At 61.8% G+C, this 114828-nt stretch carries 95 protein-coding genes and 7 pseudogenes (2 of these 102 cut by a window edge); 54 read left to right on the top strand and 48 right to left on the bottom strand.

The features are described 5' to 3' along the window. The 3 genes in view from PKO50_RS08890 to PKO50_RS08900 are tightly spaced (at most 55 nt apart) and all read right to left on the bottom strand, a layout consistent with a single transcriptional unit that may run on beyond the window. Positions 1-458 carry the 5' portion of a 5'/3'-nucleotidase SurE gene (locus PKO50_RS08890; protein WP_275629391.1) on the bottom strand. 484 nt of this gene lie to the left of the window's left edge, so the window shows 458 of its 942 coding nt (coding positions 1-458); its start codon is at positions 456-458; the stop codon falls past the left edge of the window. After that, a complete protein-coding gene (locus PKO50_RS08895; RefSeq protein WP_275629392.1) occupies positions 455-1789 on the bottom strand; it encodes an LLM class flavin-dependent oxidoreductase in 1335 nt (444 codons plus the stop codon). The genes PKO50_RS08890 and PKO50_RS08895 overlap by 4 nt, the downstream gene beginning before the upstream one ends. 55 nt (positions 1790-1844) lie before the next feature. Then, complete coding sequence (locus tag PKO50_RS08900; protein ID WP_275629393.1) at positions 1845-4283, bottom strand: TonB-dependent receptor; 2439 nt, start codon at positions 4281-4283, stop codon at positions 1845-1847. 414 nt (positions 4284-4697) lie between these two features. On the opposite strand from PKO50_RS08900, the gene PKO50_RS08905 reads away from it, so the two are divergent. Then, a complete protein-coding gene (locus PKO50_RS08905; protein WP_275629394.1) occupies positions 4698-5699 on the top strand; it encodes a P1 family peptidase in 1002 nt (333 codons plus the stop codon). A gap of 3 nt (positions 5700-5702) precedes the next feature. Here PKO50_RS08905 and PKO50_RS08910 read toward each other — a convergent pair whose 3' ends face one another. Beyond that, complete coding sequence (locus PKO50_RS08910) at positions 5703-7070, bottom strand: tetratricopeptide repeat protein (protein ID WP_275629395.1); 1368 nt, start codon at positions 7068-7070, stop codon at positions 5703-5705. Between the two features lie 249 nt (positions 7071-7319). Here PKO50_RS08910 and PKO50_RS08915 point away from each other — a divergent pair, with 249 nt between their 5' ends. Genes PKO50_RS08915 through PKO50_RS08940 form a run of 6 tightly spaced genes read left to right on the top strand, consistent with a single transcriptional unit; the run spans position 7320 to position 14432 of the window. After that, positions 7320-8915: an ABC transporter substrate-binding protein gene (locus tag PKO50_RS08915; RefSeq protein WP_275629396.1), complete on the top strand. Its 1596-nt coding sequence runs from the start codon at positions 7320-7322 to the stop codon at positions 8913-8915. Continuing rightward, on the top strand, positions 8912-9904 hold the full coding sequence (locus PKO50_RS08920; RefSeq protein ID WP_275629397.1) for an ABC transporter permease: 993 nt from the start codon (positions 8912-8914) through the stop codon (positions 9902-9904). The genes PKO50_RS08915 and PKO50_RS08920 overlap by 4 nt, the downstream gene beginning before the upstream one ends. After that, positions 9901-10728 carry an ABC transporter permease gene (locus PKO50_RS08925; protein WP_064583448.1) on the top strand — a complete coding sequence of 276 codons (828 nt, stop codon included), beginning with the start codon at positions 9901-9903 and terminating at the stop codon, positions 10726-10728. The genes PKO50_RS08920 and PKO50_RS08925 overlap by 4 nt, the downstream gene beginning before the upstream one ends. Continuing rightward, positions 10725-12338, top strand: coding sequence for an ABC transporter ATP-binding protein (locus PKO50_RS08930; protein WP_275629398.1), 1614 nt, complete (start codon positions 10725-10727; stop codon positions 12336-12338). The genes PKO50_RS08925 and PKO50_RS08930 overlap by 4 nt, the downstream gene beginning before the upstream one ends. Continuing rightward, entirely contained in the window at positions 12335-13552 is a 1218-nt protein-coding gene (locus PKO50_RS08935) for an LLM class flavin-dependent oxidoreductase (protein WP_275629399.1), read from the top strand. The genes PKO50_RS08930 and PKO50_RS08935 overlap by 4 nt, the downstream gene beginning before the upstream one ends. Continuing rightward, positions 13545-14432, top strand: a complete 888-nt coding sequence (locus PKO50_RS08940; RefSeq protein ID WP_275629400.1) for an alpha/beta hydrolase — start codon at positions 13545-13547, stop codon at positions 14430-14432. The genes PKO50_RS08935 and PKO50_RS08940 overlap by 8 nt, the downstream gene beginning before the upstream one ends. Before the next feature lie 3 nt (positions 14433-14435). Here PKO50_RS08940 and PKO50_RS08945 read toward each other — a convergent pair whose 3' ends face one another. The 4 genes from PKO50_RS08945 to PKO50_RS08960 form a co-directional block, all read right to left on the bottom strand. Next, positions 14436-15170, bottom strand: coding sequence for an amino acid ABC transporter ATP-binding protein (locus tag PKO50_RS08945; RefSeq protein ID WP_275629401.1), 735 nt, complete (start codon positions 15168-15170; stop codon positions 14436-14438). Further along, entirely contained in the window at positions 15167-15859 is a 693-nt protein-coding gene (locus tag PKO50_RS08950; RefSeq protein ID WP_064583443.1) for an amino acid ABC transporter permease, read from the bottom strand. The genes PKO50_RS08945 and PKO50_RS08950 overlap by 4 nt, the downstream gene beginning before the upstream one ends. A gap of 3 nt (positions 15860-15862) precedes the next feature. Then, positions 15863-16579: an amino acid ABC transporter permease gene (locus tag PKO50_RS08955; RefSeq protein WP_275629402.1), complete on the bottom strand. Its 717-nt coding sequence runs from the start codon at positions 16577-16579 to the stop codon at positions 15863-15865. Positions 16580-16654: 75 nt separating this feature from the next. After that, positions 16655-17461, bottom strand: a complete 807-nt coding sequence (locus tag PKO50_RS08960; RefSeq protein WP_275629403.1) for an ABC transporter substrate-binding protein — start codon at positions 17459-17461, stop codon at positions 16655-16657. A gap of 338 nt (positions 17462-17799) precedes the next feature. On the opposite strand from PKO50_RS08960, the gene PKO50_RS08965 reads away from it, so the two are divergent. From PKO50_RS08965 to PKO50_RS09005, 9 genes are all read left to right on the top strand, one after another. After that, positions 17800-19134 carry an LLM class flavin-dependent oxidoreductase gene (locus tag PKO50_RS08965; protein ID WP_275629404.1) on the top strand — a complete coding sequence of 445 codons (1335 nt, stop codon included), beginning with the start codon at positions 17800-17802 and terminating at the stop codon, positions 19132-19134. Between the two features lie 379 nt (positions 19135-19513). Further along, positions 19514-20440 (top strand): fatty acid desaturase, encoded by a 927-nt coding sequence (locus PKO50_RS08970; protein WP_275630445.1) that lies wholly within the window; start codon positions 19514-19516, stop codon positions 20438-20440. Then, positions 20437-21231, top strand: coding sequence for a PhnD/SsuA/transferrin family substrate-binding protein (locus tag PKO50_RS08975; protein ID WP_275629405.1), 795 nt, complete (start codon positions 20437-20439; stop codon positions 21229-21231). Before PKO50_RS08970 ends, PKO50_RS08975 begins: the two co-directional genes overlap by 4 nt. A 145-nt stretch (positions 21232-21376) precedes the next feature. After that, the gene (locus tag PKO50_RS08980) at positions 21377-21883 is read left to right on the top strand and encodes a sigma-70 family RNA polymerase sigma factor (protein ID WP_275629406.1); all 507 of its coding nucleotides are present in this window, start codon (positions 21377-21379) and stop codon (positions 21881-21883) included. Continuing rightward, positions 21880-22836 carry a FecR domain-containing protein gene (locus PKO50_RS08985; protein ID WP_275629407.1) on the top strand — a complete coding sequence of 319 codons (957 nt, stop codon included), beginning with the start codon at positions 21880-21882 and terminating at the stop codon, positions 22834-22836. Before PKO50_RS08980 ends, PKO50_RS08985 begins: the two co-directional genes overlap by 4 nt. 121 nt (positions 22837-22957) lie before the next feature. After that, positions 22958-25591 carry a TonB-dependent receptor gene (locus tag PKO50_RS08990; protein WP_275629408.1) on the top strand — a complete coding sequence of 878 codons (2634 nt, stop codon included), beginning with the start codon at positions 22958-22960 and terminating at the stop codon, positions 25589-25591. Between the two features lie 57 nt (positions 25592-25648). Further along, a complete protein-coding gene (locus PKO50_RS08995; protein WP_275629409.1) occupies positions 25649-26662 on the top strand; it encodes an ABC transporter substrate-binding protein in 1014 nt (337 codons plus the stop codon). Continuing rightward, complete coding sequence (locus PKO50_RS09000) at positions 26659-27507, top strand: ABC transporter permease subunit (protein ID WP_275629410.1); 849 nt, start codon at positions 26659-26661, stop codon at positions 27505-27507. Before PKO50_RS08995 ends, PKO50_RS09000 begins: the two co-directional genes overlap by 4 nt. A gap of 347 nt (positions 27508-27854) precedes the next feature. Continuing rightward, positions 27855-29027: an MFS transporter gene (locus PKO50_RS09005; RefSeq protein WP_275629411.1), complete on the top strand. Its 1173-nt coding sequence runs from the start codon at positions 27855-27857 to the stop codon at positions 29025-29027. Positions 29028-29034: 7 nt separating this feature from the next. Here PKO50_RS09005 and PKO50_RS09010 read toward each other — a convergent pair whose 3' ends face one another. From PKO50_RS09010 to PKO50_RS09025, 4 genes are read right to left on the bottom strand one after another with little or no spacing between them, the layout of a single operon-like run. Then, positions 29035-31404 (bottom strand): hypothetical protein, encoded by a 2370-nt coding sequence (locus PKO50_RS09010; protein ID WP_275629412.1) that lies wholly within the window; start codon positions 31402-31404, stop codon positions 29035-29037. Positions 31405-31446: 42 nt separating this feature from the next. Continuing rightward, a complete protein-coding gene (locus PKO50_RS09015; RefSeq protein WP_275629413.1) occupies positions 31447-32196 on the bottom strand; it encodes an ABC transporter permease in 750 nt (249 codons plus the stop codon). Positions 32197-32203: 7 nt separating this feature from the next. After that, on the bottom strand, positions 32204-33193 hold the full coding sequence (locus PKO50_RS09020) for an ABC transporter substrate-binding protein (RefSeq protein WP_275629414.1): 990 nt from the start codon (positions 33191-33193) through the stop codon (positions 32204-32206). A gap of 13 nt (positions 33194-33206) precedes the next feature. Then, positions 33207-34022, bottom strand: a complete 816-nt coding sequence (locus tag PKO50_RS09025) for an ABC transporter ATP-binding protein (RefSeq protein WP_275629415.1) — start codon at positions 34020-34022, stop codon at positions 33207-33209. A gap of 139 nt (positions 34023-34161) precedes the next feature. Between PKO50_RS09025 and PKO50_RS09030 the strand changes: the two genes are divergently transcribed. Next, a complete protein-coding gene (locus tag PKO50_RS09030) occupies positions 34162-34884 on the top strand; it encodes a GntR family transcriptional regulator (protein ID WP_275630446.1) in 723 nt (240 codons plus the stop codon). Positions 34885-35233: 349 nt separating this feature from the next. Here the strand turns inward: PKO50_RS09030 and PKO50_RS09035 are convergent, their stop codons facing one another. The 3 genes from PKO50_RS09035 to PKO50_RS34080 all read right to left on the bottom strand — a co-directional run bounded on the left by PKO50_RS09035 (position 35234) and on the right by PKO50_RS34080 (position 38003). Continuing rightward, positions 35234-36502 carry an outer membrane protein transport protein gene (locus PKO50_RS09035; protein ID WP_275629416.1) on the bottom strand — a complete coding sequence of 423 codons (1269 nt, stop codon included), beginning with the start codon at positions 36500-36502 and terminating at the stop codon, positions 35234-35236. A gap of 140 nt (positions 36503-36642) precedes the next feature. Next, positions 36643-36942: a metalloregulator ArsR/SmtB family transcription factor gene (locus tag PKO50_RS09040; RefSeq protein WP_275629417.1), complete on the bottom strand. Its 300-nt coding sequence runs from the start codon at positions 36940-36942 to the stop codon at positions 36643-36645. Between the two features lie 155 nt (positions 36943-37097). After that, entirely contained in the window at positions 37098-38003 is a 906-nt protein-coding gene (locus PKO50_RS34080; RefSeq protein ID WP_346770498.1) for an AAA family ATPase, read from the bottom strand. 34 nt (positions 38004-38037) lie between these two features. On the opposite strand from PKO50_RS34080, the pseudogene PKO50_RS09050 reads away from it, so the two are divergent. Then, a pseudogene (locus PKO50_RS09050) lies at positions 38038-38990 on the top strand (integrase arm-type DNA-binding domain-containing protein); the annotation flags it as partial. A gap of 397 nt (positions 38991-39387) precedes the next feature. On the opposite strand, the gene PKO50_RS09055 reads toward PKO50_RS09050, so the two are convergent. Both PKO50_RS09055 and PKO50_RS09060 read right to left on the bottom strand, forming a co-directional pair. Beyond that, positions 39388-40308 carry a hypothetical protein gene (locus PKO50_RS09055; RefSeq protein ID WP_275629418.1) on the bottom strand — a complete coding sequence of 307 codons (921 nt, stop codon included), beginning with the start codon at positions 40306-40308 and terminating at the stop codon, positions 39388-39390. 55 nt (positions 40309-40363) lie between these two features. Then, positions 40364-40888 (bottom strand): hypothetical protein, encoded by a 525-nt coding sequence (locus PKO50_RS09060; protein WP_275629419.1) that lies wholly within the window; start codon positions 40886-40888, stop codon positions 40364-40366. On the opposite strand from PKO50_RS09060, the gene PKO50_RS09065 reads away from it, so the two are divergent. Next, the gene (locus tag PKO50_RS09065; protein WP_275629420.1) at positions 40880-41179 is read left to right on the top strand and encodes a hypothetical protein; all 300 of its coding nucleotides are present in this window, start codon (positions 40880-40882) and stop codon (positions 41177-41179) included. The genes PKO50_RS09060 and PKO50_RS09065 overlap by 9 nt on opposite strands. A 698-nt stretch (positions 41180-41877) precedes the next feature. Here PKO50_RS09065 and PKO50_RS09070 read toward each other — a convergent pair. The 17 genes from PKO50_RS09070 to PKO50_RS09150 all read right to left on the bottom strand — a co-directional run bounded on the left by PKO50_RS09070 (position 41878) and on the right by PKO50_RS09150 (position 56580). After that, complete coding sequence (locus PKO50_RS09070) at positions 41878-42666, bottom strand: IclR family transcriptional regulator (protein ID WP_275629421.1); 789 nt, start codon at positions 42664-42666, stop codon at positions 41878-41880. A 289-nt stretch (positions 42667-42955) separates the two neighbouring features. Further along, a complete protein-coding gene (locus PKO50_RS09075; protein WP_275629422.1) occupies positions 42956-43741 on the bottom strand; it encodes a tyrosine-protein phosphatase in 786 nt (261 codons plus the stop codon). A gap of 4 nt (positions 43742-43745) precedes the next feature. Beyond that, on the bottom strand, positions 43746-44231 hold the full coding sequence (locus tag PKO50_RS09080; RefSeq protein WP_275629423.1) for a MaoC family dehydratase: 486 nt from the start codon (positions 44229-44231) through the stop codon (positions 43746-43748). A gap of 146 nt (positions 44232-44377) precedes the next feature. Beyond that, entirely contained in the window at positions 44378-45139 is a 762-nt protein-coding gene (locus PKO50_RS09085) for an SDR family oxidoreductase (RefSeq protein WP_275629424.1), read from the bottom strand. Between the two features lie 114 nt (positions 45140-45253). Further along, positions 45254-46027 carry a hypothetical protein gene (locus PKO50_RS09090; protein WP_275629425.1) on the bottom strand — a complete coding sequence of 258 codons (774 nt, stop codon included), beginning with the start codon at positions 46025-46027 and terminating at the stop codon, positions 45254-45256. 31 nt (positions 46028-46058) lie between these two features. Then, the gene (locus PKO50_RS09095) at positions 46059-46667 is read right to left on the bottom strand and encodes a TetR/AcrR family transcriptional regulator (RefSeq protein WP_275629426.1); all 609 of its coding nucleotides are present in this window, start codon (positions 46665-46667) and stop codon (positions 46059-46061) included. A 105-nt stretch (positions 46668-46772) separates the two neighbouring features. Continuing rightward, positions 46773-47750, bottom strand: coding sequence for a hypothetical protein (locus tag PKO50_RS09100; RefSeq protein ID WP_275629427.1), 978 nt, complete (start codon positions 47748-47750; stop codon positions 46773-46775). Between the two features lie 28 nt (positions 47751-47778). Continuing rightward, a complete protein-coding gene (locus tag PKO50_RS09105; protein WP_275629428.1) occupies positions 47779-47967 on the bottom strand; it encodes a hypothetical protein in 189 nt (62 codons plus the stop codon). Continuing rightward, complete coding sequence (locus PKO50_RS09110) at positions 47964-49280, bottom strand: phosphotransferase family protein (protein ID WP_275629429.1); 1317 nt, start codon at positions 49278-49280, stop codon at positions 47964-47966. Before PKO50_RS09110 ends, PKO50_RS09105 begins: the two co-directional genes overlap by 4 nt. 32 nt (positions 49281-49312) lie before the next feature. After that, complete coding sequence (locus PKO50_RS09115) at positions 49313-49597, bottom strand: cytochrome C oxidase subunit IV family protein (protein WP_275629430.1); 285 nt, start codon at positions 49595-49597, stop codon at positions 49313-49315. Positions 49598-49601: 4 nt separating this feature from the next. After that, entirely contained in the window at positions 49602-50201 is a 600-nt protein-coding gene (locus tag PKO50_RS09120) for a cytochrome c oxidase subunit 3 (protein ID WP_275629431.1), read from the bottom strand. Positions 50202-50328: 127 nt separating this feature from the next. Then, entirely contained in the window at positions 50329-51093 is a 765-nt protein-coding gene (locus tag PKO50_RS09125; protein ID WP_275629432.1) for a hypothetical protein, read from the bottom strand. 111 nt (positions 51094-51204) lie between these two features. Continuing rightward, the gene (locus tag PKO50_RS09130; RefSeq protein ID WP_275629433.1) at positions 51205-52788 is read right to left on the bottom strand and encodes an NAD(P)/FAD-dependent oxidoreductase; all 1584 of its coding nucleotides are present in this window, start codon (positions 52786-52788) and stop codon (positions 51205-51207) included. 207 nt (positions 52789-52995) lie between these two features. Beyond that, positions 52996-54693 (bottom strand): methyl-accepting chemotaxis protein, encoded by a 1698-nt coding sequence (locus PKO50_RS09135; protein ID WP_275629434.1) that lies wholly within the window; start codon positions 54691-54693, stop codon positions 52996-52998. A 150-nt stretch (positions 54694-54843) separates the two neighbouring features. Further along, positions 54844-55005, bottom strand: coding sequence for a rubredoxin (locus tag PKO50_RS09140; RefSeq protein WP_275629435.1), 162 nt, complete (start codon positions 55003-55005; stop codon positions 54844-54846). Positions 55006-55009: 4 nt separating this feature from the next. After that, positions 55010-55906: a fatty acid desaturase gene (locus tag PKO50_RS09145; protein ID WP_275629436.1), complete on the bottom strand. Its 897-nt coding sequence runs from the start codon at positions 55904-55906 to the stop codon at positions 55010-55012. A 41-nt stretch (positions 55907-55947) separates the two neighbouring features. Next, complete coding sequence (locus tag PKO50_RS09150) at positions 55948-56580, bottom strand: TetR/AcrR family transcriptional regulator (protein WP_275629437.1); 633 nt, start codon at positions 56578-56580, stop codon at positions 55948-55950. Between the two features lie 104 nt (positions 56581-56684). Here PKO50_RS09150 and PKO50_RS09155 point away from each other — a divergent pair, with 104 nt between their 5' ends. The 20 genes from PKO50_RS09155 to PKO50_RS09250 all read left to right on the top strand — a co-directional run bounded on the left by PKO50_RS09155 (position 56685) and on the right by PKO50_RS09250 (position 78803). After that, a complete protein-coding gene (locus PKO50_RS09155) occupies positions 56685-57386 on the top strand; it encodes a TetR/AcrR family transcriptional regulator (RefSeq protein WP_275629438.1) in 702 nt (233 codons plus the stop codon). A 117-nt stretch (positions 57387-57503) separates the two neighbouring features. Next, positions 57504-58763: an aromatic ring-hydroxylating dioxygenase subunit alpha gene (locus PKO50_RS09160; RefSeq protein ID WP_275629439.1), complete on the top strand. Its 1260-nt coding sequence runs from the start codon at positions 57504-57506 to the stop codon at positions 58761-58763. Then, on the top strand, positions 58760-59248 hold the full coding sequence (locus PKO50_RS09165; protein ID WP_275629440.1) for an aromatic-ring-hydroxylating dioxygenase subunit beta: 489 nt from the start codon (positions 58760-58762) through the stop codon (positions 59246-59248). Before PKO50_RS09160 ends, PKO50_RS09165 begins: the two co-directional genes overlap by 4 nt. A 10-nt stretch (positions 59249-59258) precedes the next feature. After that, positions 59259-60071 (top strand): enoyl-CoA hydratase-related protein, encoded by an 813-nt coding sequence (locus PKO50_RS09170; protein ID WP_275629441.1) that lies wholly within the window; start codon positions 59259-59261, stop codon positions 60069-60071. A 1-nt stretch (position 60072) separates the two neighbouring features. After that, positions 60073-60801, top strand: a complete 729-nt coding sequence (locus tag PKO50_RS09175) for an SDR family NAD(P)-dependent oxidoreductase (protein WP_275629442.1) — start codon at positions 60073-60075, stop codon at positions 60799-60801. Continuing rightward, positions 60801-61703, top strand: coding sequence for an alpha/beta hydrolase (locus PKO50_RS09180; RefSeq protein WP_275629443.1), 903 nt, complete (start codon positions 60801-60803; stop codon positions 61701-61703). Before PKO50_RS09175 ends, PKO50_RS09180 begins: the two co-directional genes overlap by 1 nt. Positions 61704-61718: 15 nt before the next feature. Continuing rightward, complete coding sequence (locus PKO50_RS09185) at positions 61719-63194, top strand: OB-fold domain-containing protein (RefSeq protein ID WP_275629444.1); 1476 nt, start codon at positions 61719-61721, stop codon at positions 63192-63194. 3 nt (positions 63195-63197) lie between these two features. Next, entirely contained in the window at positions 63198-64400 is a 1203-nt protein-coding gene (locus PKO50_RS09190) for an acetyl-CoA acetyltransferase (RefSeq protein ID WP_275629445.1), read from the top strand. After that, positions 64400-65185, top strand: a complete 786-nt coding sequence (locus tag PKO50_RS09195) for an enoyl-CoA hydratase/isomerase family protein (RefSeq protein WP_275629446.1) — start codon at positions 64400-64402, stop codon at positions 65183-65185. The genes PKO50_RS09190 and PKO50_RS09195 overlap by 1 nt, the downstream gene beginning before the upstream one ends. Continuing rightward, complete coding sequence (locus PKO50_RS09200) at positions 65178-65948, top strand: enoyl-CoA hydratase-related protein (protein ID WP_275629447.1); 771 nt, start codon at positions 65178-65180, stop codon at positions 65946-65948. The genes PKO50_RS09195 and PKO50_RS09200 overlap by 8 nt, the downstream gene beginning before the upstream one ends. Before the next feature lie 2 nt (positions 65949-65950). Further along, positions 65951-67465, top strand: a complete 1515-nt coding sequence (locus PKO50_RS09205) for a 3-hydroxyacyl-CoA dehydrogenase (protein ID WP_275629448.1) — start codon at positions 65951-65953, stop codon at positions 67463-67465. Beyond that, positions 67462-68313 carry a hypothetical protein gene (locus tag PKO50_RS09210; RefSeq protein ID WP_275629449.1) on the top strand — a complete coding sequence of 284 codons (852 nt, stop codon included), beginning with the start codon at positions 67462-67464 and terminating at the stop codon, positions 68311-68313. The genes PKO50_RS09205 and PKO50_RS09210 overlap by 4 nt, the downstream gene beginning before the upstream one ends. Continuing rightward, positions 68310-69212 carry a CoA ester lyase gene (locus PKO50_RS09215; RefSeq protein WP_275629450.1) on the top strand — a complete coding sequence of 301 codons (903 nt, stop codon included), beginning with the start codon at positions 68310-68312 and terminating at the stop codon, positions 69210-69212. Before PKO50_RS09210 ends, PKO50_RS09215 begins: the two co-directional genes overlap by 4 nt. A gap of 17 nt (positions 69213-69229) precedes the next feature. Further along, complete coding sequence (locus PKO50_RS09220) at positions 69230-70900, top strand: acyl-CoA dehydrogenase family protein (protein ID WP_275629451.1); 1671 nt, start codon at positions 69230-69232, stop codon at positions 70898-70900. Further along, positions 70900-72111, top strand: coding sequence for a CoA transferase (locus tag PKO50_RS09225; protein WP_275629452.1), 1212 nt, complete (start codon positions 70900-70902; stop codon positions 72109-72111). Before PKO50_RS09220 ends, PKO50_RS09225 begins: the two co-directional genes overlap by 1 nt. Before the next feature lie 97 nt (positions 72112-72208). Next, entirely contained in the window at positions 72209-73441 is a 1233-nt protein-coding gene (locus PKO50_RS09230) for an FAD-dependent oxidoreductase (RefSeq protein WP_275629453.1), read from the top strand. A 17-nt stretch (positions 73442-73458) separates the two neighbouring features. Then, positions 73459-73779 carry a 2Fe-2S iron-sulfur cluster-binding protein gene (locus PKO50_RS09235; protein WP_275629454.1) on the top strand — a complete coding sequence of 107 codons (321 nt, stop codon included), beginning with the start codon at positions 73459-73461 and terminating at the stop codon, positions 73777-73779. Between the two features lie 47 nt (positions 73780-73826). Next, positions 73827-74597 carry a hypothetical protein gene (locus tag PKO50_RS09240; protein WP_275629455.1) on the top strand — a complete coding sequence of 257 codons (771 nt, stop codon included), beginning with the start codon at positions 73827-73829 and terminating at the stop codon, positions 74595-74597. A gap of 109 nt (positions 74598-74706) precedes the next feature. Next, positions 74707-75753 carry an efflux RND transporter periplasmic adaptor subunit gene (locus PKO50_RS09245; protein WP_275629456.1) on the top strand — a complete coding sequence of 349 codons (1047 nt, stop codon included), beginning with the start codon at positions 74707-74709 and terminating at the stop codon, positions 75751-75753. Then, positions 75750-78803 carry an efflux RND transporter permease subunit gene (locus PKO50_RS09250; RefSeq protein WP_275629457.1) on the top strand — a complete coding sequence of 1018 codons (3054 nt, stop codon included), beginning with the start codon at positions 75750-75752 and terminating at the stop codon, positions 78801-78803. Before PKO50_RS09245 ends, PKO50_RS09250 begins: the two co-directional genes overlap by 4 nt. Before the next feature lie 33 nt (positions 78804-78836). Here the strand turns inward: PKO50_RS09250 and PKO50_RS09255 are convergent, their stop codons facing one another. Together PKO50_RS09255 and PKO50_RS09260 are read right to left on the bottom strand one after the other, a co-directional pair. Further along, positions 78837-79328 (bottom strand): aromatic-ring-hydroxylating dioxygenase subunit beta, encoded by a 492-nt coding sequence (locus PKO50_RS09255; RefSeq protein ID WP_275629458.1) that lies wholly within the window; start codon positions 79326-79328, stop codon positions 78837-78839. Then, the gene (locus PKO50_RS09260; RefSeq protein WP_275629459.1) at positions 79328-80602 is read right to left on the bottom strand and encodes an aromatic ring-hydroxylating dioxygenase subunit alpha; all 1275 of its coding nucleotides are present in this window, start codon (positions 80600-80602) and stop codon (positions 79328-79330) included. The genes PKO50_RS09255 and PKO50_RS09260 overlap by 1 nt, the downstream gene beginning before the upstream one ends. Positions 80603-80881: 279 nt before the next feature. Between PKO50_RS09260 and PKO50_RS09265 the strand changes: the two genes are divergently transcribed. Beyond that, on the top strand, positions 80882-81484 hold the full coding sequence (locus tag PKO50_RS09265; RefSeq protein ID WP_275629460.1) for a TetR/AcrR family transcriptional regulator: 603 nt from the start codon (positions 80882-80884) through the stop codon (positions 81482-81484). 50 nt (positions 81485-81534) lie between these two features. Here PKO50_RS09265 and PKO50_RS09270 read toward each other — a convergent pair whose 3' ends face one another. Continuing rightward, on the bottom strand, positions 81535-82686 hold the full coding sequence (locus PKO50_RS09270; protein WP_275629461.1) for an acyl-CoA dehydrogenase family protein: 1152 nt from the start codon (positions 82684-82686) through the stop codon (positions 81535-81537). 138 nt (positions 82687-82824) lie between these two features. Here PKO50_RS09270 and PKO50_RS09275 point away from each other — a divergent pair. Both PKO50_RS09275 and PKO50_RS09280 read left to right on the top strand, forming a co-directional pair. Beyond that, positions 82825-84272, top strand: a pseudogene (locus PKO50_RS09275) (aldehyde dehydrogenase family protein). A gap of 71 nt (positions 84273-84343) precedes the next feature. Beyond that, on the top strand, positions 84344-85888 hold the full coding sequence (locus PKO50_RS09280) for an acyl-CoA synthetase (protein ID WP_275629462.1): 1545 nt from the start codon (positions 84344-84346) through the stop codon (positions 85886-85888). Positions 85889-85947: 59 nt separating this feature from the next. Here the strand turns inward: PKO50_RS09280 and PKO50_RS09285 are convergent, their stop codons facing one another. Beyond that, entirely contained in the window at positions 85948-88611 is a 2664-nt protein-coding gene (locus PKO50_RS09285; RefSeq protein ID WP_275629463.1) for a LuxR C-terminal-related transcriptional regulator, read from the bottom strand. A 293-nt stretch (positions 88612-88904) separates the two neighbouring features. Here PKO50_RS09285 and PKO50_RS09290 point away from each other — a divergent pair, with 293 nt between their 5' ends. The 9 genes from PKO50_RS09290 to PKO50_RS09330 all read left to right on the top strand — a co-directional run bounded on the left by PKO50_RS09290 (position 88905) and on the right by PKO50_RS09330 (position 102465). Beyond that, positions 88905-90113, top strand: coding sequence for an acetyl-CoA C-acetyltransferase (locus PKO50_RS09290; protein WP_275629464.1), 1209 nt, complete (start codon positions 88905-88907; stop codon positions 90111-90113). A 31-nt stretch (positions 90114-90144) separates the two neighbouring features. Beyond that, positions 90145-92295 carry a 3-hydroxyacyl-CoA dehydrogenase NAD-binding domain-containing protein gene (locus tag PKO50_RS09295; protein ID WP_275630448.1) on the top strand — a complete coding sequence of 717 codons (2151 nt, stop codon included), beginning with the start codon at positions 90145-90147 and terminating at the stop codon, positions 92293-92295. Positions 92296-92521: 226 nt separating this feature from the next. After that, complete coding sequence (locus PKO50_RS09300) at positions 92522-93817, top strand: DUF1329 domain-containing protein (protein WP_275629465.1); 1296 nt, start codon at positions 92522-92524, stop codon at positions 93815-93817. Positions 93818-94071: 254 nt separating this feature from the next. Then, entirely contained in the window at positions 94072-95058 is a 987-nt protein-coding gene (locus PKO50_RS09305; RefSeq protein ID WP_275629466.1) for a hypothetical protein, read from the top strand. Positions 95059-95074: 16 nt separating this feature from the next. Further along, positions 95075-96556, top strand: a complete 1482-nt coding sequence (locus PKO50_RS09310; protein WP_275629467.1) for a phosphotransferase family protein — start codon at positions 95075-95077, stop codon at positions 96554-96556. A 525-nt stretch (positions 96557-97081) separates the two neighbouring features. Further along, positions 97082-98794 (top strand): DUF1302 family protein, encoded by a 1713-nt coding sequence (locus PKO50_RS09315; protein WP_275629468.1) that lies wholly within the window; start codon positions 97082-97084, stop codon positions 98792-98794. Positions 98795-99010: 216 nt separating this feature from the next. Next, positions 99011-99769, top strand: coding sequence for a YCF48-related protein (locus PKO50_RS09320; protein WP_275629469.1), 759 nt, complete (start codon positions 99011-99013; stop codon positions 99767-99769). Then, complete coding sequence (locus PKO50_RS09325; protein WP_275629470.1) at positions 99769-99966, top strand: hypothetical protein; 198 nt, start codon at positions 99769-99771, stop codon at positions 99964-99966. Before PKO50_RS09320 ends, PKO50_RS09325 begins: the two co-directional genes overlap by 1 nt. A 39-nt stretch (positions 99967-100005) precedes the next feature. After that, positions 100006-102465 carry an MMPL family transporter gene (locus PKO50_RS09330; protein WP_275629471.1) on the top strand — a complete coding sequence of 820 codons (2460 nt, stop codon included), beginning with the start codon at positions 100006-100008 and terminating at the stop codon, positions 102463-102465. Positions 102466-103245: 780 nt separating this feature from the next. On the opposite strand, the gene PKO50_RS09335 is transcribed toward PKO50_RS09330, so the two are convergent. Further along, positions 103246-103527 carry a LysR substrate-binding domain-containing protein gene (locus tag PKO50_RS09335; protein ID WP_275629472.1) on the bottom strand — a complete coding sequence of 94 codons (282 nt, stop codon included), beginning with the start codon at positions 103525-103527 and terminating at the stop codon, positions 103246-103248. Positions 103528-103636: 109 nt separating this feature from the next. On the opposite strand from PKO50_RS09335, the gene PKO50_RS09340 reads away from it, so the two are divergent. Beyond that, entirely contained in the window at positions 103637-103945 is a 309-nt protein-coding gene (locus PKO50_RS09340; protein ID WP_275630449.1) for a helix-turn-helix transcriptional regulator, read from the top strand. Positions 103946-104650: 705 nt separating this feature from the next. Here the strand turns inward: PKO50_RS09340 and mobH are convergent. Then, positions 104651-106463, bottom strand: a pseudogene (gene mobH, locus PKO50_RS09345) (MobH family relaxase). Positions 106464-106783: 320 nt separating this feature from the next. Beyond that, positions 106784-107251 carry a hypothetical protein gene (locus tag PKO50_RS09350; protein WP_275629473.1) on the bottom strand — a complete coding sequence of 156 codons (468 nt, stop codon included), beginning with the start codon at positions 107249-107251 and terminating at the stop codon, positions 106784-106786. Between the two features lie 512 nt (positions 107252-107763). On the opposite strand from PKO50_RS09350, the gene PKO50_RS09355 reads away from it, so the two are divergent. Next, positions 107764-108123, top strand: coding sequence for a DUF3742 family protein (locus PKO50_RS09355; protein WP_275629474.1), 360 nt, complete (start codon positions 107764-107766; stop codon positions 108121-108123). A 7-nt stretch (positions 108124-108130) separates the two neighbouring features. On the opposite strand, the pseudogene PKO50_RS09360 reads toward PKO50_RS09355, so the two are convergent. From PKO50_RS09360 to PKO50_RS09390, 7 genes and pseudogenes are all read right to left on the bottom strand, one after another. Next, positions 108131-109644 (bottom strand): annotated as a pseudogene (locus PKO50_RS09360) (conjugal transfer protein TraG N-terminal domain-containing protein). 13 nt (positions 109645-109657) lie between these two features. Beyond that, complete coding sequence (locus tag PKO50_RS09365) at positions 109658-110002, bottom strand: hypothetical protein (RefSeq protein WP_275629475.1); 345 nt, start codon at positions 110000-110002, stop codon at positions 109658-109660. After that, complete coding sequence (locus tag PKO50_RS09370) at positions 109999-111327, bottom strand: integrating conjugative element protein (protein WP_275630450.1); 1329 nt, start codon at positions 111325-111327, stop codon at positions 109999-110001. Before PKO50_RS09370 ends, PKO50_RS09365 begins: the two co-directional genes overlap by 4 nt. Positions 111328-111404: 77 nt before the next feature. Next, a pseudogene (locus PKO50_RS09375) lies at positions 111405-112342 on the bottom strand (TIGR03756 family integrating conjugative element protein). Further along, positions 112339-112776: a TIGR03757 family integrating conjugative element protein gene (locus PKO50_RS09380; protein WP_275629476.1), complete on the bottom strand. Its 438-nt coding sequence runs from the start codon at positions 112774-112776 to the stop codon at positions 112339-112341. The pseudogene PKO50_RS09375 and the gene PKO50_RS09380 overlap by 4 nt, the downstream one beginning before the upstream one ends. A 124-nt stretch (positions 112777-112900) precedes the next feature. Next, positions 112901-113602 (bottom strand): annotated as a pseudogene (locus PKO50_RS09385) (TrbI/VirB10 family protein); the annotation flags it as partial. Beyond that, a pseudogene (locus PKO50_RS09390) lies at positions 113603-114405 on the bottom strand (type IV secretory system conjugative DNA transfer family protein); the annotation flags it as partial. It lies immediately after the preceding pseudogene. A 209-nt stretch (positions 114406-114614) separates the two neighbouring features. Between PKO50_RS09390 and PKO50_RS09395 the strand changes: the two are divergent. Further along, positions 114615-114828: the 5' portion of a TetR-like C-terminal domain-containing protein gene (locus tag PKO50_RS09395; protein WP_275629477.1), read on the top strand. It continues 110 nt past the right edge of the window; only the first 214 of its 324 coding nucleotides appear in the window; its start codon is at positions 114615-114617; the stop codon falls past the right edge of the window.

Genomic DNA, 114828 nt, shown 5'->3' on the forward strand with positions numbered 1-114828 from the left:
TTGAAGGTGCCCGAGGCGCTGTTGATGGCGCCCAGGTTGTTGCCGGGGTTGGGCCCGACTATCACCAGGTCCGGGTGCGGCAGGACCTTCTCCAGGCCCAGCAGCACGGCCATCACCGGGGTGCCGCTGATGCGGATGTCCACCTTCTGCCCGGCGCAGGCCGGGCTCTCGCAGCTGCCGCTTTCGGTGGTGGTGAGGTAGTAGCTGTCCGGGTAGGCGGGGTCGTCGTCATGGCCAACGCGGGTCTCACGGCCGAAGAAGAAGGCGCCGCCGCGGGCGCTCTGGTCGCTGTAGGGGGCGGCGATGCGCACGTTGTGGCCGGCAGCCTTCAGCGCCGTGTACAGCGCGCGGATGTTCGGATGGCGATAGCCGTCGTCGTTGCTCAGCAGGATGTTCAGGGCGAAGGCGGGTTGCGCCAGGGCACAGCTGACGGCCAGCAGCAAGGGCGCGAGTTTCATGCTGCACTCCCGGCGAAGCGGTTGGCCGGACGGGACAGGCCAAGGTTCTCGCGCAGGGTCGCGCCCTCGTATTCGCGGCGCAGCAGGCCGCGCTCCTGCAGCAGCGGCACCACCTGTTCGACGAATACCTCGATGCCGCCGGGCAGGTAGGGGAAGAACACGTTGAAGCCGTCGCAGGCACGGGCCTGGAACCAGGCGTCGAAGGTGTCGGCGATGTCCTCGGGCGTTCCTATCACCGGGTTGCCGCCCGCCAGGCGCAGGTAGAGCTGGCGGATGCTCAGGCCTTCCCTGCGGGCCAGTTCCAGTACCTTGTCGCGACGGCTGCCACGTTGGCCCTCCGGCGTGTCGGGCAACGGGCCGTCGAGGTCGTGGGCGGAGAGATCGATATCCTCGCCCAGGGTGTCGGCCAGCAGGCGCAGGCCCAGCACCGGATCGACCAGGCTCTGGAACTCGTCGAACAGCGCCTGGGCTTCCTCGCGGGTGCGACCGATGAAGGGCGTGATGCCCGGCAGGATCTTGATGCCGTCGGGATCCCGCCCCAGCGCAGTGGCGCGTTGCTTGACGTCGCTGTAGAAGGCCTGGGCAGCGGGAATGGTTTCGGCCATGGCGAAGATCACCTCGGCCACCCGCGCCGCCAGGGCCTTGCCGGCCTCCGAGGCGCCGGCCTGGACCAGCACCGGATGGCCCTGCAGTGGACGCGCCACATTGAGGGGACCACGCACCGAAAAATACTCGCCCTTGTGATCGAGTACATGCAGCTTGGCCGGGTCGAAGTACTGGCCGCTGGCTTTGTCGCGAATGAAGGCATCGTCCTCCCAGCTGTCCCACAGACCTTTCACCACGTCGTGGAATTCCTCGGCGCGGCGATAGCGCTCGGCGTGGTCGATGTGGGCCTCCCGGCCGAAGTTCCAGGCTTCGTCGGAGACCACCGACGTCACCAGGTTCCAGGCGGCGCGCCCCTTGGACAGGTAGTCCAGCGAGGCGAACTTGCGGGCGATGTGGTAGGGCTCGTTGTAGCTGGTGGTGGCGGTGGCTATCAGCCCGATGCGGCTGGTCACCGCGGCCAGAGCGGACATCAGCGTCAGGGGCTCGAAGTGCTCGCCGCGGGCCGTGCGGCTGAGGGCGTCCAGGTGGTGGCCCCAGAGGGCGACCACGTCGGCCACGAAGAGCGCGTCGAAGCGTCCGCGCTCGGCGGTCTGGGCAACGTGCTTGAAGTGTTCGAAGTCCAGGCTGGCGTCGGCCTGGGCCTGGGGGTGACGCCAGGCGGCGACGTGGTGGCCGCTGTTGGCGAGGAAGGCGCCCAGCTTGAGCTGGTCGGTGCGGCGGGTCATGGCGGTTCTCCCGTTGCGGGCCGCCGCGCCCCTGTGGCCAGGGGCGCGGGGCGGGTCAGAAGTCGTAGGTCAGGCCGGTGTACCAGTAGCCCCCGGTGCTGCCGTAGGGCGAGAACAGGCCATAGGGGAAGGCCCCGGAGCTGCTCGGCAGGTGGGTACGCTCGGGGTAGACGTTGAACAGGTTGTTGGCACCTGCCGTGAGCTTGAGGTTGCGGGTGAGGTGGTAGTCGACGTTGAGGTCGGTGATCCATTTGGGATCGAAGGTGCGGTCGAATTCCTCGGCGGTGCCGTACTCGGTGTATTCGCCGTAGCGTGTCAGCGCCAGGTTCACGTCGAAGTCGCCGATGTTCCAGTCGGCGCCCAGCACCAGCTTGGATTCGGGCGTGCCGTGCTTGAGGTTGCCCTGGCGCTGGCGGTCATAACCGCCATCCGGACCCAGGGTGGACCTGGCCAGGGCAGAGGCGTGGATCTTGTCGATTTCGGTCTGGTTCCAGTTGAAGCCGAGGCTGTAGCGGACGCGGCCGAAATTGCCGTAGTCCTGGCGGAAATCGCCGACCACATCGATGCCGTGGGTGGTGGTATCCAGGGCGTTGGTGAAGTAGGTGACGAACTGGTTGGGATTGAGACCGGCGCCACTGAGGATCGCGCGGATCTGGTCGGTGCCGCCCAGGTAGCCGGTCTGGGCGATGCGATCGCGGATCTTGATCTGGTAAGCGTCGAGGGTGACGCTGCTGGCCTCGGTTGGCTGCAGGGTCAGGCCGAGGCTGTAGTTGGTGGACTTCTCCGGCTTCAGGTTGGAGGCGCCCAGGGCCTTGGCCACCGCGGAGTCCACGGCGACGTTGCGGTAGTCGATCAGGTTGCCGTTGACGCTGCTCTGCGAGGTGGAACTGTAGATCTGCTGGGCCAGCGAGGGCGCGCGGAAGCCGGTGCTGATGGTGCCGCGCAGGGCCAGGATGGGCGTCAGCTGGTAGCGCGTGGAGAACTTGCCATTGGTGGTCACGCCGGAGCCGTCGTTGAAGTGCTCGTAGCGGCCGGCCAGGTCCACATGCCATTGGTCGCTGAGGTCCTGGCCGATCTCGCCATAGCCGGCATAGCTGGTGCGCCCCTTTCTGTCGGCGTCCTCGGGCCGGGTGCCGGCGCCGGAGATGGTACCCGGCGGAATGGGCGCGCCGTTGGCGCCGAGCGGAAAATCGCCGGTGCCGTAGGAGGCCAGTTCGCCCTTGCCGATCTTGTAGTTCTCATACCGCTGCTCAAGGCCCCAGGATATCTGCGTGGGCTTGGCCAGGCCGAGGTCGAAGGAGCGGCTCAGGTCGAGGTTGTTGGTCCATTGGCTGAAGGTCTTGACCCCGGTATCCACCGAGGTCGGCGAGTCCGGCCCGTAGCTGAGGTTGTAGGTGTGCCGCAGGGTCGCTTCGGCGTGGTCCTGGCCATAGGTGGTGGACAGGTCGTAGTCCCAGCCGCCGACCTCGCCCTTGCCGCCGAAAGCGAACTGGAAGTCTTCCTCGACGAACCTCAGGGTGTCCTCGACGCCTTCGGGGAAGGGCGTCTGGATGCCGTTGAAGCTGGCCGGCTGATGGAATGCCAGGGGCTTTTCGGAGTTGCGCCGGGTGAGGGTGGAGAACGAGTACAGGGTCAGGGCGTCGTTGACCGGCAGCTCGCCGTTGTAGCCCAGGCTGAAGTTGCGCGCCTTGGGCAGGCCGGTGCCGTAATACAGGTGCTGCAGGCTGCTGTCGCCGGCCGAGTCGGTGTACAGGGCGTTGTCCGAGCGGTCGGAGATGCGCTGTTTCTTGGCGTCCAGGGCGAAGTTGAGGAAACCCTGATTGGGTAGTTCGATGCCGAAGTCGCCGGTCTGGCGCACGGTTTCGCCGTCGCCGTTCTCGTAGTTCTGCCCATAGGTGGTGGACAGGCTGCCACCGTGGTCGGTCTGCTTGAGGACGATGTTGATCACCCCGCCGATGGCATCGGAGCCGTACTGCGCGGAGGCCCCGTCGCGGAGGATCTCGACATGGTCCACCAGGGCGATGGGGATCATGTCCAGGTCCACCGGTTGCGAACCGGAGTTGAGGTAGGTGCCGTTGTTCAGCAGCGCGCTGTTGTGCCGGCGCTTGCCGTTGACCAGCACCAGGATCTGGTCGCCATTGAGGCCGCGCAGGCTGATCGGACGTACCACCGAGGTGGAGCCGAAGCCAGACGAGGCGGGCAGGTTCAGCGACGGCAGGACGTGGCTCAGGGCGCGGGTCAGGTCGCCCTGGCCGGTGGCCTGTAACTGGCTGCCGGCGATCACGTCGACCGGCGCCGGGCTTTCCGCCAGGGTGCGCGCCTGGCCGCGGTTGCCGACCACCACGACGGTGTTCAGGCGGTTGTCGCTGCTGGCGCCGCTGTCCGCCTCGGCGCCCAGGGCCGGCAGGGCCTGGGCGATGGCGAGGAACAACAGGCTGTGGGTGAACAGCTTGCGGGTGGGCAAGGCGCGGTGGGCGCGGATTGCGTGGTTCATGGGTACGCTCCAATGGTGGCTCCCGGCGGCGCCCGTCTGGGTGGCCGTTGCGGGTTATCGTGTCGACGGCGTCGAGGCCGTGTTGGCGAACGGCTTGTTGCTGGGAGGGACTGGTCGCGTTCAGTCGGAAGGCAGGCTCAAGCTCATGGCGGCTGCCCAGGCAAGCGCTGTGCCAGAAGAAAAATCCCTTGTATTTCAGCGGGTTGTGATTTTCCGTCGGCGCATCCTGCTGGCTTTGCAGCAGTGCCGTTCCAGGCTGCTGGATTCCCCGCAGCGGATGCCGCCGCAGCGCTACGCAGGAGGGCGTTGCTGGATTTGCAACAGGCCCGGCCGCCCGTATACCGGGACCTGCTGGCATGAGCCTTGCTCCAATGCGACCTGCTTCGAATTCCTTTTCCCTGCCTGGAGTGACGCATGCCCAGACCCGGCCCGCGCAACCTGATTACCGATATCCCCGGCCTGCTGGTCGGCCATGCCACCGATGAACAGGCGCACAGCGGTGTCACTGTGCTGCGCCCGGACGGATTCTGGAGCGCCAGTGTCGATATCCGCGGCGGTGGCCCCGGCGGCCGTGAGTCCGCCGCGCTGGAGCCGGAGAACATGGTCGGCCAGTTGCACGCCCTGGTCTTCTCCGGTGGCTCCGTATTCGGCCTGGGAGCCGCCGACGGTGTCAGCGCGCAGCTTTCGGCGCAGGACGTGGGCCTGCACCTGAAGCCTGGCGCGCCGGCCATCCCCATAGTGCCGGCTGCGGTGCTGCACGACCTGGCCAACGGCGGCGACAAGGCCTGGGGCCTGGAGCCGCCCTATCGGCAACTGGGCATGCGGGCCTTGGCGGCGGCGGGAGCGGATTTCGAGTTGGGTGCGGTGGGTGCCGGCCGTGGCGCCATGGCCGGGGTGCTCACCGGCGGCCTCGGTTCGGCCTCGCTGGACCTGGGCGACGGCCTGCTGGTGGGCGCGCTGGTGGTGGCCAACCCCATCGGTTCGGTGTACATGCCCGACGGCGAGACCTTCTGGGCATGGCCCTGGGAGCAGGGCACCGAGTTCGGCGGGCACCGCCCGGCGGGGAAGATGGATTGCAGCGAGCCGATGCCCGAGTTGTCGCGGCTGGACTCCATGGGTCGCCTGCAGGCCGGCGCCAACACCACCCTGGCGGTGGTGGCCTGCAACGCCCGGCTGAGCACGGCTGAGTGCAAGCGCCTGGCGATCATGGCCCAGGATGGCATCGCCCGCGCGGTGCGTCCGGCACACCTGCCGTTCGATGGCGACAGCCTGTTCGCCCTGGCCTCCGGCGAACGCGAACTGGTGGATGGGCAACGCCGCCAGGTGGAGCTGTCGCGCATCGGCTCGGCGGCCGCCGATTGTGTGGCGCGGGCCATCGCCCGCGGCGTGTACCTGGCCCGCATGCAGCGGGGGTGAGGCTCAACTCCCGGTCAGGGCCTTCTCCGGCCGCCGCCCTGCGCGTGCGGCTTCCCGGGGCAGGCCCAGGGCCCGGTAGACACGCTGTAGATGGCAGTTGGTGGGGACGTCCTGCGGGTCGTAGCGGCGGCGCAGCTCCAGGGCCTGCTGCGCGGCCACCCAGTCACCGGCCTTGAGCTGGGCGTCCAGCTCGATGAGGGCGAAGAGATCGCGCTGGGCGTGGCTGCCGCCGATTTCGGTGAGACGGGGCAGGGCCTGGCCCAGGCGCTTCACAGCCTGCGCGTGATCGCCGCGGGCATGGGCCAGCAGGCCTTCTGCTGCAGGCAGGGTGACTTCGGCCCACACTGCGCGGCTGAACGCCGGCGCACGTTCGGCTTGCTCGCGCAGGGCGCCCAGCAATTCTTCGGCCTCGGCCTGCCCGGCGCGTGCCAGGCCGTAGAGATACTGCAGGCTGAGGAAGGGCTGCACCGCGTCGCTGCGGCGTTCGCGCAAGTAAGGCAGCAGCGCCTGCCAGCGCTCACCGACGTCGATGCCGGCGAACTCCAGGCGCGCCAGCAACGATACCGCGCCGATCTGGTCCTGGGAGTATTCGGGAAAGATGCCCCACACATGCTGGTCGTAGATCTCCAGCACCCGCTGATCTCGGCCGCGCGCGAGGTGGAACAGCGCGAGATGCCACCAGTTGTGGGTGTACATGAAGGAATTCAGGCCCTGCCAGCCGGCGCTGGCCGCCTCCAGGAAATGCGTGCCTTCCTCGATGCGTCCCCGGGTCAGCAGCACGTGGGCCAGGGCGTGTTGCGCCCAGGGTTCTTCCGGTAGCAGCTGCAGGGCGTAGCGTGCCGAGGCCTCGGCCTCGTCCAGCAGGTGGCACTGCTCGTAGGCGAAGGCCAGCATGCCGTAGGCCTGGGGCACTTCCTCGGTGCCTGCCACCGCCTTGAGGGCGATGCGCAGCATGGCTGGGGCGTTGCCGCGGTTGAACTCGAAATACTGGTTGAGCTTGGCCGCCAGCAGGTCCCTGGGGTTCTCGTCGAGCAACCGCTCGCTCAGGCGCAGCGCGGCCTGCAGGTCGTCATCGCTCCAGGCGCGCAGTAGGCTGGTGTACAGCCGCGCACGGGGCGTACCGGGGCCGGCTTCTTCTGCTCGTCGCAGGTAGCGCGCCGCCAGTCGGGGGGCTTGCGGCGACTCGGCAAACATCATCAGGAGCCCGGCGAAGGCATTGGCCAGCACCGAGCCGGGGTCGGATTCGGCGCCGGCGAGGATGTTTTCCGCACGCACCTGGTAGGCGAGCACGCCGCCGACGAAGTCGTCGATGGCCTGCACGGTCGCCGGAATCTGGCTGTCGATGGGATTGCCGAGATAGTCCTGTGTCATTGCCCTGGGGCTCCACTGTGAAAGTTCGCCGGAGATTCGCAATCCTTGTGCCAGGCTTCCAGGCGCGTGATTGGCGGCCCCTGCCAGCCGGCGTTGCTGCTTTTCCCGCAGGACTGTGCCGCGACTGTCGGATTTGCACCAGCGGCCAGGCCAGCAGCCCCCAGGGAAGCCACGCCGGCTGGGGTGCAGTGGGATGGCACAGGGCTTGCTCCGGCCCTGGCGAAGACTTGTCGATCCATAGGAGCCTGCATGCCGACCCCCAATTTACCCGCCGCGCCCCGGCGCGCCCGCCTGATTGCCGGGCTGTTGGCCCTGGGCCTGGCCTTCGCCGGCAGTGTGCACGCGGAGCCGACGCGCGGCGGCATTCTCGACCTGGTGGCCCAGCCGGAGCCACCGTCGCTGTCCCATGCAGTAGTCAGCCACGTTGCCACCCAGTACGTCGGCGGCAAGATCCTCGAAGGCCTGCTGACCTTCGACACCGACTTGAAGCCGCAGCCGGTGCTGGCTCGCAGCTGGGCGATAGCGCCCGATGGCCTGACCTATACCTTCGACCTGCAGCCGAACGTGAAATGGCACGACGGCCAGCCGTTCGGCTCGGCCGACGTGCTGTTCAGCTTCCGCGACTTCTACCCGCAGGTGGACAAGCGCATGGCGAGCATTTTCGGCGAGTACGTCGACAGCATCGAGGCCAGGGGCGAGCAGCAGGTGGTATTCCACCTGAAGAAACCCTTTTCGCCCTTGCTCTCCGCGCTGGGCAGCGGGCTGCGGCCAATCGTCCCCAAACATCTGTATGCAGGCACCGACTACCGTGCCAACCCGTACAACAACAAGCCCGTGGGCACGGGGCCCTTCGTCTTCCAGGAATGGAAACGCGGCGCCTACATCCGCCTGGCGCGCAACCCCGATTACTGGCGCCAGGGGCTGCCGTACCTGGATGGCATCGTCTACCACGTGATTCCCGACGCCGCCTCCCGCGCCGCCGCGTTCGAACGTGGCGAAGTGCAGGTCTTGCGCAGCGGCGACGCCGACTACGCGGATCTCAAGCGCCTCTCCCAACTGCCAGGCGTGGCTGCCTCGGAGAAGGGCTACGAGCTGTACCCGGGCCTGGCCTTCCTGCAGATAAACACGCGCAAGCCCGGCCTGGACAACCCCAAGGTGCGCCAGGCGATCCTCTATGCGCTGAACCGCCAGTTCATCGTCGACAACATCTTCTTCGGTACCGGCAAGGTCGCCAGCGGCCCGTTCCTCGGCGCCTTCCACGATCCCGCATTGCCGCAGTACGGCTATGACCCGGCCAAGGCCAAGGCGCTGATCGCCGAGTCCGGTGTGGACGCGAGCAAGCTGCGCGTGCGTTTGCTCAACGGTGAGAAGGGCGGCGCCTGGGAGCGCCTGGCCGAATACACCAAGCAGGCCCTGCTGCCGTTGGGCATCAAGGTGCAGGTGGCCACCTCCGATGCGGCCACCTGGTACCAGCGCGCAAGCGACTGGGATTTCGACCTGACCTACAACTTCATCTTCCAGATCGGCGACCCCTATCTGACCAGCGCCTACCTGTACCGCTCCGACTACATCCTCAAGACCTCGCCCTTCGCCAATATCGTCGGCTACCGCAGCGCCGAGGCCGACGCGCTCTGGCAGAAGATCGCCGATACAGCCGAAGGCCCGCAGCGCCAGGCGCTCTATGGCCAGTTGGAGCGCAAGCTCAACGACGACCTGCCGATCGCGCCCATCTTCGAGATGCGCTTCCCCACGCTTTACCACCAGAACGTGCACAACCTGCTGCGCAGCGCCACCAGCCTCAATGACAGCTACGCCGAGGTCTACCTGGAGCCGGCCAAGCCATGAGTGTCCTGCTGTATGCCTGCAGCCGCCTGGGTCGTGCGCTGGCATTGATTCTCGCGGTACTGGTGGGGGCCTTCCTGCTACTGCGCCTGGCCCCTGGGGACCCGGCGCTGCTGATGGCCGGCGAGGCCGGTAGCGACGATGCCGACTATATCGCCAGGCTGCGTGGCGAGATGGGCCTGGACCTGTCGCTGCCAGTGCAGTTGTGGCGCTACCTGGTGCAGATAGCCCACCTCGACCTGGGGTATTCCTATCGCAACCAGGAGGGTGTCTGGTCACTGATCGCCGAACGCCTGCCGGCGACCCTGCTGCTGATGGGCTCGGCCTTCGTCGTTTCATTGTCGCTGGGCGTGCTGCTCGGCGTACTGGCGGCGCGCAGTCAGCAGCGCGGTGGGTCTCTGGACCGGTTGATCGGCCGCCTGGTGTGGGTGCTGTTCGCTACGCCACCGTTCTGGCTGGCATTGCTGTTGGTACTGCTGTTCTCGGTGCGGCTTGGCTGGCTGCCGGCCTTCGGTATGCAGAGCGTGGGCACCGGGCTGCAGGGCTGGACGTGGCTGGGCGACCGTCTTGGCCACCTGCTGCTGCCATGCCTGTCGCTGAGTTTCCTGTCGCTGGCGATGTACGTGCACCTCACGCGCAACGCCATGCTCGACATCCTGCCCCTGGAGCATGTGCGCCTGGCTCGGGCCAAGGGCTTGGGCGAGGGGCGCATCTTCTTCGCCCACGTGCTGCGCAACGCGCTGATTCCGGTGGTGACCTTCGCCGGCCTGCAACTGGGTCAACTGGCCAGCGGCGCATTGCTGATCGAGGTGGTCTACGCCTGGCCAGGCATCGGCCGGCTGCTCTACGACGCCTTGAGCCAGCGTGACTATGCGCTATTGCTGGGGATATTCCTGGTGATCTCTTGCCTGGTGGTGTCGTTCAACTTCCTCGCCGACCTGGCCTGCCGCCTGCTGGATCCGCGCATAGGTGCGGCGGGGGAAAGCCGATGAGCCTGCTGCGAGCCTATTTCTCCCGCCCCGGCGCGGCCCTGGCGGCGCTCTTCCTGTTCGCCCTGGGCCTGGCCGCCGTGCTGGCGCCCTGGCTGTGCGCCGACGGCCCCTGGGACATGCTGGCCAAGCCGCTGATACCGCCACTGGGCGACCCGGCCCACTGGCTGGGCACCGACATGCTCGGCCGGGACATCGCCGCCGGGCTGCTCTACGGAGCGCGGACCTCACTCGGCGTGGGCCTGCTGGCGACCCTGGCGACATTGCTGCCGGCACTGCTGGTAGGCGCCGTGGCCGGCTACTTCGGCGGCTGGGTCGACGAGCTGCTGATGCGCATCGCCGAATGCTTCCAGATCATCCCGCAACTGGTCCTGGCCGTGGTGCTGGTGGCACTGATGGAGCCCTCGCTGGGCTCGGTGGTCCTGGCCTTGGCACTGGTGGCCTGGCCGCCCGTGGCGCGCCTGGTGCGCGGCGAGTTCCTCAGCCTGCGTCAGCGCGAGTTCGTCCAGGCCGCGGTGGTACTGGGCCAGGGGCCGGCACGCATCGCCTTCACGCAGATACTGCCCAATGCGCTGTCCCCGCTGCTGGTAAGCCTGACCTTCATTCTCGCCGCGGCCATTCTCACCGAAGCGGCATTGGCCTTCCTCGGGCTCGGCGACCCCGAGGCGATGAGCTGGGGCTACATGATCAATGCCTCGCGCAACCTGTTGCGCGAGGCCCCATGGATGAGTGTCCTGCCGGGCATCGCCATCCTGCTGACGGTACTGGCCGTGCAACAGGTCGGGGAAGGCCTGCGCGAGGCCATGCAGCAAGGAGGCCGTCGATGAGTGGAAAACTGCTGGAAGTGCGTGACTTGCGCATCGACCTGCCGGCTGGCGGCGACCGCGCCCACGCCGTGCAGGACCTTTCCATGGCGCTGGACGCCGGCGAGGTGCTCTGTGTGGTCGGCGAGTCCGGCTCGGGCAAGTCGATGCTGGCCAATGCCATCCTGCGGCTGTTGCCGACGCACCTGCAGCCTGTGGCCGGGAGCATCCGCTGGCACGGCGAAGACCTGGCCGGGCGCAGCGAGGAGGGCATGCGCCAACTGCGCGGCAAGGACATCGCCATGGTCTTCCAGGAGCCGATGAGTGCGCTCAACCCGCTGCTGAGCATCGGCCGCCAGCTCGACGAGACGTTGCGCGCCCACGGCGTGGCCTCCCGCTCGCAAAGGCGTGCGCGGATTCTCGAACTGCTCGGTTACGTCGGCCTGCCGGACCCGCCCACGCTTTACCACGCCTATCCCTTCCAGCTTTCCGGCGGCCAGCGCCAGCGCGTGGTGATCGCCATCGCCCTGGCCCTGGAACCGGCGCTGCTGATCGCCGACGAGCCGACCTCGGCGCTGGACGTCAGCAGCCAGGCCCGAATCCTGGAACTGCTGCGGCGCATCCAGCGAGAGAAGGGCATGGCGGTGCTGCTGATTACCCATGACTTCGCCGTGGTCGAAGCTATCGCCGACCGAGTGCTGGTGATGGAAAAGGGCCAGGCGGTGGAGCAGGGCCCCCTGCGCCGGGTGCTCGACGCGCCGGCCCATCCCTACACCCGGCGCCTGCTAGCCGCGTTGCACATGCCAGCGCGCGTAGCCCGGCGCGTCGATGGCGAAGCCTTGCCGCAACTGGAGGCCCGTGGCTTGTACAAGACCTACGCCAGCCGCCAGGGGCTTTGGCGTCGCCGGCAGGTGGCGGCGCTGGAGGATGCCAGCTTCGCCCTGCGTCCCGGCGAGAGCCTGGGCATCGTAGGCGAGTCCGGCTCCGGCAAGACCACCCTGGGGCGCGCCCTGGTGCGCCTGTTGCGCCCGGACGCCGGCGAGCTGCTGCTGCGCGGCGAGGATCTGGCGCAGCTGTCGCAGCGCCGCCTGCGGCCACTGCGCAAACACATCCAGATGGTCTTCCAGGACCCCTACGCTTCGCTCAATCCACGCCAATGCATAGGCGCCCAGGTGATGGCCGGAGCCCTGGCCCAGGGCGTGCCGGCGACTGAAGCCGAACGCCGCGCGCGTGGCCTGCTCCAGCAGGTGGGCCTGCCCGAGAGCGCCTTCGAGCGCTATCCGAAGGACTTCTCCGGCGGCCAGCGCCAGCGCATCGGCATCGCTCGTGCCCTGGCGGTGCAGCCGCAGATACTGGTAGCCGACGAGTGCGTGTCGGCGCTGGATGCCCTGGTTCAGCAACAGGTACTGGAACTGCTGGAACAGTTGCAGCGCGAGCTGGGCTTGACACTGGTGTTCATTACCCATGACCTGCGGGTGGCGGCGCGCCTGTGCGACCGTATTGCGGTCATGCAGGGCGGGCGCATCGTCGAACTGGGCGAGACCGGCCAGGTGCTGCGCGTGCCCAGCCACCCCTATACGCGCAGCCTGCTGGCGGCCCAGCCAGGCGAGGCGCTGGCGGGGGCGATGGCATGAGCGCGGTGAAACAGATGGCCCTGGGGGCCTTTCTCATGGCCACCGGGCACCACTTGGCCGGCTGGCGCCACCCGCGGGCTCTGGCGGAGGGCGGCTTGGACGCCGGGCACTACCGCGCGCTGGCTCGCACCGCGGAGCGTGGCTGCTTCGATGCCATTTTCCTCTCCGATACCCTGGCCATGTTGCCGGGCCGCCTCGACGCCCTGAGCCGGATGGCTCGCACGGAGCACTTCGAACCGCTGACGCTGCTCGCGCACCTGGCGGTGGAAACCCGGCACATCGGCCTGGTGGCCACCGTGACCTCGTCCTATAACGACGCGGGCACGGTCGCGGACGCCTTCGCCACACTGGAGGCCCTGAGCGGTGGACGCAGCGGCTGGAACCTGGTGACCTCGAGCAATGCCGAGGAGGCCGGTAACTTCGGTCGCGCCAGCCACTACGAACACGCCTGCCGCTACCGCATGGCCGAGGATTTCCTGGGGCGTGTGCGCTTGCGCTGGCGACACCGGGGCGTGGCGCCGGTACAGGTGCTGGCCGGTGCTTCCGAGGCCGGCCGCAACCTCGCCGCGCGCCATGCCGAAGTACTGTTCACCGCACAGCCGGAGCTGGCCAGTGCCCAGGCCTTCTATGCCGACATCAAGGCCCGCGCCGTCCGCCACGGCCGCGACCCGGACGGCATCAAGGTATTGCCGGGGGTATTGCCGATCCTCGGCGCCAGCCGCACCGAAGCGCATGAACGCCACGCCGAACTGCAGGCGCTGGTGCAGCCCGTGGTCGGGCTGTCGCTGCTGGGGGACGTCGCGGGTGGCTTCGACCTTTCCAGCCTGCCGCTGGACGGGCCGCTGCCGGAACTGCCGCCAACCGAGTCCGGCGTCAGCCGCCAGCACCTGCTGCTGGACCTGGCCCGGCGCGAGGGCCTGAGCATCCGCCAGCTCTACCAGCGCATCGCCGACGCCCGCGGCCACCGCGTGCTGGTGGGTACCGCCGAGGATGTCGCGGACCAATTGCAGCACTGGTTCGAGGCCGGTGCCGCCGACGGCTTCAACATCATGCCACCGTACCTGCCCGGCGGCCTCGACGACTTCGTCGACCAAGTGGTGCCGCTGCTGCAACGGCGCGGCCTGTTCCGCCGTCGCTACCAGGGCCGCACATTGCGCGAGCACCTGGGCCTGATCCGTAATTCCCTTGTCGAGGAGAGCCTCACCGATGCCTGAACACGGACTGCCGCGAGTACGCGGCGAAAGCGTGGAGATCCGCCCCGGCCGGCGCATCAGCCTGGCCCATCACCGGGGACACGAGTACCCGGATACCGTGGTGTTCTTCGCCCACGGCGGTGGCGGCAACAAGGACCAATGGCGCGAACAGTGGGTGGCACTGAAGGATGCCGGCTACAGCCTGGTGGCCTGGGACCTGCTCGGCCATGGCGCCAGCGACAAGCCGCGTCGCGCCGAAGCCTACGCCTGGGACGAACTGGTAGCCGACCAGCTCGCGGTGCTGCATCGCTACGCCGGCGTGCGCAATCTGCTGGCCGCGCATTCCTTCGGCACCGGGTTGAGCCTGAGCAGCCTGCTGGCCCTGCAGGCGCAAGGGCAGGGTGAGCTGATCGACGCAGCGCTGCTGTTGGGCACCCAACTGGAGCGGCCGCAGGCCACCGGCGGCCTGTTGTCGCTGCCGGCGTGGCTGCTGGAGTGGTTCCGCCCGGTCCTGGCGAAAGGGTTCCGCGAGCGCGCCTGGCATCCGGACGCCGATCCGGCGCTGGTGGACTACGAGGAGCGGCTCACTGAGAACAACCGCCTCCATGTGTTCAAGGCCCTGGTGGGCCAGGCCGCCTGGCCGGCAGTCGAGGACCTGCGGACGCTGCGTCTTCCCTTGCGCATCCTTGCCGGTGACAGCGACGGTCTGACGCCCGCCGAACGCGCCCGGCCCCTGCACGAATTGCTGCCCGGCTCGCTGTTCGAAGTGCTGGCCGGCTGCGGCCATCAACTGATGCTGGAAAAGCCGTGGATCGTCACCCGCCACCTGCGCGAACTGCTCGCCACCCCCTCTGCCACCGGTGCAACCCCACCCCCGGACGGCGACTACGCCCTGCGCTGAGATTCAGTGCGGCAGGATCTTCGCCAGGAAGGCCCGCGAACGCTCGTGGCGGCCGTGCGGGTCACCGAAGAAGGCTTCGGTGGGCACGTCCTCGAGAATCCTTCCCTGGTCCATGAACAGCACGCGGTCGGCGACCTTGCGGGCGAAGCCCATCTCGTGGGTGACGCAGAGCATGGTCATGCCGCCGCGGGCCAGTTCGACCATGACGTCGAGCACTTCGTTGACCATCTCCGGGTCCAGCGCCGAGGTGGGTTCGTCGAACAGCATGCACAGTGGGTCGAGGGTCAGCGCGCGGGCGATGGCCACGCGCTGCTGCTGACCGCCGGAGAGCTGCGTCGGGTACTTGTCGACCTGTTCGCGCAGGCCCACGCGCTCCAGCAGCTCCAGGGCGCGCGCATTGGCCTCGTCCTCGGAGCGGCGCAGCACGTGGCGCTGGGCCAGCAGCAGGTTGCCGCGCACCGACAGGTGTGGGAACAGCTCGAAGTGCTGGAACAGCATGCCCACCCGCGCACGCAGCGCCGGCAGGTCGGTGCCGGGGGCGCCGACCTCGACGCCGTCGACTCGCACGCTGCCGCTATCGAAGGGTTCCAGGCCGTTGACCAGCTTGATCAGCGTCGACTTGCCCGAGCCCGAGGGGCCGCAGACCACCACCACCTCGCCCTTGGCAACGCGGGTGCTGCAGTTGCGCAGCACGGGGAAGTCGCCGTAGTGCTTGCTGACATTGTCGAATTCGATCATGACGGGGTCCGCTGGTTGGGGGCGTGGCGCGCGAACAGCGCGGCGAGCAGGTCGAGGGTGGAGCAGAGCAGGAAGTAGAGCAGGGCGACGAACAGGAAGATCTCCGTGGGATGGACCATCACCCGGTTGCTCACCTGGGTGGCCACGAAGGACAGCTCGCCCACGCCGATGACGTAGGCCAGGGAGGTGTCCTTGATCAGCGACACCCACTGGTTGAGGAAGGACGGCAGCATGATCGGCAGGGCCTGCGGCAGTATCACCAGGCGCAGCACCTGCCAGGGCCGCAGGCCGAGTGCGCGGGCGGCCGCCCACTGGCCGGCGGGCAGGCTGCCGATGCCGGCATGGACCGAGTGCGCAAGGTAGGCGCCGCCGATCAGCGAGAGGGCGCAGACCACCGTGGCCAGCGCCGGTACGTCGAGGTGGAAGACGATGGGCAGCAGGAAGTAGGCCCAGAAGATTAGCATCAGCACCGGGATGGCGCGGAAGAAGCCGAGCACCGTCACCAGTAGCATCTTCGGCCAGCCGCGCAGCACCGCCAGGGCGATGCCCAGGGCCAGGCCGAGCACCGCCGAGGCCAGGCCTGAGAGCAGCGCCAGCAGCAGCGTCAGCGCGGCGCCGCCGAGTGGGCCATCGGGCCAGGCGCCGAGCAGCAGATAGGGCAGGTTGTCGAGGATCACCGAGAAGTCCATGGCTCAGGCTGCCCCCCGGCGGTAGCGGCGGCTGTGCTGGATGGCCTCGATCAGGGCAATGGCGCCGATATAGAGCAGGGTGGCGATGCCGAAGGCCTGGAAGGTCTTGAAGGTCTCGGTTTCCACCTGGCGCGAGGCGTAGGACAGCTCGGCCAGGCCGATGGCCATGGCCAGCGAGGAGTTTTTCAGCGCGTTCATGTACTGCCCCAGCAGCGGCGGCAGGGCAGTGCGCAGGGCCTGGGGCAGTACCACCAGGCGCCACACCTGCATCGGCCGCAGGCCCAGGGCCAGGCCGGCGGCGTGCTGCTGGGGGCGTACCGAGGCGATGCCGGCGCGCAGTTCCTCGGCGACGAAGGCGGTGGTGTAGAGCGTCAGCCCCCAGGCGGCGGCGAGGAACTCGAAGGAGGGCCAGGCCAGAGGGAAGCCGCCCGGCGTCAGCTCATGGGGCGTGTTGAGCCAGGCCACCAGGTCCTCCGGCAGCAGCGCCGGCACGCCGAAGTACCAGAAGAACAGCTGCACCAGCAGCGGGGTGTTGCGAAACAGCGCCAGGTAGGCCCGCGCCGGCCAGGACCAGTAGCGGCTGCGCGCCAGACGGGCGATGGCCAGGGGCGCGCCGAGCGCGGTGGCGAGCAGGCAGGCGAGGGCGGACAGACCCAGGCTCATGAGGAAGCCGTCGAGCAGCCAGCGCAGGTAATGCGGGGCGAGGAGTTCGCCGAACATGTGCGGGTTTCCATCGGGAAGAACGAAAAGCGCGCCTCACTGCCGTGGGCGCGCGGGTGTTGCGGGTAGCGGGGCTCAGCTCTTGTCGCCGATCTTGTACAGGCGCGCCAGCGGGGTCTTGGTGTCGGGACCGAACCAGGTGTCGTAGATCTTCTGCGCCTGGCCGTCGGCCTCCAGTTCGTGCAGGCTCTGGTTGACGAATTCGACCAGGGCGGTCTCGCCCTTGGGAATGCCGACGCCGATCAGGTCGTTGGAAATGGTGAAGGGCGGCACTTCGTACTTGTCCTTGTCCGGCACGTTGGCCAGCAGGCCGATCAGCTTGGGACCGTCCTGGGTGATGGCCTGCACCTGGCCGTTGCGCAGGGCGGTGAAGGCGAAGGGGGTGTCGTCGTAGGCGATGACCTTGGCGCCGGGGAACTTCTCGCGCAGCACACCTTCGTTGACCGTGCCCTTGTCCACGCCGACGCGCCACTTGTTCAGCTCGTCCGGGCTCTTCAGCGTGCCTTTCTTGACGATGAACTGCTGCCCCGAGGAGAAGTAGGGAATGCTGAAATCCACCTGCTGGGCGCGTTCCGGGGTGATGGTGAAGTTGGCCAGGACCAGGTCGACCTTGTGGGCGGTGAGCAGCGGGATGCGGTTGGCGGGGTTGGTCGGCAGCACCTGCAGCTTCACCCCGAGCTTGTCGGCCAGGGCCTTGGCGTAGTCGACGTCGAGGCCTTCGATCTGCTTGCTCCTGGCGTCGACGAAGCCGAATGGCGGGTTGCTGTCGAAGGCGGCGACGCGCAGCACGCCGGCCTGCTTGATGTCCGCCAGACGATCGGCATGGGCCAGGCCGGAAAGCACGGCCAGGGCGAGGGCGGTAACGGCAGTGAGTTTCTTCATGAACATCCAGCTCCTTGGCGGTCCCTGCCTGTCCGGCAGGGTACCTTGTATTGTCGAGGACGGGCGTTTCCGGATGGGAAAGGCCCGCCGTAGAGCCGCGGGGGTAGACCGCTGGCGAGGCGGATTCTGGCAGGGGCGAGGTGCGGGACGAAAAGAATGATTCGATCTACCTGATAACCAGAAGGAATTAGAAATTGTCCATGCTTTTAATGAAGGAATAAGTCGATGCGCGCCGCGCTTATGTCTTCCGGTGCTGTTTCGATAATTTTTAATTGCTTTGCATAGCCTGTCTGGGTTGCAAGACTGGCCGGCATCCTTCGCCTGCCAGGAGTTCCGCCATGGCCGCTCAGCGCCAGCTCAAGCTCGGGGCCTTCATGCGTCCGGTCAGCATCCACACCGGCGCCTGGCGCTACCCGGGCGCCTACCGCGACGCCAACTTCAACTTCGAACACCTCAAGCGCTTCGCCCAGACGCTGGAGCGTGGTCGCTTCGACGCCTTCTTCATGGCCGACCACCTGGCCCTGCTGAACATGCCGCTGGAAGCGCTCAAGCGCAGCCATACCGCCACCTCCTTCGAACCCTTCACGCTGCTTTCGGCGCTGAGCCAGGTCACCGAGCGCATTGGCCTGGTGGCCACCGCCTCGACCAGTTTCGAGGAGCCGTTCCACGTGGCCCGGCGCTTCGCCTCCCTCGACCACCTGAGCGGCGGTCGTGCCGGCTGGAACATCGTCACCACGTCCAATCCGGACGCCGCGCTGAACTTCGGCCTCGATGAACACCTGGAGCATGATCGCCGCTACCAGCGCGCACGGGAGTTCTACGACGTGGTCACCGGACTCTGGGACAGCTGGGCCGACGACGCTTTCGTCCGCGACGCGCAGAGCGGGGAATACTTCGACCCGCAACGCCTGCGCCGCCTCGATCACCAGGGTGAATTCTTCAGGGTGCGTGGGCCGCTGCACATCGCCCGCCCGCCACAGGGTTGGCCGGTGATCGTCCAGGCCGGCGCCTCGGAGGCGGGGCGCCAGTTGGCCGCGGAAACCGCCGAAGTGATCTTCGCCGCCCACGGCAGCCTGGCCGACGGCCAGGCATTCTACGCCGACGTGAAGCAGCGCATGGACCGCCTCGGCCGCCCGCGCGAACACCTGAATATCCTGCCCGGCGTGCTGGTGGTGGTCGGCGATACCCTGGAGGAGGCCCGTGCCATACGCGCGAAGCTGGACAGCCTGGTGCACTACGAGAGCGCCATCGCCTCGCTGTCCATCGCCCTGGGCCATGACGTATCGGGCCTCGATCCGGAACGCCCACTTCCGCCCATCCCGCAGACCAACGCCAGCCATACCAGCCGCGAGCGCGTGCTCCAGTTGGCCGAGCGAGAGGGCTTGAACGTACGCCAGCTGGCCCAGCGGGTGGGTGGCTATGCCGGGCTGGCTTTCGTCGGCACGGCGCAGTCGATCGCCGACGAGATGCAGGAGTGGCTGGAAAGCCAGGGCTCGGACGGCTTCAACGTGATGTTCCCCTGGCTGCCGGGCGGCCTGGATGCCTTTGTCGAGAAGGTCGTGCCGGAATTGCAGCGGCGCGGCATCTTCCGACACGAATACGAAGGCACCACGCTTCGCGAGCACCTGGGGCTGCCGCGACCGGAGAACCGGTTCTTTCGAGGGCGTGCGTGATGAGCCTGACCAGACACCAAGAGCGCGGATGCCTTTGGCAACAGTCAGTGAGCTCGCGCGATAGGAGCCTTGTTGGGGGGCTGATCAGCTAGCTTCGGGTGGAGCCATGCGAGGTGCTCCTGGGATCGCGCCGTCATCTTCCGGTGCCGTCGACGGCGGTCTCAGCCTTGCCGCGTGCGGCTCTGGCATCGCGTCGGTCATAAGCTTATTGCAGAACGTTCTGCAAGATTTCCATGCCTCGCTCCACAGGTTTCTCAGCAGGTCCTCTATGTAATCTGGCTGGAGCCCAACCGATGATCGACCGACCTATTGCTTTGCCGATTGTGGACTTCCATGGGGACCGGCCATGACCGGCCACATCGAGAGTTCCTTGAACGAGATGCGCCTGAGGCTGGAGCAGGACCGCTTCGGCCTTTCGGAGTGGCCCACCTGGACATTGCTGATCGGTGTACAGGTCGCATGGTTCGTCGTGCTGTGGGCCAGCCAATGGCTGGGGCAGTGGACGAGCACGGTGCTGTTGGTGCCGCTGGTGACGTTGTGGATGTCGGTGCAACACGAGCTGCTGCACGGCCATCCGACCCGCCTGGTATGGCTGAACAAGCTGCTGGGTTACGCGCCTTACGCGCTCTGGTATCCTTACACCCTGTACCGCGATAGCCATCTGGCCCACCATAACGACGAAGCGCTGACTTTGCCTGGAGTCGATCCGGAAAGCCGATACGTCAGCACATCGGGTTGGGCACGCTTGCCGACCCTGTCGCGATTTTTGCGCTGGGTCGACAAGACGGTACCTGGCCGCCTTCTGATCGGTGCGCCTCTGGCGCTATTAGGGCTGGCAAAGGAGGAGGGTAGCCGTCTATTGCGTGGCGAGCGGCAGGCCTGGCTGATGTGGGGTACCCATGGATTGCTGTGCGTCATCCTACTGATGCTGGTCCAGCGATTCAGTGCTTTATCGGCTGCTCACTATGTGGTTTGGGTCAGCGTTCCAGCGTTGGCGCTGGCGATGCTGCGCTCGTTCTACGAACACCGCCCGTCCCTGTCTCCTGAACAGCGAAGCGTGATCAACGAGGCGGGCTGGCCGTGGCGCTGGCTGTTCCTCAATCTCAACCTGCACCTGGTTCACCATGATCTACCCTGGCTGCCCTGGTACCGCATGCCGGCCGAGTACCGCGCACATCGCGACTTCTGGCTGGAGCGCAGCGGGGGCTTTCTCGTGCGCGGCTACGGTGAGCTGGTCCGTCGCCACTTCCTGCGCCCGATAGACTGCCCTCGGCATCCCTTCGCCGGGAGGGAGCCCTCGCCATGATTGCGGGTTTTGCCGAGTTGCCGATGTACCCCGCGCCGGAACCGATTCACACCGCCGCAGAAGCCTGGATCGCACATACGCTGCAATTGCTCGGAGCACAGCGGCGACCTTGGCGGGGGGAGAACCTCCACCGGCTGTTCCGGGAGCCTGACCTGCTCTTCGCCCAGACCTGCGGCTATCCCTTGATGACCGGCTTGCAGGACCGGGTTCGGTTGGTTGGCCGGCCGGATTTCGATCTTCCCTATTGCGCTGGCGGTGAGCATCACAGCCTTCTGCTGGTGCGTGAGCGTGAATCGCGCTGTGATCTGGCGGCCCTGCGCGGTTGCCGGGGAGCTGCCAACAGTGCGGACTCGAACACCGGGATGAACCTGTTGCGTCACGCCTTGGCGCCTTGGCATCGCGACGGTCGTTTTTTCACTGACTTCGCCTGGAGCGGTAGTCATCGCCAGAGCCTGCGCTGGTTGCGCGAGGGGCGCGCAGACCTGATCGCCGTGGACAGCGTGACCTTCGCCTATCTGCAGTTCCATGCCGCAGAGGAAACCCAGGGAGTGCGGGTGCTGCAACTGAGCGCGCCCAGTCCTACGCTGCCCTACATCACGACAGGTGATGAGAGTCAGGCAAGGCAAATCCGCGAAGCGCTGAACAGGGCGCTGGAGGAGTTGCCGCAGGTTGCCGGGATCCTGCACATCCGTCAGGTGCTCCCTGCAAGCCCGGCTGACTACGAGATGCTACTGCGTTACGAGAAGGCCGCTGTCGAAAGGGGCTTGGCGACCCTGCATCCAGGAGCCTGATGGGTATCGCACCTTTCTTGTCGCGGCTGATTTATTGGATATAAGAAGCTGATACAAAGCTATTTTTAAAGAATAAGCCAACTTGCTAGGATGCCTCCACCGGATGACCGGACTCCCTTGCAGCATTCCCGTTTATGGAGCCGTCATGCCCGGTGCCGACAATTCCCATGGCCAAGTGGTAGGCCTGCTATTTCGCGACCACTACGACTGGCTGCAAGGCCGCTTGCGGCGCCACCTGGAGTCCGGCGCCAGCGCCGAGGACCTTGCCGCCGAAACCTTCGTCCAGCTCCTGGCCAGCCCTGTGCTGGCGCCGATCCGCGAGCCACGCGCCCTGCTCACCACCATTGCTCGCCGCCTGCTGTTCCAGTTGTGGCGCCGCCGCGACCTGGAGCGCGCCTACTTGCAGAACCTCGACCCCGAGGCCGCCGACGAGCGCTCGCCCGAGCAGATCGCCGAACTGCTGGAGGCACTTCAACGCATCGACCAGTTGCTCGATGGACTGCCGGCGAAGGTCAAGGCGACCTTCCTGCTGTCGCAGATCGACGGCCTGACCTACCCGGAAATTGCCCGCACTCTGGGTATTTCCCAGCGCTCGGTGAGCGACTACATGGCCAGGGCCCTGCAGCGCTGCCTCAAGGCAAGCTTGTCATGACTCGCGAACAGGAACAGACCCTGCTGATCGAGCAGGCCACCCGTTGGCTGGTCCTGCTGCGTTCCGGTCAGGCCAGTCGCGAGGATTGGCAGGCCTTCGTGGCCTGGCGCGAACGCGACCAACGCCACCAGCAACTCTGCGATCAGTTGGAGCAAACGCTCGGTGCATTCCGCGTGGCCAAGGCCCAGGGGGTGCGCGGCGAGCAGTTGCAGCGCACCCTGAGCGCCGCCGGAGCAAGCCGCCGACGCCTGCTGCACGGGGCGTTGGTGGGCGCGGGAGTGATGCTCTGTGCCGGGCTCCTAGCGGATCGGCAGGTGCCGCTGGAGGAACTGGGCGCGGACCTGCACACCGCCACTGGCAGGCGCCAGCGCGTCACCCTCGACGACGGCAGCGAACTGGTGCTCAACGCCCGCAGTGCAGTGGACGTCGACTTCACCCCGCAACGTCGCCTGGTACGCCTGCGCCGCGGGGAAATCCAGTTGCACGTTGCCGGTGACACACGTCCGATGCTGATCGCCAGCCCTTTCGGCCAGGTGTTCAGCCGGGGTGGCCGCCTGCAATTGCGTCAGGGCGAGGAACGATGCACGGCCTCTGCGCTGGAGGGAGCGCTGGAGCTAGCCACGCTGGCCGGCGAACGCCTGCAGCTGCCACGCCGCCAGCAGGTGAGTTTCGACCGCTATGCCTTCGCCTTGCCAGCGCCCCTGCTGGGGGGCGAGGGTGCCTGGGTGGACGGCTTGCTGGAAGTGCGCAACCAGTGTCTGGCGGACGTACTCGACGCCCTGCGGCCGTATCGCAGTGGCGTGCTGCGGGTCGATCCGGCGGTAGCCGGGCTGCGGGTCAGCGGGCTGTTCCGCCTAGACGACAGCGACCAGGCCCTGGACGTCCTTGCCCGTACCCTGCCGATCCGCGTCGCACGCCGCACGGACCTCTGGGTCAGCGTTGGGCCTGCCTGAGACCGCGACGCCTTGCACGACGGTTCTAAGGTCATAACCAATCGATCTGCAAGGTTCCCGGGCACCATTGCACAGAGATGACGTAAGCGCCGTCCTTTGCGGCGCATCTTCTGGGGGAGTCATGTCGCGTCATTTCGTTTTCACCCGCAAGGCCGGGGCGTTCGCCCTGGGATCGCTCGCTGCCTTGTTCCTCGGTTCGGCGCTGGCTGCCGGGCCGTCGCAGGCTTACCACATCGCATCGGGGCCGCTGGACGAGGTGCTGCTGTCGATCAGCCGGCAGAGCGGCCAGGTGATTTCCTTCACTCCGGAAGTGGGCCGCTACTCGTCGTCGGCGGTCGACGGCACCTACTCCGCACAACAAGCGGTGGATGCCGCGCTGCGCGGCACCGGCCTGCAACTGCAGGTCAGCGAGGACTGCGCCTTCGTCGTCCGCAAGGCCGGCAACGGCGGCCAGGGGGCCACCGGAGCGGCGGCGGATTCGAGCATCCCGGCCTTGGACCGCGTGGTCGCCATCGGCACCCGCCGCCAGGACGCCACTGCGCTGACCAGCAGTGCGCCGGTAGACGTGATCGACGCCAAGGAGCTGGTGCAGACCGGCGCCACCAGCCTGAACCAGGCGCTGTTCCAGTTGCTGCCTTCGTTCAACTTCCCGCAGAACCAGAGCGCCACCCGCGGGCAGGACCCGAAAGGCGCTTCGCTGCGCGGGCTGTCGCCGGACCAGACCCTGGTGCTGGTCAACGGCAAGCGACGGCACGCTTCGGCGGTGGTGAACATCTCCGGGGGCGTGCCCTTCATCGGCGCGCAATCGGTGGACCTGGACATGATCCCGATCAGCGCCATCGACCACGTCGAAGTACTACGGGACGGCGCCTCGGCGCAGTACGGCTCCGATGCCATCGCCGGGGTCATCAATATCGTTCTCAAGGAGCGAGACAGCGGCGGCCAGGCCAATGCGCAGCTGGGCAAGTACAGCCAGGGCGACGGCTTCAGCAAGTCCACCGATGGTTGGTACGGCCTGGCGCTGCCGGGGGACGGCTTCCTCACCCTGAGCTTCAATGGGCTGAACAACAAACCCGACGACATCGGCGAGAAATACTATGCCGACGGCGAGCTGCAGGATCCGCGCTGGGGCGGCGCGAGCCGGGAGAAATTCAACCTGGCGGCCAACGGCGAGATCGGCCTGAGCGACGCCTGGCGCCTATACAGCTTCGGCACTTTCGGCCGAGACACCTCGTACAACAACACCCCGCCGCTACTCGCTAGCAACCCGAACAACGTGCCGGAAATCTACCCCAACGGCACCATCCCGCAATACCGCTACCACTACGAGGACGCGTCTCTGACACTGGGCTCGCGCTATGAGGACGAATCCCTCGGGCGCTTCGACCTGTCCGCCACCTATGGCCGCGACAAGCACACCGAGCGTGCCTCGGACACCGTCAACCCGAGCTACGGAGTAGCCAGCCCGACCAGCTTCGATGTCGCCACGCTGATCAACGAGCAGACCAACCTCAACCTCGATTACAGTCGCGACGTGGCGGTGGACTGGGCCTTCAAGCCGGTGACGCTGTCCGCTGGCCTTGCCTGGCGCGATGAGCGCTACCGCCTGGAGGAGGGCGACTTTGCCTCCTATTCCTATGGCGGCATCGATGGCGTGCAGGTGGGCGCAGTGCAGGCCTCGGGCCTTATGCCCGATGACGCCGATACCTACACCCGCCAGGTGAGCGGCCTCTACCTGGGCCTGGAGAACCAACTGACCGAGCGCTTCCAGTTCGGCCTTGCCGCGCGCACCGAGCATTACTCGGACTTTGGCGACACTACCACCGGCAAGCTCTCCGCACGCTACGAGCTGACGCCGCAACTGGGCTTGCGCGCAACCATCAACAATGCCTATCGCGCGCCCACCCTCGGGCAGATCGGCACATCCTGGACCACCACCACCAACGTCGGTGCCGATGGCAACCCGGTGCTGACCCGCATGCTGCCGGTGGACAATCCGGCGGCGCGGGCCCTGGGGGCGCAGAAGCTGAAACCGGAGAAGTCCGACAACTACTCCCTTGGTCTGGTCTGGCGCCCCAGCGAGCAAGCCTCGCTGACCATCGACGCCTACCAGATCGACATCCGCGACCGAATCCTCTACAGCGGCGGCATCTTCGGCCCGGAGGCCGAGCGCATCCTCACCGAGGCGGGTTACGGCCAGTACAGCTGGGCGCAGTTCATGACCAACGCCGCCGATACTCGAACCCGGGGCGTGGACGTGGTGGGCAAGTACAACCTGGAGTTGGGCGCCTACGGCAACCTGGCTCTGTCCGCCGGCTACACCAAGACCCGCACACGGGTGCAGCAGATCCACGGGAACCCCAACGGCTTTGCCACTGTGACCCGCGAGTCCGAGGGCTATCTGGAGCACGGCTACCCGCAAGACAAGCTGGTGTTCGGCGCGGTGCACAGCTTCGGCCCCTGGACCATCAGCCTCTACGAGACGCGCTTCGGCCGCTACCGCAAGTACGCCGCCGACGAGAGCGCCGCGCAGTATGACCAGACCTTCTCCGCGCAATGGATCACCGATCTCGACCTGAACTACGCGTTCAATCGCAGCCTCAAGGTCTCGGTAGGCGCCAACAACCTCTTCGACAGTCACCCGGACAAGTACAACGACCAGCTGCGCCAGACCTCGGCCCAGCAGTACAGCTACCTGTCTCCGGCTGCACCGGAGGGCGCCTTCTACTACACCAAGCTCACCTATGACTTCTGACCGGAACGGGAGCGCCTTGGCGCGCCCATGACCTCACCTTCCACGAGGAAACCTTGCATGCAATCGTTCAAACGCTGGTTCGGCGGTGCCGCGCTTATCCTCGGTCTGCTGGCCTCCGGGGCGCAGGCCGCCGACGAGAAGACGCCAATTCATTTCGGCGAGCTCACCTGGGAGAGCGGCAGCCTGATCACCGAGGTGCTGCGCCTGCTGGTGGAGCAGGGCTACGGCTACCCCACCGACACGCTGCCCGGCAGCACCGTCAGCCTCGAAGCGGCGCTGGCGCGCAACGACGTCCAGGTCATCGGCGAAGAATGGGCCGGGCGCAGTCCCGCCTGGGTCAAGGCGCAGGCCGAGGGCAAAGTGTTCGGCCTGGGCGACACGGTTAAGAACGCGGACGAAGGCTGGTGGGTACCCGAGTACGTCATCAAGGGCGACCCGGCGCGCGGCATCACCCCCCTGGCGCCCGATCTGCACTCGGTGACCGACCTGCCGCGCTACCGCGAAGTGTTCCGTGACCCGGAATCGCCGGACAAGGGACGCTTCCTCAACAGCCCCACCGGCTGGACCTCGGAAATCGTCAACTCGCAGAAGCTCAAGGCCTACGGGCTGACCGACAGCTTCACCAATTTCCGCACCGGATCCGGCGCGGCACTGGATGCCGAGATTGCCTCGTCGATCCGTCGCGGCAAGCCGGTGCTGTTCTACTACTGGTCGCCCACCCCGCTGATGGGCCGCTACAAGCTGATACGCCTGGAAGAGCCGCCGTTCGATGCCGAGGCCTGGAAAACGCTGAGCGACGCGAAGAACCCCAACCCACGCGGCACTCGCTCGATGCCGGCGCGGCTGTCGGTGGGCGTCTCCGCGGCCTTCCACCGGGACTACCCGGAACTGGTCGAAGTCTTCGAGAAGGTCGACTTCCCCATCGGCCTGCTCAACGCCTCCCTGGCGAAGATGAGCGAGACACGCCAGGCTCCGCGCGAAGCCGCCCGTGACTTCCTCAGGGCCAACCCGCAGGTCTGGCACCCGTGGGTCAGCGAACCGGTCCGCGCCAAAGTCGAGGCGGCGCTGTGAGTTCGAGCTTTCCGCAAGGCCTGCATCACTCCATCGCCGAGCCGGTGAACCAGTTGGTGGACAGCCTGGTGTTGAACTACGGCGACCAACTGCGGCAGCTGTCCGAAAGCCTACTGCAACTGGTGACCCTGCTGGAAAACCTCCTGCGCCTGCCGCCCTGGTGGCTACTCCTGACACTGCTGGGCCTGCTCGCCTGGCACGCCGGGCGCAGCTGGAAGCGCGCGCTGGTGCTGGTGGCGCTGCTGTTCCTGATCGGCGTTGTCGGGCTCTGGGATAAACTGCTGCAGACCTGCGCGCTGGTGTTGGTCGCCACCGGGCTCTGCGTGCTCATCGGTGTTCCGCTGGGCGTGCTGCTGGCTTACCGTCCCCTGGCCCGCCGCGTGCTGATGCCGCTGATGGACGTCATGCAGACACTACCCAGCTTCGTCTACCTGATTCCGGTGCTGATGCTCTTCGGCTTGGGCAAAGTACCGGCGATCTTTGCCACGCTGATCTACGCGCTGCCGCCGCTGGTGCGGCTCACTGAACTGGGCCTGCGCCAGGTAGACCCTTCGGTTCTCGAAGCCGCACGCTGCCTGGGCGCCAATCGCTGGCAACGCCTGCGCCACGTCGAATTGCCGCAGGCTCTGCCGAGCCTGATGACCGGGCTCAACCAGACGGTGATGATGGCGTTGTCCATGGTGGTTGTCGCCTCGATGATCGGGGCTCGCGGCCTCGGCGAAGATGTGCTGGTGGGCATCCAAACCCTCGACGTCGGCCGTGGCGTCGAGGCAGGGCTGGCAATCGTCGCACTTGCGGTGGTGATCGATCGCGTCACCCAGGGGTATGGGCGGCGAGCTCGCTGAAAGGGCCCATGCACGCTATCTCGAGTCCCCCGGGGGACCGCTCGCGGATATGGACGCTGCAGTTGGAAGGGCAGGCACCGATGCAGGGGCAGACGGGCTTTCGGTACGACGAAGCGGTACTGATTGGATTGTCGCGCATCGCAACCTGATGCCTTCCTCGCGATCCGGTGCTGTTCTGTCGTGTATCGCCGGGGGATTCATATCGATATGAAGAAACGGCCTTTTACCTCGGCTTATGGATTCTGCATTAGTGCGCTAACACCGCCGTGAGTGCAGGCATCCGACGCCGTACCACGGTACTGACGCCCAATTCGCGGTATCGAGTCCAATCCCCTAGAGGAGGACCCGTGGAGAGTCCGGGCATCGAACTCACCGATCGGCAGCGCTGGAGTGTGCTGGCGAGGATTAACGCCTCCTCGGTGCTTTCCCAGATTGTGCAGATAGGCACCATCACGCCACTGCTGTCTTTGTCTATGGAGCGGCAGGGAGCCGAGCCAGCACGGATCGGGTTGGTGGTCAGCGCCTCATGGCTCGCCATCCTGCTCCTCTACCGAGTGGTTCCGCGTCTGCTAGTGTTGCTCGGACTGACCAGGGCCGTGATGATCAGCGCGGTCCTGACGGTGGCGTCGGTGCTTGGCATGTCCCTGACCCATAATCCGCTGATGCTCTTCGCGTTGAACTTTGTACTGGGAGTGGGGCTGATCCTGCGCTGGATCGCCAGCGACACCTGGATAGTGCTGGTCGCGCAGAGAAATGAGCGCGGGCGCGCCATCGGCGTTCATGAAACCCTGATGGGACTTGGAATTGCCGTAGGGCCACTGCTGCTGTCGCTGCTGGGTGTCGACAACGCCCTACCTTACTATGCCAGCGCGGCGCTTGCCGGTGCCTCCGGGGCCCTGGCCTGGACCTTGAAAGACGTCGCGGTGGCGCCCGGCATCCCGGTGGAAAAACGGCCTCTGGGCGTGCTCGGAATGATTCCCTTGGCCCTGTGTGGAGCGTTCATCGCCGGGTTCAGCGAAACCTCCTCGGTCACCTTCCTCGCCAGCTACGGCTTGGCGGCGGGGTACCTCCTGGCAACCGCCACGCTGTTGGTTGCCGCATTCGGAGCAGGTGGCACGGTGCTCCAGTTGCCCATCGGCTGGGTGGCCGACCGCAGCTCCTACAAGGTTGCGCAACTGCTGTGTGGGTTGGTGCTGGTTGGCGGGGCGCTGCTCATTGCGCTGTGTCAGCCTTATCCCTGGCTCGCCGCATTGGCCGCGTTCGTCTGGGGTGGTGCCATTGGCGGAATGAATACGCTGGCCGTGATTGAGGCCGGTGAGCGGGTCAGCGAAAAACAGCTATCGACTGCTATGACCACCATTGCGCTGTTCTACACCCTGGGCAGCATCACCGGCCCGATCGTCACTGGTGCAGCCATTGGTATGCTGGGCGACCAGGGCTTGATCGTGTCTGCCGGGGCGGCCGGGACGCTGTTCGTGATCGCCTTGGCGCTGCATCCCGGCTCTCCGACCCGACAGTGACCGGCCCTCAGAGCGTAACGAACAGCGCCGAGGTCCACACGCGCGACTGGTCGCGCTGGCGGGCGCTGATGAACAGCGGGTGCTCGCGACCTGGTTCCAGGCCCAGCGAACATAGGTCGATGCGCCCCGACACGTCGCGGGGCAGAACGGCGTCACTGACCTGCTCCAGTGCAACCTGCAATTCTGCGCCCGGCAGGTGCTTGACGATTGCGCCGACGGTGAGCAATTCGTCACCCGATAGCTCCAGCGCCACCGTGGGTGCGTGGGGGTGCGGATGCGGCTCCAACGAGTCACCGACCTTCACGTAGCCATCGATCCGGCAGTGCACGCGAATGGTCGCTGCCGCCAGGTGGGAGACATCGATTTCCAGGCTGTCGGTGTCGCCATTGGTGTCGGTTCTGAATGCCAGGGTAGTGACGTCCTTGCGCCAGGTCACCTGCTCGGGATGGTCGTCGCCGAGGAAGCGGAAGGCGTTGATGGTCGCGCCGGTGATGCTGATCTCACCGTTCCAGTAGGCGCCGCGGTAGCGATCCTTTATACGTGCGCCGCCCAAACGCAGGCGGATGCGACGGGGCGACAGGCCAGCCTCTGCATGCAGGTTGTGCGACCACAGGCTTTGTTCGCCGCGGAACAGCTCGATATGCTCCCAGCCTGCATCACCTAGCAGGCGATAATCCAGCGCCGCCTCGCGGGTGGTCTTCACCACGTCGCCCATCAGGTGCTCGCCCAGGCGCAGCAGCGCGAAGCTTCGCTCACCGGTGGTGGCGAAGGTGTGCCGGGCGCGCAGTGCGCGGCCCACGCCGGCGCGGTCGAAACTGTCGGCGATTACCCCGGTGAGCCCGCCACGTGAGCCGAACACGGCGGTCGCCGGCACGCCGCCACCGCAGCGTCCCTGGTGCTCGTCACTATTGGCGGCGGCGCCGACGCGGTAGCCGCGCTGCAGGGCCTCGGCGTAGACCCAGTGGAACTGGCCCCAGGCCGAACTGACTTCCACCAGGCGCTCCAACTGAGGATGGTGCCAGTCGAGGTTGCAGCGACGACCGCCCACGTGAGGCATCATCAGGTGACCTTCGGGATCGTGTGCATAGGCGGCGTACAACTCGTCCACCGGCCAGGCGCCAGGCTTGATGGTGCCAGCGGTGAACTCGTTCCATTCGAAGGAGCGCACCAGGCGGCCCTGGGCGTCGAAGGGAAACTCCGGCTTGCGGTCGTGTAGGAAGACGACGTTGCGGTCGCCGCCCGCGCAGGAGTTGCCGCACCACTCGGTGCCTGGATAGCAGACGAAGCGCCCTGGCTCGTTGAGCTGGTGGATCAGGGCAACCGCCGCATCCCAGCGCTGTTCGGTGATGTTGAAGTCGTTGGCGGTGTAGCCGAGTACGTCGAGACCGGCAACGTCGCGACCGTAGCTCAGGTTGTACAGCGTGTCGTTGGTGCCCACGGTATCGTCGGAATGTACATGCAGGTCGGCATACAGCGGTCGCAGACCGGACGTCTCCGCATCGACATTGACGAAGGCCGTGCCGGGCAGTACGCCGGCTTGCGCGGTAGTGGCCTGGATCGACCATTCGCCTTGAGCCGGCAGATCGATCGCCGGTACACGCAGGATGGCCCATCCTTCGCTGGCGAGGGTGAAGGGCAGGTTGCGGATATGCCCGGCCGGGCCGGCCAGGGTGATTTCGCCGCTCAGCGGCGTGAACCGGCAAGTATTGCCCCAGGCATCGTCTGCCCGCACCAGCAGGTCGAACGGTTGGCCTTCGCCCACCAGGCGTGGCGCGATGACCTGCAAGCGCTCTGGCGAGCCGGGCACGATGTCCAGCAGCAGATCACCGGGCACCTCGGCAAACTTCGAGCTGCCCAGCGGGTCGATGAACAGGCGCAGGCGGAAGTCCTTCTCGACAAAGCTCTGCACGCGTGTGCCAGCGCCGCCCTGGCGACGATCGCCAAGGCGGATGACGATGTGGTCACCGGGGTTGAGGTAGCCGTCTACGATGTCGATCAGGATGGCTTTCTGGAAGGGGCGTTCGTGGCCCTTCTGGTCGAAGCGTACCTTCAGGTGCTGCACAGTGGCCGGGCTCTGGCCCGGCACCAGATCGCCGGCCTGGTATTCGACGCTGACATAGTTGGCGGCGGTCGGGTCGGAGGTCTGGAACAGCGCCCAGTCCGAATAGAACTTGAACGCAAGCTTGAGCCAGGCGCCGTCGGCTAGGCCGCTAGCACCCACCTCGTAGATGAATGTGATCTCGTCCCACTGGCCGGCGACTAGCGTCTGGCGATCACAGCGGATGCTGCCCAGGAACGGTCGCGCCTTGTTGCGCTCGTAGAGTCCGGTCGGGGCGATGTACTCGCCAGCGTCGCGGGGATCGAAGGTCTGGCTCACGCGGATACCTCGTTGCGAAAGAGGACAGGACGGCGGGACGCCTCAGGCGGCCCGCCAGGATTGGTAGTGTCGTTCCAGGCGACGGAACACCAGGCTCTCCATCATCCAGGCGAGCAGGCCGATGATGGCGATGCCCAGCAGCACCTGGCTGCTGTTGCCGATCTGCCCGCCCATGGAAACCATCCAGCCGATGCCCTGCGAAGCGCCGATCATTTCGGCGGCTACCAGAGCTCGCCAACCCTGGCTGAAGCCGATGCGCAGGGCGGCGGTGAGGAAGGGCAGGGAGGCTGGTAGGTAGATGTGCACGAGCAGTTGTGTGGGTGTGGCTCCGAGCGTCCGCGCCGCGCGGACTTCTCCGTCGCGTATGCCGAGTACGCCCTCCTGCAGGGTGACGATCATCGGAAACACCGCCGCGATGAAGATCACCAGCATGATCGAGAAGAACCCGAGGCCGAAGATGATCAGGATCAGTGGCGCCCAAGCGATCGGAGGGATCGCCATGAACAAGCTGTTGAGCGGCGCGACGAACTCGCGAAAGCGCCGCGCCAGGCCGGCGGCAGTGCCAACGATGACGGCGATGACCAATGCGCTGCCAAAGCCGGTCAGTTCCTCCAAGGCACTGGCGCGGAACTGCTTCCAGAGCGAACCGTCCTCGATCCAGCGCAACGCTTCGGCACCGACCACCCAGGGTTGCGGCAGCACGTAGCTCGGGAAACAGCTGGCCAGGACGATCCATACCAGCAGCAGAAAGGGCAGGGAGGCCCAGCCCCAGTTGGGCCTTGGCAATGTCATGGTTGGCTCAGCGGGAAGCTTTCTGCAGGAAGGAGGTATCCACCAGATCTTTGATCGGCACGGTGGTGTTCATGAACTTCAGCGCGTTGGAATAGGCCATCAGGCGCTCGATGAACGCTAGGTCGGTAGCGTTCAGGTCGGCCGACCAGCCCAGGCGTCTGCGCGCTTCGGCGACGATAGCGCGGCCATCGGCCTGGCTGCCGTCGGGGCGCTGCACTGATTCCAGGCGGAACGCGTCAGCGATGATCGCGTCGGACTCCTGCGGGTGTTCATTCAAATAGGCAATGGCGCGGCGGTGGGCCCGGAGCAACTTCACCACATCGTCAGGACGATCGCGTAGGGTTTCCGGCAGGCCGATGACGACGTACCAGGGGTACTGCGGCAGAGCCTGGTTAACGTCCAGCAGCAGCCGCGCGGAACCGCGCAGCAGCGCCTGGCTGACGAAGGGCTCCCAGGAGAACGCCGCATCGACGATGCCGCGATCCAGCGCTGCGTTCATGTTGCCCGGCGGCATGTCGACGATATCTAAGTCGGTGTCCGGGTTCAGACCCGCGCGTTCGCCCAGCACGTAGCCACGCAGCAGCACGTCCATCCCGCTGCCTTTCTTCACACCGGCTAGCTTGTGCCCCTTTAGTTCGCCTAGACCGTGGATCGGACTGTTCGTGCCGGCGAGCACGGCTGCCTGGCCGTAGTTCACTTTGGCCAGGATTACACTCTTGAGCCCGCGCGCATACCACTGGTACACCGGCGGGGCGCCGACATAGGCGACGTCGAGCTCGTGAGCCGCCAGGGTCTGCTGGATCACCGGGCCATCGCCCAGCGGCTTGATGTCGACGGCCAGTCCTTCGTCGCGGTAATAGCCGAGCTTGTCGGCGATCAGCACCGGTGCGTTGGCCATGGCGAAGACATAGCCAATTCGCAGCGGTTCGGCGGCCTGAGCACAGGTCAGCCAGGAGGTCGCCGCCAGGGCGATGGGCAGGAGCAGTTTCTTGATCATGCGGGACTCGTTGTCAGAGGGGGGTGTCGATGCGCAAAGGGGAGGCAGCCATGACTCCGCTAATGCGTGCCATCAGGTCGTTGCGGTACTCGAGAAACGCCGGCAGGCGTCGGGTTTCCAGGTTGTTGCGCGGACGCGGGAGGTTGATGGCCAGTTCGCTATGGATGCCTCCCGGTGCGATGTTCATCACTACCACACGGTCGGCCAGGAACACTGCCTCATCGATATCGTGGGTGATGAACAGCACCGTCTGTCCCAGCGTGGCCCTGAGTCGCAAGGTCTCTTCGTTCATGGCTGCGCGACTGATAGCGTCGAGGGCGGCGAACGGTTCGTCCATCAGTAGCACCTCGGGTTCCAGCACCAGGGCGCGGGCGAGTGAAACGCGTTGCTGCATGCCCCCGGAAAGCTGACGGGGCAATTGCTGTGCTGCATGCTCCAGGCCTACCAGGCGCAGGTACTTCAGCGCGCGGAGACGCTGCGCCTTGGCATCGCCGCGGCCGGTGAGTTTGAGGCCGAAACGTACATTCTCCAGTGCGCTCAACCAGGGGAAGAGTTGCGGACTCTGGAATACATAGCCCAGTCGCGGCAGCTCCGGCCTGGTTGCCTCGCCATGCACCAGCACCTGGCCGGCGCCCGGTTTCTGGAAGCCGGAGAGCAGGTTGAGCAGGGTGGTCTTGCCGCATCCCGAGGGACCGAGGATCGCGACGAACTCGCCGGGCCGGGCGCACAGGTTCAGTCCCTTGAAGACGGCGTGCCCATTCGGGTAGGCGAATTCGACGTTCCGCACGCTGAGGGCATCGGGCGGCAGGTAAAGTTCGGCGTGGGACATGGCAAGCGGCATCGAGTCATCTAGAATGGAAGATATTTGTAATAATACGTATTAATATAAGTTGTCCCAAGACCGAATGGTCATAACCTTAGAAGCGAAGCGCCATCGCTCGGCTTCATTCCAGCGGATCGGTAAACACGTGATTCTCCAGCGAGCAAGTTCCACCTCTCTCTACGAACAGATCGTCCAGCAATTGCTGCAGGAAATTCAGCGAGGCGACTACGGCGCCGACGGCAAGTTGCCGTCCGAGGTGGAGTTGATGGCGCGCTTTGAGGTGAGCCGCGTAACTATCCGTCTGGCGCTCGGCAAGCTGGAGGAGGATGGAGTTGTCGAGCGCAAGCAGGGCAAGGGCACCTTCGTAGCGGCGCAGCAGGTGAGGCACAACCTCGATGCGTTGCGCAGCTTCCACGAATCGCTGCTGCTCCAGGGGCTGCGCCCGACGATGCGCATGCTGGGGCACAAGCGCGTCGAGGTTCCCACGGATGTCGAGGCGTTGTTCAATGGCTATTGTGTGAAGGTCGAGCGCCTGCATCAGGTTGATCAGGAGCCCATCGCCTATGCCTGCAGCTACCTGATAGATGAGCTGAACGAGGTGGACTGGGACGAGATGGCCGAGGTACCGCTGTATTCGGTGCTCGAGCGTGTGACAGGGCGCGCGGTGATACGTGCTGACATGGCCATCCGTGCTCGCGAGGCGGACAAGGTGCTGGCCGCCCACCTAGGGGTGAAGCGTGGCACGGCGCTGCTGGTGATGGAGCGGACGTCTTGGTTTGACGACGAGCGCTGCTGCGACCGCTCAACGTTCTTCATCCGACCTGAGCGCTATGCGTTTGTGCTGAGCGGCGTGTTCAAAACACGGTGAATCAACCGTTATCGGTGTACCTGAACCTCCGCCTCCGGCCCTGGCTGTGTGAGTGAAAACGTCATCCTCGCCTCTAGAGTTGCTGGAGCATCGTCAGTGTCGCGGCATCTTCCGACATGAATACGAAGGCACCACGCTCCGCGAGCACCTGGGGCTGCCGCGACCGGAGAACCGGTTCTTCCGGGGGAGTGCGTGATGAGCCTGGCCAGTTGTGCTTGGCACGCCAGAAGGGAGCGATGCGAGGTGTTCCTGGGATCGCGCCGTGACGCCCGGCGCAATCCCTGTTCCACCAGCGTCTGGGGCCGGGCTCCAGCTGCACTGTAGGCCGGCTGTCCCGCTGCAACCGCCTTCAGAATTTCCAGGCGTAGCCCAGGCCGAAGATGTCCTGGCTCATCTTCAGGTTCACCTCGCCGCCGCCGAAGGCCTGGGGAATGGAACCGTCGCCCTTGACCTTCTCCTCGAAGCCATGGGTGTAGGCCAGGCTCAGCTCGCTGTCCGGGGCGGGGTTCCAGGTCAGGCCAAAGCTGAGGTGGTCCTGGATCACCCCGGGGGCGAGGATGTTGAGGAAGGTCTGGCTGCCGGGAATCGGCTGCTCGGCATGGCTATAACCGCCGCGCAGGGTCAACGCGGGCGTCAGTGCGTAGCTGGCGGCGAACTTGTACACGGTGATGTCGCGCCAACCGAAGCCGGGGCCGCTCCCGGAGCCGAAACGGTTGCCGGCGAAGAGCTGTTGCGAGTCGAAGTCGTTGGCCACCGAGCGCACGTGGCCGTACTTGATCTCCTGCACGTCGGCGCCGAGGGTCAGGCGCGGCGTCAGCCGGTAGGACAGGCCGGCGCCATAGTTCTCCGGCACGTCGAAGCTGCCACCGTCGGCGAACAGGCCGGCGTAGCGGTCGAACTTGTCGGCCTTGATCTTCGAAGCCCAGGTCAGGCCCAGGGTGAGGTCGTCGCCGATCTGGCCCTGCCAGCCCAGGCGCACGCCCACGCCATTGGAGCTGTCGTGGTCGCGGTCATTCAGGTTGTCCGGATCGCTGGAGAACATCGGGTTGGCGAAGGCGCTCAGGCCTTTGCTGGCGAAGCGCTGGTGGACGACATTGAGGGCGATGCCGACGGATTGCCGCTCGCTGAACCGGTAGGCCAGCGAGGGGGTGATGAACAACTGGCTGAAGTCCACCCCGGCGCTGCCGCGGCTGCCGAAGGCGGCATAGGGGTTGCGCCGGTAGTCGGTGTTCATGCCGCCGTTGCCGTAGACCGCCAGGCCGATGCCGAAGCGCTCGTCGAGCTGCTTGCTGACGCCGAACTCTGGGATCAGGAAGAGGTTGCGCGCGTTGCCGTTGTAGTGGCCGTCGGCGCCGGCGCCATTGCCTTGGATGCTGGCGTGGCGATCCGGGGCGAAGAGGGTGGCGCCCAGGTCCAGGCGGTCGCCGATCCACGCCGTACCGGCCGGGTTGTTGGCGGCGGCGAGGGCATCCTGTGGTTGGGCGATGCTGACACCCGCCTGGCCTTGGGCCTTGATGCCGTAGCCGTGGAAGAAATAGCCGTTGGTGGCCTGGGCCGCCGGGCTGGCGAGCCCGCCCAGGGCCACCAGGCTGATAAGTAGACGCAGTTGGACTTGCATGAATCGACACTCCCCATGGCATGGGTGGCACGCTGCCACCCGAGGGATGTCAATTTAATAGAATGCATAATGTCTAACTATAATATTAATTCATTTTAATATTCTTTTAAGATATATAAATCCGCCTGTGAAGTGGATGTTCAGGGCTGCGGGCAATAGAGCAGGTAGAGGGTGCTGAGCAGGTGCAGCACCTTGGGGTCCTTCACCGAATAGAAAATACGCTTGCCGTCACGGCGGGTATCCACCAGGCCCTCGCTGCGCAACACGCCGAGCTGCTGCGAGAGGTTCGGCTGCTGGATGCCCAGGAGTTCCTCCAGCTCTCCAACCGAACGCTCGCCCTGGCTGAGCTGGCAGAGCAGCATCAGGCGGTCAGGGTGGCTCAGGGAGCGCAAGGTGCTGGCGGCCTCGGTGGCGGCCTGGCGCATCTGCTGGATATCCATGGGGGCCTCGGTGGATGGAAGAGGCGGGCAGTATAGGGAAAGCGTTGGCTTACTCAAAACCGGAGCCCATTACGCCGGGAGGGATGGGGCTGCGCACTCGACAGTATAGGAAAGTTTAAAGTATTGCGGTGCCGTCGACGGTGGTCCCAGCCTTGTCACGAGCCCGTTCGCACCGCTTCGACCAGGGCGGCCAATTGGACCGAACGCTGCCGCAGCCAGGCCAGCGCGCCTTGGAACAGCGGGTGCCAATCGGGGCCTGGAATGTCTGCCAGGGACTGCCAGAAGAAGATGAAGTCATGGCCACCATCGTCTTCGGCGTGGTACGTCCAGCGCTCCGGTAGAGCCCGGGCCGCCTGGCACAGCTGGAACGACCAGACCTGGCCAGTGAAGCCACTGTCCCAGCTGCCAAGTTCAGCCTGTACCTGCGCGTTGCCGATCCCGCTTTCCTCGCGCAATTCGCGCAGCGCCCCCGAGGCCGTGCTTTCGCCGGATTCCAGGGTGCCCTTGACCAGTTGCAGGCCGGCCCGCGGATGGCGGAAGGCAAGCACTTGCAGTTCGTTGCGCCGGCGCACGAGCACCGGACAGACCTTGTTCGGAGCCTCGCGCAGAACTTCGATGCGCAGGAAACCCTCGCGGGCCTGCGGCGCTTCGAAGTGGGCGTGCACGCTACGGATGGCTGCCTCCGGCACTCGGTGGTCCTCGCGGCGCGCGCGGTTGCGGTCCAGTGCCAGTGCTGTGTCTAGCCATACGGCCACTACCGGCACGCCGTGGCGCCTGGCGATTTCCAGGGCTTGGCGGCGATGCTCGGTGCCGGGCAGGGCGGCGTCGAAGAAGTACGCACTGTCGCCTAGCGCGGCGATGTGGCGCTGCACCCAGGCAGTCTTGCCGCTACCCTGCACGCCGATCACCAGGAACAGCGTGCTGCCGGTCGGGGCGCGACTCAGCGCGTGGTCCAGCGCGGCGTAGGCCTGGCGCCAAGCCAGGACGCTGCGCTCGGGGATGTAGAGGCGGCCGCCAGGTGTTTCCAGGAAGTGATCGGGGTTAATGTGGCGACTGTCCATGGCGGGGCTCTCCATACCCATGTGGGACTGCTGGCTGGCCGAACACTATAAGAAGTGGTCGCGTCGTGGCGATAAATATCGTGAAGGCATAACCCTACCTGATTTCAACGGCTTGTCCCTGGTCGTGTCCGCCAAGGGCAACAGGTCCTGGCATTTCCGCTACTACTGAGCTGCCAAGCAGCAGCGCATGTCCTTCCGAACCTATCCGGAGGTCAGTCTTCTTAAGGCACGTGCGTTACGCGACGAGGTGCGCACTATGCTGGCGAAAGGCATCAATCCCAAGATGAATCGCAAGCAGAAGTCTTGGGCTGTCTGCCTGGCTGCGGAAAACAGCTTCGAATCAGTGTATCGGCAGTGGCTTGGCCATCGCGAGCTCAAGATCAGGGAAGGACGGCAGAGTACGCTTTCGCAGATTCGGCGCATCTTCGGCAAGACGTGCTCCCCATCCTGGGCTCGGTGTCCATCTACAACGTCCGTCGTCCCGACTTGCTGGATGTGCTGGATCGGATCGAGCAGCGTAGGGCATTCACGGTTGCGGAAAAGGTGCGTACTTGGTTTCGGCAACTGTTCCGCTATGCCTTGGTGAAAGTCGAAGGGCTAGAAGGTAATCCGGCGTCTGACCTGGACGTGGTTGCAGTCCCCAAGCTCCTGGTCGCCAATAATCCCTTTTTGCGCATAGCCGAATTGCCGGCGCTGTTGTGCAAGCTGCGCGACTATTGGGGAAGTCTCACGACTCGGCTGGGTATTCGCCTGTTGCTGCTGACTGGCGTGCGTACGGGTGAACTGCGGTTGGCCACGCCTGATCAATTTGATCTGGAGCGCGGTCTCTGGATCATCCCGCCCGAGGTGGTCAATCGACTGCAGGAGGGCATGCGCAGGCGCCGCAAGCGCATCCAGGATATTCCGCCCTACATCGTGCTCTCGCCTACCCAGGCCATTGAGATCGTTCGTTACCTGTTGGACCAGGTCAAGCCAGCCCGGTGCTATCCGTTGGGCCACCAGTATCGAGCGCAGGATCGTACGCAGGAGACGCGGGCGTAGGTCGTTTCCCCTGAAAGCTGTGAGCAGGCGTCGAAGCCGAGGAAGACCCAGCCGATGACGCCGAGGACCGTGAGGGGGCCGCTCCAGTAGGTACTCTCAAGATAGTGATTTCTACTCCGTCCTAGTGGAAACCTACCAGGGAGTCGGTTCGGTTCCGCAGTTGGGCAAACTACACGGCGCTGTTCTGCAGGGCTCTGTAGAAGTGCAGCAGTACTGTATTGGTTAGTACAGGCATCGTCAGGACATACTCCATGAAAGAGCCATCAGGACTGTAAGACAAAGCTATGACTCCTGGCCTTGAGGTAGTTCCACCGACCGGTTGCCCGGTCGATGGAGAAGGGGATCAGTACGCGACAGACAGGCGATCTGCCGGCAACTCTCCTTCAGTTGCCATTTTTTTCCAAAGACGATTGCGTGCACCTTCCGGCATCATTGTGTAAGCGAACATACGCAGCAGGGTCCAATTGGCTGTGCGCTCGTCATCTTTGGCGCCGAATAGGTGGTGCAGAAGCTTCATGTAGAAGATGCTCTCGATCATCATGATTGCGGCAGCAGCCCAGCGTGCCCATTCTGGTAGGCCGGAATTGTGCGCAAGAATATGAATCCAGCCCACAGTGAAATAGGTCATGGCCATGCCATACGGTGCTGCCAGGAGGATGAGCAATTGCTTCCAACCCTTCAGGCGTGGCACGGCATAGGTCAGGATGCAGCCGACAGTGACGAACGAAGCGCTGTTGATGAAAGCCCACCAATACGGGAAGTTGAACAGCGTAAAGGGCTGAATACCATAGTACTCATAGACATTCAGATTGATGCCGATGGTTTCCATTACGGCATCAAGGATTCCACCCATTGCTAGCAGCATCAGGAAGTGTTTGTAGGTCGCACCGTTGCGGATGACGAAATAGCAGAAGTAGGACTGTAGACCGAGGAATGCTACGTAGCACAATGGAATCAGCAGCGGTACGGTGATGCCGAAGTTGGTATAGACCGGGATCAGATCATCTGCCCAGTGGAGGTGACCAAGCATGTCCAGCATGGCTTCTTCGAGGGAACAGATCAGGCCGCTGAACATTACGAGGAGCGGGATCCAGTTTTTCTTGGCGGCTGCGCGTAGGGCCCACGGCAGAGCGAACAGCACGACGGCTGCCCCGGCCACGAAAAAGAAAATCCATTCGTTGGTTGTGCCTGCCTCGAAACCCGCCGGAAGTGGTTTGACGTTGGGTGGGAGGCCGGGAAGGTTTCCGTAGAGTGAACTAGCCATGTGACATTCTCTTTTTGTTGTTGAACAGGGAGTGAGACTGATTAGCGGCCGTCTTTCAGTAGGATGAGGGCCGCGTTACGGCCGGGTTGGCCGCAGATTCCTGCGTTCGGGGGGGGGGGGCCGAGCCGCTGAGATAGAGTCCCTTGACCGGGATTTCGTAGCCGGCCAGCGGCTGGGCCGATGCGCAGGGCGCATCGGCGGATTCGGACATCTGCAGCCAGGCTTGGGCGTCTTTCTTGGAGAAGTGCGAGATTTCCGATGCCGTGCGGCGTGCGTCACGCCACATGCCGAAGGAGGCCTCACTGTTGGAGCACTGCGGGTAGTGGCACGGGTCGATCAGACGTTGACTCAGGCCGGACTTCTTCGCGAGCTCCAGTTCATCGAACACCGAAGCGTGGATCGAGGCCTCGTTGATGAGGTGTTCCGGCCTCTCGGGAGCCATGGGGTTGGGAAAGGTCATGCCACCGGGTGTCTGGTGGGCTTCCAAGACAAGCACCTTCAGTCCGGCCTTAGTCGGGTAACAGGCCGACGCATGGCTGTTATGGCCGGCAACCGCCACGATTACGTCGATTTGTTGCATGAACTGTCCTCGTTTTTTGGATTTGTTCTGGATGCCGCTCATGTTCAGGAAACGGGGCTAGCCCGCTCCGGTCGTAGCCTCCATCTCCCCATTGAAGCGCCACCTTGGCTTGGTACGAATATCTTATATAACGTTCGTTATATTGATGAGTCTATGATTTCGAATTTGCGGTTGTCAATCGCCCAATTGCCATTCGCCTCGAATTGGTTAACGCTTGTGCTTGACCTCGCCCTGGTTGCAGCCGGCAGTATTGAAGGTACGGCTGAAAACCCAAGCGAAGGTGGGGATTAGCTGGACTTCAGGTCATACACTGCCGGATTGATCGCCTTCAGGACGTGGTGTCACGGTGGAATGGCGATCAGGACCAGTGGCTCGTTGAGTTGACACGCTGGCATAGCACGGACAGCTGTGGAAACAGTTCAGGGGTATGGTGGCTTCTGACACTTACCGTTTAGTCGAGCCTGGGGGGAGGGGATGTAGGACAGGGCGATGAGCCCTATCTGTTCTCCGGCGGCGTTCAGGTTTCCAGAGGGACCACCACGGCGCAGCTTATCGCTGTCGGCGGTGTCGATGCGGCTCTCGCTCAGAGCTGAGCGGGATCAGTTGCCCCGGCAGCATCTCATCCAGAACGGCATGCTTGGATGGATACTTAGGGAGGATGCTGCTCCGGCCACTCCAGACGCGATATGCCTCGATGCGGCAATCGGGTTGGCCTGAGGAGCCGCAGAAGCGCCCATCGTGGAGAGGCAGGCGCACTACAAACAAGAGCTTGGCAGGTTGGAGATTCAGGAGCTGAGATTGCCTTGAAAAGGCTATTCAAAAGCCGCTGGTACGTCGAGTTGGACTTGCGTAATCTCAAGATCACGATGGAGCCCAGAAGTGCTGAGCTGTAAAGCTCCCACGATGGCAATCAAGGAGCTCTGGATTTCAGCTGTTAATCCATAACCTGACTCGCCTGGTCACGGCGCAATCGACCACCTTGCTAGGAATCACGGGAACAATGCTTGGCGAATGAAGTAATTGGTCTCTAATAAGCTGGAGCCAATACGATCAAAATCTTCTTGTTTGTATTGAGCACTAATACCAATGGCGGATATGACGAAGCGTGGCAGTCCCTCGCGATCGACAATAGCACTGGCTATAGTACTGATACCGCAATAAAGCTCATTCTGGTCGAGCCCCCAACCCTTTCTAGACGCTTCGGTTACTTCTGCTCGATATTTCTCGAAGCTGGGAGGCCTTTCCCAGCGTATCAGAGTCAAGCGACGCCTCAACTCTGTATCTGACAGGTTACGTATGGCCGCAATACAGCGGCCAGCAGCCCCGACGAGTTCTGGCATGCGGGCATCCAGGGCAATAGCGATGTGGGCATCACCTGGCGTCGACCGAGCTATCAGGCGGAGGTGGGCATCTTCCGTGACCTGCCATAGGGAAATGAATGTTCGATGATTAAGGCTCAATCGCTCCAATTCCGGTTGGATCAGCTCGATGTAACTGTGACCGATGAAGCCCAGCGCCAACTCTGACAAGCCAAGGCCCAATTGATAGGTCTTTCTCTTTTCGTTGATTGAAACCAACTTCTCATTATTCAGAGTACGCAGGATGTTGAAAACAGTGCTCGGACTGATTCCTGTGGCACGAGCAATGCTCGTTGCACCCTCGGCTGTCTCGGTACTCGCCAGATAACGCAGAATTTGAATGGCATGTACCACTGCGCCGACATCCTTGGATCCGGTGTTTCGTAGCCGTTTTTCCGAATCATTCGTATCTCTGGCCATGCTCAATGGTTGCGCATGTTCAGCGCTTTCCTATAGGTAACTATGATATGGGATATAGCGGAGCGAGAGAGCTGGGTTGCTTTATGGGATCGACTCATAGGAAAATCCGGACGATGTTCTATGTGCTGATCTGGATTTTCCTGTTGTCGTCGCTACTCAGACCTTTATACTGCACGGCTGGCCGCTGCACGGATCGGTAGGTTCTTGCTCGTGTCAGGCAATAGGAGACATACAATAATATTCATTTATCCACGGTGAAGCTGCAGGTTTATCGTTGCCTTTTGCGAAGTTACTCCAAGAGTAAGTCTCTCAAATGAAGCAGCTCTGTCTGCTGCACTCCAGCCAGTGCAAGATAGTTTTCAATGCTTCCGTACTGTTCTATCAATGCATCGAAAGCAGCATCCAGATATGCCGGTTTTACCCCGCATAAGATCCGTACTACGGATTGATCCGGTTCCGTACTGCTCAGCCCGGCCAGATAGCCCCGGATTGTCGCTTCGCTACGGGGGCCTTGCCAACGATCTGCACTGGCGAGATAGTCGAGATAAATGCTTTCCCAGGGAACATCCAAAATATGCAGCAGCAGGGCGGCAATAAATCCTGTCCGATCCTTGCCGGCCGCGCAGTGGAACAGCAGTGGAAGGTTCTGGTTAAGCAGATAGTCGAGCAATAGCGGGAGCTGTTTGGCGAAAGCACCAGGAAACAACCGATAGGTCGCCAGCATCGCTCGTTCAGCGCTTTCGGCCGTGGGTGAACTGGAGAGCAACTCATGGATCACGCTGTTGCCGGCACGTAGGTCGGCCAGGATATCGAGGCTGACGATGTCGATTCGATGGTCTCGTGGCAAGCGGTTGGGGGTGCGCTGCTGTTCGCTCGCACTGCGTACATCGCACAACATCTTGATGTTTAGCTCGCGAAATCGATCGAGGTCCTCGGGGCTCAGATTAGAGAGATCCTCCGAGCGATAGAGGAGACCGGGGCGAACGCATCGGCCACAGCGTGTACGGTAGCCACCGAGGTCACGGAAGTTCGGCACACTTTCCAGCAGTAGGCGAGCAGCAGCGCTTTCGCTCATGTCTTCACTCGCTGCTTTGGGGCTTGTGGAACAGTACGGTTTCGGTGAATTCCACCACGACTTCTCCCCGCTGATTCTTCGTGACATGGCGCAAGTCCAGGATGGTAAATCCACTGCTGCTCTTGGCCTTGATGCGTGCCTCACCTTCGACGTGCAAGGTGTCGCCCGGGAACACCGCAGCATGGATGCGCGCCTGTAGTCCAGTCATGCCAGCGAAGGGACCGACGGCATGTCCTTCCAGTACCTGATCCACGATCTTCATCAGAATCGGCGACACGAGTCCCATCGAGTAGGAAATGATCATCGGGCCTGGGGCGAAGCGATTCTGGTGCGCTCCCGACATATTTTCCTTGAGGAATTCCATGTCGATGAAATAAGGCTCATGGAACGCTGTGAGATTGACGAAATTGACGATGTCGGTTTCGGTAATCGTCCGACGGTGGGTACGGAAGGGGTGGATGGGATATTCCGTAGTGGTTGCTTCACTCATGCGCGCTTTCTCGGCTGGGGTTGTAGGACGCTCGTCTCTGTGTAATCAGGTCGGCGGCTTCAGAAGCATTCTCAAGCTCACTACCGAGAGAGGTATCGTCGTATCCGACGATTCTTGAGCGGCGCAGTCGACGGGCAGCCGGCGAGTCAGATGCGCTCCACCTTGTGTACCGTCCACCAGAGGGTTTCCGGCAACCAGCGCCGTAGGCGCCAGGAGAGAGCTGTCATTGGACCGGGGAATACCCAAAGACGCTTACCCTTGAGGTCGTGTTCGATTTTCTCAAGTACGGTCTCGGGGGTGATCGGCGGGAAGATATTGAAGATTTTTGGCCATACGGTAGAGCGCGCCTGGTCGAGCAACGGCGTCGCCACTATGGGAGGGCAGACGCAGACGATCCGGACGCCACTGCCACGGGTTTCGTGGAAGAGTACTTCCGTATAGGCGGCTACGGCGTGCTTGGCGGCGTTGTAGGCTCCCATGTAGAGAATTGGCCAGTGTCCGGCCATGGAGGCATAGCTGACGAACTCGCCTTTCCCTCGGGCAATCAGACGAGGCAAGACGATTTTCGACAGGTTGACTAGACCGCCGAAATTGATCGCCATGATCTTGAGAATGACCTCACGTGGCTGCTCCAGCAGTAAGCCAAGAGGCATGATGGCTGCTGCGTTGGTTAGCCGAGTGATTGGACCCAGCTCGTTCTCGCACCGCTCCACTGCTTCCTCGATGGCAAGCGGGTCGGTGATGTCGACCACCAGTTTGAGCAGCCTGGGATTGTCTCCCAGCTTGTTGAGCCCTTCTTGGTTGACGTCCAGGGCCGCGACGGCCCATCCATCGGCCAGGGCTCGTTGGGCGCTGAGCAGGCCAAGCCCGCTCCCTGCGCCAGTGATGAACAGAACGTTCTGAGACATTTCTAGGCTCCTTGTATGTGTTTGCCGACCGGTTGCGCCGGTATGCCTCTTATTGTCAGCAGGTCCGGTCTCGTTTCCCGTCGTCGATTCAGACGAGATGGCGAGCGGCGGTATTCAGCGGGACAGCCTGCTGGCCAGATCGTCCAGATCGTTGCTGGTGCTCAACAGGTATCGCTCGACTGCACTTGGCGCCACGTTTTTGTCCGGTACGGCCAGGTGGCCATGGACGAAGTGATAGCGGCGTTGCAGTTTTTCCAGCGTGCCGGCGGCCTCGGGATACTGCCGTGGCAGAGTTTCGAAGCGCTGGCGGATCGAGGCATCCAGAGCGGAGGCGCCGGCTTCGTCGAGTGTCCATATCTGGGCCATCAGTTGCGGAAACACTGCAAGCTGGTAGGAGAGCGAGAGCCTTGCGACATCCTGGCTCAGGTCATTTAGAGCCTGTTGGACGGGGCTACTTGACGGGGTTTCTGCATAGAGCGTACCGAGTTTGTCGACCAGTTTTTGCTGTTGCTCCACGATGGGAAGCAACCAGAGCGAGTAGGGTGGAATGCTGGTGCGTATGCCTGTGCTGGATTGCGGGAGGTTGCGCAGCCCTGCCACGGCGATGGCCAGCCGTGTCGTCTGCTCGAGGATATCGGTTCGCCCGAGTTTCGCCGCGTGATCGTGCAAGCGTTGCAGACTCACCTGGTAGCGAGTGGCGTTTTCGCTGTCGAATGGGCTTCCTTGGGGATTGTGATAGACCAGTACGTTTTCCAGAACCGAATAGCTGAGGGTTCGCAGTTCCTGGATATCCTGGCGGTTACTGGCGTGTCCACAAACACTGCACAGCAGGCAAAGCATCGCGAGCCAGTGGGAATGGCGTCTGGGGTGTTGGTCGGGATGGCTCATCGCGGTCTCGTTGGCAGAGGATGGCTCGGGCTCAGGGACGATTGGCAGCGACGAAGTTCATCACCGACTCTACGAGCAATGTGCGCGTTTGTGTGCCAGGCCCGGACATGAATGGTTGTTCTCGGAGATGGCGGACGACCGGCAGGAGAGTAATGAAGCCTAGGATGAGCGAGAAGATGGCCACCGGGGCGACACCATCGCCGGTACCGGGAGCGTATTGGTTGAGCAGTGTCTTCAACTCGTCCATCACCGGCTGTAGCGAAAGGTCGACCAGAAATGCCTGGTTTTCTTCCCAGCCATCAACGAGGTTACGCTGCAGCAGCTTTAGGTAGTCCGGGTTGGACTGCAGGTGATCGAACATCACGAAGACGAATCCGCGCAGGCGTTCCTCGGCACTGAGATCTGCCTGCAATTGATTTATCAGCGACCGGGCGTGGGAGGTATACATTTCGGTTTCCACCGCCTTGAACAACTCTTCCTTGTTGCCGAAGTGGTGGTAGATGGCAGGCAGGGTTATCTCTGCGGCTGTGGCGATGTTGCGCATGGTGACGCCGTCGAAACCATGCTTGGCGAAGAGCTGGGTCGACACCTCGAGGATTCGCTGGCGCGAGTTGGTAGGTTGAGGGGCGCTTTTCTTCAAGAGAACTCCCGTGAGACGGCTGTCAAGGGGCTGACTGGCATAGCGGCCTGCCCCGCTTGCCACTGGGGCGCGGGGAGACCGTTGATCATACGGTGCCGTTGATCGCTATCCCAGGTGATTCATGCCGTTATCGACTACTGCATTGAGCGCCAGTTTCGGTCGGTGCGAACCACGCAGGGCGTTGTTGGTAGTCTCGAAGTCGCAGATGCCTTCCACGCCGGCATGCTCAATGCGGCAGATGGTATCGACACAGGCGATTCCATGGATCCAGGAGACGACGCCTTTCTGCAATGGCGTGCATTCGACCTGAATCAGTTCGCCGGTGCTGAGCGTCATCTCGACCCGGCCGCCACGATGGGTGAGTCCATCGGGTTCCAGGTACATGAGGATATCGACGTGCTTGGCGTAGGTCAGTACGTCGTCCTTGATCATGCAGCCGAAGCGTACCAGTTGGTCGTCCGAGCTATGGAAGGTCTGGGCGAAGAGCATGGTGCCATCAGCCAGAACTCCGGCCATCCAGCGATGGCCGACGAACACATCCCATTTCCGTGTGCCCCAACCATGATCCCGGAAGGAGAACCCATTGATCTGGTAATGCTGCCCCATGATGGTCAGTTCCCCGGATATCCGGCCAGCCACCTCCATGTGATTAGGGGCGACGTCGTCAGCCATGGCACCCTTCTTCGGGTAGATGTCCACGGGAGCGTGATGGTCCTTCACGTGCAACTCGGCGCTGACATCCTGGTCGTTGATGCGCCAGATGGGGTGGTCGGTGTACTCGAATATGCAGGTGTCGTCACCGCTGTTGAATCGGCGACCGTCGCGGTCACCTTCGCGCAGTGGCAGACGATCGTCACGCTTGAAGATGTAGTCGGGGGAAAACACGTAGTTCCATAGGGAGACCTGCGGACCGCCCGCTACGTTCATTTCATGGCCAATGCGGTGCATGCCTCCGACGCGGTTCTCCAGGTCCCACCAGACCAGTACGACGCTGTCCTGCCAGAATGGGTCCTGGCCAGGTGTTTGCGGGCCCTCCTGTTGCGGGCCGTATTCCAGTACGTCACTACCGCCGGTTACTTTCATCGTCGTTGTCCTCGAGGTTGTACTTGTTTTATTTGGAAGTGGCGTAGGCGCTGGTCAGGGCCATGTCCATGAACGAACGAGTGAAGCCAAGCTCGACCATGGTGTAGCGCAGGTCTTGGTTACGTCCGCTCTGCATGTTGCTGGTGCCGCGGTTGCCAGCTAGGTTGGTGCGCAGTGCCGAGTAGACGAAGCCGAAGGCCATTGCCGCGGGGTTCACTTCCAGCCCCCATGAGCCAGGTAATGGTTGACGAAGCGGTCCCATTCGATGTGTTGGGAAATATGTGGCTTGATGTAGGCCAGGTCCTGCTCCGGTGCGCCAAAGCCCGAGCACTCCCAATCGAGTACAGCGGTAAGCTTGCCCTGGTCGAACAGAATGTTGTGGATGTTGAAGTCGCCATGGACCAGGATCGGCTTGCGTGCGTCCTTGGGAATGTTGTGACTCAGCCAGTGCAGCAGCCAACGCATGTAGGGCGATGGCAGGTGATCCTCACGGGCCATGTAGCGATACCAGCCCTCGAGGTTGTAGCGATAGCAGTCTTCGACGCTGCCGCTGAGGATGCGCGGGTCCTCGTACTGCTCGATGTAGTCGGCGAACATCTCCAGCGGCAGGGCGTGCAATTGTCCGAGGCGCTCGGCGAGCTGCATGAACAGATCCTCCTCCACCTCGCCGCTGAGCCCGCCAAGGAAAGTTCCCGGTGTACTGCCGGCGATCCTGTCCATGGTGTAGAAATCGGCGTCCAGGTTCTTGAAACCCTTGGCGAAGTCTTGGGGTTTGGGGGCCGGATAATCGGTCCGAGCCAGTGTTTTGAGCAGCGCGTATTCGCTTTCCAGGTCACAGGCGCCATGGCTCATGATTGGCGCTGGGTCGGTCTTGCGTACTACCAATTCGCTCGGTTCCGCGCCAGGCTGGCGCAGGTAGGAGGCAAAGTAGGTCTGCTTGCCGAAGCCACCAGGAAGTGGCTCCAGGCGCGAAACCTCCACACTACCGCTGCTACCCGGCAGGCTGTTGAGGAAGTCTTGCAGTAATCGCTTGTCCAGTGGTTGCTTGGGATTGTCGATGTGGGGGAGTGCTGGTACGGTCAACTGAGCCTCGCGCTCGTAATAGGACAGCTCCCATTCGGCCAGGCGCTTGAGTAGGGCCGCAGTCTGCTCCTGAGGTAGATCACTCTGGTCGAGCCTGCTGCTCAGCTCGTCCAGGTTGCTGCAGAGGATTTCGTATTGGCGCAGCAAGGCTTCCAGGGAGGTATCGTCGTTCCGGATTGCCGTTTCGATTGCGTTGCGCGAGACGTCGCCGGTGGGCGCGGGAATGTGCAAGGCATCGGTCAGGGTGTCCTGCAGATCGAGCCCTTCACGAATCACCTCGCGCAGCAGTCCGCCAGTCACATGTTCGCGCTTGAGCAGCTCGCCGAGAACTCCCTTAATCATGCCAAGTGACGCTTTGGCATTGCTGGATTGCAACTCTGGCTCGATGGTTTCGCTCAGTGATTTCAGCAGCAAGTCGAGGTAACGGTCGGTGGAGGTGATTTTCATCGGCATTGTCCTTGTTCTTGTGGGATCTGGAGTCAGGCAGAGAGCAGTCCGCTTTCCAATAGGATGAGGGCGCCAGCGCTTAGCAGCACCCAGGCTTCGCAGGGAATGCGTAGTTGAAGCGGTGCATGGCCCGCTTCCATGAAATGCATCAGTACCAGGCGGGCCTTGATGAAGGCCAGCGAAAGGATCAGTACGGCTTCGTAGCGTGCGCTGGGCAAGAGCATGCCGTGGGTATAGGCCAGCACCCAGGAGGTGATGGTCATGGCCATCAGAACCAGCCAAACCAGTGTTTCCCGAGAGAGAATGAGTGCTTTCATGGCGTCACTTCATCAGATAGATCAGCGGGAAGATCACAATCCAGAGCAGATCGATCATGTGCCAGAAGATGGCGCTGCTCTCCAGATTGTTCATGGTGCGCTCGTCGAGCCGTGGTGGCCGAAGGATGAGGGCGAAATACAGGAGCAAGGGCAGGCCGAGCAGGACATGGACGAAATGCATGCCGGTGATCAGGTAATAAAATAGGTAGAAGTCGTTGGTCAGAAAGTCGATTCCGGCGGCGGCTTTTTCCTTGTACTCGTAGGCCTTGATCAGGGCGAAGCCGCTGCCGCAGAGGAAGGCCGGTAACAGCAGCCAGCGACAGGCGACGATCATCTGCCGGCGAGCTGCCTTGACCGCGAGGACTACGAACCAGGAACTGGCCAGCAGCAACAGAGTGTTGAGCGAGCCCGTGTGCAGGTTGAGAGCCTGCTGCGAGGCAACGAAAAGTTCGTGCTTGCCGAGTTTGGTATAGGAGTAGAGAGCAAAGAATAGGGCGAAGCAGATCATGTCGCCCAGCAGGAACATCCAGATCAGTTCGTCACCTGGAATGCGCTTGGTTTTCTTCGCAACTGTCGGGCAATCACCGATATCGACTGCGTTCACGTCCGTTTCCATTTCTTGTTCATCGGGATGACGGTGGCCATAGGGCTGTTGCCGTCTCCGCGTTGTTGGCTGGAGGTGGTTGAGCCCGCACCCATCGGGCTTATCAGGTCAGGGTGCGGGCGGAGCATTACGAGTTGTAGGCCGCGCGGAGGTTGGGCAGCGGGTCAGTGCTGGAGCGGGTACGGGCGACCAGGGCTGCTACGAAGCCGACCACCACTATGGAGATCAGCAGCGAAGCCAGCGTCAGCAGGCGCGTAGCGATCCACGGCATGTCCCAGTTCAGCGACATGAAGTACGGCCAGGAAACCATCCCATAGGCGGCACCCATGGCAGTGACCGGAACCAGGATGACGTACAGGCGCTTGAGGCCGGAAAGGTAAGGATTGACCAGCCACAGCAGGAAGCCGACCAGCAGCATCGAGGTGCCGTTCATCCAGCCCCAGGCTAGCGGGAAGCCGAAGATCTTGAACGAGGCGTCGCCGTAATAGGTGTAGGCGCCAGTGGATGTGCCCGGGATTTCCATGATCACATCGGACATGGAGATGATCAGCCAGACCACGAATACCCCCTTCATGTCGAGACCGGATTTCATGCGCAGGTAGGCCCAGTAGCCGGTCATGGCGATGAAGAACACATAGCAGGGCGGGATCAGATACGGGATGTGCAGGTCGAAGCCGATGAATGCCGGACCGGGCAGGTTGGTCGGCCACCACAGGTGACCGAGGTGGTCGAGCATCGGCTCTAGCACCGAGCAGATGAAACCGCCGACGCACATCAGGCCGGGGATGTCGTCCTTGTGCTTGAAGTAGCGGTACAACGCCCATGGCAGCACAGCGATGCCGAAGCCGCCGGCCCAGATAGTGAAGATCATGCCGATCAGTTGGTTGGACATATAGTCGGCTGGAACGGGGAGGATTACCCCTTGGACGATTTGCATCCAGTTGTCGAGTGACATTGTGATTTACCTGTCTTGTTGTTGGTTATGGATGTCGGGGGTGCACGTCTAGCGGCAGTCCTTCAACACAGTGAGGGCAGCGTTACGGCCGGGTAGGCCGCAGATCCCTGCGCTCGGGTGGGTACCCGAACCGCTGAGATAAAGTCCCTTGACCGGGATCTTGTAGCCGGCCAGCCCCTTGGCCGGGCGACCTGCGCCGAAGCGGGTGATGAAGGGATCGCAGTGGTAGACGCTGCCGTCGATGGCATGGAAGCGCTTCTCGATGTCTGGCGGGCACAACGGGCGGCGAGCGATCTCCAGTTCCTCGATGCCGTCGTAGATCCGCGCCGAATCCTTGATGACCATGTTGGTGATCTGTTCGCGCGCCTTGTCCCAGCCGATATGGGGATCGAAGGGGATCAGGCCGGACCAGAACCAGAAGGTGTCATGGCCGGGGGGCGCCATGGCCGGATCGAATTCGGTGGTGATCTGTGACAGACCTCCGATGACTTCCGGAACCAGGCCGCGGATACAGTCGGTATAGGCTTTGCGACCCTGTTCGTAGGTCGACCACTGCAGGGTGCCCAGGCGCATGTTGCCTCCCCAGCCCCTGCTCTGGCGCCACGCGGTGCTGCGGGTCGGCATGATCTTGCCCTTGAGAGCGATGTTGAGCTTGTAGTCGGCGATACCGCGGTTGGCGGTGGGAATGAACTTGGCCTTGACCTGGGTGGCATGGTCGAGCAGGCCCTCTGGCAGCATGTGGTTGAGCACGGCTTTGGGACTGAAGGCGGTGACCACGCCGCGCTTGGCGCGAATCTCTTCGCCATTTTCCAGTACCACGCCGACCACTCGCTCGTTCTCTACCAGCATCTGCTTGACCTTGGCGTTACAGCGCACGCCGCCGCCATGGGCCTCCAGGCAGCGGATCAGTGCTGCGGGGAAGCCACCGGTGCCACCCTCGAACATGGTCACGCCGTACTTCTGCAGCACGCTCAGGTAGACCATGGCGAACGAGCTCAGATCAGCGCGGAAATCCATGAACGGCAGGCCCGTGAGCAGACCGGCTCGTACGATATCGGTCTCGAACAGTTCTTCGAGGGTGCCGGCATGGGTGCCGGTCATCAGTTTGACGATGGGGCCCAGGTGTTTGAAGTTACCGACTGCCTTGCTCATGACCTTGAAAACAGCGTTGAAGCCTGGCTTGGTCGGGTTTTCCATGGCCAGCGGCAGGCCGATGCGCAGGGCTGCGTCGGCAGTTTCGGACATCTGCAGCCAGGCCTGAGCGTCTTTCTTGGAGAAGTGCGAGATTTCCGATGCTGTGCGGCGTGCGTCACGCCACATGCCGAAGGAAGCCTCTCCGTGGGAGCACAGCTGGTAGTGGCATGGGTCGATCAGACGCTGGCGCAGGCCGAACTTCTTCTCAAGCTCCAATTCGTCGTTGATTGGCGACATGCGGAACATCGAGGCATGGATCGAGGCCTCGTTGATGAGGTGTTCCGGCGCCTCGGGGGCCATGGGGTTGGTACAGGTCATGCCACCGGGTGTCTGGTGGGCTTCCAGGACAAGCACCTTCAGCCCGGCCTTGGCCAGGTAGCAGGCCGATACCAGGCCGTTATGGCCGGCCCCCGCCACGATTACATCGATTTGTTGCATGAACTGTCCTCGTTTTTGGATTTGTTCTGGTTCATGGCTTGGGAGCGCCTTGCTGTCGCTCCGGCCGTGTTTTCGGCTTGGCTCTGAGGTGCCGACTCGGCCTGCTTCGAGTTGTTTATGTAACGTTCGTTATAGTGGCGAGTCTATGATCTCGAATTTGCGGCTGTCAATCGTCTGGACGGCGCTTTCGAGAGCTCATTGTGTGGTTCATACGCGGAACTGACCGATGGCCAGGCGAAGATCGCTGGAGGCTCCATCCAGTCCGCGCGAGACTTCAGCAGCGTGTTCCCCGGCAATACAGTTTTCCTGGCTCATTTGCGCCACTGCATCGACCCGGCGGGCTATCAGCCGGGCAGTGCGGTCCTGCTCGATCAGGGCTTCCGATACCTCGCTGATGGCACTCAAGGCTCGGCTAGCACTGTCCAGGATGTCCTGCATGCTGGCTGCGGCGTTTTCCGCAAGGCTGCGACTCTCGCGAGAGCGGTTGACCACGCCGGTCATTTCCGCCACGGCCTGCCGTGCGGAGGTTTGCATGCCGGTAACCATGTCGCGGATTTCTTCGGCCGAGGTTCTGGTTCTTTCAGCCAGATGGCGGACTTCGTCAGCCACCACTGCGAAGCCTCGACCCTGCTCTCCGGCTCTCGCGGCCTCTATCGCAGCGTTGAGTGCGAGCAGGTTGGTTTGCTCGGAGACTGCCTTGATGACTGCCACGATGCCGGATATTCGTTCCGATTCGTTACCGAGGGCGCTGATCGTTTCGCTGGCTTCGCCAACTTGGCGCATCACCTGGTCGGTCTCCTCGGTGCTCCGGCTGATTGCCTGTGCGCCTGAGGCGGCGGCCTCCGCGGCGCTCTGAGAGCGGGAGTGTGCATCCTGGGTGCTAGCGGTAATCTGGCCGATAGCATTACTCATCTGCTCGATGGCGCTGGCGATATCCGTTGCCGCATCGTTCTGCTGTAGTGCGCTGTCGGCCATCTGCCGGGCCATTGCACTGGTCTGGCTGGCAGCCTGGTCGATCTTCCCGGCTCCTCCCTTCACTTCGAGCAGAGCGCTTTGCACGCGCTCCAACAGTGCGTTAAAGGCATTGCTGGCCTGGCCTACCTCGTTGCTACCCAGGCTCTGGGCGCGAACCGAAAAGTCGTTACTGGTACGTACTTGCTCCATGGTCGCGCGCAATTGCTGCAGGGGAAGGACGACGCTGCGTACGATGAGGATGGCGAGGCTGGTTAGGGCCACTACGGCGCAGCCGAAGACGCTGGCAATCATCACCCGTGAGGTGGCGATAGCGGACTCGCCGTTGCTCTGTGCGCGGTTGGCGGCATCTACGCTAAGCGCGACCAGTTTTTCCAATGGCTCGCCGGTGGCGTGAATCGACGCGGCCCAAGGCAAGGTATTGGTCACTAGCTCCAGCGAGTGGGTGTGGACTTCATCCCAGGTCTTGGCCTGCATCAACTGCTCGCAGATCTGGGTCTGGGTCCCGTTGGCGTCTTGGAATTCGCTCCATAGGGCACTGAACTTTTTCCAAAGCGCCTGCTCATCAGCCCCCTTGGGCTGTCCGTCGTAGGTGCGGAAGGCTCGCTCGGCCTGGGCGAGTGCGGCACGGTGACGTTCGAGTATGTCGCTGAACATGGTGTGGGCTTCAGAGAGTGCCTCACCTTTGTCGGACAGCGAGTCGAAGGCTTCCGGGCGCCAACTGGCGCCCTCCTGCATGGCTGCTATCGAGGTCAGGCGGGCGTTGTGCAGGGACGCCAGTGCGTCGACCGAGCGCAGCGCCATGCTGATGTCTTCCATGTTGCTACCGGCATTGCGAATGCCGATCCAACCGGATGCTCCGACACAGGCGAGACTGGCAATGAAGCAGAGCATCAGAAAGTACAGCTTGGTTCGCACAGAAAGAGAGTGCATGGGACGTCCCTTGGCCTTAATGGGCTGTCTAAAGCGACGTGATGAAGTCGCGTCTAGGCGCAAGGCTAAGGAGGAACACTGTGGTGGGACTCGTCTCAATCGACGAATTTAATGAGCAACGCCCCCTTTGGGAGGGGGCGTCGGGGTGAATTAGATAACCTCGAAGTAGTCAGCTTTGCTGGCTCCACAATCGGGGCAGGTCCAGTCATCGGGGAGGTCCTCCAGGCGGGTGCCGGGGGGAATGTCATGGTCGGGATCGCCAAGGCGTTCGTCATAGATGTGCGAGCAGAAACTGCATTGCCAGCGCTTCATGAGGTCAGGCTCCCTGATGGACGATGGGTTGGATGGCGAAGCCGTACTGGATCTGTAGATTGCGCTTCATGAGTTCGGGCTCCAGGATCCGCCAGGCCTTGAGGTGCTGGTAGGACGGCATGGTCGGGAAGAGGTGGTGGATCAGGTGATAGTTGTGGTACTGGCAGAGCGGGGTCAGCAGCCATTCATGGCCAAGGCGTACCGAGGTTGCCAGGGTGATGTCCTGTTCGGAGGGCACGTCGTCCTTCACGTGTGGCAGCCAGAAGAACATGAAACCGACTGACATGAAGGTGAGGCGCGACGGGATGAACCACAGCAGCAGGACTTCCAGGCCATAGCCGAAGTAGATCAGGGCGGCGATGATCACAGCGGAGACAGCAGCGTTACGCAGCGCGTCGCGCAGGTGGCGCATGCCGGTCTTGTCACGGGTGCGCAGAATGAAACGCAGGTAGCCGTAGTCGAGGAATGCCCAGCGCAGCGGTAGGCTCCAGGTGGCGCCGTGCATCCAGCAATCCGGATCCTCCGGGCCGTTGGTGAAGCGGTGATGCTGGATGTGTGCCCAGCGGAATATGCCGAGGTTGATATGCGGCGCGAAGGTAGCTACGCCGATGCGGCCAATCAAGTCGTTGAGTGTCTGGTTTTTCGCGGCAGAGCGGTGCACTGAGTCGTGGACAACGGTGAACTGCCAATACATCAGGAAGGTGTTGATCAGACAGGCCCAGCCCAGGCCTAGGTGACCTAGAACAGCCAGTATGTCAGTGGCGATTACGCCGCCGGTGGAGGCTATCAACAGGAGCAATACAGTCGGGGAAATGGCTGGGACCCGGGTTAGCGCCGCAATGGCTGCCTGTTTTTCCGAGGGAACACTGAATCGAGCCAATGGATTGTTATTGTTGGGCATGGTTCTTCTCCTCATGGGGCGTTGCCCCGCGCGTGCGCTGCCTAGCCTATAGGGGCCAGCTTGTGGGGTTCCTGCGGGATGCAGCCTGCCCGCAAGAAGGTATCGATCAGGGGTTCCGCCATTTCTCTCAGCGACAGGCCATGCACCAGCTGGTTGGCGGCGTGCAGAGACAGCATTCCGTGCAACAGGCTCCACAGACCGTGGGAGAACAGCAGGGCATCGCCGTACAGGCGCCGCTGATCGATGGCGTCTTGTACTAGCTCGACGCAGGTGGCGAAGACTTCCCATCGCTGCGTCAACAGCGAGGGGTAATCGGCCAGGTCGGGCTGGCTATCGGAAAAGATCAGGCGGTACTTGGCTGGTTGGGTTCGACCGAACTCGAGCAGGCTCAGCAAGGTTGCGCGCAGGTGCCGGAGCGGATCAGGGTTATGCCCGTCCGCCGGTGGAATGGCAGCCTTGAACTCCAGAATGCAGGCGCGCCGCATCTCCGCGACCAACGCTTCCTTGTTGGAAAAGTAGCGGTAGCCGACGGTATGGCTGAGGCCTACGCGCTTGGCGATCTGGCGGAGGGTAACGCTGTCCATGCCCTCTTCCAGATAGAGGGCCAGCGCACCCTGGACCAGGGTCTGACGGATGCTTTCTGTCTCCTCGGGAGAGTAGAGAGGGCGGGCCATGGATTTCACCGTTTTGCTGGGTTGGCACTGCCACCTTAGCAACGATCGATTGTTTTGTTAACAGTGGAAATTTTAATGGGTGCAATAGCTGCAGGACCGCTCCGATGGCTATTTCCCTGAGTTTCAAGGCATTTCCGGTTGGTTGGGGCTTGCTCGCAAGACCAAAAATCGTCGGAACCGACGAGCAGGGCAGCGCGATGCTGCCAGACCCTTGGTCGCGAAATTTCCGGGGGCGGGTGATGGCCAGGGTTGAAGCAATCAAGCACGAGGCGGCTCGACTGATGGCTGAGCGGGGGTACGCCGGGGTTTCTCTGCGCCAACTGGCTGAGGCGGTTGGTATCCAGCCGGGCTCTGTCTATGCGCACTTCACGAGTAAAGAAGAGTTGCTGCAGGCGCTCTGCTGCGATTTTCAGGCGGATCTGATGTCCGCCTGGGTCCGACGTCGTCGTTGCTCCGATCCGAAGCGGGCGTTGCTGGCCTTCGTCGCTGTCTACGTGCGCTTTCATTTGGTGCGCGGCGCCGAGGGGCGGGTCTTGCTATTGGACTTCCGCAGCCTGGACCTTCAAGGCAAGCAGGTTGTGGGCGAGTTGCGGGCGCGCTATGAGGCGGAGCTCGATGAGATTCTACAGCGTGGCGTGGTCTGCGGCGCTTTTGTGGTGGGGGAGGTTGTCTTGGCTAGGAAATGCATTCTGTCGCTGCTGCAGGGGCTCTGTGTGGCACGGGATGCATGTTCTGTCTGGGCAGTGCGTGCTGTGTATCGCGATTGCGCGGAGGCTGTCTTGCGTCAGGTCGGGGCTTGTGGCTAGCCACCGTGATACCTCTATGGTGCGCATTGGGACAATTCGTCCGAAACGACGATCCGGGGGCTAATCGCGCATCGCTAGAGTGCTGATCATCGAATCTTTACTCTGCAGAGGTGCGTGATGACGACAGCTAACCCTGTCCGCGACTGGGGCGATCTGATTCAGCGTGATCGGGTGCATGGCTCGGTGTACACCAGTGAGGAGATCTTCCAGGAAGAACTGGAGAAGATCTGGTATCGCACCTGGGTCTATGTCGGTCATGTCAGCGAGGTTCCGAAACCGAACGATTTCGTGATGAAGTCGATCGGACCGCAGCCGGTGATCATGACCCGCGATGTCGAAGGGCAAATCCATCTGCTGCTCAATCGCTGTCCGCATCGGGGTAACCAAGTCTGTCTGGAGCATGCGGGCAACCGCAAGTCCTTTACCTGTCCATACCATGGTTGGACCTTCTCCAATTCCGGCGCCCTGCGCGGCTATCCGTTCGCCTCTGGCTATGATGGCGCCGATCGTGAGGCGCTCGGGCTGGGTAAGGTCTCGCGGATCGGTATCTATCAGGGCTTTGTATTTGGCAGCTTTGCCGAAGAGGGTCCGAGCCTTGAAGAGCATCTGGGCGGAGCCCGGTCGGCGCTCGACGCTTTGGTTCTGACTTCTCCTGAAGGTGAAGTAGAGATCACCGCCGGCTTCCTCCAGCACAAGGCCAAGTCCAATTGGAAATTCCTGGTGGAGAACGAGACCGACGGCTACCACCCGCAGTTTGTGCATGCCTCGATCTTCGATGTGGCCTCTAGCAGCATAGGCGATCTCTATAGCTCCGACTCGACCGCTGTTGCCCGCGATCTGGGAGACGGTCACACCGAGATCGACCTGCGCCCCGAGTTCCGCAAGCGAGACGAGCCCATGAGCTGGTTCGGTACCAGCGCCGACCGGCTGCCGGATTACGTGGCGAAGATGCGCGAGGCCTACGGCGAGGAGCTCTCCAATAAGATCATGATCGACGGCACGCCGCACATCATGATCTTCCCCAACCTGTTCATCGCCGAAATCCAGATATTCGTCATCCAGCCGCTGTCGGTCGATGAGACCGTGCAGCACGTCACCGCCCTGCAGTTCAAGGGCGCGCCCGACCTGAATCGGCGGCTGCGTCAGCAGACCATGGGCTCGGTGGGACCGGCCGGCTTCCTGCTTGCCGACGACTCGGAAATGTACGAGCGCACCCAGCGTGGGGTGCAGATTCGCAATCCGGAATGGAACTACCTCGGCCGTGGCCTGATGCGCGAGCGCCGCGATGCTGATGGCTACCTGATCGGCGACGCCACCGATGAAGTAACCACTCGCGGCATTTGGCGCCACTACCGCAAGCTGATGGAGGCTGTATGAGCAACGAGGCGAAGAGCGAACTGCTGAACGAAGTCAGTCAGTTTCTCTACCGTGAGGCCCGCCTGCAGGACACCCATGAGTACGATCAGTGGGAGGCATTGTGGACCGACGACGGCATCTACTGGGTACCGGCCAACGGTGACGATATCGACCCGGAAACCCAGATGTCGATCATCTATGACAACCGCTCGCGTATCGCCTTGCGCATCCGTCAGTTCCATACCGGCAAAAGACACACCCAGGCGCCGCCCTCTCGTCTGGGGCGAGTACTGTCGAATGTGGAGCTGATCGCTGTGGAGGGTGATGAGTTGCGCGTCGCCGCCAACGCCATGGTGTTCGAGTCCAACCTGCGCGCTGACACCGTCTGGTGCACCCGCAACGAATACCTGCTGCGGCGGGAGGAGGGCGGCTTGCGAATGGCGCGCAAGAAAGTAGTTCTGGTGAACAACGACAAGGCGTTGTTCACCCTGTCTTTCCTGATCTGAGGGGCGAGCCATGAGCCAAGTGGACGTACTGATTGGTGAGGGCGCCGTTCTGCTCGAACTGCGTGATGGCGTAGGGCTGCTGCAGCTGAACCGCCCCGAGGCTTCCAATGGTCTGGATATTCCAACCCTGCAGGCTCTGCACGAAGCATTGGTGCGCTGCCATGGCGAACCGCGACTGCGAGTGCTGTTGCTGACTGGCGCTGGGGCTAACTTCTGCGCGGGTGGCGATGTATGGACCTTCCTGACCAAAGGCGAGAGTCTGCCCGAGTACATCCGCCAGGCGACGCTGCTACTGCAGCATGTCATCTCCGCATTGATCCACCTGGACGCGCCGGTGGTCGCAGCAGTGCAGGGTTACGCCGCTGGCGGCGGTGGCATGGGGCTGGTATGCGCCGCCGATGTGGTGTTTGCAGCCGAATCGGCCAGTTTCCTGGCAGGGGCCACGCGCGTGGCGATGGCGCCGGATGCGGGCCTGTCAGTGACCCTTCCTCGCCTGGTCGGGCCACGCAAGGCCGCGGACATGCTGTTCATGAACCCGGTGATGACGGCGGCCGATGCACTGGCCTGTGGCTTGGTCAATCGAGTCGTCGCCGACTCCGAATTGCAGAGCGATGCGCTTGAGTATGCGCAGCGCATGGCCCAGGGGGCACCTCGGGCCCTGGCCGCGACCAAGCGCCTGCTGTGGGCCGGGATTGCGCTCGGGGTCGATGCCGCGATGCCTGAGGAAAGTCGTACGGTGGCTGCGCTGTGCCGCACTGCGGATGTACGCGAAGGCCTCATGGCCGTGGTCGAGAAGCGTCGTGCGCGCTTCGAGGGGCGCTGATATGCGTTCGTTGGTAGGACAGAGGGCGTTCGTCACTGGAGGTTCCAAGGGTATAGGTGCGGCCATAGCACGGCGGCTTGCCGCCGATGGCGCCAAGGTGGTGATCGCTGCCCAGGACATGCTCAGCGCTGAGCGGCTGGCGGATGAGATCGCTGGCAGCGCAGTGCGCCTGGATGTCACCGATCTCGGCCGTGCTAGACAGGTAGTCGAGGCGTGCGGACCTTTCGAGATACTGGTCAACAACGCAGGAATCGACCAGCACGGATTCTTTACCAACAGTACTCCCGAAGAGTGGCGCCACCTGTTGGCGGTCAATCTGGAGGCTGTATTCGCAACCATCCATGCCGCCCTGCCGAGCATGCAGGCAGCGGGCTATGGTCGCATTATCAACGTCGGTTCCGAGGCTGGACGTCAAGGCTCACGTGGCGGCTCGGTGTACGCCGCGGCCAAGGGTGGGGTCATCGCCTTCACCAAATCGATCGCCCGGGAGAACGGTCGCTATGGCATCACTGCCAACGTAGTGGCGCCCGGTCCGGTGGATACCCCCTTGCTGCGCAAGGCACTTGAGGCCGGAGGCTCGCGCATGCTCGAGGCAATGAAGGCCTCGACGCTGATGGGGCGCCTGGGAACACCCGAAGAGGTGGCGTCGGCGGTGGCCTTCCTGGCTTCACCTGAGTCCTCGTTCATTACGGGTGAAACGCTCGGCGTATCCGGCGGGATGGGCTGCTGATGAGTACTGCTCAGCATTCGGCACTGTCGAAGGTCATCGCTCGCGTCCAGGCTACCTATGGCCGCTGGCGGCGACACACACCGATCGAGACGATGCGCCACGACTGGGACCAATTGTTCTGGTCCGACCGCCTCGAGTGCGAAACCCAGGACCGTAGCGCCAACGGCGTGCCGGTCCGCTGGGTTCGCTCCCCCTCCGCCGATGAGAGCCGCACGCTGATCTACCTGCATGGTGGCGGTTTCAAGATGGGGTCATTGATTTCGCACCATGACTTGATGGTGCGGCTATCGCGGGCCGGGGACTGTCGAGTGCTTGGAGTGGATTACCGGTTGTTACCCGAATATCGCTTTCCGGAACCGTTAGTGGATGTCCTGGCGGTATACGACTGGTTGCTTGCCCAGGGCCATGATCCGCGGCAGATGGCGATGGCTGGGGATTCCGCAGGCGGCGGCTTGGCGGCTGCCAGCCTCCTGGCGCTACGCGACAAAGGGCGTCCGCTACCAGCCAGTGCTGTGCTGCTTTCTGCCTGGACTGACCTGACCGTCAGTACCGACAGCTACCGCAACCGGGCGGAGCTAGATCCCATCCATCAGCAGTCAATGCTGCTCGACCTGGCCCGCCAGTACCTGGGCGAGGGCGTAGATAGCCGCGAGCCGCTGGCTTCGCCGCTGCATGGCGATTTGGCTGGTCTACCACCGCTGTTGCTTCAGGTCGGCGAGCGCGAGGTCGGCTTCGACGACAGTGCGCTGTTCGCCGCCAAGGTCCGCCAGGCCGGTGGTGAGGCGGTGCTGGAGGTGTGGCCGGAAATGATCCATGTGTTCCAGCAGTTCGCCGAGGATCTGCCGGAAGCACGCCTAGCCATCGAACACATTGGTGCCTTTCTGCAAAGGCACTGGGTTTGACATGAGGAGTACAACGTGAGCATCGGTATCACCGGATTCGGCGCCTACATTCCGCGCCTACGCCTGAGTCGCCAGGCGGTCGTGGCGGCCAATGCCTGGTTCGCACCTGAGCTCAAGCCCAAGGGGCGGGGACAGCGCTCCATGGCCAACTGGGACGAGGACAGCATCACCATGGCGGTTGCTGCCGCGCGCGATGCACTGGGCAGCCAAGGTACGGCAGAGCGTATTGGCGAGGTGCTGCTGGCCTCTTGTAGCCTGCCATTCGCCGAGCGCTTGAATGCCGTGGTGCTGACCGAAGCACTGAACCTCGACGAGCGCACCTCCGCTTCTGACGTCACGGGTTCGCAATGTGTGGCGCTGGCCGGTCTCTCCCAGGCCTTGGCGCTGGCTGCCAGTTCCTCCCAAGAGGTTCTGCTTTGCGCAGCTGACAACCGACGTACCCGCGCCGCCAGTGTTCAGGAGCTTGATTATGGCGATGGTGCGGCTGCGTTGCTGCTCGGTCGCGAGGGGGTGATAGCCGAGGTACTCGGCCAGGCCGCCTCGAGCGTCGATTTCATCGACCATTTCCGCCTGTCCGGTCGAGAGATCGACTACTACGGTGAAGAGCGTTGGGTACGTGATGAAGGCATCGGGCGGATCATGCCTGAGGTTATCCAGCGGGTGCTCCGAGACAGTGGCGTGGAAGCCGGGGCGATCGACCATTTCATTTTCCCCACCTCGCTGAGCCGGATGGACGCACAACTCGCTCAAGTCTGTGGGTTGCGTGCAGACAGCCTGGTGGATGGCCTCACCGAGCAAGTTGGCCATACCGGCGTTGGCCATGGGTTGCTATTGCTGGCGAAGGTGCTGGAACAAGCCGAGCCAGGCCAACTGGTGCTACTGGCGCAATTCGGCAGCGGTGCACGTGCCTTCGTGCTGCGCGTGACCGAGGCTATCCATCGCTTCCGTCCTCGCCGCGGTGTTGGCGGCTGGTTGGCGCGAGGCAGGGAGGAGACCAACTACACCCGCTATCTGGCCTACAAAGGCCAACTGCAATTGGAGCGTGGCGTGCGCGGTGAGCAGGACAAGAAGACTGCGCTGAGTACTGCCTACCGGCATCGCCGGGCGATCCTGGGGCTGGTGGCAGGTCGTTGCCGGGTGAGCGGTGATGTGCATTTCCCGCCGTCGCGTTTTTCCTATACCCCGGACGCTCCGCAGTTGGACACCCAGGAGCCTTATCCGCTCGCCGACCGTCTGGGCCGGGTACTGAGCTGGTCTGCTGAGTCGCTGTCTCCGTACTTGGCTCCTCCTCACCACTACGGACAGATCGATTTTGACGGCGGCGGCCGAATCCTCATGGAGTTCACCGACGTGGCGCGCGGCGAGGTGGCCACCGGCATGCCGGTGGAAATGGTTTTCCGCATCAAAGACATCGACGAGTTGCGCGGCTTCAAGCGTTATTTCTGGAAGGCGACACCGGTGTCCAATCCTTCTGACACAGCAGTGGAGTAAATCATGCCCGCAGGTATCAAAGACAAGGTGGCGATCCTCGGCATGGGCTGCTGCCGCTTCGGCGAGCGCTGGGATGCCAGCCCCGAAGACCTCATGGTCGAGGCCTACAACGAGGCGATGGCCGATGCTGGCATCGGTCCGGAGCAGTTGGACGCGGCTTGGTTCTCCACCCACATGGAGGACGTCGGTACTGGGCGCGGGGGCACGCCGATGAGCATCGCCCTGCGCCTGCCCAATATTGGCGTCACTCGGGTGGAGAATTTTTGCGCCGGTGGTTCAGAGGCTATTCGCGCAGCGGTCCATGCAGTTGCCGCCGGCGCCTGTGATATCGCTCTGGCGCTGGGAGTGGAGAAGCTCAAGGATACCGGCTACGGCGGCCTGCCAGTCGCCACCGTCGGTACCTTCATCCCGCAGTGGTATCCGGCAGCGGTGGCTCCTGCCAACTTTGCCCAACTGGCCACGGCGTACAGCGCCCGTCATGGCATTGATGCGCAACTGCTGAAGCGCGCCATCGCCCACGTCTCGGTGAAGAGCCATGCCAACGGTGCCAAGAATCCCAAGGCGCACCTGCGCAAGCCGATCACCGAGGAGCAGTGCCTGAAGGCGCCGATCATCGCCGAGCCGCTGGGCCTGTTCGACTGTTGCGGTGTTTCCGATGGCGCGGCGGCGGTCATCGTGACTCGTCCGGATATCGCCCGAGCACTGGGCAAGCGCGACCTGGTGACCTTCAAGGCCCTGCAGGTCTCGGTGTCGAATGGCTGGGAGATGAGTGGCAACGGTTGGGATGGCAGTTATGTGCACACCGCTCGCATCGCTGCCCGCAAGGCATACGCCGAGGCAGGTATCGAACGTCCGCGTGAGCAGATCAGCCTGACCGAGGTGCATGACTGCTTCTCCATTACCGAGTTAGTCACGATGGAGGATCTGTACCTGTCCGAGCCAGGCATGGCTGTACGTGATGTCCTCGACGGTCGCTTCGATGCTGAGGGGCGAGTGCCTTGCCAGATAGATGGTGGCCTCAAGTGCTTTGGCCACCCCGTGGGGGCCAGTGGTATCCGCATGCTTTACGAGATCTACCTGCAATTGCAGGGCCGCGCCGGCGAGCGGCAGCTACCTGACCCTCACACCGGGCTGATACACAACCTCGGTGGGCAGCCATCGCAGAATGTCTGCTCGATTTCTATCGTCGGTCGGGAGCAACGCTGATGAGTGTGCGGCTGGATCATCCCGTCGAGGGCCTCTGGCGCCTATTGATCGACCGTCCGGAAAAGCGCAATGCAATTGATTTTTCCGTTCGCCAGGCACTGATCGAGGCACTGGATGCTGCTGTTGCCGACCGTGACTGCCGTGCTGTGGTCATCGGCGGAGTCGGTGGCACCTTCTCTGCCGGCGGCGATATTGCCAGCATGGATGGGCTCGATGAGATTGGCGCTCGTGATCGGATGCGTCACATCCATGCCCTGTGCCAGCGCTTGCAGAACCTGCCGATGCCATTGGTGGCCGCCGTGCAGGGCTACTGTGCCGGTGCTGGCGCCGGCATGGCCATGTTCGCCGACCTAATCGTTTGCGAGCCGCAGAGCAAATTTCTGTTTCCGTTCCTCCGTCTCGGCCTGGCGCCGGATTGGGGGCTGCTGCGCACCTTACCGGCACGTCTCGGGCCGGCGCGTGCTCGTCGCTTGCTGTTAGGCGGCGAAACAGTCGGTGGGGAAGAAGCGGTACGTCTGGGGCTGGCCGACGAACTGGCCGTGGACGACGCGATGGTAGCGGCGCTGCGTATTGCCGCTCGCTTGGCTGAGCTACCACATGAGGCCTTCCGGCAGATGAAGTCTCGCCTGGCTGAGCCAGCGCCGAGCTTCGCCGAGGAGTTGCAGCGCGAAGAGGACGACCAGGTGCGGTTGCTGCTTGGTGACGATTTCCGGGAGGGGTTCGCCGCGTTCAACGAAAAACGTGAGCCGCGTTTCCGCCAGCGAGAGGGCGGTTCCCATGAGTGAACCGATACGGCTGTGGCGCGAGGGAGCGGTGGCGATTCTGCAACTGGCGCGTGAAGACAAGCGTAATGCCTTGGACCTCATCACGCGGGCTGCGATCGCCGGAGCACTATTGGAACTGGCGAGCGATGACCGTGTGGCAGTGATCGTCATCAGCGGTGGAGACAAGGTCTTCGCTGCCGGGGCTGACCTCAACCTGTTGGTCGACAAGGGGGCGCAGGACGTCGCCGATCTGGACTTGGGCCAGTACTGGGCGACGCTGGTGCGCTGCCCGAAGCCAGTCATCGCCGCGGTAAGTGGCGTCGCACTGGGGGCTGGCTGCGAGTTGGCCATGATGTGTGACTTGATCGTTGCTGATCGTAGTGCGCGTTTCGGCCAGCCTGAGGTCCGTGTTGGCATCATGCCTGGCGCCGGCGGCACTCAGCGGCTGCTGCGAGCCGTCGGGAAGCCCGTGGCCAGTCTGATGTTGATGACGGGCGAGACACTCGCTGCCGAGCGTGCGGCCCAGCTTGGCCTGGTCAGCGAGTTGGTCGAGGACGGTCCTGCATTGCCCAGAGCGCTGGCGCTGGCTCAGGTCATTGCTGGCATGCCAGCGAAGGCCCTACGCGCCATCAAACGCAGCCTGGCGCTAGGTGCCGATCACTCGCTGGAGGTAGCGCTGGCCCTGGAGAACCGCGAATTCCTGCTGTTGTTCGACACCCACGACAAGCACGAAGGCATGCGCGCTTTTCTCGACAAGCGTACGCCACGATATGAGGGGAAATGAAGATGGGCGGCATTCAGAGGATCGGCGTGATCGGTGCCGGCACCATGGGACGAGGCATAGTTCAGTTGTTCGCCCAGGCTGGACATGAGGTGCTTTGCTATGACGCCGCTGCCGGTGCTGCAGGTCAGGCGGTGGAATTCGTCGCAGGGATGATTGCTCGAGCGGTGGCCAAGGGACGCTATAGCGAGGAGGAAGGGGCGGCCATGGTTGCCCGGGTGGGCGTTTGCGAGCGTCTGCAGGACCTGGCTGGCTGCGAACTGGTCATCGAGGCGGTGGTCGAGGATCTGACGGTCAAGCGCGAACTGTTCCTGGCCCTGGAGGCGATCGTCGGAGATGACACGATCCTGGCCAGCAATACCTCATCGCTGATGATCGCTGAGATCGCTGCAGTCTGTCGTCGCCCGGAGCGGGTGGCGGGTCTGCATTTCTTCAACCCGGTGCCGCTGATGAAAGTCGTCGAGGTCATCGCCGCCGTTCGCACTGCTGTGTCCGTGATCGTTGGTCTGGAGGCGCTGGTGCGTGCCACTGGCCATCGTCCTGTGGTGGCGGCGGACCAGCCGGGCTTCCTGGTAAACCACGCTGGCCGTGGTCTTTACACCGAAGGTTTGCGGTTGCTTGAGGAGCGTGTTGCCGAGGCGGCAGATATCGATTGGCTGGTTCGCGAAGCAGCGGGCTTTCGCATGGGGCCATTCGAACTGCTCGATCTCACTGGTCTGGATGTATCCGGCAAGGTAATGGAGTCGATCTACGGACAATTTCATCAAGAGCCGCGCTTTCGCCCTTCCAGTCTGGTCGCTCCGCGAATTGCCGCTGGCCTGCTGGGGAGAAAGTCAGGGGCAGGTTGGTATGCCTATGACGGCAACGAAAGATTAGAACCGGTATGGGGCAAGGTGCCCCAGGCGAGTACCCAGATACAAGTCTGGGTCGACCCGGCCGCCGATGAGTACCACAAGCTGATCGATCTGGTGCGGCAGGCTGGGGGCCAGGTAGTTGAGTTTTCATTCGATGCCGAACTGCTGCTGCTGCAATTCTGGGGCTGGGACGTCAGCCGCTATTGCTCGGAGCATGGATTGGATGCTGCCCGCGCGGTAGCCGTGGACCCACTGGCCGGACTGGAGAACCCCCGAACCTTGATGCTGTCCAGCATTACTCGACCTGAACTGCGCGATGCCGCTCACGCGATATTGGCCAGTGACGGTACTCCGGTCACGGTGATCAACGACAGTTGTGGTTTTGTCCTCCAGCGAATACTGGCGACCATTGTCAATATCGCCGCCGAGATCGCTCAGCGTGGTATCGCGACGGTTGCCGATCTCGAAGACGCTGTGCGCCTGGGCCTGGGTTACCCACTCGGTCCTTTGGGATTGGGCGACGCTATTGGTTCCCGGCGAGTACTGGAGATCCTCACACGCATACAGGCCTTGAGCGGCGATCCGCGCTATCGCCCGAGTCCCTGGTTGGCACGTCGTGCTGCACTTGGCTTGCCGTTGGCCACTGCGGAGGCGAGCCGGCTATGAGCGCTATCGATATCGAATACCTGCGCGGTTGGGTCGGTCGCGAACAGAGCGTCCAGGATCAGTTGGCATTATTCCCGGCCCGAGCCCTGGCTGCCGCGCTTGATCGAGAAAGCTTGCCGGAGGTCGGCGATGAACTGCCCCCAGCCTGGCAATGGCTCTATTTCCATGACACCCCATTGCAACGTGACCTGGGGCCGGATGGCCATCCTCGCACTGGTGGCTTTCTACCGCCGGTACCGCTGCCCCGTCGCATGTGGGCTGCCGGTGAGTTCGCCAGTAGGCGGCCACTACTCCTGGGGAGGGACGCTGAGCGGCGTTCCGTGGTGACCTCGGTAGAGCTCAAGCGTGGATCCAGTGGCACTTTGGTTTTTGTGAGCCTGGAACACAATATCCAGCAAGATGGCCGGCCTTGTCTGTTCGAGCGCCAGCACCTGGTCTACCGGGAGATGCCGACTGGGCCCGGCGTGTTGCCCGGTGGCCAGGTTGCTCCGGTGGACGCGGACTTTCGTGTGCCCTTCGTGCCCGATCCAGTGTTGCTATTCCGCTACAGCGCCTTGACCTACAACGCGCACCGCATCCATTACGACCACGCCTACGCCACTGGCTACGAGCATTATCCCGCACTTGTGGTGCATGGGCCGTTACTGGCCACCTTGCTCCGCGAGCAGGCTTCGCGGCAGTTGCCGGAACAGAGGCTGACTGGCCTCGAATTCCGTGCCTTGCGGCCAAGCTTCGTTGGCGACCGCTTGCAGCTGTGTGGGCGGCGCGAGGGCGATACCCTGGAGCTGTGGGCAGAGAATCAGGATGGTTATCTGACGATGACTGCCACCTTGGGGGTGATGGCATGAGTGGCGTCAGCTGTTTCTGGCGGTCACTGTTGTTCGTTCCCGCACATGTAGAAAAATTCATTGATCGAGCCCATGAGCGTGGTGCCGACGCCTGCATCCTGGACCTGGAAGACAGCGTACCCTTGGCGCAGAAGTCTATGGCCCGTCAGGCGCTGCCTGCGGCTGCAGCCAAGCTGCAAGCGCGTGGCCTGGACGTGTTGGCGCGTATCAATAGCCTACAGGGCGGAGGCCTGGACGATCTGGAGGTGATTAGTTCTCCGAGTTTGCGTGCCGTCGTCCTGCCCAAGGTGGGGTCGGCCGAGGACGTGCGGGTGGTCGCTGCAGTTCTCGAGCGTCTGGAGTTGGAGCGTGGCTTGGCCAAGGGAGGGATTGGGCTGCTAGCGCAGATCGAGGATGTGGCGGCGTTACCACGCCTGGATGAGATCGCTAGCGCCTCGCCACGTTTGTTGGGTATGAGCTTGGGGCCGGAGGATTTCTGTGTTTCCGCCAGCATGGAAGCGCTGCCCGAGACGCTGTTCGGTCCTTCCCAGCAGGTGGCTTTCGCTTGTCGTCGAGCAGGCATCCTTCCGTTTGGCTATCCCGACTCGATTGCACTGTTCACCGATCTGCCGCGGCTGCGCCATAGCGTCCTGCTCGCTCGTCAACTGGGTATGGTTGGTGCCTTCTGCATTCATCCGGCGCAGGTGGCTGTGCTGAACGAGCTGTTTTCCCCTGCCTCCGAAGACGTGGAGTACGCCGAAGGCTTGCTTGCCGAACTGGCGAACGCCAGGGCCGAGGGACGCGGGGCCTTCGCTTACCGTGGACGGATGGTCGACCCCCCGGTTGTCGCTCGCGCCCTTGAGCTTCTAGAGCGCCACCGTGCCAGCCTACGCCGTTTGGCGGCCCTCGATCATCATTGATGTTTGGAGTTCGACCTATGTTACCGATTGACCGCGGAGCTGACCTGCTGGGGCTCGTTTCGCAACTGCACGCTATTCAAGAGAGAGCCTGTACCGCCCTGGCCCAGCACTGCGCCAGCGACGGCATGCTGGACGCCGGGTTGCTCGATCGGCATCAGGTGGCCACGTACGAGCTGGCTTGGGCCCGTGCAGAACTGCTCGCTGCAGAACGCTCGCTTCAAGCCTTGGATGATGCCTGCAGCGAGGTGGACCATTATCTGGTGGCGGTGTTCGCCCTGGAGGCGATTGGCTTGGTACGCGGCCGTCTCGAAGGCGTACTGGCCAACCTGGACCTGGATGACCAGGCACTCGCCAGTCTGGCTGGGGATGGGCGTTTGCGTTCTTTGCGCCGGCAACTGCTCGATGAGTCGGTATTGCGCCGAGCCACCGAGCGGTTGGCCGAGCGTCCGGAGGAGATTGGCCGCATGCGCCTGAGCGAGGACCTGGTGCTGATTCAGGACCAGTTTTGTCGATTTGCTGCCGAGACGGTGGCGCCGTTGGCAGAGCGTATCCACAGGGAAGACCTGACGGTGCCCGACAGCCTGCTCGATGCTATGCGTGAAATGGGCGTATTCGGCTTGTCGATCCCCGAGCAATACGGCGGCAGTGCACTGCTCGGCCAGGACGAGGCGCTGAGTATGATAGTGGTCACCGAGGCGCTGTCCGAGGCTTCTCTGGCTGCGGCAGGCAGTCTCATTACCCGGCCGGAGATCCTGTCGCGGGCGTTGCTTGCCGGTGGTAGCGAGGTACAGAAGCAGTACTGGCTTCCGCGTCTGGCCTTGGGCGAACCGTTATGCGCCATAGCCATTACCGAGCCGGACTATGGTTCGGACGTCGCCGGTCTAACCTTGCGCGGTAGCCGTTGCGAGGGCGGTTGGATACTGAATGGGGCGAAGACGTGGTGTACGTTCGCCGGCAAGGCTGGGGTGCTGATGGTGGTGACGCGCACCGACCCGGACCGCAGGCTCGGTCATCGGGGACTCAGCCTGTTGCTAGCGGAAAAACCTTCTTATGACGGCCATGACTTCGATTATCGCCAGCCCGATGGCGGCCGTTTGAGCGGGCGGGCTATTCCCACCATTGGCTATCGCGGCATGCATTCCTTCGATCTTGCCTTCGAGGATTTTTTTGTCCCTGACGCCAATGTCATCGGCGAGGAGGGGGGGCTCGGCAAGGGCTTTTACTACACCATGGCAGGTATGACCGGCGGCCGTATGCAGACTGCCGGCCGTGCTAGCGGTGTGATGCGCGCTGCGTTGCTCGCCGCGATACGTTATACCAGCGAGCGCAAGGTATTCGGTGCACCGTTGGCCAGCTATCCGCTCAGTGCCGCCCGGTTGGTGCATATGGCTGCGCGCTATGTGGCAAGCCGTCATCTGGCTTATTCGGTCGGCCGTCTTCTGGGGCAGGGAGGAGCAGAGATGGAGGCTAGCCTGGCCAAGCTGTTCGCCTGTCGTAGTGCCGAGCTGGTCACCCGTGATGCGTTGCAGTTGCATGGCGGCATGGGCTACGCGGAGGAGGTGGCTGTCAGCCGCTATTTCGTCGATGCGCGGGTTCTGTCGATCTTCGAGGGAGCCGAGGAGACGCTGGCGCTCAAAGTCATCGGACGCAACCTGCTGGAGGCGGCGCTCAGCGCCGAGGCAGTCTGATGGACGGGGCAACTCTCGCGGGACTGCGCGCGGTGGAGGTTTCAGCCTTCGTGGCTGCCCCTCTGGGAGGTATGACCCTGGCACAGCTGGGGGCGGAAGTGATCCGTATCGATGGTCTGAATGGCGGTCTCGATTATCGCCGTTGGCCTGTCACCGACAGCGGCGCCAGCCTGTTCTGGGCTGGCCTGAACAAAGGCAAGCGTTCGGTGGTGATCGATATCGATCGACCAGAGGGCCGTGAATTGGCCGAGGAGCTGATCACCGCGCCAGGCAAGGATGCCGGTATCCTGCTGACCAATTTTCCTGCACGCGGCTGGCTGGATTTCGAGCGCTTGCGTATCCGCCGCTCGGACCTTATCCAATTGACCATCCAGGGGGACCGCAACGGTGGTTCTGCCGTTGACTACACCGTTAATCCTCGCCTCGGACTACCCTGGTTGACCGGGCCGCAGGATTACCAGGCACCAGTCAACCATGTTCTGCCGGCTTGGGATCTGATCACGGGGCAGATGGCTGCCGTCGGCCTGTTGGCTGCCGAGCGACGGCGCCACCGGGAGGGGGTAGGGCAGCACGTCAAATTGGCGCTGGAGGATGTCGCCCTGGCCGTGATGGGGCATCTGGGTTTTCTTGCCGAGGTACAGGGTGGCCGTTCCCGAGGGCGCTATGGTAATGACCTATTCGGCGCTTTTGGACGGGACTTCATCTGTGCGGATGGCGAGCGGGTGATGGTCGTCGGCCTCACCCTCAAGCAGTGGCGCAGCCTGTGTGCGGCAACCGACATCGGCGACGGCATACGTGGCTTGGAGACGCGCCTGGGCGTGAGCCTGGACCTGGAGGGAGAGCGTTTCCGCGCGCGCGAAGAAATTGCCGCGCTGCTCACGCCCTGGATGGCGGAGCGCAGGTTGGAACAGGTGCGTGAGGTGTTCGAGAGTCACGGCGTATGCTGGAGCCGCTATCAGAGCGTGGAGCAGCTGCTTCGAGAGGACCCGTCCTGTTCGCTGGCCAACCCTATGTTCAGCTTTGTGGAACAGATCGGGGTAGGCCAGGTGCTGAGCCCGGCCATTCCGCTTCGCTTTGATGAAACCCGCTTGCCGGCGAAACCGGCGCCGGCATTGGGGGCGGATACCGAGGCGGTGCTGCTGGACGTGCTCGGGTTGAGTTCGGTGGAGTTCGGCAGGTTGTACGACAAGGGGCTGCTGCGCTGCGCCTGATGCAGCGGGCAAGTTCGTCGCAATCGACGATGCGACGCCCGCCGCGGGCCGCGAGTATGGCTGTAACGCTGAAACACAGTCATTACAGGTAGCGACCATGTCCTCACAGGAAACGACCCTCGTGGTCGGCGCCGGCCATGCCGGCGCCGAACTGGTGGCGGCTCTGCGCCAACAGCAATATAGCGGACGCATCATCCTTGTCGGCGATGAGCCGCAACTACCTTATCGGCGGCCGCCGCTGTCGAAGGCTTATCTGTCTGGCGAAGTCGATCGCGATTCACTGTTGATTCGTAGTGCCGCAGCCTACGATGCACTCCAGGTCGAGTGCCTGACCGGGGTTGCCGTTCGCGCTATCGACCGTCTTGGGCACCGTGTCCTGCTCGATGATGGACGCTATTTGGAATATTCCAAATTGGTACTGGCTACCGGGGGGCGCCCTCGGCGGCTGGCCGATCCTGCGGCGGACAAACCTAATGTCCATTACATTCGTACGCTGGCCGACATCGATCGACTCAGGCACGACCTTGCTTTTGCCCAGCGTCTGTTGGTGATCGGTGGTGGCTACATCGGTCTGGAGGCTGCTGCCGTTGGGGTCAAGCATGGGTTGCAGGTGACTGTGCTGGAGGCCGCTCCGAGGCTGCTGGCACGTGTCGCTGCGCCAGAGATATCGGCCTTCTTTGAGCGGGCCCATCGCGCGCGTGGCGTGGATGTCCGGACCGGCGTGAGCGTTGAATCGTTCTCCGGTACCGAGCGCGTGGAGTCGGTTCGGCTCAGCGATGGCGATCAATTGCCTGTCGATATGATCGTCGTTGGTATTGGTATTCTGCCGAATGTCGAATTGGCTCTGGAAGCGGGCCTGGAAGTGGATAACGGCATAGTTGTCGACTCTCATGCGCAGACGTCAGTCGATCCCGACATTCTCGCCATCGGCGACTGCGCCAAACACCTCAATGGTTTCCTCTGCAAGTTCGTGCGTATCGAGTCGGTTCCCAGTGCCCAGGAACAGGCGAAAACGGCTGCAGCGACACTCTGTGGCCGGTTTGTTCCACACACCGCGGTACCCTGGTTCTGGTCCGACCAGTTCAATCTCAAGCTGCAGATGGTGGGGATGTCGGAGGGCTACGATCAGTTGGTACTGCGTGGCGATCCGGCTAACGAAAGCTTCAGTGCCTTCTACCTGCGCGATGGCGTGGTGTTGTCGGTCGATGCGATCAACCGCCCTCAGGACTTCATGGTCGCCAAGCGCCTGGTGGCAGAGCGGATCAAAGTGGAGCCTCATCAACTGGCCGATGAGAGTGTCCCGCTCAAGTCGCTGCTTTCCTCCGTCTGATACCAGGAAGTCGTGTTATGCCCAAAGTCATTTTTATCGATAGCGCGGATGTTCGGCACACTATCGAAGCCGCGCCCGGACGGTCACTGATGCAGGTAGCGGTGGACAACATGGTGCCTGGCATCGATGGCGAATGTGGTGGAGCCTGCAGTTGCGCCACTTGCCATGTTTATGTGGAGCCGGATTGGCAGGAACGCCTACCTCCGCGCAGCAGCGATGAGAGTTTCATGCTGGAGGGAGCGGTGGCAGTGGATGAGCGTAGTCGGCTGAGCTGCCAGCTGAAAATGCGCGATGAGTGGGACGGGCTTGTCCTACGGATCCCTGAAACCCAGGGCTGAGCGCGAACGCATACAACTGACAAAAACAACAAAGACAAGGCTCCCCAATGCTCGAACTTTACACCCAGCCTCCCGTAGGACTGGTCATGCCTGCTGCCGCTCAATTGTGGACAACGCTGATCTATGCCGTGGGGGCTGCGGTATTTGTACTGCTGGCCTGCTATTTGGCTTGGCGTGAGCGGTCAGCGTTGCCACTTCTGATGCTCCTCGGCGCAGCCTTGACCGTTTATTTGGAGCCTGTCGTCGATCTGCTGGGCAACGCTCTGCATCCACAGATCGGCCAGTTCAACCTCCTGACTACCAATGGGCACCCGGTGCCTTGGGCTGTGTTGATTGGTTATCTCTGGTATTTCGCTGGTACGCCGTTGCTGTGTTATTCGATGCTCAAGCGGCAATCGCTGAATCGCCGTTTCGTCTGGGGAGTATTCGCCAGCGTAGTCCTTGGCGCGGCATTGGTAGAGCAGATTCCGCTGTATTTCGGAGTGTGGATCTACTATGGCCAACAACTTCCGAAGATCGGTCTGATGCCGATCTGGTGGATATTCGCCAATACCGCTGCGGTTCTGGTGCCCTTCATCCTGGTTTATCGGCTGTTTCCGTTGTTCACCGGCGCGCGTCAATGGTTGCTGGTGGCTCTGATGCCCTCGGGCGCGTTCATGGGACACTCTGGAGCGGCTTGGCCGATGTACAACCTACTGGGGACCGACACCGCCAACCTTCCCGCAGCCCTGTTGTACCTGGGCACCCTGGCGACTGTCGCGCTATCCGTGCTGGTGGTCTGGGCTCTGTTGCGACTGGCCGATATACCCGCCCGCTAAATGAGTGGCCGGGTTGCTGACGACCTGCAGAAGCTCTGCATGGCCAGTAGCGACCCGCCAGCCTTTTCTTCCGCCGTCCTCTATCTCTTTGTGCTCAGGAGCCACGATCATGCGTGTTCCTCTGTTTCTCTGTGGCGCGATGATGCTGGCCCTGGAGGGCTGTGGGAACTCCCAGGCACCCGCTTCGGCCAGCGTCGTGCCGTTCGTCAAGACGGAACAGGTGCTTCCTGATTCCGATGCCGTGCTCGGGTTATCAGGCGTGGTGCGTGCCCGCGTCGAGTCTCCGCTGGCATTTCAGGTATCTGGACGGATACTGGCACGCAAGGTCGATGCCGGGGCGCGAGTCGCTGCCGGGGAGGTGTTGTTCGAGCTTGATCGGCGCGATTTGCAGCAAGCATTGCGAGCAGCCGAAGCGACCTTGTCGGCGGCCGAATCGGGGCTGGACGCGAGCGAAGCCGAACTGGTCCGCAGTCGTCGGTTGCAGGCTCGGCAATTCATCAGTCTTCAGGCCCTGCAGGCGGTCGAGGACGCTGCACACCAGGCCCGCGGGCGTCGGGATGCGGCACGCGCCCTGCTCAATCAAGCGCGCAATGCCTTCGACTATGGCCAACTGCGTGCTCCCGCGGCGGGTGTTCTGCTGGAGGTCAGTGGCGAGGTAGGCCAGGTGGTGAGGGCTGGCCAAGCCATCGCAGTCCTGGCACAGGCGGGGCAGCCCGAGGTGGAGGTGCACTTTCCCGAGAACCTGGTACCACCCGATAGTGGCGAGATTCTCCTGGCCGAAGGTCCGCAACCCTTGACGCTGCGAGAGCGGGCCGGCGCCGTCGATGCTGCCAGTGGCACGCTGCGGGTACGTTATGCTTTCGTTGGGCCGGCTACGCAGTTGGCGCTGGGCAGCGTCGTGCGTACCCGCTTCCACAGAGCTTCGGCGAGCACGGAAAGCTTCAGCATTCCCTTGTCAGCTTTGAGTGAGCGCGGTCAGGGGGCAAGAGTCTGGTTGTACGGCGGAGGCCAGGTTCATTCCGTACCGGTCAGCGTCCTGCAGATCGACGACGAGCGGGCAAGAGTCAGTGGGGCTCTGCGTGTGGGCGATCGCCTTGTTGCCTTGGGAATTCACTTGCTGAGCGAGAATATGCAGGTGCGGGAACTGCCGCGATGAATTTTCCGAACCTGTCGGCCTTGGCCGTTCGCGAGCGCGCAGTAACCTTGTTCCTGTTGATACTGGCCTTGGGAGCCGGGTCATATGCTTTTCTCGAGTTGGGGCGTGCCGAGGATCCGGCGTTCACGGTGCGGGCGATAATCGTCACGGTGCGCTGGCCAGGGGCAACCCCCGAGGAATTGCAGAATCAGGTGGTTGATCGCCTGGAGAAACGCATCCAGGAGGTCAGCGATCTCTATCGCATTGAAACCACTATCCTGCAGGGACAGGCGTACATCCAGGTCGAGTTCGAGGACTATACCACTCGCGAGCAGATCCAGGCCCTGCAGTACCAGGTACGAAAGCGCATGGAGGAGGAGGCTGCTACCCTGCCGGCTGGAGTGGTCGGGCCACTCGTCAATGACGATTTTGGCGATGTGTATTTCAGCCTGATCGCCCTGAGCGCACCAGGCATGCCGCTGCACGAGCTGAGTCGCAACGCTGAAACGCTACGCGACGCGCTGCAGCGTCTACCCGGAGTGCGTAAGGCGCAGATCCTCGGCGAGCGGCAGGAACGGGTATTCATCGAGTTCGACAACGCTCGCCTGAGTAATCTTGGACTATCGCCGGAAGCGGTGTTTGCCGCCATCGACGCCAACAACCGGTTGTTGCCGGCTGGCCGTCTGGAAACACGCGGACCGAGCCTGTACTTGCGTTTGGATGCCGATCTTGCCGATCTCGAGAGCCTGGCTGCGGTTCCCTTGAGCGTTGGCGGGCGCCTAGTACGGCTGGCAGATATCGCCAGCATCCGCCGTGGCTATGAGGATCCACCAAGTTACCTTGTCCGCTCCAAGGGGCAGGACGCACTGTTGCTCGGCTTGGTCATGACCGACGGCGCCAATGGCCTGGAATTGGGTCGCCAGCTCGGCGCTTTCATTACAGCGCAGCGCCAGGCCCTGCCCCTGGGAATGGAGCTGCGCATCCTGAGCAACCAGGCTGAGCAAGTAGCGGGGGCGGTCAATCTATTCCAGATCAAGTTCGTGATTGCGTTGTTAGTGGTGGTCGCGGTCAGCATTCTGGCCATCGGTTGGCGGGCAGGGCTGATAGTGGGGATCGCGGTTCCGCTGACACTGTGTATCGCTTTCGTGGCGATGCTGGCCAAGGGCATCAACTTGGACCGTATCACCCTGGGAGCGCTGATCATCGCTCTGGGTTTGCTGGTCGACGATGCCATCATCGCTGTGGAGATGATGCTGGTAAAAATGGAGGCCGGCTATCCACGGCTTCAGGCTGCGGCTCAGGCGTGGAGTTTGACCGCCGCACCCATGTTGGTCGGTACTTTGGTCACGGTTGCAGGATTCCTGCCCATCGGTTTCGCCCACTCTTCGGTTGGCGAATATGCCGGTAACCTGTTCTGGGTTCTTCTCATCGCACTGGTTGCCTCCTGGCTGGTGGCGGTGATCTTCGTACCTTATCTAGGTGTCGCGTTGTTGCCTGATGCTTCACCGGCAACCGGCGGACATGGTCAAACCTACCACACCCCTGGGTATCGTCTCTTGCGTGGTACGGTGGCCTGGTGCGTACATCGGCGCAGGCTGGTGATCGTTGTTACCGCCGGGCTTCTGGTCCTGTCGGCTGTGGCGATGGTGCTGTGGGTGCAAAAGCAGTTCTTCCCCGTGTCGGACCGACCGGAAGTGATGATCAGTGTCTACCTGCCTCGGGGCAGTGGTATCGAGGCTACTGATCAGGTGGTGCGGCGATTGGAGACATTGCTGGCTCCGATGGCGGATGTACGGACCTTTTCCTCCTATATCGGGGCCGGGGCGCCGCGCTTTTACATTGCCGCCAATCCGGAAATGCCCGATCCGGCATTCGCTCGGGTAATTGCCGTCGCCCAGGATGCCGAAGCCCGTGACCGTGTCATTGCTCGAATTAATCAGGCCGCGGCTGAAGGTCGTTTTCCCGAAGCGCGCGTCCGGGTCATTGGCTTGCAATATGGTCCGCCGGTGACATGGCCGGTGGAGTTCCGTCTACTGGGAACAGACCCGCAGGTGCTGCGCGACTTCGGTCGTCGTATCCAGACGCTCATGGCCAGCCAACCGAATCTGGTCGACCCACATTTGGAATGGGAGGAGCGGGTGCCTGTGTTGCATCTGGCGATGGACAGCGAGCGTCTGCGCCGCCTCGGGCTGACACCTCAGGCAGTGGCACAGGCACTGCAGTTTCAGCTGGACGGAGTGAACGTAACCCGGCTGCGTGAGGATGTCCGTACGGTCGATGTAGTGGCGCGCATGAAGCGGCCGCCTGGTCGCTTAGAAGTCGATCGTTTGGCACAGGTCGAGATAACCACTGCGGACAACCGAAAGCTGCCCCTGGGGCAACTCGGTCACTTCGAGGTGCGCTTCGAAGAACCAGTAATCCGACGCTTCATGCGCCAGCGAGCTTTGGCTATTCAGGCCGACGTGGCGGGAGCGCAGGCCAATGACGTGAGCGATGCGCTGTGGAAACGCCTAGCCCCACTTCGCGCTGAGCTGCCGCCAGGCTACGAGTTGCAGGTATCTGGTACTGTCGAGGCCTCGCAACGGGCCAACCGGTCTATCCAGAAGCTGCAGCCACTGATGCTCCTCAGCATGCTGGTACTCATCATGCTGCAAATGCGTTCGTTCTCCGGCACCTTCATGGTCGTAATTACCGCACCGCTGGGACTTGTCGGCGCGGTTCTGGCGTTGCTGGTGTTCCACCAGCCGTTCGGTTTCGTCGCATTGCTCGGGCTGACGGGACTGGCGGGCATCGTCATGCGCAATACGCTGATCCTCACCCAGCAGGTGAATGACAATCTGCGGGTCGGCATGGTGGCGCGTGAGGCAGTTGTGGAGGCGGCGGTGCAACGAGCTAGACCAGTGGTGCTGACCGCTATCGCGGCGGTACTGGCGTTCATTCCACTCACCCACGACGCCTATTGGGGGCCGCTCGCCTTCGTTCTGATCGGTGGTGTTGCACTGGGCACCTTGATTACCCTGCTGTTGGTACCGTCGCTCTATGCGATGTGGTTCCGAATCGAAGCGAAGTGAAACGGACAGCCCTGGGCCGTCCGTTCCTGCAGGTCAGATGAGGAAGGCCATGGTCAACAAGGCACTTTCGTTGTTGACCAGGGCGACCTTCTTGTAGGCCATGCGCCATTGCCCCTGCTCCTGGCGCAGCAAGTACTCGTTACGGGCGGCCCACATCGAGTCGCCCCGGCGTCCCGATTCGAACAGCAGCATGTTGGCACCAACGCGGATACCTTCGGCGTTCTCTCCGAGCAACTCGATGTTGGCGATCACACGACGCAGGCGTGAGCGGGGGATCTGACTGAAGCGCTTGCCAGTGAAGAACTGGCGGATGCGCAAGGCGATGCGTGAGCGATTGTCGTAGATGATCGACATCTCCCGTTCCGGATCGGGAGCCTCGCCATTGGCTGGCACCCAGTAGATGGCATCATCGGTCCATAGGGCTTCCCATTCGGCGAAGCGGTGCTCGTCCTGCAGGCGCGCTTCTTGATAGAGGAACTGGCTGATGTCGTGCAATTGGGCGAGTCGTTGGATAGTGTCCTGCATCACACGGCCTCCATCAGTGCGCGGTAGTACTGCCACATACCCCGGGAGGGCACCTCGTCAGTGACTTCGCCGATCTTGTAGCCATTCTCATCAGTCCGTTCGCGGTGCGTGCCGCGGCCCAGGTACACCCATTCCGGGCTCTTGTCCTGTACCCCGGCGTGAGAGCGCTCGTACATCTCTGCATCGTCGGCGAGCAGGAAGCCGGCCGGCCCCACCGAGCCCATGGTCTGCTGGCGCAGCCGCCGGTTCAGGTCGGGCGCGCCCTTGAACTGCAAGGCGGTGACGTGCTGCACGGTCTCGTTCACCGAAAGCGGTTGGATGACGAACATCTGGATTTCGGCGATGAACAGGTTGGGGAAAATCATGATGTGCGGCGTGCCGTCGATCATGATCTGCCGTGCTCTCTCCACACCATAGGCGGCCTGCATCCTGGCTGTGTAATCGGGCAGCCGCTCGGCGCTGGTACCGAACCAGCTCATGGGCTCGTCTCGCTTGCGGAACTCGGGGCGCAGGTCGACCTCGGCGTGGCCGTTGCCGAAATAACGGGTCACGGCGGTGGAGCCGTCCACGTACAGCGAGCCGATCTGGCTGTCTGCCACTTCGAAGATCGAGGCGTGGGTGAAGGCTGGGTGGTAGCCATCGGTCTCGTTCTCCAGCACGAACTTCCAGTTGGCCATTACCTTGTGCTGGAGGAAGCCGGCGGTGATTTCCACCTCGCCTTCGGGGGAGGTGTCGCAGAGATTGTCGAGTGCCGCCCTGGCGCCGCCCAGGTGTTCCTCTAGCGAGGGGCCATCCTCAGCCAGGGAGCCGAAGACGAAGCCTCGGTAGCTGGCTACCCGAGGCACTTTGCCCAGGCCCAGTTCCTTGCGCTTGTCGTCCGGGTAGCCGGAGGGGAAGGGGTAACCGCGCAGGTTGCCGTCGTTACCAAAGCTCCAACCATGGTAGTTGCAGGTGAAGGTGCGAGCGTTTCCCCGGTGCTCGTCACAGACTCTGTTGCCACGATGCGGGCAGCGATTATGTAGCAGGTGAATCTGCCCGTCGCGATCGCGTGTCATCAGGATCGGCTCGGGGCCGATGGATTTCATGATGAAGTCGTTCGGCTCGGGAATCTCGCTTTCGTGGCCGACATAGACCCATGTGCGTTGCCAAATCTGGCGTAGCTCCTGGGCATAGATCTGCGGGGCGGTGTAAATCGAGCCGTGCACCTTGTCGATCTGTATCAGCGATTGGAGATCCGGGCATTGCGGCACGGGCGAGGTCTGGTGATCTTGCATCTCTTTTCTACCTCGGAATTGACTCTTGTTAGTTCGCTCTCATCAGGAGCGGCAGCCTGGCCGGAGCCAAGTGCTCTAAAAATAAACCGTCTGGACGGTCTATTAAATGGCTGTTCACCATCCTATTGATTTGGGTCAATTTTTTACACGGTAGAGAACAGTGAGATGCATGCCGGACGGGCTGATGCCCTGGCAAAAGCCGAACAGGATCAATAGGATGCGGACTGAGTGCAGGATCGCCAGGTGCGATCAGTCCAGTGACAGGAGCTTGCCAGTGCCATGAGCCGAGTACGTGCTGATGATTACGATGAGAAGAAACGCCTGATTCTCGAGCGCGCGGCCGATCTGTTCGCCCGAAAAGGCTTCGGCAGCGCCACCATGATCGATATCGCGCAGGCTTGTGGTGCTTCGAAATCCCGGCTGTATCACTATTTCACCAGCAAGGAAGAAGTACTGTTCGCGATCGCTATGAGATACGTCGAGTCAATGTATGAGACGCTCGCCGAGGCGATCGCCGAGCCATTGCCCGCCAGTGCCCGTTTTGCCCGGTTCGTCGCAGCTTTCGTCGAGCAAGGAGTCTCTTCGCGAAGCGAGCAGTTGGTACTGCTCAACGACGTTAACTTCCTGCCTGAGGACAAGCGCCGAGAGGTTCGGGCAATGGAGAATCGTCTGGTGGGGCTGTTGGTTGGCTTGTTGGAGGAAGTCAACCCCGGTCTGATGAAGCCGGCGCAGGTACGAGTTCCCTATGCCATGCTGCTGTTCGGCATGGTGATCTGGACATTCACTTGGTATGAAAGGGACGGTACGGTGTCACCGGAGGAGCTGGCGGCGCGGATTTCGCAGCTGTTTCTGCGGGGGTTCGAGGGCGCCGAATGGCACTGAGTTGGGGCCACGGACACAGGGCCGCTTGCCACGGCCCTGTGCTTTGGGAGTCAGAGTGCTCGGCCGATCAGTTCCTTGAGAATTTCATTGGCGCCGGCGTAGATCGGCTCGATACGGGCATCGACGTACATGCGGGCGATGGGGTACTCCAGCATGTAGCCATGGCCGCCGAACAGCTGCAGACAACGGTTAACCACTTCGCACTGCTGTTCGCTGATCCACCATTTGCTCATCGAGGCGATATCGGTAGTGATGGAGCCGTCCAGATAGCGCTCGATGGCGAAGTCGGCGAAGATTCGCGCGACCGTGGCGGCGGTCTTCACTTCGGCCAGTTCGAAACGCACGTGTTGCAAGTCGATCAGGCGTTTGTCGAACATGTGGCGATCATTGGCATAATCGCGGGTAACTTCGTAGGCGTGCTGCATGACAGCGGCACAGTTCACCCCAGTGAGAGTCCGCTCGTAAGTCAGGTCCTGCATCATCTGATAGAAGCCCCGTCCTTCGGCGCCACCGAGGAGGGCGCTTTCCGGAACGAGGCAGTCCTCGAAGAACAGTTCGCAAGTATCGGAACCATGCAGGCCGATCTTTTTCAGCCGTTGGCCGACACGGAAGCCGGGGGTGCGGGTTTCGAAGATGAACAGCGAGACGCCCTTGGCTTTCTGCTTCGGATCGGTTTTGGCTGCCAGCACCAGGATGTCGGCGGTGGAGCCGTTGGTGATGAAAGTCTTGGCACCGTTGATCAAGTAGTGGTCGCCCTGCTTGATGGCACGGGTGCGCATGTTCTGTAGGTCGGTGCCGCCACCTGGTTCGGTCATGCCCATGCCGGCGATGTACTCGCCGCTGGCGAGTTTCGGCAGATACTGAAGCTTCTGCTCTTCGGTTCCGTAGCGCTCGATATAGTGCGCGGCGATCACATGGATCTGTTTTCCGCAGCGCCAACTGGTGTCGCCACTCAGGCACAACTGGTGAGCGAGAACGGCTTCATGGGCGAATGTTCCGTCCGAGCCGCCGTAGTCTGAACTAATGTCTGGCAGCAGGATGCCCGCCGCTCCGGCCTTCAGCCACACTTCCCGGTCAGTCGCGCCCTGAGTGTGCCAGCGTTCCTGGTGGGGGGTGACCTCCTCAGCGGTGAAGCGCTGTGCCATGTCTTGCAATGCCAGAAGCTCTTCATTCATCCAGCGTGGTTGGTAGCCGTCGATCATTGGGATATCCGTGCATGTATGGGCCGATGGCCGAATGCTAGGCGGGGAGTCATTGAGGCAGTGTCGTCGTTTACGACGATTTCCATTGGCGTCGTGCAAGCGATGATGGAAGAACTCAAATGGCCAGAGAGGCGTGCCATGTCTGTTGTCGAGACTTCTTTCACTATCCCGGGGGCTTTGACGCCACAGTTGGCGGAGGACATCCAGCGGGTATTCGAGGCGCAGCGCGAAGCAGCGCTGCGCCTGCGGGGCTCGACCGTCGGTGAGCGTATCGCCAAGCTCAGGCGTCTGCGCGAGGTTATCCTCGCGCACCGCGACATGGTCATCGAAGCCGCTGCCCAGGATTTCCAGCGTCCGCCAGTGGAGGTCGACTTCACCGAGCTGATGCCGGTGCTCATGGATATATCCGATTGCTGTCGCCGTCTGCGCAAGTGGTTGAAGCCACGCAAGGTCAGACCGTCGATGATGATGCTGGGGACCTCGGCCTGGGTTCGCTACGAGCCGCGGGGGCGCTGCCTCATCATCGCTCCATGGAACTATCCGCTGACTCTCACATTGGGACCACTGGTACCGGCCATCGCTTGTGGCAACACGGTGATGATCAAGACCTCGGAGATCGCGCCGAAGCTGTCGGCGGTATTGGTGAAGATCGTCCGGGCGGTATTCGACGAGTCTGAGGTGGCCATCTTCGAGGGGGACGCCAGTGTCGCCGAAGCTCTGCTGGCGCTGCCGTTCGACCATAGCTTCTTCACCGGCTCACCGGAGATCGGCAAGCTGGTCATGGGTGCGGCGGCTAAGCATCTGACCAGCGTCACGCTCGAGCTGGGGGTAAGTCACCGGTGGTGGTCGATCGTAGCGCGGACGTCGAACTGGCGGCCAAGACCATCGCTTGGGGCAAGTTCATCAACAGCGGTCAGACATGCATCGCGCCGGACCACATTTATGTGCATGAGGCCGTACGTGAGCGCTTCGTGGAGTGCCTGCGGGCCAATCTCGATGCCTGGTACGGGGAGGGCGCTGCGGCCAAGGCGGCACCTCTGTCGCGGGTCATCAACGCTCGTCATACCCAGCGGGTTGCCGCCCTCATGGATGATGCACGCAGTCGAGGTGCACGCGTCCTTTATGGCGGTGTAGTGGATGTTGAGGCGCACTTCGTCTCGCCGACTCTGTTGGACAATCTGCCCGACGATGCACGCATCATGCGGGAGGAGATCTTTGGCCCGCTACTACCGATCCTGCCCTTCCAACACTTGGATGAGGTGATCGCACGGATCAACGCTGCGCCCAAGCCCCTGGCACTGTATATCTGGTCCCGGGAGGAGAACGCTATCGATGCGCTGATTGCCCGAACCAGCGCTGGTGGTACTTGCGTGAACCATGTGGCGGCGCATTTCCTGCACCACAATTTGCCCTTCGGTGGCGTCAATAATTCCGGGATCGGCAGTTACCACGGCGAATGGGGCATTCGTGCCTTCTCTCACGAACGTGCCATCGTCAGAACGCGAGTCATGCTCGCTCGTCTGTTTTTCCCGCCCTATACCCCCCGGCTAGCCAGGATTCTCGGCTGGATGCTAAAGCGTCTTTGAGCACCTCATGAGCTAGCGCAATTACCTGTGCCGTCACAAAAAACAGAGCTAACGTCCAAGAGGCCACCCCTATGAGTGAAAAGCCCCTTCTGTACCCCGGTGCGCATGCCGCACACTCGCCCGAAAAGCCTGCCGTCATCATGGCCGAGACGGGAGATGTGCTGAGCTACGGCGCGCTGGATACCTTCGCCAATCGCCTTGGCCGTCTCTATCAATGGCTCGGCCTCAAGCCAGGGGACCATGTCGCCTACTGCCTGGAGAACCGGCTGGAATGCCCTGCCGTGCAATGGGGGGCGCACTACGCGGGACTCTACTACACCTTCATTAGCACGCGCCTTACCGGTGCCGAGGCGGCCTACATAGTGGAGGACTGCGAGGCCCAAGTCCTGGTAGTCAGTGCCAAGACCGCCCCAGCAGTCATCGAGGCGGTCCGTGCACTTCCCAGTCCGCCTCAGATCTATAGCCTCGATCCGGTCGCTGGGATCAAGCTGTTCGACGATGCGCTCTCGGCGTTCGACGGTAGTCCGATCCGTGATGCGGTAGAGGGCAGCGAGATGCTCTATTCGTCAGGAACCACTGGCCGGCCGAAGGGGGTCAAACCGGTGCTCAGCGGGCTCCCGCTGGGCAGTACCGGGGTGATTGCCGGTCTGATGCAGCGCGGCTTCGGCGTAGGGCTCGAGTCGGTATACTTCTCGCCGTCCCCGTACTACCACGCCGCGCCGATGAAGTGGGGGCAGGGCATGACCAGCCTGGGCGGTACTCTCGTACTGGCCGAGCGCTTCGATGCGGAAGGTGCGCTCAAAGCTGTGGAGCGCTATCGTGTCTCGCATTCGCAATGGGTGCCGACCATGTTCCATCGCATGCTCGCGCTTCCCCGGGAGGTACGCGAGCGCTATGACCTGTCCAGTCAGAAAGTCGCCGTGCATGCGGGCGCGCCCTGTGCGGTACCGACCAAGCTGGAAATGATCCGCTGGTGGGGCCCTATCCTTATCGAGTTCTATTCCTGTACCGAGACCATCGGCTCCACCATGGTAGACAGCAAGACCTGGCTGGAGCGCCCGGGTACGGTAGGCCATGCGGTGCTCGGCGAGCTGCATATTCTCGATGAGGATGGTCGGGAGCTGCCCCCCGGTCAGGACGGGCTGGTGTATTTTGCCAATGGCCCACGCTTCAGTTATCACAAAGCTCCGGAAAAAACTCGTGAAGCGTACAACGACAAGGGCTGGGCCACTGTCGGTGATATCGGGCACGTGGATGAGGATGGCTTCCTGTTCCTCACTGACCGCAAGAACAACATGATCATTTCCGGCGGCGTCAATGTTTACCCGCAGGAAACCGAGAATGTCCTGGCCACTCATCCCAAGGTGTTCGACGTAGCGGTAATCGGTACGCCGCACAGCGACCTGGGAGAGGAAGTCCGTGCTGTCGTTCAGCTTGAGCCCGGTGTAGAGGCTTCCGACGCTCTGCGGGAGGAATTGGTTGCGTTCTGTCGTGAACAGTTGTCCCCGATCAAGTGCCCGCGCGCCATTGACTTTGTCGATAGCCTGCCGCGGGAGCCCAACGGAAAATTGCTCAAACGGTTGTTACGCGACGAATATCGGGCTCGCCTGGCTTAGGATGATGCTCGCCAGGCCGTGAAATATCACGGCCTGGCTGCGGAGCGAGATGCTCCTTCCTAAGGGCACAGGCCCAGCTTCCGGGCGATGGCCACGGCCTGGGTTCTGCTGTTTGCGTGCAGTTTCAGGTTGATGTTGCGCAGATGGGTGCGCACGGTGGAGTCCGATACGAACAGCTTTTCGGCCATTGCCGCATTTGAGAGCCCCTGGCCGAGGAGTTGTAGCACCTTCAGCTCCTTGTGCGTCAGGGGATCGACCAGCGCCGCTGTCGTCGTCTCGGGCTGAGTTGGAGCGCTATGGCGCAACCAGCGTTCCAGACTTTCTCTTTGTCCTGTTTCGCCTTGCTCGTCACGCAACTCCTGCAGCATGACTTGAATAGCTGGGCCTTCTTCAAGGAAGGTCCGCACGTATCCTTCGGCTTGGGCGAACTTGAGGGCGCGCTCCAGCGTTCGCAGAGCCATCTTGGTCTGGTTGTCCACGTAGAGCGCTTCTGCCAGCAGGATGCGTAGCTTCAGTGCTCTGCGGCCGCGCAGCTGCCGTTCGGCTTCGGCCAACTCGCTACGAAGAGGGGCTATCGCCTTGGTGGCAGAGCCGGTTCGGATCAGGCAACGTAGCCGGGCGATGAACGGGGTTAGCGTGTCATTGCCGATGAACCAATGCCCTCGGGTTTCTTGCCAGGGGAATGTCTGCTCCGCGAGCGTCAACTGCTCCATGGCACCAATGTGGTCGCCACGGGAGAGTGTCACCATTGACCGCTCCAGTCGGGCACTGGCGGTGACTCTAGGTAGCCCAGAACGATGGCCGATAGTCTCCAGCTCGGTAAGCAATTGCAGAGCGCGATCGTGATCCCCCTGATCCTCTGCCATACGGGCCATCAGCGTATGAGCCGTTATCAGGGCATCCGACAGGCCAAGGTCCTGTACTAGCGGTGTAAATATTCTCAGCAGTTTCTGCGCTTCGGCACATTCGTCGCTTTCATAAAGTGCTTCGGCGAGTTGCACCGCTGCCAGTGCATTGCCATTGCGGTCGCGGCGGCGAGACGCCTCGAGCATTGTACTGGCCAGACGCAGACGTGCCGTCGCCTGTTTCAGGCGACCGGCCATCATGTCCAGGAGGGCTTCCGCCGATTCCGCCAGGACGAAGCCGAAGGCGCCGGTCGACTCGCTCTGGGCGCGGCGGGCCTCATCGACAAAGCGATGCGCCTGGTCATGGAGACCAAGGATGATACTGGTCTGTGTCAGGGCTTGGTTGAGCATGGCCCAGGCGAATGGATACTCGGTAGACACTTCGGCCAGCGCCTTGAGCCCCAGGTCGTGGGCCTCCTGGTTGCGATCCATCATGACCAGCAGCATTGGCCGTAGTGCGGACAGGTACATGGCGGGCTCGCCTTCAAGCTCCGAACCATCGATCTCGTTGACCAAGGCCAGGGCTTCCCGTGGGCCCCAGGTAAAGGCCGTGCACCAGGCGTGAATCAGGCGAAGCCGTGGATGTCGCTGCAATTCCGCCTTGGGTAGTTGGCCTATGCATTCGGCGAGAAGACGTAGCCGTCCCTGGCTGAGTAGATTGTTTACATGCTGGTAGATGAGATCGATGGCGGTCTGTGTTTCTCCAGATAGCAAAGCATGGCGGATAGCAGGAATCGCGCGGCCCTCCGCGAGGTAGGCCGTGCAGGCCGCGCGGTGCAGCGACGGTAGTTCGCTGGCATGGCGGCGCTGCAATTGGTGCCGGAGAAAGTCGAGGAACAGACTGTGGTAGCGGTAAAGATTGCGCTGCTCGTCGACGGGAACCAGGAACAGCTGCAGGCGTTCCAGTTCGTGCAACCTTTCCAGGCTGTCATTCAACGAGCACACCGCGTTGCAGAGTGCGGGGCTCAGTTCGTCCAATACGCTGCTGCGGAGCAGAAAGTCTCGCAGATGTGCGGGCAGGGCCGCCAGGACATCCTCGGCTAGATAGGCGGCAATGGCCGCGTTGGAGCCAGAGAAGGAGTCGAGGAACTTGTCTGTGTCGCCATGGTTTTCCATCGCGAGTGAGGCCAGCCAGAGCGCTGTCGCCCAGCCTTCGGTACTGTTCTGCAGCTTTTTCAGTTGTGTCGCGTTGAGGTTCATGCCGCGCCGCAATGTCAGGAAGTCCTGGGTCTCCTCGCTGCTGAAGCGCAGCCCGGCGGCATCGATCTCGATCAGGTTGCCGCGCGCGCGCATCCGCCCTAGGCCGATTTCCGGCAGCGTGCGGCTGCCGATGATCAGGTGCGCCTTGTTGGGAATGGCCTCTATGCCGCGTGCGACCAGGCCCAATACCACAGGATTGCGGATGGCTTCGAAGTCATCGAAGAAGATTGCGAGGGGCCTTGGATATTCGCTGATGCGTTCCAGTATCCAGGACACCAGATCGGCATTGCGCATTTGCGAGAAGTCTGGAGTGGCATCTGGCTGGAGGCTGGCGATCGCCGAAGAGAAGCCGCTGAGGAAGCGTGAGACATCATTGTCTCCGGTGTCGAGAGTAAGCCAGACCGTAGCTGCGCCCTGGCGTTGATATTGGGCGAGCAGTTGGGTCATCAGGGTAGTCTTGCCGAAGCCTGCCGGCGCGTGGACCAGTATGGCTCGGGAGGAATCGGTCTGCGTCACGCGATCGAGGATGGCCTGGCGCAGTACTTGGAAACGTGAGGGGGGCGGCGGCGTGATCTTGGTCCGTGAGATGTAGGGCGCAGAGCGTTGAGTCGAAGACATTACGAGTCCTTCTGCAGGGTTTTGCTGTGCTACTCCCCGCCTATTATTTTCGAAGCCTTAAGTTATGAGGCAACCTTCTCTGTCATCAAGTGCCTTTTAACATGCCATTAAAATGCCATCCATTGGGGCCGTTTTCGAAGGCTATATATTGGGCGCCATGAATGGCCATCATGCGCTCATAGGCATGGTCCATCTACGGGGGCGGCCGGTGATCGTCGCTTTCGACGATGTGCGATGGCATCGAGATTTCTAGGCTGCGGGTATTCCGACGAAATCCTTGAGAGGAATCCCCGATGTCCCAGTCAGTCTTCGTGTACGACGCCATTCGTACACCGCGTGGAAAAGGCAAGAAGGATGGTTCGCTGTACACCGTCAAACCGGTGCATCTGGCAGCGGGCCTGTTGAGAGAGCTGCAGAAACGTCATGATCTGGACACCGCCCGGATCGAGGATGTGGTGCTTGGCTGTGGTCAGCCGGTAGGGGAGCAGGGCGGTGATATCGCCAAGTGCGCGGTACAGTACGCCGGTTGGGACCAGAGCGTGCCCGGCGTGCAGATTGACCGTTTCTGCGCCTCCGGCCTGGAGGCAGTCAACCAGGCAGCCAGCCGAATCGCCAGTGGCTGGGAGGATCTCATCGTGGCCGGCGGCGTCGAGTCGATGTCGCGCCTGCCGATGGGGAGCGCTGGCGGTGCCTGGATCCAGGACCCGGAAGTCGCCTTCAAGCTGCAGTCGGTGCCGCAGGGGATCGGGGCCGATCTGCTGGCGATGCTCGACGGCTATAGCCGCGAGGATATCGATCGTTTCGCCCTGCAGTCCCAGCGGCGCGCTGCGCAGGCTCGTGACAACGGTTACTTCGATCGTTCCGTGGTACCGGTGCGCGACCTCAATGGCCTGCTGGTGTTGGAGCGCGACGAGTTCATCAAGCCTGCCACCACGCTGGAGGGACTGGCCCAGCTCAAACCCTCCTTCGCTGCGATGGGTAAGGCCGGCTACGACGATGTTGCTCTGCGCAAATACCCCCAAGTAGCGCGCATCGAGCACATCCACACTGCGGGTAACTCCTCCGGTATCGTCGACGGTGCCAGCGCTACCCTGCTCGGAAGCGAGCGGGCTGGTCGCGACCTGGGCCTGACGCCGCGTGGGCGCATCGTTGCCACGGCGGTGCTGTCCACCGAGCCGACGCTGATGCTCGCTGGCCCCGGGCCTGCGGCGAAGAAGGCGTTGGCCAAGGCTGGCTTGACTGTCGCCGACATCGATCTGTTCGAGATTAACGAGGCATTCGCCTCGGTAGCCTTGCGCTTCATGCGTGACCTCGGCATCTCGGCGGAAATCACCAACGTCAATGGCGGTGCCATCGCTCTCGGGCATCCGATCGGAGCAACTGGCGCGATGCTGGTCGGGACGGTGCTCGATGAACTGGAGCGCCGCAACCTTAAGCGCGGGTTGGTAGCTCTATGCGTCGGCGGCGGCATGGGTATAGCCACCATCATCGAACGTGTCTGAGTCGGCGCATCATCCTCACTTCGAGATCCAAATCATGAACGCATTCAAGTATGAGAAGGATGCCGATGGCATCGTCACCGTGACCATGGACATGCCCGGTCCAGTCAATGCCATGAACCAACTGTACCGTGAAGGCATGGCCGAGACTGTACGACGTTTGGAATTGGAGCCGGATTTGGCCGGTGTGATCATTACCTCGGCGAAGAATACATTCTTCGCCGGTGGCGACCTCAACGAACTGCTCGACTTCAAGCCTGGTGACGAAGCGGATTTCCAGGCCAAGATCGAACGGACCAAGAACGATCTGCGGCGTCTGGAGCTCTTGCCTGTTCCGGTGGTCGCCGCCATCAACGGCGCCGCTCTGGGCGGTGGTTTCGAAATCGCACTGGCCTGCAATCGCCGCATTCTCCTCAACGTGCCGACGGCACTGGTCGGGCTGCCGGAGGTGTCCCTGGGGCTGCTGCCAGGTGCTGGAGGCATTGTTCGCCTGGTGCGTCGCCTCGGTCTGGAGAAGGCGCTGCCGTTGCTTCTCGAAGGACGAAAATTAAAGCCGCTCGATGCGCTGGAGGCGGGGCTGGTGGAGGAACTGGTCGGAACGGCAGAGGCACTGCTGTCGGCGGCCAAGACCTGGATCAAGGCCCAGGGGGGCAATGAAGAGGCCCGGGCCCAGCCATGGGATCGCAAGGGCTACCGTATTCCCGGCGGTAGTGCGCAACAGCCACAGGTAGCGCAAATGATCGCCGGCGCAATGGCTATGACGGCGAAGAGTACCCGGGGTCTGCTGCCGGCGCCCGAGCGTATTCTCGCAGTGGCGGTGGAAAGTACGCTGCTGGAATTCGATGCTGCGCTGCAGGTGGAAACCCGCGGGCTGACCAGTCTGGCGGCCAGCGTGCAGGCGAAGAACATCATCAACACGCTGTTTTTCCAGATGAACGAGGTCAATGGCGGCTCTAGCCGGCCGAAGGGCTTTGAGCGTTCCAAGGTTGGTAAGCTCGGCATTCTCGGAGCAGGCATGATGGGCAATGGCATCGCTCATGTCGCGGCCAAGGCCGGGATTGAGGTGGTGTTGCTCGATGTCAGTCTGGAGAACGCTGAGCGTGGCAAGGCAAATATCGGCAAACTGCTGGAAAAGCTGGTCAGTCAAGGTCGTTTGAGCGAAGAGAAGAAGGCTGAAACACTGGCTCGAATCACCCCCACCGCCGATTACGTCGACTTGCAAGGTTCCGACTTTATCGTCGAGGCGGTATTCGAAAGCGTTGAGCTTAAGGCCAAGGTTACCCTTTTGGCTGAGGAGCAGCTTCGCGACAGCGCCGTCTTCGGTAGTAATACGTCGACCCTGCCGATCTCCTTGTTGGCCAAGGCGTCGAAACGCCCAAGGAATTTCATCGGCATTCATTTCTTCTCGCCAGTGGAAAAAATGCCGCTGGTTGAAATCATCTGCGGTGAGCAGACCAGCGACGAAACCTTGGCCAAGACCTTCGACTTTGCCCGGCAGATCGGCAAGACCGCCATTGTGGTCAATGATTCGCTGGGCTTCTTCACCTCGCGCACCTTCGGCAGTTTCTTCGACGAAGGTTGCAAGCTGCTCCTCGAAGGCGTCGATCCGGTGCTGATCGACAACCTCGGCAAGCAGATAGGCATGCCGGTCGGGCCGCTGACCGTGCTCGACGAGGTCAGCTTGGAGCTGATGCGCAAGGTCAACGAAACCCAGAAGGAAATGGGTGTGTTCGCCACCGTCTTCGACAATAGCCACAGCGATGAGGTCGGCAACATTCTGATCAAAGAGTTCGGTCGCGCCGGTCGTCACTACGGCGGTGGTTTCTATGACTATCCCGAAGGAAAGGAAAAAACCATCTGGCCGGGACTCTATGGGCGGTTCCATAACCCCCAAGTCGATCTGCCGATCGAAGACATTAAAGATCGCCTGCTGTTCCGTCAGGTCATCGAGGCGGTCAAGTGCCTGGAGGAGGGCGTGCTGCGTTCGGTGGCCGATGGCAATGTCGGCTCGATCCTGGGGATTGGTGCGCCTATGTGGACCGGTGGTTTCCTGCAGTTCGTCAATGGTTATGGGGTTTCGCGCTTCGTGGAGCGTACCCGTGCACTGCACGAGCGCTACGGTGAACGTTTCGCTCCGCCGACGCTGCTGCTGGAGAAGATCGCCGGCGGTGAGGAACTGCGCTAGGCCGGGTGCCTGCAGGATTCGTCGTTTCCGACGACCGCGAGTAGCCAGCCTGGGACGTAAGGTACTCTCGGCGACCCCAGGTCGCCCTGGTGAGAAGCTCAGCGCCAGCGGATTGCTGCACGTCTGAAGTGTTTTTGGAAGCCGGGTGCCGATTCCCGTGTCCGGTGGTTCATAGTCAGGCGCCGCCTCGGCGGCGCCGCCCATGATTACAACAAGAGAGGGAAATATGAAGCGAAGCAACTTGGCCAGCGTGCTGACGCTTGCCGTTCTAGGTGGTGCAGTCCAGTTCGTACCTGTCTGCCAGGCCACTCAACTGGATGGTCCTGAGCTGACGGCCTTTGGCGCACAACGCGGTGCAAGCGCCAATGGCACTATCCCGGCCTACACCAGCGAGCCGATCGGCCTGCCGGCATGTTATGACAAGAGCGAGCCTGGTAACTTCTGTGATCCTTGGAACGACAAGCCGCTATACACGATCACCGCGCAGAATCTCGGGCAGTACGCCGATAGCTTGACAGAGGGGCAGAAAGCGCTGTTCGCTCGCTACCCCGAGTACAAGATGAATGTCTATCCGACTCGTCGTACCATGCGCTTTCCGGATTATTACCTGGCCAATACCCACAAGAACGTGGATGCCTGTAAGACCGCAAAGGACGGTACCGCCATTGAGGGCTGCTATGGTGGCCTACCGTTCCCTCTGCCCAAGACCGGAAACGAAGTGTTATGGAACCATCAACTTCCATACACGCCTCAATTGGCCGCTAATCTCCGCTCGTATTTGGTCGATGGGAGCGGTCGGCGCATCATGGTCAATGCACAGAACAATCTGACCTCCAATCCTTTCACGGAGCCCACTAATACGGGGCAGAGTTCGCAAACTATCGACTATTTTCGAGTCCGTAACGCTGTTTATGAACCGGCTCGCCGAAACGGCGAATTGGTCATGATTCGCACGAACCTCGCAGGGGAGCAACGCGCTTGGCAGTACCTGCCCGGCCAGCGCCGGGTGAAGCTCGCGCCAGATTTGTCGTACGACACACCTTCGCCAGTGGCAGGAGGTATCACGACAATGGACGAGCAGCGGCTGCTCTTAGGGAGGCAGGACCGCTATGACTTCAAGTATGTCGGTGTGCAGGAAAAACTCATCAACTATAACAATTTCGCCGTCTACGACTACAAGAGTTGTTCAGAAGACAAGCTGTTTACCAAGAACTTCCCGAATCCGGAGTGCATACGTTGGGAGTTGCACCGGGTGCGGGTAGTCGACGCCACATTGAAACCGGGCTTCCGCCATTTGCTGCCTAAACGCCGTTTCTATCTGGATGAAGATGCAAGTGGTCTGGGCATCGCCGACAGTTATGATACCGCTGGCAAGCTGATCCGTGTCGACTCGATGTTGAGCATTCCAAATTACGTGTTCGGCTATGGCGTTATCGAGGACAACACTCTGACGCTCGATCTGGAGCGTGGTGCGTACACGGTCCCTGCGTTCAGCGGGTTCAAGGGGGTGGCTATAAAGTAGTGGAAATCCCCGAAACCGTCTGGTCGCCCGAAAACATGGCCCAGACCGGCATTCGCTGATCTAAGTAAGTCCATGTGGCTGCAACCCCAGCTTGGGTTGCAGCCATGTTTCACCAGAAGCCGGGGATTTCATGTCGCTATAGAGAGAGCAAACATGAGAAAGGTGATGCGGTACATGGGGGCGCGTCGAGAGCTTCTTGTGGCAGCCAGCGGAATGTTGCCTCGTTTGATCCATTCTATCGGAGCATACATGTCATGAGCTTCGATCCGTCTTTGGAAGTTCCCTTGGAGAAAGGTCCTGGCACTTCTCTGTGGAGCGAAAATTTTGCGCTACTGATGAATGACCAAGAACACCGATTGGGCCTGCTCTATAGCATTGGTACGTGGTATCACGATCCTTCGATCTGGCGGGAGCAACTGTACCTCTGCTTGCCTGGTGGTCGCGTGCTCACCGCCCGAAACTTCGGACAGCGCCCTCAGGATGTGACGGTTGGTAGTGCCTTCTCTCGTTACCAGATCGTCGAGGCAGGGCAGCGCGTACACCTCGCCTATTCTGGGCCGGTATGGAGCCAAAACTTTGCTGCGCTTCTGCAGCCAGGTGCGCTGGGCGGCAGCACCGAGCGGTTGCAGCTCGATATCGAGTTCGTTGCAGCGGCGCCGGTCTGGGACATGCACGCTGGCCATGGCAGCGACAGTACTAGCATCGCTGGTGCGATGCATATCGAACAAATTGGCCATTGCAGTGGGCGTATCGAATACGCCGGCGGTGGGTTCGACATACGCGCCGCTTATGCCTGCCGCGACCACAGTCGCGGCCAGCGTGATGTCTCACGTTATCGCAATCATTGCTGGATCAATGGCCGTTTCGACAACGGTCTCAGTTTCCAACTCTACGTTTTTCGCTTGCACGGTGTGGAGGGGCATGCGCTTTCCACTGCGGTGGTGATGCAGGACGGTCGCCAATATCCGGCAACCATCGAGCATATCGAGTTCGTCGAGGGGGCCACCGATCACGGCAAACTGCACCGCGTGATACTGCGCAGTGAACTGGGGGAAATGGTTTGTCAGGTAGATGATGTTTTGGGCTCGATTCCTGTCAGCATGACTGCACCCTTCAATCCTGGGCCAGGTGCCGTACAGGAACGTCATGCCTTAATTTTCGATGAGCCCATTCGCTTGAACTGGGATGGCCATGTTGGCTATGGCTGGTGTGAGCGCGGCGCGTCGCTGCAGCCGCTCTGACTTTTGAGGATTTTCGATGATACGTGAAGCCGAAATGTTACCGGTGCTCAATACCATCTGCGAAGCATTGCAGAACGAGTTGGTGCCGGATCTGCAGTCCAGTCATGTCAAGAAAACCGCCGGGTCGATGCTGGAAGTGCTGAATCGCCTCATTGGACAGCTTCGCGATGGTCAGCGTATTGCCGACGAGCAGTTGGCGCAATGGACGAAACTGACAAGCGATGCCGCCGATTTTCTCGTTGATGAGCTAGACGTTCATTCGCAGTATTCCAGGGGCGATCATGCCTTGGACTCTCTGCAACAGATGTTGGCGCGTGAGTCTGCGAATTTATCGCTAGGCATGGCGCTGCGCGAGGCGGGATCGTGCCAACAAGCCTGGTTCCGGGAGGCTATCGAGCTAAGCCATGCATTCTGGGAGGCAACCGAACTCGCGGTGCAACCACCGCAGGTAACTGCATCCGGTTCGATGCCGGATTTGGATCCGGAAGTTCTGCGTGACAAGCTCAACGGTTATCTATTGCATCGCTTTAGTGAGCTGACTGGCAATGTGGTGACTGAGATTCAGGTTGCCTCCGGCGGCAGTGCAAAGCTGACAGCGTTTGTTACTCTGCAACCGAATCCAGTACTTCCCGACCGCTTGGTGTTGCGCCTTGATCTACCCGGCAATCTGACCGCTACCCAGGTCAAGAATGAATATCCTATCGTCGAACGATTGTACGGGCTCGGGTTGCGCGTGCCCCGTCCTTATCTGCTTGAATGCGATGTGGCCATCCTGGGTGGTGCCTTCATGCTGATGGAGGCGATCACGGATGCCGTTCCGGCGGGCACCTATTTTGCTAGGGATCGGGCACGTAGTGCACGAGTGATTAATGCGCAGTTCGGTCGCGATGCGGCTGCTGAACTGGCGCGTCTGCATCGTTTTACTGCCAGCACGACAATAGGTGAAAACGATCCTGCCGCTGTGCGTATCGGCGAGGTGGATGAGGCATATTGCCAATGGCAGGCCATGGACAAAGCGCCAAACTCTCTGGTGATCGATCTGGGCTTCGCGTGGTTGCGGGCGCATCCGCTGCCGACCGGAAGGCCGCGCTGCCTGACGCATGGTGACTATGGCGTACACAATATGATGGCCCGCAATGGTCGCCTGGCTGCTGTCCTCGATTGGGAACTTGCATGCGAGGATGATCCGGCCATTGATTTGGCAGAGTGCAAGATGTTGATGACGGAGGATACGCTGCCATGGGATGAGTTCGTCGAGGCCTATCTAGAGGCCGGTGGCGATCCGCTCGCCTGTGATCCAGAGGCAGTGAACTATTATTGTGTGTGGATGTTCGTCGTGAAGTTCGGCGTGATGATCGCCGGGGCGCGGCAATATTTCATGCAGGGGCTGCGTACCGACTGCCTGACCGCATCCATTGCCGTGCATTCGATGGGGCGCATTCTGCAGCATGCTGCACGGGCTCTCAGGATGGCCATCGATGATGCTCGCGATAAGTAGCTTCTCGCAGGGCGCAATATGCCCAAAGAGCAATACCGATAAGCTGGATACCAAGACTGACGGTTCCCTTAGGCATGCAGTCGCGCGCAGTAAGGCAAATTTCCTGGCGTGCCATTGAGCTATATATCCCACAGCGTACTTCTACGGCTTTCCACACCCTTCCTCAGGGCCCCGATACCAAGTGGGGCTGCTGGTTCATCAGCTAGGTAGGCTGACGCTATCGGCTTATCGATTGGTCTGTTTGAGAAATAACACATTCGAGCGTAGCGACTCGAGCATCTCCCGCGGCGGTCTTGGTTCCCATGCGATGTATCGAGCCGGGGAAGACTCGCTCTGCGGTAGTAGCACGCTTACATATGGCCGTGGATTCGTCCATTCCGACGATGGGGGGGCACTCCCTGGCGCGTAACGTTGAATGGCAAATGATGAGTGTCCGGGGCATCCCCTTGGGCACTTCGATTGGCAAGGGTGCGTCGCGATGTCGGTATGTATGAGCGAACAAAAAAATAAGAAGGACTCCAACATATGAAAATGGTAAGTCGATACCAGGGGGTGAGCGGCAAACTCTTGCTGACACCCGTCATGATGTTCTGCATGGCTGGGCCTGCGAGTGCTTTCAACATTGACCTGGGCAACCCGGACTATTCGCTGCGCTGGGACAACACCGTGCGTTACAACCTGGGTTTCCGGGTTCATGACTGTGACAAAAATATCTGTGGTAACAATGCTGGCGCCGGTGACGTCTCGGCGTATCAGTCGGATCGCAAGTTCGCGAATGCTGGCGACGTCGTCACGAATCGGGTCGATATCCTTTCCGAGGTCGACTTCATTTACAAGCAGCGGCATGGGGCTCGTCTCAGTGCCAGTGGCTGGTACGATCAGGCCTACGATGGTGACATCAAGGGTGACCGGGTGCTGGACGCCTCCGGGGTTGGTGAGGGCGCTGGTCGTTCTGGTTCCGGCTATAGCAGTTATACCAATCGTTGGAACAACGGACCTTCCGGAGAAATCCTCGATGCGTTCGCCTTCACTGGCTTCGACCTGGGGAATGTGCCGGTCGACATGAAGGTTGGTCAGCACAACATCTACTGGGGCGAGTCGCTGTTTTCCATTTCCAACGGCGTTTCCTACCAGCAGGGGCCGGTGGACATCCGCAAGTCGATCACCACGCCTGGCACCGAGGCTAAGGAGCTATTCAAGCCGATCAGCCAGGTTTCCATGAGCGCACAGCTGAACCAAGAACTGACTGTGGCGGCCCAGTATTACTTGGACTGGAAGCCCATGACGCTACCGGACGGTGGCACTTACTTCGGAGCGGCCGACGGTGTCAGCCTCGGCGGCGGCAGCGTTTTCGGCATGCCTTTCAAGGTGTCCGACGAGCCGGACAAGCAGTACGGCGACTGGGGGATTGCGGCGCGTTGGAGGCCTGAGTGGTTGGATGGTGCTCTGGGACTCTACTATCGTGAGTACACCAACAGGTTCCCGCAACTGGTGATCACCCGGGTTGGGGTGGTACCTGGTGTAGGTGTCGTGCCAAGTGGCGCAGGCATCGATTACTCTTCGAACAAGCGCGAGAAATTGCTCGGCGTCAGCCTCTCCAAGGAAGCCTGGGGTATTTCGTGGGGCGCCGACCTGACCTACCGCCAGGATGCTGTCCTGTCTACGACGCCATTCTCCCTGTATGTCCCCAAGGGCACCGATCCGGATGATTGGGTTCCACGCGGCAAGCTGTGGTCAGGCGTCTTTAATGGAATAGCATCCTTCGCTGCAAGCCCGCTTTACGACGCGGCTTCACTTACTGCCGAGATCAACTATTCGTACCTCGACAAGGTCACCGAGAACGCGCAGAACTATAACGGCAAAGGTTATAACTGCGCCAACGATCACGACGCCACCAAGATCGCCTGCCAAACTCGTGGTGCAGTGGGTGCGTCAGTAATGTTCCGGCCCACCTGGTACCAAGTGTTCCCCGGTATTGACGTATCCATGCCACTGTTCGCCGACATGGGCCTGCACGGTAACTCGCCGGTGATGTTCGGCAGCAATGAAGGGCAGGGTACCTGGAGTGCGGGCCTGAGCGCCGACATCTATGCCCGGTACACGGTCGATCTGAAGTACAACGGTTTCATCGCCAGACATTCCGAGGACGAGCTGGGTGTCAACAGCCTGAGCAATGCCTCGCTGGGCAAGTATTGGGATCGGGACTGGGTATCTCTGACCTTCAAGACTTCGTTCTGATAGTCCCTTCGGCCTGCCGCCAGGTTGTTGCTGGCGGTAGGCTGGAGGGGAGCGAGTGGATCCAAGAACATTCACCTGAGGTTTGTCATGCCTGCAGTTGCCACGCTTCATCACTTTTCTCTGTCTCGCGTATTTTGGCGTGGCTTGTTTCTGGCTGCATTGTATCTAGCCACGCCTCTGGTACAGGCCTTCGAACCGCCGTTGGAGGTGCCAGCGATGAAGAGCAATCGATATAGCGTCAGCCCCATGCAGGCGGTGGCTCGCGCCGGGAGTCGGATGGTGGCGGTGGGCCTACGGGGCGCGATTCTGTACTCCGACGACCAGGGACACAATTGGACCCAGGCTAACGTCCCGGTCAGCGTCGACCTGGTTGCCGTAACTTTCGTGGGAGCAAAGAAAGGCTGGGCCGTTGGGCATGGCGGGGTGGTTCTGCATAGCGACGACGCGGGGGCATCTTGGGTAAAACAGCTCGACGGCCTGCAGGCATCGAAACTGGCAATGGATTACTACAGCGCCCGGGTGGGCAGTCTCCAGGGCGCCTCCGACTATCTGGCCAAGGAGCAACGGCTGTCGGATGGCAACGAAACTCAGCCTTTCTTGGATGTGTACTTCGCCGATGAAAAACGTGGCTATGTGGTCGGGACCTTCAACCGCATCTTCATGACGCAGGATGGCGGGCGCAATTGGGAGCCACAGATGCACCTGACCAATAATGCCCAGGAATGGCATTTCTACTCGGTCTCGGGCAATGGCACTCAAGTTTACCTGTCCGGTGAACAGGGACATGTGTGGCGCTGGGATACAGTGGCCGGCCATTTCCTTTCCATTGACACACCGTACAACGGCACCCTTTTTGGGGTGCTCTCCGTAGACGGTGATGACCTCTATGCCTTTGGCATGCGCGGAAGTTTTTTCCACAGCACTGATGCCGGGCGGACGTGGGAGCGTTTGACGCTGCCGACGGGGGGAGCCTGATGCGGGTACTGCTGACCGAAGATCGTCGCCTGCTTGTGGTTTCACAAAGTGGCGAAGTTTCGCTTGGCGAGCCAGGTGCTCATGCTTTCAAGCTGCTGTCGCTGGCGCGGCCTATGCCCTATTACGGTGCTGCCTTACTCGATGGGCATCATCTCGTCCTGGTCGGGGCTTTAGGTGTGCGGATCGAGTCGCTCTAACGCTGTAGCAGGCGCGGAAAAAACAACGAGAAGAATGTGATGAATGTTGATCGCAAGCATGAAAACTCAGGGCTGATGAGCGTCATTCGGGATCCCGCTTTGTTCGACCGGTTTTCGGGGAACTTTTTCGAGCGCCTGATCTTCAACCACCGTCTGCTCATCGTGGCACTTTGCGTGCTTACGACACTGTTTTCGGCTTGGCAGCTGCGCAATCTCGCGGTGACGACCAGTTTCGACAAGATGTTGCCGCACAGTCACCCGTTCATTCGCAATTTCCTGGAGAACCGTGACCAGTTACGTGGCCTTGGAGACTCCGTGAGGTTCGTAGTCGAAAATCGCAAGGGCGATATATTCGATGCTGACTATATAAAAGAACTGGGGCAGATCAACGACGAGATCTTCCGCATCCCAGGCGTTGACAAAACGTGGGTGAAATCCATCTGGAGTCCGGTAGTACGCTGGACCGAAGTGACGGAGGAAGGGTTTGTTGGTGGGCCCGTGATGCCGGCAAACTTCGACGGCTCTCCCGAGTCGATCAAACAGTTGCGGATGAATATCGCCCGTGCCGGTGTGGTCGGGAGCTTGATTGCCAACGACTATCGCTCCAGCATGATCGAGATTCCGCTGCTGCCGACAGTGGATGGCCAGCCGCTAAGCTATCAGAGTCTTTCTTCCGACCTAGAGCGTGTTCGGGCCAAGTACGAAGGGAATAATCTCGGAATTTATATTACCGGATTCGCCAAAGTCTCGGGCGATATGATCGACGGGATCTTCAAGGTCATGCTGTTCTTCATCGTCGCAGCGGTGGTGGCGGCGCTGATAATCTTCTTCCATACACGTTGCATACGCAGTACCTGCTTGGTGCTGGTCTGCTCGATCATTGCCGTGGTCTGGCAGCAGGGCCTGGTGACCGCTTTTGGTGGTGTACTGGACGCTTTCACCATACTGATCCCATTTCTGATCTTTGCCATCGGTGTGTCCCACGGCTGCCAAAAGATGAATGGCATCTCTCAGGATATTGCCCGCGGCACTCATCCCTGGGTATCCGCCCGCTATACGTTCCGCCGCCTGTTCCTGCCGGGTTTGATTGCGTTGGTCGCCGATGGAGTAGGTTTCGCGGTACTGGTGCTGGTGGACATTCCAATCATCCGTGAACTGGCGCTGTCGGCTAGCCTAGGCTTCGCAATGCTTGTGTTCACCAATCTGATTCTGCTGCCTGTATTGCTGTCTTTCACTGGAATCAGTCAGGAAGCGGCGAAGCGCCACATCATCGAGCATGATGTAACTGTTCATAAACTGGGCATCGACCGGATATGGGGCCATCTGGACAACTTCACCCAGAAACGCTGGGCTATCGCAGCGATAGTCGTAGCGGCCGGATTGGCTGCGATGGCTTTGGTCGAACGCACCAAACTTCAGGTTGGCGATCTGCAAGCCGGCAGTCCGGAGTTGCGCCCGGATTCGCGTTACAACCGCGACAATGCATTCATCATCTCCAAGTTCGCTGTATCCAGCGATGTTTTTGCGGTAATGATCAAGACACCTGCTGATCAGTGTGGAGCTTACGAGACCCTGGTTGAGGCTGATCGTCTTGCTTGGCAACTGGCGCAGGTGCCGGGAGTACAAGGTACGGCTTCACTTGCCGATACCGTACGCACCTACACTGCTGGCAGCTTCGAGGGAAGCCCGAAGTGGTTCACCATCAGCGACAACAAAGGAGTGGTTTGGCCCCAGGTTAACAACGCCTTGGTCTGGAACTCACCACTCCTCAATAGTGAGTGCTCGTTGATTCCGGTACTCGCCTACCTGTCCGATCACAAGGCCGACACCCTGAATAGGGTCGTTGAAGTCGCCAGCGAGTTTGCTGAGAAGCATAGCGTCAAAGATCGAGAATTCCTGCTAGCTGCCGGTAGCGCGGGTATCGAGGCGGCAACTAACATCGTAGTCAAGAGTGTACAACTGGAGATGCTGCTGGCTGTGTATGCGGCTGTGGCGCTGTTGTGCTTGGTTACCTTCCGCAGTTGGCGTGCGACGATAGTGGCGCTTTTACCGCTGATACTCACGTCCCTGCTGGCCGAGGTATTGATGGTGATGCTGAACATTGGTCTAAAGGTCGCCACCTTGCCTGTTGTGGCGCTGGGAGTGGGGGTCGGTGTGGATTATGCGCTTTATCTACTCAGCGTGCAGTTAGAGGGGCAGCGCCTGGGGTTGCCGTTACAACAGGCGTATCGCCGGGCTATCCGGTTCACCGGAAAGATGGTCGCTCTGGTCGGTGTAACGCTCGCGGTGGGTGTGGTGACCTGGATTGGGTCGCCAATCAAATTCCAGGCTGACATGGGGCTCCTGCTGGCATTCATGTTTATCTGGAACATGCTGGCTGCCTTGGTACTGATTCCAGCCTTGTCACATTTCCTGTTGAAGGACAGCCTGTTTGCAAAAGATAGGGACAAGCGTGCTGGGCGAAAAGTGAACGTTTCGGAATTACATATTACTGTGTAAAGAGAATATTGTTTGCAGTTGTTTAGAAAGTTTTCCGGGTGTCGAGTGGCTTGGGACGTTTGCTGGGTTGGAGAGAATTACCCTCCAAGTAAAGCTAATGGACAGTAGCTGCAATGTTGACTGGCACGAGCAGAGGAAGCCAGCTTTGACGTGTCTACATATTACTGAGATAAATACTAAAGAAAGAACAAATCGGAGGGGCTAGCTAGCCCCTCTTTTTTATCTGGGGATTGGGCGATCAGAGAGCAGTTGGCGTCGTCAGTATTTGTTATCTTTACCTTGGATAATTTTACGTGTTCTTGGCGCTCTGGATGTTGGCGGTCATTAATTATAATGATGTCTCGACACTCAAACCGTTTCAGTCAGTAATTGGATCTGTGAATGCGGGTAGCCCATTAATAAATGCAAGAGCCTGCTCAGGCGTAGGGGGTTCATATTGATCTGGCGCGTTGGATGATACGATCAACAGCAGTCGAAGGAAACGAGCGGGCTCGAATTAGATAGGTCGTCACTCGTTGAGGTCCACCGGCAAGCGGACGCATTACTATGTCTAGGCCGCGCAAGGTTCTGATGCGTGATTTTATGTAAAACCCAATACCGTATCCGGATGCAATCAGTGCCACCATGAGTTCGAAGTTTTCTACCCAGTGAACGATGTTGAGGTTTGTTGTGGTTGACTCCAGCAACGACTCGATCTGTTCATCGATAGGGGGCAGGCTCCCTTGGACCACATGATCAGTGGGTATTGAATGGCCTCTTGCAGCGGTATTTCAGCGAATCTCAATAGTGGGAAGAGGGGGGTACGGCAATCGCCAGCTCATCCTGCCAAAGAGGCTCCGATTGCAGAGAGAGATGATTTTCTTCTGCCGTCAGCGACAATCCCAGGCAATAGCGTCCCTCTTTTAGGCCTTGATACTGCTCTGCAGCAGATGTTTCAACGATATGTATTGGCGTCTGAGGCTCTTCGATACGTTGTTTCGTCAGTAAGGCCGTCAGTAAGGGCGATATCGCGCCAGTAGTGACAGCGAGGTGCAGTGGTGCGATGGCTGGCTCGGAAAGCATGGCAGACCTTTCGAAGGTGGGGGCATGGACAGGGCAAGCAGATAAATATTAGCAGAATGAGTTAAATTTACCGTGGTTTAAATTGGCTCTGTCAATGACGCTGCTGCAGATGCAGAAGCGTTCCATCCGGGCAGGCCGTCCCACAGGCACAACCACCTTCGAAGCCGACACAGCAAAGGCTTTTGGCATGGCTGTACGCGCGCTTCGCACTCAGAAAGCTCTCGCGCAGGAAACGCTAGCCAACATGGCTGGAATTGATCGTTCTCATATGGGGAAGATTGAGCGCGGCAGGCATATGCCGACACTGGCTATCATTCTTCGGGTTGCCGAAGCGCTGGGTTGCGAGGCCTCGACTCTGGTCGCGAATACAGAGCGCAACTTAGTACTGCTCCGTGATGCTGAGCAATGCAAGGACTAGAGCTTCTCGTGTAGCTCGATAAGTAAGAAACTGCAAATGAGGATGCCCTTGCAGGCTTCTGATGCGGATCTCTCTGGCTAGTGCTCGTTCAGGGGTATAGTACGATTGTGTGCAGTTAATATGAGGCGCTTTTTGTGATTGCTGCATTATTCTGATTAAGTGGTTTCTATATGGAAGCGTGGAGATATATATGAGTGCTACTGAGAAGCCCGATCCAGTAAAGGATGCGAAAGTTGTTGCCGCAGAGGTTCGTAGCTGGGAGCGGTATCTTAATGAGGTGACCGGGTTTGTGGGGTTCACCCTTGCTATTGCCGCTCTAGGAACACCTGCTCCACAGTTCTGGGGGTTGTAAGCTTGGTTTTTCTATTTGCCTTTCATTATACGCTGGCGCGAAATGAAATGAGCAGGTTGCGAGAGCTTGATCGGAAGAAGAATAAGACAGAATATGAGATTTGGCTGGCGCGACAGATACGTAAGACTATCAGCCCATTGCGCACTCCGGTATTTTGGTTGGGCTTCGGGGTTTTGCTAATTGTGGCTCTTGGTCCTGATCTGTTCGGGGGAATGAGTGGTTGTTGAAAAATCTCTATGGGGAGGATGCTTCATACGCTCGTGGTGCGGACTTTTTGAAGAAGATTTGTTTTTATATTCTGCCCAATTAAGGAGGGGGTGTCTGTTTGAAGCGAATCTCCCTGGAGGCGATGCCTAGTGTGTAGTTGTTTGTTTAGATTTGGATAGTGATAGGTAAGGATTATTCGGTGGCAATTCACCGAATAGATAGTTGGAGTTCTGCAGTAGGTACCCATATAAACGTCGAGATTTACGCGGTCCTGTCACTTCGCAGATCCAAATGTTCAATCCGCCCTCCTGTTTACGGTGCAGCTGCAGCTTCTCGAAGCGCTTTTGCACCCACTGCCAGTCTGCGACCTGATCCTGCTTCGCGAGCGATGCTGTCTGTGGATGTTCCTGGGCGTAGCGCTGGAAGAGGCCGGGGCTGACCAGGAACACCGTATCGTTCACGGTATGCACCAGTGCTCGGGCGTCGTTGATGATGAGTGTGCGGCTCTGGATGCGTTGCCGCAGCCAGCTCATGAAGTGTTCGCCTGATGGTGGTTCTCGCCCGTTTCCGCTGAAACTACTGGATGGAAGGGTGGGAATTGGGGGGATGCTGAGTTGCTCAGCAGGGAGTCGGCGGGCAACTCATCGGCGCAGGTCTCCATCTCTGGCTCGCATGGGGCTGGTTCGATAGCGGCGGTGCCCAGCAGTGCCAGCAGAGCATCGACGCTATCTGCATCGGAGGCTGCACCCGGTGCTGGTGGTGTGCCGCTGACCTCCGGCGAGGTGCTGCTGGCTGCGGCCGGAGCCTCACTGGGCTCCAGGTCCATGACGACGGTGCCGGCGAACGGCGCCGGCCGATCATCTGCGTCCCAGATCAAGGCCGGAGCCAGCCGCAGCAGCGTGAACGTATGCGACCAGCCGGATTCGCTCGTGACGGTCGCCCGCCAGATCGCCTTGCCATCCTGCGTGGGCTGCAGCATGCCGTGGTCCTGCAGCACGTTGAAGATTGCTGTGTTGTTCGAGGGGATGCCGTCGATGCCCTGAGCCAGCAGATGGGCACGCAATTTATCCGAGACGGTTTTGCTGACCAGCCAGAGCGCGTCCTGAGTCAGCCAACCATCCGAAGCGTGGGGCTGGTTGAGCTTCAGTTCCTCTTTCAGCAGATAGCGCAGTCCATCGAGCAGCTTGCGCTGCAGGGTATGCGTCGGCGCCGACATGGCCCGGGCTGGATCGCCCCCCAGGGCCTGGGCGACGGATGCGCGGTCCGCCTGCACGACCAGCTCGCCCAGCGTACCAGCATGCTCGTACTGGCCGGCCAGCACATACAGCAGCGCGGACCAGGGCGAGGGATAGGTGCTGAGCCAATCCAGAATTTCGCCATCGAGCACCTGCCGGTGCAGCAGGCCCGTCGCCGCGCTGTGCAGTCGGTACTCGCGGTCCTGGCGATAGCGGAATCGATAAGCGTGCCTCAGCGGACCGTGCCAGGGGTGCCAGGGACTGCCATCGGCCCGTTCGACGTGCAGGTCGACGGCCACCTTGCCGATGTCATGCAGCAGGGCCGCATAGGCGACGGCGGCGGTCCACGCTTCCGCCTGTACGATCTGATCCTCGGGGTGGTGCCAGTGGGTAGCAGGTACGACTGCCGCAGCTTGAGCGCATACGCGACGATCTCGAGGCCGTGGTCCAGCATGCCCCCCGGGTGGGCGTGATGGTGATTCTCGGAGGCCGGGAACTGCTGGACCAGTTCGGCATAGCGTTCCAGCGGCTTCAGGTACAACGAGGCGAACTGCTTGCGTGAGAGCGAGGTGCGCTGCCAGATGTGTTCCAACAGGCGTTGCCGGCGTGGGGTGGACAGCAGAGTGGTCGCCGACTCCGGTTGAATCAGCCCTTTGCCCTTGCTTTCGGTCGAGAGCATGGTGGGCGCCAGCGAGAGGCGTTTTCGTTGGAACAGCCTGAGCATCGATGACACCTGGCGTTGCGGAGAGCGGGAGAGCCTTTTCCTTTTCCAGGTGGGCCCATTTCCCTTGGGCCCCGTTCCCTTCGGCCTTTGCGGGAGCCCTTTGATATAGAGAGACCGTAATCCGCAGCCAGCTTCAATGTGCGCTGGGCGCTTTCCCTTTTTGGTATTTACTGAGTGGCGAGCGAGAATTTCATGTGCTGCTTGGGCACCTGAAGCAGATTGACTTCGACATGCTCGCAGACCTGATACCGCTGGCACAGCACTGAAGACTGGCGCACAAATAGAAGAGCCGCGCAATGCGCGGCTCGTTGGGACAAGCGTTAGCAGATTTCGAATCCGCCGCACTCTCGAAGGAACGCTTCGAACTCACGGACGTTCTCGATCGAGAAGGGGTAATGCTTCTCGAAGCTCGGAGTATGGCCGGTACCGTTGCAGCCATTGCATGGCTGCATACCGGGACCGATGACAGGTGGTGTAGCGCGCTTGCCTGTTGCTCCACAGATGCTGCAAGGCTCATCAGGTAGCGATTCGAGGTAGGCAGAGTAGCGCTGCGCATACTGCTCCGTTTCGCCAGATGCGAGCGCGGTGGCTAGGCGATCAGCCAGTATGAGTGCATCGCGACTGTTGAGTCCCCAGCCATCATTGGAATGGCCCAGGTTGTCGCTAGGGATGATGTCAGGAGCGAGTCGCTCGCAGTAGTCCCATAAGGGATGCCACCACCACACATTGTTGCGGAAATACTTGCCGCGTTCGGAGACAGGAGATTTTCCGAAAACGTCCATACCCATGGTCATTACTCCTGGAGCAGGAGCAGCCGTCTAGAGGACAACACCTCGGGAAGGAAGTGAGGAGGACGGATGCTCTGGAATAGAAGAACAGGGCATCCGGGCGGAAGGGCACGAATGCCCCACCGGGGGAGAACAGCGGTTCCGGGATCCTGCTGAGGTCAATCAGCGGGCTGCAGCGTTGCCAGGTGGCACCGGAAGAAGCTGCTATGGGGTCTCGCTTGGTAGGCGATGCAGTGTCCGCAGACTGCGAACCAGTTGCAGGACCATCGAAGCACGGACAGGAGAGGCCAAGGCCAACCAATCCGGCACAACGTCGCCCGGATTATCCGTGGGTTGTTGGAATTGTTCAGCGATATACCGGCTATCAGGTGCGATGCACCTTGCTGAGCTTTTGGCGTTTCATATCAGTGAATGAGGTCGCAGCACTTTGTCGTTGCACCGACGCGTGGGCTTCAATTGCGAAGCAGGAGATTTTCGGAGAGCACAGACAGAGCAACCATGAGGTAGTGACCATGAAACCTTCGGCATCCATCTCTTTGGCAGAACGGCTGGGTCAGACGTTAGGTCGAGTATGTCGCGGATACGTTCGCCAGGAGCGGAGGGTGAATGGCTGGTTGGTGGGGCAGGGGGTATCGGCCGGTGGCGCTACGGTGCTGCTCTGGGGCGTCAAGTTAGTGGTGCTCGGCGTGCTTTTGTACGGTGCATTCTGGTTGGCGATGTTGCTTTTGTTTGCTGTTACGGCCGTGTGGACCGCTCGGAATGTAGACTGGGAAGAAGAGCAGCCGCAATGGCGAAACGGAGTGTTTGGTTTCGGCTTGTATCATCCGGATGGCTCCCGCATTGATCCATATGATCCTGACGATGAGCAGTAGGGGACGTCTACTTAGTTCCCTTTACCAGTGTGCCAGCCCCCTTGCCTCCTGCCGCCTGAGCATCTTTGGTTCCGCTCATTAGATTCTGCGCTATACCTCCTGCACGCACGCCTGCCCAACCTAATGCGGTCACCCATAGGGTGGGGAGTACGAGGAACATCGTCGCCATCACGAAGCTGATCAGCAGATCGCCGAAGGCGTTGTTCAGCCCAATCATCGGATCGAAGTTCGTGTGCGGGCGATTCCACCCCCAGCCTGTTCCATAGAGCGCGTCCAGGATCGTCGAGTCGATCCAGCGAGCGAGCTGGAACCAGAAGTCGACGAAGAACAGCGCGAATTGCACCACGCTGACGGTGATCACTGTCTTGATGTCGTAGGTACCGATCACCAGCACGAGCGGAATGCAGATCACCAACGCCATCTTGAGTAACGCCAGAACCATCGGCAGTGCCTGGCGCATGGTATCCATCGCGGGGAAGAAGGCCACGGAGCCTACTGCCAGACCCACATCGCTGGCGGCACGTGCGGCTACGTTCGGTACAGTCATACTGACCTGGCCACCGTAGTCACTGTAGACCGCACCTTGGTTGAGCTTCTGTTGCTGAGGCGAGGCGATGGCTCGGATTACCGAGTCGTCCACCTGATCCTGGGGAGGAAGCCTGCCCAGTTGGCGATCCTGGTCAGCAGACTGGGGTCGACCTGACTGAGCAGCCGCGCACGCAGGCCGTTGCTATCCGACCACCACTGCTGGCAGGTGGGGTAGCCAGCACCGCTGGGAACCTCGGCGAGTCCTGCGTCGCGGCTGCTGTCATAGGCCCAACCCTCGCGGGGCGTACTGGAGTGGTAGGTGTCGTAGTAGCCGCCGTGGTCGAGGAAGAAGCGCGAGCCAATCCAGGTCACGTCGTACATCTGCTCCTCAGTCATCTCGGGGCGGTTCATGAAGAGCTTGGCGCGCGCTGGCCCGTAACAGTCGTGTGTGAAATCGCTGACTTCCTGGGCCAGCAGCGGATCGTCGATACGGGTGGCATCGATATCCATGCGGATCTGGCGCAAATCCGTGCCGCAGGGGATGGCTGCCACTGAGGCGCCGGTGATCGCGCGTGAGAGGGCATGCATGAAGAACCACCACACTGGCACCTTCGCCGACTGGTTGTTAAGCGTGCTGAAGGACTGCGACCAACCGGTTTCGGCAGGTTGAGGGGCATTCACCTGGCACTGGGTGGAGCGGGATTGATCGAACTGCAATGTGTTGAAGTCCACGTCGATAAACGGGATGCCGGCGAACATGATGACGACGATTGCCACGAAAACGCGGTTCTCGATGCGGCTGGCCGACAGTGCTCCCTTGTTGCCCTCGTCGGCACCTTCGGCGCGGGCGCGGAGCCACTCCTGGAGGATGATCGCCAGGAATGGCAGGGCGAAAGCGCCACTGGCCGTCAGCACTGACCAGATGCCGTTATGGATGATCCAGCTCACCAGCGTCAGGTAATACTCCAGGTAGTCGGTGGTGTAGAGCGTCATCGTCAGCTCCAGGTCAGCCGTGCTGAGCGAGTGACAGCGTTTCCTGCACGGCGAGTGCGGCGACTGCGGCAAACTCGGTGCACAGCAGCCGTAGCCGGGCAGCGGGATCCGGTTCGCGTGCCAGCACGCGTTTGCGCATCCACAGCCAGCCCCGAGCGGTGGTGGCATAGAGCAGTATTCGCCAGGCCAGGAAGTCGCTGCTGTGTGTCGTCAGCCATGCTTGCCAGGTCAGGGCGCTACCCGCCAGGCGGAGGCCGATCGCATTGATCACGGCAATGACTGCAAGCAGCAGGATGCCCCAGGCAAGGAGCGCGCCTTTGCGCCGTAGCCATCGAGGGTATTGCAAGGTGCGACTCATGGAGTGGCTCCGCCGCTCGAAGGTTGCTGCAGCTTGTCCAGGCGGTCGCGTGTCGGGTCGCCTTGGTAGATACCGCGAGAGCCGGCGGCGCGCGTGCTGTGCCGTTGGATGATGGTGGTCGGGGAGTTGGTAGCCAGTTCACGGCGCAGCTCCAACTCGGTTTTCAGGCTGAGGATCTCCCGGTCGAGGACATCGCTCTCGTTCGAAACCGCTTTCTGCGCCAGGTCGTTCGCGGCGACGTTCGGCTCCTTTCGGCCGGTCAGCAAGGTGCGCTGCAGCAGGAGGGCCTTCTCCAGCACGCTCGCCAGCGCAACTTCTGAGGCCAGGCGCCGGGCGAGCAGGTCCTGGTCGGGCTCGTCCCTGAGCGCCTCTATGACGCCGCGGGTGATGGGCAGGGAACTGCTGCCGGCGGCCTGCAGGTTCTCGATGCTCATGGTGCGGCTGCCGGCAACCAACTGCTGCAGCGCCTCCAGCTTCGCCTCGTACTCTTCCTGGATCAGTGGGGTGAGGCCCACTCCCGGGGTGGCGACGCTCTTGGTGCAGGCTTCGCAGGTCCGTTGTTCCTGTTCGCCCAGCACCCGTACCGCCCAGTTGGCAGCGGCGTCTGGAGAGCTCCAGGTCTGGCAGGCGAGATTGCCGCCACATTGGCTTGTGTCGATCGAGCTGCCGTCGGTGGCATCGCGGCCATTGACCAAGTTGTAGCCGGCGCGCGTAACGTCGCTGACGATGCGTATCGGGCGTTGTCCTGAGCCGCCGGCATTGTCGCCGCCGACCCAGGGCACGCCATCGTTGCCGTGACTGGTTTCGGCTTGCTCGACGGCGGAGACGGCGTCATGGCTGGCGACCGCCTGCTTCAACGCCATGCCTTCGGCTAGCTGGTCCCATCCGAGCTGGCCGCCGGCTGTGCTGGCCATCTTGTCGGCCATGCTGCGGCAGGTCAGTTTGGAACGGTCGAAGTCGAGCCGGGCTTGCAATACTCCATTGGTGAGCAGGTTGTAGAGTCCCGGATCGGCGCGCTGGATGATCAGCGCCGGCAGCGACGCCACGGCCGAGGTGGCGTTCTGGATGACACTGCTCATGATCGTCTGGAAGCCGTTGGTCAGGCCGTTCAACTGGTTCTGGATGGTCGTGGACAGCGACATGTTTCCGCAGATCAGGTTGTTGTTCCAACCCGCTCCGACACCAAGGCCATGCATGCTCGAGGCCGGTGACATCGAAACAGCCTGGCCGCCGCCGATGCTGTACAGGACGTCGTCGCCGATGACCGAGCCTTGCTGCTGCGCGCTGTACTCGCTGGCTTGTGCTCCGAGCAGTGGACAGGCCATCGCGAAGGCTCCCATGAGCAGCGCCAGACTGCCGAAGCGAATAGGTGAGGGGGAGGGCCGACGCACGCGGGCATTCCTCACTCGAAATCCGTGCTGCCGAGAAGCACTTGGCCGCGTCGCTGGCAGCAGCGGTAGGGGCGCCACAACGCCCAGGCATAGTCTCCCTGCGGCGCTTGCGCATGCTGCGCTACGTTGGGGAAAACCGCGCAGGTGGATGACAACGACGGAGTCAGCTCCTGCCATTTGCCTGTCGCCTCATCGCTCTCGATGAGAGCCCCTGCAGGCCAGTAGCCGTCTCGAGGAGCGGCGAGCAGAGGCTGGTAGACATGGATTTGTCCGCGGCGAGTGACGATGTCGCCAGCGCGTTGAGCCACCACGGCAGCGGCTTTGTAGTCATCGGCCTGGTGAAGAAAACCGCCGCGCGGATAGACGTTGCCCCAGAGGTTCAGGGAGGAGCGCGTACCTATCTCGCGTGTGCCCGGCGTGAGGGCCTCGGGATAGGCCAGCTCCGGCACATCGTAGCGCCAGGCGAGCGTATCGAGGGTGCTCAGCAGGTAGGGCATGAAGGCGATCCCTGCACCTCGGCAGGCGTAGCCCGAGGCTGCGGCGAAGCGGCTGAGGGCATAGCCTCCGGGATGGCCGAGCACGTCCGTATTCTTGAATTTCGCCAGGTTGTTTTCGGTGTCGTGATTGGTCGTGCCGTCTCCACCGGCTTGTGCGGTGAAGTTGGGAGGGCTGAGTGGGCGTACTTCCACCCAGGGGTTCGCTCCGGTATCCGAGTAGCTGGACACCACCGCATCGGGCACGTAGTGCCTGACCTTCACCGAGGTGCGTATCGAGCAACCGCCATGGCTGCAGTACAGCCAATAACAGATGCCCACGACGCGGTAGGCCAGGCAATCGGGGACACAACCGAGGCCACGATGGTCGCCGTGTCGAGGGCAAACGATGGCGCAGCCGCCACCAGCAGGAAGAGGGTGGCGATGCCGGCGCGCAGGTGGTGAGGGCGCTTCATGGTTGCGTCCCTCGGTGCGCCTCGATGAGCGCAACCGCCTTGGCGACGTCCGGCTCGCCATAAACCACATAATGTCGATCGACGACCACTGCAGGAAGGGTGGTGATGCCCAGGCTCCAGGCTTCCAGTACTCCCTGGTAGGCGGTTGCTATGCGTTGCTGAAGCTCTTCTCCACCGCTGGCCAGGCGCTGCTGGATGAGTGCTGTGCTGCGATTGATATCACTGGGCAGGTGGGCTGCTAGTTCGGCCTCTATGCGTGCCGGCAGGTCCAGTTCGATGATCCGCACATCGGCGGGGGCCTGTACGAGATGCAGGCTGTCGGTGACGACGAGGATCTCATCGGCTCGCGCCTGCGAAGCAATCAGTATCCCGCACAACGCTATGGAGAGCAGGAACTGCTGCGAGGAACATGGGCGAGCGAACGGAGATAGCATGTCGAACTACCGCGGGATGGGGCATGGCGATAGTTGACTTGAGGGGGCAGGGGACGGCGATACACAAACGGAAGCCGCTCTATCCCCATTCAAGGCAGCGGCCCGAGCCGCAGTTTGTTAGTGCTCATCGTGATGCTCCCCTGTTGAAGAACAGCGGCTGGTACGGCTGAAGCACCAGGTCGCGGTTGACGATGACGCGCATCGGCAGGCCAGGCTGATTCGTCAAGGTGGGCTGGATGTTCAGGTTGCGGCGCGTCATTTCCTGGCCGATCTGGTTCACCGTGTCCTGCACGCTGTCGCGGCTGGCGATGATGACGCGGTTGCCGTCCTGGCGATTCTCGGGGGCGGCCAGCTCGGCGCCGATGCCGAGCAGCGTGGTCAGCGCCGCGCCGGCGAAGATCCGATCCCAATGCCAATCGACGCCATCCTCCAGGCCGGCGTAGCCGGCCGGGTCGCTGCCCACCAGATTGTCGAGCTGAACCGATGAGGTGTCCGGCAGGATGATGCGGTGCCACACCATCTGGATGCGCGTCTGCTCGTAGCTGACCTAGCTGTTGTAGCGGCCCATCAGGCGCGAGCCCTGCGGGATCAGCGGATAACGGCCGGTGGCCGTGTCGTAGACCGTTTCCGTCACCGTGGCGATCACATCGCCCGGCAAGTCGGACTTAATGCCCGTCACCAGCGCGGCGGGGATCACCGTGCCGGCCATCACCTGATACGGCAACACCGGCATTTGCAGACTCCCGGAATTACGGGTTTGCGTGGAACCGGCTTGTAACAGAAACGCCTCCTTCTGCTCCTGTCGGTTCTGCACGGCGGTGGGGTCGAGCGACTTGTCCTCGCCGGCGTAGAGCACATGCAGGATGGCGCCGAACAGCAGCACATGGCTGGTCTTCTCCCAGTGGTTGCGCTTTTCCAGCGCGCCTTCCGGGTCCACACAGAATGTCCGCAGATGTTCTGCACGTCGCGCACTTCATGCGCGCTGCGCCGCACCTCCAGCAGCGGGTTGTAGGCGGCCGACTTCGCATCGGTGGGGTTGAACAGCAGGCAGTGTGAGAAGCGCGAACGCCAGCCGGCGGTGAGCTGCCAGTTCTCGCCCTTGATGTCGTGGATCACGGCGGACAACGGCCAGGTCAGCAAGGTGGGCACCACCAGCCCGACCCCTTTGCCCGAGCGGGTGGGCGCGAAGGCCAGCACATGCTCCAGCCCAGCATGGCGCAGGTAACGGCCGTCGAACAGGCCGAGGAACACGCCCGCCAGGCCCATCAGCCCGGCCTTGACGATTTCCGCGGTGGCGGCCCAGCGCGCCGAGCCGTAGGTGGTGACGCGGCGCGCTTGGCGCGAGCGCCACACCGACATGCCGATGGCCACCGCCACCAGGCCGCTGGCCCCGGCAATGGCGCCGCCCTTGGCGAAGATGTCCGGCGTGTAGGCGTCGAAGAAAAACCACCACTCGAACAAGCGCCAGGGGTGGTAGACCGGCGTGCCGAAGAAATCGAACCAGGGCGAACCAAGGCGTAGTTGATAGCCGAGGGCAGCGGCTGTTCATTGCGTTGCACTCCATACGCTGGCGATCACGATGCCGAAGACGGCGACGATCTGCCCGAAAAGCACGCCCTGACCTTGCATGACTGGCCTCCGATTTCTCCTGCGCTGATTCCTCGCTTGAACGCAACACAAGAACGTGCCGCAGGGCGTGAAGATCAGTGCCGGGCCGGTGCCGGTCAAAGACCGTTTTCAGGAGAGATATCTCACTCATTGGCTTTGATCGCCTGCGGGAGATCCTGGCGCGCTCGGTCTCTCCGATGCCTGCGTCACTTCGCGCCGGGATCTTCGCGATGGCGGAAAGCTACATGCACTTCGCCAGCATCAACTCGGGTCTGTACCGCCTGATGTTCAGTACGGATACAGGCTCGGTGCCGGATGTACATTTGAGCGACCGGGCACTTTCTGCGTTGGGTGTATTGGTCGAGTTGCTGGAGCGCGGTCAGGCCGAAGGCCAGTTGCGTATCCGCGACGTGCGCGGCCAAGCCGCTGCGTGCTGGGCGCTGA

The organism is Pseudomonas sp. 273 (assembly GCF_029201425.1).
Taxonomy (GTDB): Bacteria; Pseudomonadota; Gammaproteobacteria; order Pseudomonadales; family Pseudomonadaceae; genus Pseudomonas; species Pseudomonas delhiensis.

Coding starts and splice junctions, on each gene's coding strand:
- PKO50_RS09250 (WP_275629457.1), top strand. CDS start 75,750: ATGAATTTTCCGAACCTGTCGGCCTTGGCCGTTCGCGAGCGCGCAGTA.
- PKO50_RS08925 (WP_064583448.1), top strand. CDS start 9,901: ATGAGCCTGCTGCGAGCCTATTTCTCCCGCCCCGGCGCGGCCCTGGCG.
- PKO50_RS08990 (WP_275629408.1), top strand. CDS start 22,958: ATGTCGCGTCATTTCGTTTTCACCCGCAAGGCCGGGGCGTTCGCCCTG.
- PKO50_RS09130 (WP_275629433.1), bottom strand. CDS start 52,788: ATGCAACAAATCGATGTAATCGTGGCGGGGGCCGGCCATAACGGCCTG.
- PKO50_RS09300 (WP_275629465.1), top strand. CDS start 92,522: ATGAAGCGAAGCAACTTGGCCAGCGTGCTGACGCTTGCCGTTCTAGGT.
- PKO50_RS09055 (WP_275629418.1), bottom strand. CDS start 40,308: ATGGCTAGTTCACTCTACGGAAACCTTCCCGGCCTCCCACCCAACGTC.
- PKO50_RS09245 (WP_275629456.1), top strand. CDS start 74,707: ATGCGTGTTCCTCTGTTTCTCTGTGGCGCGATGATGCTGGCCCTGGAG.
- PKO50_RS09380 (WP_275629476.1), bottom strand. CDS start 112,776: ATGCTATCTCCGTTCGCTCGCCCATGTTCCTCGCAGCAGTTCCTGCTC.
- PKO50_RS09280 (WP_275629462.1), top strand. CDS start 84,344: ATGAGTGAAAAGCCCCTTCTGTACCCCGGTGCGCATGCCGCACACTCG.
- PKO50_RS09190 (WP_275629445.1), top strand. CDS start 63,198: ATGCCCGCAGGTATCAAAGACAAGGTGGCGATCCTCGGCATGGGCTGC.
- PKO50_RS09340 (WP_275630449.1), top strand. CDS start 103,637: ATGCAGAAGCGTTCCATCCGGGCAGGCCGTCCCACAGGCACAACCACC.
- PKO50_RS09355 (WP_275629474.1), top strand. CDS start 107,764: ATGAAACCTTCGGCATCCATCTCTTTGGCAGAACGGCTGGGTCAGACG.
- PKO50_RS09080 (WP_275629423.1), bottom strand. CDS start 44,231: ATGAGTGAAGCAACCACTACGGAATATCCCATCCACCCCTTCCGTACC.
- PKO50_RS08940 (WP_275629400.1), top strand. CDS start 13,545: ATGCCTGAACACGGACTGCCGCGAGTACGCGGCGAAAGCGTGGAGATC.
- PKO50_RS08915 (WP_275629396.1), top strand. CDS start 7,320: ATGCCGACCCCCAATTTACCCGCCGCGCCCCGGCGCGCCCGCCTGATT.
- PKO50_RS09020 (WP_275629414.1), bottom strand. CDS start 33,193: ATGATCAAGAAACTGCTCCTGCCCATCGCCCTGGCGGCGACCTCCTGG.
- PKO50_RS08960 (WP_275629403.1), bottom strand. CDS start 17,461: ATGAAGAAACTCACTGCCGTTACCGCCCTCGCCCTGGCCGTGCTTTCC.
- PKO50_RS09230 (WP_275629453.1), top strand. CDS start 72,209: ATGTCCTCACAGGAAACGACCCTCGTGGTCGGCGCCGGCCATGCCGGC.
- PKO50_RS09115 (WP_275629430.1), bottom strand. CDS start 49,597: ATGAAAGCACTCATTCTCTCTCGGGAAACACTGGTTTGGCTGGTTCTG.
- PKO50_RS08910 (WP_275629395.1), bottom strand. CDS start 7,070: ATGACACAGGACTATCTCGGCAATCCCATCGACAGCCAGATTCCGGCG.
- PKO50_RS09175 (WP_275629442.1), top strand. CDS start 60,073: ATGCGTTCGTTGGTAGGACAGAGGGCGTTCGTCACTGGAGGTTCCAAG.
- PKO50_RS09125 (WP_275629432.1), bottom strand. CDS start 51,093: ATGTCCAACCAACTGATCGGCATGATCTTCACTATCTGGGCCGGCGGC.
- PKO50_RS08945 (WP_275629401.1), bottom strand. CDS start 15,170: ATGATCGAATTCGACAATGTCAGCAAGCACTACGGCGACTTCCCCGTG.
- PKO50_RS09290 (WP_275629464.1), top strand. CDS start 88,905: ATGTCCCAGTCAGTCTTCGTGTACGACGCCATTCGTACACCGCGTGGA.
- PKO50_RS09215 (WP_275629450.1), top strand. CDS start 68,310: ATGAGTGGCGTCAGCTGTTTCTGGCGGTCACTGTTGTTCGTTCCCGCA.
- PKO50_RS09160 (WP_275629439.1), top strand. CDS start 57,504: ATGACGACAGCTAACCCTGTCCGCGACTGGGGCGATCTGATTCAGCGT.
- PKO50_RS08905 (WP_275629394.1), top strand. CDS start 4,698: ATGCCCAGACCCGGCCCGCGCAACCTGATTACCGATATCCCCGGCCTG.
- PKO50_RS09200 (WP_275629447.1), top strand. CDS start 65,178: ATGAGTGAACCGATACGGCTGTGGCGCGAGGGAGCGGTGGCGATTCTG.
- PKO50_RS09070 (WP_275629421.1), bottom strand. CDS start 42,666: ATGGCCAGAGATACGAATGATTCGGAAAAACGGCTACGAAACACCGGA.
- PKO50_RS09330 (WP_275629471.1), top strand. CDS start 100,006: ATGAATGTTGATCGCAAGCATGAAAACTCAGGGCTGATGAGCGTCATT.
- PKO50_RS08980 (WP_275629406.1), top strand. CDS start 21,377: ATGCCCGGTGCCGACAATTCCCATGGCCAAGTGGTAGGCCTGCTATTT.
- PKO50_RS09225 (WP_275629452.1), top strand. CDS start 70,900: ATGGACGGGGCAACTCTCGCGGGACTGCGCGCGGTGGAGGTTTCAGCC.
- PKO50_RS08900 (WP_275629393.1), bottom strand. CDS start 4,283: ATGAACCACGCAATCCGCGCCCACCGCGCCTTGCCCACCCGCAAGCTG.
- PKO50_RS08975 (WP_275629405.1), top strand. CDS start 20,437: ATGATTGCGGGTTTTGCCGAGTTGCCGATGTACCCCGCGCCGGAACCG.
- PKO50_RS09255 (WP_275629458.1), bottom strand. CDS start 79,328: ATGCAGGACACTATCCAACGACTCGCCCAATTGCACGACATCAGCCAG.
- PKO50_RS09240 (WP_275629455.1), top strand. CDS start 73,827: ATGCTCGAACTTTACACCCAGCCTCCCGTAGGACTGGTCATGCCTGCT.
- PKO50_RS08965 (WP_275629404.1), top strand. CDS start 17,800: ATGGCCGCTCAGCGCCAGCTCAAGCTCGGGGCCTTCATGCGTCCGGTC.
- PKO50_RS08985 (WP_275629407.1), top strand. CDS start 21,880: ATGACTCGCGAACAGGAACAGACCCTGCTGATCGAGCAGGCCACCCGT.
- PKO50_RS09145 (WP_275629436.1), bottom strand. CDS start 55,906: ATGCCCAACAATAACAATCCATTGGCTCGATTCAGTGTTCCCTCGGAA.
- PKO50_RS09015 (WP_275629413.1), bottom strand. CDS start 32,196: ATGACATTGCCAAGGCCCAACTGGGGCTGGGCCTCCCTGCCCTTTCTG.
- PKO50_RS09135 (WP_275629434.1), bottom strand. CDS start 54,693: ATGCACTCTCTTTCTGTGCGAACCAAGCTGTACTTTCTGATGCTCTGC.
- PKO50_RS09325 (WP_275629470.1), top strand. CDS start 99,769: ATGCGGGTACTGCTGACCGAAGATCGTCGCCTGCTTGTGGTTTCACAA.
- PKO50_RS09305 (WP_275629466.1), top strand. CDS start 94,072: ATGAGCTTCGATCCGTCTTTGGAAGTTCCCTTGGAGAAAGGTCCTGGC.
- PKO50_RS08935 (WP_275629399.1), top strand. CDS start 12,335: ATGAGCGCGGTGAAACAGATGGCCCTGGGGGCCTTTCTCATGGCCACC.
- PKO50_RS09335 (WP_275629472.1), bottom strand. CDS start 103,527: ATGCTTTCCGAGCCAGCCATCGCACCACTGCACCTCGCTGTCACTACT.
- PKO50_RS08955 (WP_275629402.1), bottom strand. CDS start 16,579: ATGTTCGGCGAACTCCTCGCCCCGCATTACCTGCGCTGGCTGCTCGAC.
- PKO50_RS09075 (WP_275629422.1), bottom strand. CDS start 43,741: ATGAGCGAAAGCGCTGCTGCTCGCCTACTGCTGGAAAGTGTGCCGAAC.
- PKO50_RS09170 (WP_275629441.1), top strand. CDS start 59,259: ATGAGCCAAGTGGACGTACTGATTGGTGAGGGCGCCGTTCTGCTCGAA.
- PKO50_RS09195 (WP_275629446.1), top strand. CDS start 64,400: ATGAGTGTGCGGCTGGATCATCCCGTCGAGGGCCTCTGGCGCCTATTG.
- PKO50_RS09270 (WP_275629461.1), bottom strand. CDS start 82,686: ATGATCGACGGCTACCAACCACGCTGGATGAATGAAGAGCTTCTGGCA.
- PKO50_RS34080 (WP_346770498.1), bottom strand. CDS start 38,003: ATGGACAGTCGCCACATTAACCCCGATCACTTCCTGGAAACACCTGGC.
- PKO50_RS09285 (WP_275629463.1), bottom strand. CDS start 88,611: ATGTCTTCGACTCAACGCTCTGCGCCCTACATCTCACGGACCAAGATC.
- PKO50_RS09320 (WP_275629469.1), top strand. CDS start 99,011: ATGAAGAGCAATCGATATAGCGTCAGCCCCATGCAGGCGGTGGCTCGC.
- PKO50_RS09315 (WP_275629468.1), top strand. CDS start 97,082: ATGAAAATGGTAAGTCGATACCAGGGGGTGAGCGGCAAACTCTTGCTG.
- PKO50_RS09370 (WP_275630450.1), bottom strand. CDS start 111,327: ATGGCCTGTCCACTGCTCGGAGCACAAGCCAGCGAGTACAGCGCGCAG.
- PKO50_RS09310 (WP_275629467.1), top strand. CDS start 95,075: ATGATACGTGAAGCCGAAATGTTACCGGTGCTCAATACCATCTGCGAA.
- PKO50_RS09260 (WP_275629459.1), bottom strand. CDS start 80,602: ATGCAAGATCACCAGACCTCGCCCGTGCCGCAATGCCCGGATCTCCAA.
- PKO50_RS09090 (WP_275629425.1), bottom strand. CDS start 46,027: ATGAGCCATCCCGACCAACACCCCAGACGCCATTCCCACTGGCTCGCG.
- PKO50_RS08970 (WP_275630445.1), top strand. CDS start 19,514: ATGCGCCTGAGGCTGGAGCAGGACCGCTTCGGCCTTTCGGAGTGGCCC.
- PKO50_RS09205 (WP_275629448.1), top strand. CDS start 65,951: ATGGGCGGCATTCAGAGGATCGGCGTGATCGGTGCCGGCACCATGGGA.
- PKO50_RS09140 (WP_275629435.1), bottom strand. CDS start 55,005: ATGAAGCGCTGGCAATGCAGTTTCTGCTCGCACATCTATGACGAACGC.
- PKO50_RS09060 (WP_275629419.1), bottom strand. CDS start 40,888: ATGCAACAAATCGACGTAATCGTGGCGGTTGCCGGCCATAACAGCCAT.
- PKO50_RS08895 (WP_275629392.1), bottom strand. CDS start 1,789: ATGACCCGCCGCACCGACCAGCTCAAGCTGGGCGCCTTCCTCGCCAAC.
- PKO50_RS09350 (WP_275629473.1), bottom strand. CDS start 107,251: ATGGGTATGGACGTTTTCGGAAAATCTCCTGTCTCCGAACGCGGCAAG.
- PKO50_RS09165 (WP_275629440.1), top strand. CDS start 58,760: ATGAGCAACGAGGCGAAGAGCGAACTGCTGAACGAAGTCAGTCAGTTT.
- PKO50_RS09085 (WP_275629424.1), bottom strand. CDS start 45,139: ATGTCTCAGAACGTTCTGTTCATCACTGGCGCAGGGAGCGGGCTTGGC.
- PKO50_RS09265 (WP_275629460.1), top strand. CDS start 80,882: ATGAGCCGAGTACGTGCTGATGATTACGATGAGAAGAAACGCCTGATT.
- PKO50_RS09210 (WP_275629449.1), top strand. CDS start 67,462: ATGAGCGCTATCGATATCGAATACCTGCGCGGTTGGGTCGGTCGCGAA.
- PKO50_RS09155 (WP_275629438.1), top strand. CDS start 56,685: ATGGCTATTTCCCTGAGTTTCAAGGCATTTCCGGTTGGTTGGGGCTTG.
- PKO50_RS09235 (WP_275629454.1), top strand. CDS start 73,459: ATGCCCAAAGTCATTTTTATCGATAGCGCGGATGTTCGGCACACTATC.
- PKO50_RS08995 (WP_275629409.1), top strand. CDS start 25,649: ATGCAATCGTTCAAACGCTGGTTCGGCGGTGCCGCGCTTATCCTCGGT.
- PKO50_RS09025 (WP_275629415.1), bottom strand. CDS start 34,022: ATGTCCCACGCCGAACTTTACCTGCCGCCCGATGCCCTCAGCGTGCGG.
- PKO50_RS08950 (WP_064583443.1), bottom strand. CDS start 15,859: ATGGACTTCTCGGTGATCCTCGACAACCTGCCCTATCTGCTGCTCGGC.
- PKO50_RS09100 (WP_275629427.1), bottom strand. CDS start 47,750: ATGAAAGTAACCGGCGGTAGTGACGTACTGGAATACGGCCCGCAACAG.
- PKO50_RS09110 (WP_275629429.1), bottom strand. CDS start 49,280: ATGAAAATCACCTCCACCGACCGTTACCTCGACTTGCTGCTGAAATCA.
- PKO50_RS08930 (WP_275629398.1), top strand. CDS start 10,725: ATGAGTGGAAAACTGCTGGAAGTGCGTGACTTGCGCATCGACCTGCCG.
- PKO50_RS09220 (WP_275629451.1), top strand. CDS start 69,230: ATGTTACCGATTGACCGCGGAGCTGACCTGCTGGGGCTCGTTTCGCAA.
- PKO50_RS09035 (WP_275629416.1), bottom strand. CDS start 36,502: ATGCAAGTCCAACTGCGTCTACTTATCAGCCTGGTGGCCCTGGGCGGG.
- PKO50_RS09150 (WP_275629437.1), bottom strand. CDS start 56,580: ATGGCCCGCCCTCTCTACTCTCCCGAGGAGACAGAAAGCATCCGTCAG.
- PKO50_RS09180 (WP_275629443.1), top strand. CDS start 60,801: ATGAGTACTGCTCAGCATTCGGCACTGTCGAAGGTCATCGCTCGCGTC.
- PKO50_RS09040 (WP_275629417.1), bottom strand. CDS start 36,942: ATGGATATCCAGCAGATGCGCCAGGCCGCCACCGAGGCCGCCAGCACC.
- PKO50_RS08920 (WP_275629397.1), top strand. CDS start 8,912: ATGAGTGTCCTGCTGTATGCCTGCAGCCGCCTGGGTCGTGCGCTGGCA.
- PKO50_RS09365 (WP_275629475.1), bottom strand. CDS start 110,002: ATGAGTCGCACCTTGCAATACCCTCGATGGCTACGGCGCAAAGGCGCG.